Source organism: Streptomyces sp. NPDC097617, assembly GCF_044761485.1.
Taxonomy (GTDB): domain Bacteria; phylum Actinomycetota; class Actinomycetes; order Streptomycetales; family Streptomycetaceae; genus Streptomyces.
In genome coordinates this window covers 111763-209990 of sequence record NZ_JBIWCL010000014.1, presented here as the reverse complement: position 1 = coordinate 209990, position 98228 = coordinate 111763, and the positions used below count along the sequence as shown (strand labels likewise).

Annotated in this window: 106 protein-coding genes, 2 tRNA genes and 4 pseudogenes (1 of these 112 running past the window's edge); 58 read left to right on the top strand and 54 right to left on the bottom strand. The window is 68.3% G+C overall.

The window, feature by feature from the left end; genetic code table 11:
• Window positions 1–206: 206 nt before the first annotated feature.
• Window positions 207–1163, bottom strand: a complete 957-nt coding sequence (locus ACIQZO_RS23165; RefSeq protein WP_403629012.1) for an NAD-dependent epimerase/dehydratase family protein — start codon at window positions 1161–1163, stop codon at window positions 207–209.
• Window positions 1160–1837, bottom strand: coding sequence for a ScbR family autoregulator-binding transcription factor (locus ACIQZO_RS23160; protein WP_403629010.1), 678 nt, complete (start codon window positions 1835–1837; stop codon window positions 1160–1162). The genes ACIQZO_RS23165 and ACIQZO_RS23160 overlap by 4 nt, the downstream gene beginning before the upstream one ends.
• 101 nt (window positions 1838–1938) lie before the next feature.
• On the opposite strand from ACIQZO_RS23160, the gene ACIQZO_RS23155 reads away from it, so the two are divergent.
• A complete protein-coding gene (locus ACIQZO_RS23155; RefSeq protein ID WP_403629007.1) occupies window positions 1939–2910 on the top strand; it encodes a ScbA/BarX family gamma-butyrolactone biosynthesis protein in 972 nt (323 codons plus the stop codon).
• A gap of 148 nt (window positions 2911–3058) precedes the next feature.
• Here the strand turns inward: ACIQZO_RS23155 and ACIQZO_RS23150 are convergent, their stop codons facing one another.
• Window positions 3059–3424, bottom strand: a complete 366-nt coding sequence (locus ACIQZO_RS23150; protein WP_403629005.1) for a zinc ribbon domain-containing protein YjdM — start codon at window positions 3422–3424, stop codon at window positions 3059–3061.
• Entirely contained in the window at window positions 3417–4121 is a 705-nt protein-coding gene (locus ACIQZO_RS23145) for a TetR/AcrR family transcriptional regulator (protein WP_403629002.1), read from the bottom strand. Before ACIQZO_RS23145 ends, ACIQZO_RS23150 begins: the two co-directional genes overlap by 8 nt.
• A 64-nt stretch (window positions 4122–4185) precedes the next feature.
• Here ACIQZO_RS23145 and ACIQZO_RS23140 point away from each other — a divergent pair, with 64 nt between their 5' ends.
• On the top strand, window positions 4186–5766 hold the full coding sequence (locus tag ACIQZO_RS23140) for a monooxygenase (RefSeq protein ID WP_403629000.1): 1581 nt from the start codon (window positions 4186–4188) through the stop codon (window positions 5764–5766).
• Here the strand turns inward: ACIQZO_RS23140 and ACIQZO_RS23135 are convergent.
• Complete coding sequence (locus ACIQZO_RS23135) at window positions 5761–6573, bottom strand: helix-turn-helix transcriptional regulator (protein ID WP_403628998.1); 813 nt, start codon at window positions 6571–6573, stop codon at window positions 5761–5763. The genes ACIQZO_RS23140 and ACIQZO_RS23135 overlap by 6 nt on opposite strands.
• Window positions 6574–6775: 202 nt before the next feature.
• Here ACIQZO_RS23135 and ACIQZO_RS23130 point away from each other — a divergent pair, with 202 nt between their 5' ends.
• The 3 genes from ACIQZO_RS23130 (at window position 6776) to ACIQZO_RS23120 (ending at window position 11005) form a co-directional block, all read left to right on the top strand.
• Window positions 6776–7981 (top strand): serine hydrolase domain-containing protein, encoded by a 1206-nt coding sequence (locus tag ACIQZO_RS23130; RefSeq protein WP_403629041.1) that lies wholly within the window; start codon window positions 6776–6778, stop codon window positions 7979–7981.
• Window positions 7982–8188: 207 nt separating this feature from the next.
• The gene (locus ACIQZO_RS23125; RefSeq protein ID WP_403628996.1) at window positions 8189–10258 is read left to right on the top strand and encodes a discoidin domain-containing protein; all 2070 of its coding nucleotides are present in this window, start codon (window positions 8189–8191) and stop codon (window positions 10256–10258) included.
• 132 nt (window positions 10259–10390) lie between these two features.
• Window positions 10391–11005, top strand: a complete 615-nt coding sequence (locus ACIQZO_RS23120; RefSeq protein ID WP_403628994.1) for a TetR/AcrR family transcriptional regulator — start codon at window positions 10391–10393, stop codon at window positions 11003–11005.
• Window positions 11006–11073: 68 nt separating this feature from the next.
• Here the strand turns inward: ACIQZO_RS23120 and ACIQZO_RS23115 are convergent, their stop codons facing one another.
• Window positions 11074–12765 carry an FAD-dependent oxidoreductase gene (locus ACIQZO_RS23115; RefSeq protein WP_403628992.1) on the bottom strand — a complete coding sequence of 564 codons (1692 nt, stop codon included), beginning with the start codon at window positions 12763–12765 and terminating at the stop codon, window positions 11074–11076.
• A gap of 148 nt (window positions 12766–12913) precedes the next feature.
• Here ACIQZO_RS23115 and ACIQZO_RS23110 point away from each other — a divergent pair, with 148 nt between their 5' ends.
• Both ACIQZO_RS23110 and ACIQZO_RS23105 read left to right on the top strand, forming a co-directional pair.
• Window positions 12914–14089 carry a SchA/CurD-like domain-containing protein gene (locus ACIQZO_RS23110; RefSeq protein ID WP_403628990.1) on the top strand — a complete coding sequence of 392 codons (1176 nt, stop codon included), beginning with the start codon at window positions 12914–12916 and terminating at the stop codon, window positions 14087–14089.
• A gap of 14 nt (window positions 14090–14103) precedes the next feature.
• Entirely contained in the window at window positions 14104–14355 is a 252-nt protein-coding gene (locus ACIQZO_RS23105; RefSeq protein WP_030388264.1) for an acyl carrier protein, read from the top strand.
• A 126-nt stretch (window positions 14356–14481) separates the two neighbouring features.
• On the opposite strand, the gene ACIQZO_RS23100 is transcribed toward ACIQZO_RS23105, so the two are convergent.
• From ACIQZO_RS23100 to ACIQZO_RS23090, 3 genes are all read right to left on the bottom strand, one after another.
• Window positions 14482–15540: a methyltransferase gene (locus tag ACIQZO_RS23100; RefSeq protein ID WP_403628986.1), complete on the bottom strand. Its 1059-nt coding sequence runs from the start codon at window positions 15538–15540 to the stop codon at window positions 14482–14484.
• A gap of 35 nt (window positions 15541–15575) precedes the next feature.
• Window positions 15576–16754, bottom strand: coding sequence for a nitrous oxide reductase family maturation protein NosD (locus tag ACIQZO_RS23095; protein ID WP_403628984.1), 1179 nt, complete (start codon window positions 16752–16754; stop codon window positions 15576–15578).
• 196 nt (window positions 16755–16950) lie between these two features.
• A complete protein-coding gene (locus ACIQZO_RS23090; protein WP_403628982.1) occupies window positions 16951–17502 on the bottom strand; it encodes a DM13 domain-containing protein in 552 nt (183 codons plus the stop codon).
• Window positions 17503–17754: 252 nt separating this feature from the next.
• On the opposite strand from ACIQZO_RS23090, the gene ACIQZO_RS23085 reads away from it, so the two are divergent.
• A complete protein-coding gene (locus ACIQZO_RS23085; RefSeq protein ID WP_403628979.1) occupies window positions 17755–18117 on the top strand; it encodes a hypothetical protein in 363 nt (120 codons plus the stop codon).
• Between the two features lie 150 nt (window positions 18118–18267).
• The gene (locus tag ACIQZO_RS23080; protein ID WP_403628976.1) at window positions 18268–22158 is read left to right on the top strand and encodes a helix-turn-helix domain-containing protein; all 3891 of its coding nucleotides are present in this window, start codon (window positions 18268–18270) and stop codon (window positions 22156–22158) included.
• On the opposite strand, the gene ACIQZO_RS23075 is transcribed toward ACIQZO_RS23080, so the two are convergent.
• Window positions 22142–22711, bottom strand: coding sequence for a helix-turn-helix domain-containing protein (locus ACIQZO_RS23075; protein ID WP_403628972.1), 570 nt, complete (start codon window positions 22709–22711; stop codon window positions 22142–22144). The two genes, ACIQZO_RS23080 and ACIQZO_RS23075, sit on opposite strands and share 17 nt — an antisense overlap.
• Before the next feature lie 139 nt (window positions 22712–22850).
• Here ACIQZO_RS23075 and ACIQZO_RS23070 point away from each other — a divergent pair, with 139 nt between their 5' ends.
• The 8 genes and pseudogenes from ACIQZO_RS23070 (at window position 22851) to ACIQZO_RS23035 (ending at window position 30296) form a co-directional block, all read left to right on the top strand.
• Entirely contained in the window at window positions 22851–23630 is a 780-nt protein-coding gene (locus ACIQZO_RS23070; protein ID WP_403628969.1) for an ABC transporter permease, read from the top strand.
• Window positions 23627–23932: pseudogene (locus tag ACIQZO_RS23065) on the top strand (ATP-binding cassette domain-containing protein); the annotation flags it as partial. The gene ACIQZO_RS23070 and the pseudogene ACIQZO_RS23065, both read left to right, overlap by 4 nt.
• A 34-nt stretch (window positions 23933–23966) precedes the next feature.
• Window positions 23967–24563 (top strand): ABC transporter substrate-binding protein, encoded by a 597-nt coding sequence (locus tag ACIQZO_RS23060; protein WP_403629039.1) that lies wholly within the window; start codon window positions 23967–23969, stop codon window positions 24561–24563.
• Window positions 24564–24624: 61 nt separating this feature from the next.
• The gene (locus ACIQZO_RS23055; RefSeq protein WP_403628966.1) at window positions 24625–25734 is read left to right on the top strand and encodes an aryl-sulfate sulfotransferase; all 1110 of its coding nucleotides are present in this window, start codon (window positions 24625–24627) and stop codon (window positions 25732–25734) included.
• 155 nt (window positions 25735–25889) lie between these two features.
• The gene (locus tag ACIQZO_RS23050) at window positions 25890–27074 is read left to right on the top strand and encodes an LLM class flavin-dependent oxidoreductase (RefSeq protein WP_403628964.1); all 1185 of its coding nucleotides are present in this window, start codon (window positions 25890–25892) and stop codon (window positions 27072–27074) included.
• A 23-nt stretch (window positions 27075–27097) separates the two neighbouring features.
• Window positions 27098–28507, top strand: coding sequence for an NtaA/DmoA family FMN-dependent monooxygenase (locus ACIQZO_RS23045; protein WP_403628961.1), 1410 nt, complete (start codon window positions 27098–27100; stop codon window positions 28505–28507).
• A gap of 38 nt (window positions 28508–28545) precedes the next feature.
• The gene (locus ACIQZO_RS23040; protein WP_403628958.1) at window positions 28546–29682 is read left to right on the top strand and encodes an LLM class flavin-dependent oxidoreductase; all 1137 of its coding nucleotides are present in this window, start codon (window positions 28546–28548) and stop codon (window positions 29680–29682) included.
• 242 nt (window positions 29683–29924) lie between these two features.
• Entirely contained in the window at window positions 29925–30296 is a 372-nt protein-coding gene (locus ACIQZO_RS23035) for a peptidase inhibitor family I36 protein (protein ID WP_403628955.1), read from the top strand.
• 78 nt (window positions 30297–30374) lie between these two features.
• Here ACIQZO_RS23035 and ACIQZO_RS23030 read toward each other — a convergent pair.
• A pseudogene (locus ACIQZO_RS23030) lies at window positions 30375–30758 on the bottom strand (hypothetical protein); the annotation flags it as partial.
• A 125-nt stretch (window positions 30759–30883) separates the two neighbouring features.
• On the opposite strand from ACIQZO_RS23030, the gene ACIQZO_RS23025 reads away from it, so the two are divergent.
• Complete coding sequence (locus ACIQZO_RS23025) at window positions 30884–31879, top strand: tyrosine-type recombinase/integrase (RefSeq protein WP_403628953.1); 996 nt, start codon at window positions 30884–30886, stop codon at window positions 31877–31879.
• A complete protein-coding gene (locus ACIQZO_RS23020) occupies window positions 31872–32417 on the top strand; it encodes a hypothetical protein (RefSeq protein WP_403628950.1) in 546 nt (181 codons plus the stop codon). The genes ACIQZO_RS23025 and ACIQZO_RS23020 overlap by 8 nt, the downstream gene beginning before the upstream one ends.
• A gap of 71 nt (window positions 32418–32488) precedes the next feature.
• Here ACIQZO_RS23020 and ACIQZO_RS23015 read toward each other — a convergent pair whose 3' ends face one another.
• Genes ACIQZO_RS23015 through ACIQZO_RS23005 form a run of 3 tightly spaced genes read right to left on the bottom strand, consistent with a single transcriptional unit; the run spans window position 32489 to window position 33444 of the window.
• Window positions 32489–33103 carry a hypothetical protein gene (locus ACIQZO_RS23015; protein WP_403628947.1) on the bottom strand — a complete coding sequence of 205 codons (615 nt, stop codon included), beginning with the start codon at window positions 33101–33103 and terminating at the stop codon, window positions 32489–32491.
• Between the two features lie 42 nt (window positions 33104–33145).
• Window positions 33146–33280: a hypothetical protein gene (locus ACIQZO_RS23010; protein ID WP_403628945.1), complete on the bottom strand. Its 135-nt coding sequence runs from the start codon at window positions 33278–33280 to the stop codon at window positions 33146–33148.
• Window positions 33277–33444 (bottom strand): hypothetical protein, encoded by a 168-nt coding sequence (locus ACIQZO_RS23005; RefSeq protein ID WP_403628943.1) that lies wholly within the window; start codon window positions 33442–33444, stop codon window positions 33277–33279. The genes ACIQZO_RS23010 and ACIQZO_RS23005 overlap by 4 nt, the downstream gene beginning before the upstream one ends.
• A 484-nt stretch (window positions 33445–33928) precedes the next feature.
• Here ACIQZO_RS23005 and ACIQZO_RS23000 point away from each other — a divergent pair, with 484 nt between their 5' ends.
• The 24 genes from ACIQZO_RS23000 (at window position 33929) to ACIQZO_RS22885 (ending at window position 53539) form a co-directional block, all read left to right on the top strand.
• Complete coding sequence (locus ACIQZO_RS23000) at window positions 33929–34267, top strand: HNH endonuclease (RefSeq protein WP_403629036.1); 339 nt, start codon at window positions 33929–33931, stop codon at window positions 34265–34267.
• Window positions 34268–34579: 312 nt separating this feature from the next.
• Window positions 34580–35119, top strand: a complete 540-nt coding sequence (locus ACIQZO_RS22995) for a phage terminase small subunit P27 family (RefSeq protein ID WP_403628940.1) — start codon at window positions 34580–34582, stop codon at window positions 35117–35119.
• Window positions 35120–35255: 136 nt separating this feature from the next.
• A tRNA-Trp gene (locus tag ACIQZO_RS22990) sits at window positions 35256–35327 on the top strand.
• A 56-nt stretch (window positions 35328–35383) separates the two neighbouring features.
• A tRNA-Gly gene (locus tag ACIQZO_RS22985) sits at window positions 35384–35454 on the top strand.
• A 37-nt stretch (window positions 35455–35491) separates the two neighbouring features.
• Window positions 35492–35758, top strand: a complete 267-nt coding sequence (locus ACIQZO_RS22980) for a hypothetical protein (RefSeq protein WP_403628938.1) — start codon at window positions 35492–35494, stop codon at window positions 35756–35758.
• Window positions 35730–36104, top strand: coding sequence for an HNH endonuclease (locus ACIQZO_RS22975; protein ID WP_403628936.1), 375 nt, complete (start codon window positions 35730–35732; stop codon window positions 36102–36104). The genes ACIQZO_RS22980 and ACIQZO_RS22975 overlap by 29 nt, the downstream gene beginning before the upstream one ends.
• Window positions 36105–36165: 61 nt before the next feature.
• Entirely contained in the window at window positions 36166–37902 is a 1737-nt protein-coding gene (locus ACIQZO_RS22970) for a terminase large subunit (RefSeq protein WP_403628933.1), read from the top strand.
• 7 nt (window positions 37903–37909) lie between these two features.
• Window positions 37910–38101 carry a hypothetical protein gene (locus ACIQZO_RS22965; protein WP_403629046.1) on the top strand — a complete coding sequence of 64 codons (192 nt, stop codon included), beginning with the start codon at window positions 37910–37912 and terminating at the stop codon, window positions 38099–38101.
• Entirely contained in the window at window positions 38053–39426 is a 1374-nt protein-coding gene (locus tag ACIQZO_RS22960) for a phage portal protein (RefSeq protein WP_403628931.1), read from the top strand. The genes ACIQZO_RS22965 and ACIQZO_RS22960 overlap by 49 nt, the downstream gene beginning before the upstream one ends.
• Entirely contained in the window at window positions 39410–40111 is a 702-nt protein-coding gene (locus tag ACIQZO_RS22955; RefSeq protein WP_403628928.1) for an HK97 family phage prohead protease, read from the top strand. The genes ACIQZO_RS22960 and ACIQZO_RS22955 overlap by 17 nt, the downstream gene beginning before the upstream one ends.
• A gap of 17 nt (window positions 40112–40128) precedes the next feature.
• Window positions 40129–41313 carry a phage major capsid protein gene (locus ACIQZO_RS22950; protein WP_403628925.1) on the top strand — a complete coding sequence of 395 codons (1185 nt, stop codon included), beginning with the start codon at window positions 40129–40131 and terminating at the stop codon, window positions 41311–41313.
• 60 nt (window positions 41314–41373) lie between these two features.
• On the top strand, window positions 41374–41589 hold the full coding sequence (locus ACIQZO_RS22945) for a hypothetical protein (RefSeq protein ID WP_403628922.1): 216 nt from the start codon (window positions 41374–41376) through the stop codon (window positions 41587–41589).
• Window positions 41590–41598: 9 nt separating this feature from the next.
• Window positions 41599–42432, top strand: a complete 834-nt coding sequence (locus tag ACIQZO_RS22940) for a hypothetical protein (protein ID WP_403628919.1) — start codon at window positions 41599–41601, stop codon at window positions 42430–42432.
• Complete coding sequence (locus ACIQZO_RS22935) at window positions 42429–42851, top strand: hypothetical protein (protein ID WP_403628916.1); 423 nt, start codon at window positions 42429–42431, stop codon at window positions 42849–42851. Before ACIQZO_RS22940 ends, ACIQZO_RS22935 begins: the two co-directional genes overlap by 4 nt.
• On the top strand, window positions 42851–43015 hold the full coding sequence (locus ACIQZO_RS22930; protein WP_403628913.1) for a hypothetical protein: 165 nt from the start codon (window positions 42851–42853) through the stop codon (window positions 43013–43015). Before ACIQZO_RS22935 ends, ACIQZO_RS22930 begins: the two co-directional genes overlap by 1 nt.
• Window positions 43015–43980 (top strand): phage tail tube protein, encoded by a 966-nt coding sequence (locus ACIQZO_RS22925; RefSeq protein ID WP_403628910.1) that lies wholly within the window; start codon window positions 43015–43017, stop codon window positions 43978–43980. Before ACIQZO_RS22930 ends, ACIQZO_RS22925 begins: the two co-directional genes overlap by 1 nt.
• A 60-nt stretch (window positions 43981–44040) precedes the next feature.
• Complete coding sequence (locus ACIQZO_RS22920; protein WP_403628907.1) at window positions 44041–44505, top strand: hypothetical protein; 465 nt, start codon at window positions 44041–44043, stop codon at window positions 44503–44505.
• Window positions 44502–44843 carry a hypothetical protein gene (locus ACIQZO_RS22915; RefSeq protein WP_403628904.1) on the top strand — a complete coding sequence of 114 codons (342 nt, stop codon included), beginning with the start codon at window positions 44502–44504 and terminating at the stop codon, window positions 44841–44843. Before ACIQZO_RS22920 ends, ACIQZO_RS22915 begins: the two co-directional genes overlap by 4 nt.
• Before the next feature lie 130 nt (window positions 44844–44973).
• On the top strand, window positions 44974–48156 hold the full coding sequence (locus ACIQZO_RS22910; RefSeq protein WP_403628901.1) for a phage tail tape measure protein: 3183 nt from the start codon (window positions 44974–44976) through the stop codon (window positions 48154–48156).
• A gap of 2 nt (window positions 48157–48158) precedes the next feature.
• Entirely contained in the window at window positions 48159–51524 is a 3366-nt protein-coding gene (locus tag ACIQZO_RS22905) for a LamG-like jellyroll fold domain-containing protein (RefSeq protein ID WP_403628898.1), read from the top strand.
• A 61-nt stretch (window positions 51525–51585) separates the two neighbouring features.
• The gene (locus ACIQZO_RS22900) at window positions 51586–52134 is read left to right on the top strand and encodes a hypothetical protein (protein WP_403628896.1); all 549 of its coding nucleotides are present in this window, start codon (window positions 51586–51588) and stop codon (window positions 52132–52134) included.
• An 18-nt stretch (window positions 52135–52152) separates the two neighbouring features.
• Complete coding sequence (locus ACIQZO_RS22895; RefSeq protein ID WP_403628893.1) at window positions 52153–52482, top strand: hypothetical protein; 330 nt, start codon at window positions 52153–52155, stop codon at window positions 52480–52482.
• An 11-nt stretch (window positions 52483–52493) separates the two neighbouring features.
• Entirely contained in the window at window positions 52494–53303 is an 810-nt protein-coding gene (locus tag ACIQZO_RS22890; protein WP_403628890.1) for an N-acetylmuramoyl-L-alanine amidase, read from the top strand.
• An 8-nt stretch (window positions 53304–53311) separates the two neighbouring features.
• The gene (locus ACIQZO_RS22885; protein WP_403628888.1) at window positions 53312–53539 is read left to right on the top strand and encodes a hypothetical protein; all 228 of its coding nucleotides are present in this window, start codon (window positions 53312–53314) and stop codon (window positions 53537–53539) included.
• Window positions 53540–53641: 102 nt separating this feature from the next.
• Here ACIQZO_RS22885 and hemC read toward each other — a convergent pair whose 3' ends face one another.
• From hemC to ACIQZO_RS22845, 8 genes are all read right to left on the bottom strand, one after another.
• Window positions 53642–54610: a hydroxymethylbilane synthase gene (hemC, locus tag ACIQZO_RS22880; RefSeq protein WP_403628886.1), complete on the bottom strand. Its 969-nt coding sequence runs from the start codon at window positions 54608–54610 to the stop codon at window positions 53642–53644.
• Window positions 54607–55083 carry an NUDIX domain-containing protein gene (locus ACIQZO_RS22875; RefSeq protein WP_403628883.1) on the bottom strand — a complete coding sequence of 159 codons (477 nt, stop codon included), beginning with the start codon at window positions 55081–55083 and terminating at the stop codon, window positions 54607–54609. The genes hemC and ACIQZO_RS22875 overlap by 4 nt, the downstream gene beginning before the upstream one ends.
• Before the next feature lie 90 nt (window positions 55084–55173).
• A complete protein-coding gene (locus tag ACIQZO_RS22870) occupies window positions 55174–56235 on the bottom strand; it encodes a protein-L-isoaspartate(D-aspartate) O-methyltransferase (RefSeq protein WP_403628881.1) in 1062 nt (353 codons plus the stop codon).
• Window positions 56236–56359: 124 nt separating this feature from the next.
• The gene (locus ACIQZO_RS22865) at window positions 56360–56509 is read right to left on the bottom strand and encodes a hypothetical protein (protein WP_403628879.1); all 150 of its coding nucleotides are present in this window, start codon (window positions 56507–56509) and stop codon (window positions 56360–56362) included.
• A 366-nt stretch (window positions 56510–56875) separates the two neighbouring features.
• Window positions 56876–57082 (bottom strand): hypothetical protein, encoded by a 207-nt coding sequence (locus ACIQZO_RS22860; protein ID WP_403628877.1) that lies wholly within the window; start codon window positions 57080–57082, stop codon window positions 56876–56878.
• A 94-nt stretch (window positions 57083–57176) separates the two neighbouring features.
• Window positions 57177–58355 carry a helix-turn-helix domain-containing protein gene (locus ACIQZO_RS22855; RefSeq protein WP_403628875.1) on the bottom strand — a complete coding sequence of 393 codons (1179 nt, stop codon included), beginning with the start codon at window positions 58353–58355 and terminating at the stop codon, window positions 57177–57179.
• Between the two features lie 97 nt (window positions 58356–58452).
• The gene (locus ACIQZO_RS22850) at window positions 58453–58647 is read right to left on the bottom strand and encodes a hypothetical protein (protein WP_403628872.1); all 195 of its coding nucleotides are present in this window, start codon (window positions 58645–58647) and stop codon (window positions 58453–58455) included.
• A gap of 130 nt (window positions 58648–58777) precedes the next feature.
• A complete protein-coding gene (locus ACIQZO_RS22845; protein WP_403628870.1) occupies window positions 58778–59077 on the bottom strand; it encodes a hypothetical protein in 300 nt (99 codons plus the stop codon).
• Between the two features lie 1086 nt (window positions 59078–60163).
• Between ACIQZO_RS22845 and ACIQZO_RS22840 the strand changes: the two genes are divergently transcribed.
• Complete coding sequence (locus tag ACIQZO_RS22840) at window positions 60164–60496, top strand: hypothetical protein (RefSeq protein WP_403628868.1); 333 nt, start codon at window positions 60164–60166, stop codon at window positions 60494–60496.
• A 58-nt stretch (window positions 60497–60554) separates the two neighbouring features.
• On the opposite strand, the gene ACIQZO_RS22835 is transcribed toward ACIQZO_RS22840, so the two are convergent.
• The 5 genes from ACIQZO_RS22835 to ACIQZO_RS22815 form a co-directional block, all read right to left on the bottom strand.
• Window positions 60555–60887, bottom strand: coding sequence for an Lsr2 family protein (locus ACIQZO_RS22835; protein ID WP_403628865.1), 333 nt, complete (start codon window positions 60885–60887; stop codon window positions 60555–60557).
• Window positions 60888–61018: 131 nt separating this feature from the next.
• A complete protein-coding gene (locus ACIQZO_RS22830) occupies window positions 61019–61663 on the bottom strand; it encodes a histone-like nucleoid-structuring protein Lsr2 (protein WP_403628863.1) in 645 nt (214 codons plus the stop codon).
• 129 nt (window positions 61664–61792) lie between these two features.
• Window positions 61793–61984 carry a hypothetical protein gene (locus tag ACIQZO_RS22825; RefSeq protein WP_403628860.1) on the bottom strand — a complete coding sequence of 64 codons (192 nt, stop codon included), beginning with the start codon at window positions 61982–61984 and terminating at the stop codon, window positions 61793–61795.
• A 139-nt stretch (window positions 61985–62123) separates the two neighbouring features.
• Entirely contained in the window at window positions 62124–62408 is a 285-nt protein-coding gene (locus ACIQZO_RS22820; RefSeq protein WP_403628858.1) for a hypothetical protein, read from the bottom strand.
• A gap of 119 nt (window positions 62409–62527) precedes the next feature.
• Entirely contained in the window at window positions 62528–63382 is an 855-nt protein-coding gene (locus tag ACIQZO_RS22815; protein ID WP_403628855.1) for a hypothetical protein, read from the bottom strand.
• A gap of 348 nt (window positions 63383–63730) precedes the next feature.
• On the opposite strand from ACIQZO_RS22815, the gene ACIQZO_RS22810 reads away from it, so the two are divergent.
• A complete protein-coding gene (locus tag ACIQZO_RS22810; protein ID WP_403628853.1) occupies window positions 63731–63967 on the top strand; it encodes a hypothetical protein in 237 nt (78 codons plus the stop codon).
• 225 nt (window positions 63968–64192) lie between these two features.
• Here ACIQZO_RS22810 and ACIQZO_RS22805 read toward each other — a convergent pair whose 3' ends face one another.
• From ACIQZO_RS22805 to ACIQZO_RS22725, 17 genes and pseudogenes are all read right to left on the bottom strand, one after another.
• Complete coding sequence (locus ACIQZO_RS22805; protein WP_403628851.1) at window positions 64193–64363, bottom strand: hypothetical protein; 171 nt, start codon at window positions 64361–64363, stop codon at window positions 64193–64195.
• A complete protein-coding gene (locus tag ACIQZO_RS22800; RefSeq protein WP_403628849.1) occupies window positions 64360–64725 on the bottom strand; it encodes a DUF2493 domain-containing protein in 366 nt (121 codons plus the stop codon). Before ACIQZO_RS22800 ends, ACIQZO_RS22805 begins: the two co-directional genes overlap by 4 nt.
• 239 nt (window positions 64726–64964) lie before the next feature.
• Window positions 64965–65567, bottom strand: a complete 603-nt coding sequence (locus tag ACIQZO_RS22795; RefSeq protein WP_403628846.1) for a hypothetical protein — start codon at window positions 65565–65567, stop codon at window positions 64965–64967.
• A 10-nt stretch (window positions 65568–65577) separates the two neighbouring features.
• Window positions 65578–66345, bottom strand: a complete 768-nt coding sequence (locus tag ACIQZO_RS22790) for a hypothetical protein (RefSeq protein WP_403628844.1) — start codon at window positions 66343–66345, stop codon at window positions 65578–65580.
• Between the two features lie 10 nt (window positions 66346–66355).
• A complete protein-coding gene (locus tag ACIQZO_RS22785) occupies window positions 66356–66601 on the bottom strand; it encodes a hypothetical protein (protein WP_403628842.1) in 246 nt (81 codons plus the stop codon).
• Window positions 66598–67245 carry a toprim domain-containing protein gene (locus tag ACIQZO_RS22780; protein WP_403628840.1) on the bottom strand — a complete coding sequence of 216 codons (648 nt, stop codon included), beginning with the start codon at window positions 67243–67245 and terminating at the stop codon, window positions 66598–66600. Before ACIQZO_RS22780 ends, ACIQZO_RS22785 begins: the two co-directional genes overlap by 4 nt.
• Window positions 67246–67258: 13 nt before the next feature.
• Window positions 67259–67453 (bottom strand): annotated as a pseudogene (locus ACIQZO_RS22775) (CHC2 zinc finger domain-containing protein); the annotation flags it as partial.
• A 47-nt stretch (window positions 67454–67500) separates the two neighbouring features.
• Window positions 67501–67923 carry a RusA family crossover junction endodeoxyribonuclease gene (locus ACIQZO_RS22770; RefSeq protein WP_403628838.1) on the bottom strand — a complete coding sequence of 141 codons (423 nt, stop codon included), beginning with the start codon at window positions 67921–67923 and terminating at the stop codon, window positions 67501–67503.
• Window positions 67920–68714 carry a DnaB-like helicase C-terminal domain-containing protein gene (locus ACIQZO_RS22765; RefSeq protein ID WP_403628835.1) on the bottom strand — a complete coding sequence of 265 codons (795 nt, stop codon included), beginning with the start codon at window positions 68712–68714 and terminating at the stop codon, window positions 67920–67922. The genes ACIQZO_RS22770 and ACIQZO_RS22765 overlap by 4 nt, the downstream gene beginning before the upstream one ends.
• A 21-nt stretch (window positions 68715–68735) precedes the next feature.
• Window positions 68736–69035 (bottom strand): hypothetical protein, encoded by a 300-nt coding sequence (locus ACIQZO_RS22760; protein WP_403628833.1) that lies wholly within the window; start codon window positions 69033–69035, stop codon window positions 68736–68738.
• A gap of 88 nt (window positions 69036–69123) precedes the next feature.
• Entirely contained in the window at window positions 69124–69558 is a 435-nt protein-coding gene (locus ACIQZO_RS22755; RefSeq protein WP_403628830.1) for a hypothetical protein, read from the bottom strand.
• On the bottom strand, window positions 69551–70351 hold the full coding sequence (locus ACIQZO_RS22750) for a RecB family exonuclease (RefSeq protein ID WP_403628828.1): 801 nt from the start codon (window positions 70349–70351) through the stop codon (window positions 69551–69553). The genes ACIQZO_RS22755 and ACIQZO_RS22750 overlap by 8 nt, the downstream gene beginning before the upstream one ends.
• 596 nt (window positions 70352–70947) lie before the next feature.
• Window positions 70948–71283 carry a WhiB family transcriptional regulator gene (locus ACIQZO_RS22745; protein WP_403628825.1) on the bottom strand — a complete coding sequence of 112 codons (336 nt, stop codon included), beginning with the start codon at window positions 71281–71283 and terminating at the stop codon, window positions 70948–70950.
• Window positions 71284–71471: 188 nt separating this feature from the next.
• Window positions 71472–71975 carry a hypothetical protein gene (locus tag ACIQZO_RS22740; RefSeq protein WP_403628822.1) on the bottom strand — a complete coding sequence of 168 codons (504 nt, stop codon included), beginning with the start codon at window positions 71973–71975 and terminating at the stop codon, window positions 71472–71474.
• A 282-nt stretch (window positions 71976–72257) separates the two neighbouring features.
• Window positions 72258–73454: pseudogene (locus ACIQZO_RS22735) on the bottom strand (hypothetical protein); the annotation flags it as partial.
• Between the two features lie 130 nt (window positions 73455–73584).
• On the bottom strand, window positions 73585–73779 hold the full coding sequence (locus ACIQZO_RS22730) for a hypothetical protein (protein WP_403628819.1): 195 nt from the start codon (window positions 73777–73779) through the stop codon (window positions 73585–73587).
• A gap of 20 nt (window positions 73780–73799) precedes the next feature.
• On the bottom strand, window positions 73800–75521 hold the full coding sequence (locus tag ACIQZO_RS22725; protein WP_403628817.1) for a tetratricopeptide repeat protein: 1722 nt from the start codon (window positions 75519–75521) through the stop codon (window positions 73800–73802).
• Between the two features lie 374 nt (window positions 75522–75895).
• Between ACIQZO_RS22725 and ACIQZO_RS22720 the strand changes: the two genes are divergently transcribed.
• Complete coding sequence (locus ACIQZO_RS22720; RefSeq protein WP_403628814.1) at window positions 75896–76102, top strand: hypothetical protein; 207 nt, start codon at window positions 75896–75898, stop codon at window positions 76100–76102.
• Window positions 76103–76192: 90 nt separating this feature from the next.
• On the opposite strand, the gene ACIQZO_RS22715 is transcribed toward ACIQZO_RS22720, so the two are convergent.
• Entirely contained in the window at window positions 76193–76915 is a 723-nt protein-coding gene (locus tag ACIQZO_RS22715) for a response regulator (protein WP_403628811.1), read from the bottom strand.
• Window positions 76912–78171, bottom strand: a complete 1260-nt coding sequence (locus ACIQZO_RS22710) for a sensor histidine kinase (protein WP_403628808.1) — start codon at window positions 78169–78171, stop codon at window positions 76912–76914. Before ACIQZO_RS22710 ends, ACIQZO_RS22715 begins: the two co-directional genes overlap by 4 nt.
• Window positions 78172–78343: 172 nt before the next feature.
• On the opposite strand from ACIQZO_RS22710, the gene ACIQZO_RS22705 reads away from it, so the two are divergent.
• From ACIQZO_RS22705 to ACIQZO_RS22695, 3 genes are all read left to right on the top strand, one after another.
• Window positions 78344–79516, top strand: a complete 1173-nt coding sequence (locus ACIQZO_RS22705; RefSeq protein WP_403628805.1) for a serine hydrolase domain-containing protein — start codon at window positions 78344–78346, stop codon at window positions 79514–79516.
• A 345-nt stretch (window positions 79517–79861) separates the two neighbouring features.
• Window positions 79862–80818 carry a fibronectin type III domain-containing protein gene (locus tag ACIQZO_RS22700; protein ID WP_403628803.1) on the top strand — a complete coding sequence of 319 codons (957 nt, stop codon included), beginning with the start codon at window positions 79862–79864 and terminating at the stop codon, window positions 80816–80818.
• A gap of 62 nt (window positions 80819–80880) precedes the next feature.
• Window positions 80881–82980 carry an ATP-binding protein gene (locus ACIQZO_RS22695; RefSeq protein ID WP_403628800.1) on the top strand — a complete coding sequence of 700 codons (2100 nt, stop codon included), beginning with the start codon at window positions 80881–80883 and terminating at the stop codon, window positions 82978–82980.
• A gap of 155 nt (window positions 82981–83135) precedes the next feature.
• Here the strand turns inward: ACIQZO_RS22695 and ACIQZO_RS22690 are convergent, their stop codons facing one another.
• Window positions 83136–83321 carry a DUF5999 family protein gene (locus tag ACIQZO_RS22690; protein ID WP_403628797.1) on the bottom strand — a complete coding sequence of 62 codons (186 nt, stop codon included), beginning with the start codon at window positions 83319–83321 and terminating at the stop codon, window positions 83136–83138.
• Between the two features lie 152 nt (window positions 83322–83473).
• On the opposite strand from ACIQZO_RS22690, the gene ACIQZO_RS22685 reads away from it, so the two are divergent.
• The gene (locus ACIQZO_RS22685; protein WP_403628795.1) at window positions 83474–83911 is read left to right on the top strand and encodes an SRPBCC family protein; all 438 of its coding nucleotides are present in this window, start codon (window positions 83474–83476) and stop codon (window positions 83909–83911) included.
• A 63-nt stretch (window positions 83912–83974) separates the two neighbouring features.
• On the top strand, window positions 83975–84727 hold the full coding sequence (locus ACIQZO_RS22680; protein WP_403628792.1) for a hypothetical protein: 753 nt from the start codon (window positions 83975–83977) through the stop codon (window positions 84725–84727).
• A 49-nt stretch (window positions 84728–84776) separates the two neighbouring features.
• On the opposite strand, the gene ACIQZO_RS22675 is transcribed toward ACIQZO_RS22680, so the two are convergent.
• Entirely contained in the window at window positions 84777–86006 is a 1230-nt protein-coding gene (locus tag ACIQZO_RS22675; RefSeq protein ID WP_403628789.1) for an acyl-CoA dehydrogenase family protein, read from the bottom strand.
• A gap of 216 nt (window positions 86007–86222) precedes the next feature.
• Between ACIQZO_RS22675 and ACIQZO_RS22670 the strand changes: the two genes are divergently transcribed.
• Window positions 86223–86867, top strand: a complete 645-nt coding sequence (locus ACIQZO_RS22670; RefSeq protein ID WP_403628786.1) for a TetR family transcriptional regulator — start codon at window positions 86223–86225, stop codon at window positions 86865–86867.
• A 103-nt stretch (window positions 86868–86970) separates the two neighbouring features.
• Here ACIQZO_RS22670 and def read toward each other — a convergent pair whose 3' ends face one another.
• Entirely contained in the window at window positions 86971–87525 is a 555-nt protein-coding gene (def, locus tag ACIQZO_RS22665; protein WP_403628784.1) for a peptide deformylase, read from the bottom strand.
• A gap of 123 nt (window positions 87526–87648) precedes the next feature.
• On the opposite strand from def, the gene ACIQZO_RS22660 reads away from it, so the two are divergent.
• From ACIQZO_RS22660 to ACIQZO_RS22635, 6 genes are all read left to right on the top strand, one after another.
• A complete protein-coding gene (locus ACIQZO_RS22660; RefSeq protein ID WP_403628782.1) occupies window positions 87649–88887 on the top strand; it encodes a MurT ligase domain-containing protein in 1239 nt (412 codons plus the stop codon).
• Window positions 88888–88906: 19 nt separating this feature from the next.
• Entirely contained in the window at window positions 88907–89635 is a 729-nt protein-coding gene (locus ACIQZO_RS22655; RefSeq protein WP_351293874.1) for a glutamine amidotransferase, read from the top strand.
• 215 nt (window positions 89636–89850) lie between these two features.
• Window positions 89851–90876, top strand: a complete 1026-nt coding sequence (locus ACIQZO_RS22650; protein ID WP_403628778.1) for a 6-phosphofructokinase — start codon at window positions 89851–89853, stop codon at window positions 90874–90876.
• A gap of 90 nt (window positions 90877–90966) precedes the next feature.
• Window positions 90967–91923, top strand: coding sequence for a cytochrome c oxidase assembly protein (locus tag ACIQZO_RS22645; protein ID WP_403628776.1), 957 nt, complete (start codon window positions 90967–90969; stop codon window positions 91921–91923).
• 32 nt (window positions 91924–91955) lie between these two features.
• Window positions 91956–92114, top strand: a complete 159-nt coding sequence (locus ACIQZO_RS22640; RefSeq protein ID WP_403628774.1) for a hypothetical protein — start codon at window positions 91956–91958, stop codon at window positions 92112–92114.
• 84 nt (window positions 92115–92198) lie between these two features.
• Window positions 92199–92909, top strand: coding sequence for a lysophospholipid acyltransferase family protein (locus ACIQZO_RS22635; protein ID WP_403628772.1), 711 nt, complete (start codon window positions 92199–92201; stop codon window positions 92907–92909).
• A gap of 37 nt (window positions 92910–92946) precedes the next feature.
• Here ACIQZO_RS22635 and ACIQZO_RS22630 read toward each other — a convergent pair whose 3' ends face one another.
• The 5 genes from ACIQZO_RS22630 to ACIQZO_RS22610 form a co-directional block, all read right to left on the bottom strand.
• A complete protein-coding gene (locus ACIQZO_RS22630; RefSeq protein ID WP_403629033.1) occupies window positions 92947–94584 on the bottom strand; it encodes an alpha/beta hydrolase in 1638 nt (545 codons plus the stop codon).
• A gap of 218 nt (window positions 94585–94802) precedes the next feature.
• The gene (locus ACIQZO_RS22625; protein ID WP_403628769.1) at window positions 94803–95609 is read right to left on the bottom strand and encodes an urease accessory protein UreD; all 807 of its coding nucleotides are present in this window, start codon (window positions 95607–95609) and stop codon (window positions 94803–94805) included.
• Entirely contained in the window at window positions 95606–96301 is a 696-nt protein-coding gene (gene ureG, locus ACIQZO_RS22620) for an urease accessory protein UreG (RefSeq protein ID WP_403628767.1), read from the bottom strand. The genes ACIQZO_RS22625 and ureG overlap by 4 nt, the downstream gene beginning before the upstream one ends.
• Before the next feature lie 23 nt (window positions 96302–96324).
• Window positions 96325–96999 carry an urease accessory protein UreF gene (locus tag ACIQZO_RS22615; protein WP_403628765.1) on the bottom strand — a complete coding sequence of 225 codons (675 nt, stop codon included), beginning with the start codon at window positions 96997–96999 and terminating at the stop codon, window positions 96325–96327.
• 16 nt (window positions 97000–97015) lie between these two features.
• Window positions 97016–98228 carry the 3' portion of an urease subunit alpha gene (locus tag ACIQZO_RS22610; protein WP_403628763.1) on the bottom strand. It continues 509 nt past the right edge of the window, so only the last 1213 of its 1722 coding nucleotides appear in the window; the start codon falls outside the window, past its right edge; the stop codon is at window positions 97016–97018.

Sequence of the window (98228 nt, the reverse complement as noted above, 5' to 3'; positions counted from 1 at the left end):
ACGAACGCGCCACCGAACAACTCCGCCAAGGACTCGTCCCACTCATCCGGCACGACACCACGCACGTCATACGCCTTGACGATGTTCGAAAGATCGGGCATTTCCACTCCTTCAGGGGGTGACCGGCTGTGCTCCGGACGCTACCCGCCGCCCCGCCCGACACAGCCCGTCCACGCCCCATCCGCCGCGGCTTTGGCAGATCGCCGTCACCCCGGGGCGACCCCGCCCCGCTCCCGGTACCACCCCGCCGCCGCGCCGATTCGGCTCAGAGGGCCGGGCCCCGGCAGGATCCCGGCGCGCGCCCAGGCCGTGTCCGCGCGGTACCAGTGGTCCTGGGCCAGCAGCGTGAACTGACGTTCGCTCACCCAGCCCGGGGTCGCGGCCAGCGCGTCCAGGCATCTGCGCCACGGCCAGTCGGCGTCGGGCCTCGGCGGCAGCACCCGGTGCTCGGCGAGCGCGTCCATGAGGTCCCGGTTGCGCACCGGCTCCGGGTGGTGGGCGTGCAGCACACCTGTGGTGTCGGCCGCGGCGCCGTCGCCGAGGGCGAAGGCCACGATGAGCCGTGCCAGGTCGTCGACGTCGACGAAGGAGGCCAGCCCCTCCCCTCCGCCCCAGCCCGCCGGTACCCGCCGGTAGGCGTCGACGAGGGCCGGTACGGCCCAGCGGTCGCCCCTTCCGAGCACCAGCCCCGCGCGCAGCACCAGTCCCCCGGCGTCGAGCACCGACCCCTCGCCCGCCAGCCTGCCCGTGCTGGCCGGCGAAACCGGGGCGGGCGTCAGCTCACCGGCGTCCTGCCCCCGGTGCGGTCCCGGCCCGTAGACGGCGCAGGTCGACAGGTGGACGATCCGGCCCACTCCGGCCCGTCGCGCCTCGGCCACCAGGGCCGCGGTACCGGCAGAGTTGACCGCGGCGCACCGGTCGGCGTCCGGCCCGATGTAGGAGGCCAGTGACAGCAGGACGTCCGCGCCCTCGCACACCCCGCGCAGGGACCGTACGTCGGCCAGGTCCGCGTCCACCCAGCGCACCCCGTACGGGTCCTCGACGGGCGGCCTGCGCGATGTCGCGCGCACCACGGCCCGCCGGTCCTGCGCGGCCAGTCGGCGCAGTACCGCCGACCCCACGAAGCCGGTCGCTCCGGTGACCACGACCCGGCGGGTGCTCAAGCCCGCTTCCCCGACTCCGTCTTCGCTTCGTTCTTCGACATCTGCCCGCCGGACGGCAGCGACAGGCGCAGGCCGCCGCGGACGGCGTCGGCCGCCACGGCGGGCAGCAGGTAGCGCCACAGCGAGGCGATCCGCTGCGGCAGGTCCGCTCGCCCGGTGGACGCCTGGGAGAAGAGCTGCGCCCCGGTGAAGGAGCTGACCAGCACCCAGGCCAGTTCGTGGTCGTCGACGTCCGGCTGGAGTTCGCCCTTGGCCCGGGCGAAGCGCAGCTGCTGGCGGAACTCCAGGACCCACGCCTGGTAGGCGACGTCGTCGCGCAGGCCGAACTCGCCCTGCTCCACGGCCAGTCGTACGCCGGCGCGGAGCACCGGATTGTGCCGGAGCTGCTCGGCGAGGTAGAGCGTGATGTCCACCAGGTGCTGGAGGCCGTCCTCGCCGACGGGGAACTCCAGGCCTTCGCCCTGGCCGACCATGACGGCGTACGCGAGCTCCTCCTTCGAGCTGAAGTGGAAGTACATCCCACCCTGCGTGACGTCCGCGCGCTTCATGATCTTGCTGATGCTGGCGCCGCTGAAGCCGAACTCGTCGAAGACCTCGGCCGCGGCACGCAGGATGGCCGCTTTGGTCTGAACTGCCCTGAGTTGGGGCGCGCGTTGCTGCTTCCGTTCTGACATGAGCACCTAACTAGCCTCGACAAAAAAAACGAACATCCTTTATTTTAGGACCTGCGCCGAACAAGCACCAGCTCATGTCCGACGTCCAGGGGGGCTCAACCATGACTGTGTCAACCGAACACTCCGCCTCACCCATCGCCGCGCTCAGCAGCGCCTTACCGCGGGAGTACGTACACAAGAGCGCACACTCGGAAGTCCTGCTCACCGGGTGGCGCACCGCCGCGCCCGACGAGTACGTCGTCACCGCCCAATGGCCCCGCACCCACAGCTTCTACACGCCCGACGGCGGTCATCACGATCCCCTGCTCCTCGCCGAGTCGGTGCGCCAAGCCATCCCACTCCTGAGCCACGTCGCCTACGAAGTCCCCTTCGGCCACCGCCAGATCTGGGACACCTTCAGCTACTCGACCAACCCCGAGGCGCTCGACGTAGGTTCGACTCCGGCCGATATCGTCCTGCACATCCGCTGCTCCGCCATCTCGCGGCGCGGCCGAAGACTCGCAGGTCTCACCATGCACGTGACCGCGACGCGCGACGGACAGCTCCTGGGCACCGCCGAGGCCGGCTTCACCAACCAGCCGGAGGCCGTCTACCAGCGCCTGCGCGGCAGGAACGCCGACCTCACCGAGGTGGCCGCCCGCACCATCCCGCTCCCGCCCCCGCTGACACCCCGCCGCGTGGGCCGCGACCGCTTCCACGACGTGGTCCTCTCCCCCACCAGCTCCACGCGGCGCGCCCAGCTCCGGGCCGACGTCAACCACCCGATCCTCTTCGACCACCCCGTCGACCACGCCCCCGGCATGCTGCTCCTGGAAGCCGTGCGTCAGGCCGCGTACCGCTCCGCCTTCCCCCGACGGGGAGTCCTGACCGACATGGAGATCCGCTTCTTCCGCTACGCGGAGCTGACCTCGCCCTGCTGGATCGAGACGACCCCCTCCGCCGGCGAACCGACCACGCCGCACCGCCATCCCGTCCGTGTGGTCGCCAGCCAGAACGGCGAGGTCGTCTTCATCGCCACCGCGACGATCAACGCCACGGCGCCCGCGCACGTGCGCGTCCCCGTCGCACCCTGACCGTTCGGTGAGGCGCTCGGCTCATGAGCGCGCCGGCTCATGAGCCCCCCGCCGGATCGGCTCCACCCCTCCGGAAGAACGAACGAAGGCGCCCGATCGGGTCCGTACCCGACAGGCGCCTTCCTTCGTTCGCGGCCACCGCCGCCGGTCAGACCTTCCTGACCACGCTGGACTTCAGCTGCATGGCACCGAAGCCCTCGATCCTGCAGTCGATGTCATGGCCGTCGACACCCGCCACCAGGCGGATGTTGCGCACCTTGGTGCCCGCCTTGATCCCGCTCGGGCTGCCCTTGACCTTCAGGCCCTTGACCACCGTCACGGTGTCGCCGTCGGCCAGCACATTGCCCACCGAGTCCTTGATCACCCGCTCCTCGGCGGCGCCGGCGGACGCGCCGGCCCCGCCGGAGCCGTGCGGCCACTCGTGCCCGCACTCGGGGCAGACCAGGAGCGCTCCCATCTCGTAGGTGTACGCGCCCGCGCATTCGGGGCAGGGAGGCAAGGGGTTCTCAGTCACCCCGACAGTATATTTCAGGGCCATCGCCGCAGGTCGGCGCCCGATCCAGGGCCTTGAGCCCCTGTACGAGCAGGGACAGCCCGAACTCGAAGTGCGCCGCGAAGTCCTCGCTCGTGAGCGTGGGCAGCACGGCGGCGAGCTGTGGGTACCGCTCGGGATCGGCCGCGAGGCGCAGGCGCTCGGGATCCGCCGCCCCGTCGCCCTCGGACGACTGGAGCACGGCCTGCTCCTCCAGCGTGTGGCCGAGGGTCAGGTGGGCCAGCGCCATGAGCGTGCGCGCCGCGTCCTGCTCGCCGAAGCCCGCGGTACGCAGCACGCCGATGACCGCCTCGGCGAAGCCGAGGGTGTGGGGCCCGGTCGCATGGGTGCCGGCGTAGACCCGCGCGCCGTCCCGGCGGGCGAGCAGGGCCGTGCGCATGCCGCGGGCGAGCGAGGACAGCTGCTCGCTCCAGTCGCCGTCGGCCTTCGTCGCCGCGAGGTCGGCCAGCATGCATTCCGCCATCGCGGTCAGCAGGTCGCCCTTGGTCGCGAAGTACCGGTACAGCGCGCCCGCCTGGACGCCCATCGCGTCGGCGAGGCGACGCATGGTCAGCGCGTCGAGGCCGACCTCGTCGAGGAGCCGCAGGGCCGTGTCGACCGTCCGGGTGCGGTCGAGGCGGGCCGGGCGGCCCCGGGCGGGGGTTGACGGGGAGCTCATGGCCCTCACTATAGTGAACAGCGTTCACGTGAACGCTGTTCACTAATTGTGGGAGGCATCACCGATGGATACCGACGTGATCGTCGTGGGCGCGGGGCCGACCGGGCTGCTGCTCGCCTGCGAGCTGGCACTGGCCGGCGTACGGACCCTGGTCCTCGAGCGGCACACCGAGCCCCAGCAGGACTCCCGGGCGCTGACCCTGCATCCGCGCAGCCTGGAACTGATGGACCTGCGTGGCCTCTCCCCGCGCTTCCTCGGGCTCGGCCGGACCGTGCCCGGCTGGCACTTCGCCGCCCTCGACACCCCGCTGGACTTCTCCGCGCTGGACAGCCGTCAGGCTCACACCTTGTTCCTGGCCCAGGCGCGTACCGAGGCCCTGCTGGCGCAGCGCGCGCACGAGCTGGGCGTGGAGATACACCGCGGGCACACGCTCACCGGCCTGCGGCAGGGCGAGGACGGGGTCGAGGCGGAGGTGCTCGGGCCGCGGGACGGGCCGGGCGGGACTGCGCGCACCCGTCGCTGCGCGTACCTGGTGGGATGCGACGGCGGGCGCAGCGCCGTCCGGGAGGCGGCCCGAATCGACTTCCCGGGCACGGACGAGACCCTGACCGGGGTGCTCGGGGACTTCGCCACCGTCACCGCCGGCCCCGACGACCTGGCCGCCGCGCGCGAGGCGGGCATACTCGCCGTCCCCCTGGAGGGCGGGCTCACCCGCTTCGTGTACATCGACCCGGAGCGGATGCGGACGCCGGCGCGGGAGCCGGTGACCCTGGAGGAGTTCCGCGGGGCGCTGGCGCGCATCTGCGGCTCCGACTTCGGGGTCGACCGGCCGCGCTGGCTCTCGCGCTTCGGCAATGCCACCCGGCTGGCGGCGGCCTACCGCTCCGGCCGCGTCCTCCTGGCCGGCGACGCCGCTCACATCCACTTCCCGGCCGCGGGCCAGGGCCTCAACACCGGGCTCCAGGACGCCATGAATCTCGGCTGGAAACTCGCCGCGGAGGTGAACGGCTGGGCCCCGCCCGGCCTCCTCGACACCTATCACGCCGAGCGCCACCCCGTCGGCCGGGCCGTCACCGAGAACACCGAGGTGCAGACGCTGCTGGCGGAACTGCCGCTCGTGGACCGCTATCGCCGGCCGGCCGCCGCGCTGCGCGGGCTCTTCGAGGAACTGCTGAGGATCCCCGAGGTCAACCGCCGGCTCGCCGAGCAGGTCTCCGCACTCGGCACCGCCTACCCGGCCACCGCCCCCGGCGCCGACCCCCTGGTCGGCCGCAGGATGCCCGACATCGCGCTGAGCGCCACCGGCTCGGACGCGACCCGGGTCTACGAGCTCCTGCACCGGGGCGGCTTCCTCCTGCTCCGCCTCGCCGGTGCGCGGGACCCGTACCCGCAGCCGTACGAGGCCTGCGTCCGGCGCCCGCACCTCACCGCCGTCACGGCCCGCTCCCATGAGGAGCACCCGGAACTCGGCGGCGTGCGCGAGGTCCTGGTCCGCCCCGACGGGCACATCGCCTGGGCCACCCGGAGCGACGACGCCGGCCTGCGGCACGCCGGTCGCGACGCGGCCCTCGGCGCATGGGCGGCGCCGGCCGCAGCCCGAGCCGTACCCGGCGCCGTCGGCGGACCGGTCACCGGGGGTTCATGACCCGCCGCGGGAGAGAAGGGCGAGGGCGCGGGCGCTCGGGCTGCCCGGTTCGGCGTGGTAGACGACCAGCTGCTGGCCCGGCGCCCCGCGCACGTCGAAGGACTGGAAGGTGAGCGAGAGCGGGCCGACGCCGGGGTGGTCGAGCTCTTTGGCGGCGTAGGTCTTGCCCCGGACGGTGTGCGCGGACCACAGGGCAGTGAAGTCCGTGCTGGCCGCCGTGAGTTCACGTACCAGCTCGCGCAGGCGCGGGTAGTGCGGGTCGAGGCCGCTCGCGTGGCGCAGGCCGGCCACCACCGCCTCGGCCGCACGGTCGCGGTGTACGAAGAACCGCCCGGCCGCGGGGTCGAGGAAGGTCATCCGGGCGAGGTTGTCCCGCTGCGCGAAGGGGGAGAACAGGGCGTCGGCCGTCGCGTTGGCCGCCAGCAGGTCGGTGGCGGGGTTCAGGACGAAGGCCGGGGCCTCCGTGTACCCGTCCAGCAGGTGCCTCAGCCGGGCCCCGACCGCCTCCCGCGGCTGCGGCCGGTCACCCTCGGGCGCCGTACCCGCCAGCCTGAACAGGTGTTCCCGCGCGGCCTCGTCCATGCGCAGGGCGCCGCTGATCGCGTCGAGGACCTGCGGGGAGGGGCCGCGCTCGCGTCCCTGTTCCAGCCGGGCGTAGTAGTCGCTGTTCATTCCGGCCAGAACGGCGACCTCCTCGCGGCGCAGCCCCGCCACGCGGCGGCGCCCGTAGGAGACGAGTCCCACGTCGCCGGGCCGCAGGTGTGCGCGCCGGGCGCGCAGGAAGTCTCCGAGATCGGTGCTGGTCACACCTTCAGGTTAAAGGCGGCGCCCGGTGGCCGAACTGCCCTTCCCGATTGGCGCGTTCCCGATCCCCGCGTCACCCGTCCGGTCCGATGATCTTGCGTACGCTCGGGATCGACCGACCGAACGACCTGATCGACCCGATCGACCCGTTCGCAACCGAACGACCCGACCCCGCCCCCACCGGAGGAGCATCGTGCCCCAGCCCATGAACCGACGCCTGGCCCTCGGCGCAGCCCTGCTGGCGGTGATGGCCGCCGTGGCGCCGGCGACCACCGCCCAGGCCGCCCAGGCCGCCCCGACCACCCCGGACCTCGAAGCACTGTCCCAGGCGTTGCGCAACACGACCACGGCCGGAGCGCCGGGCGCCATGGCCCGTTTCAGCAGCCCCGGCGGGGTCAGCGTCCGTACGGTGGGCGTCCGCGACAAGGTCACGGGCTCGGCGATGGACGCGCAGGCCCGCTTCCGGATCGGGAGCGTCACCAAGACGTTCACCTCCGTCGTCCTGCTGCAGCTGGTGGACGAGGGCAAGATCGAACTGGACGCCTCCGTCAACCGGTACCTGCCCGGCCTGCTCCCCGACGACCGGATCACGGTGCGTCACCTGCTGAGCCACCGCAGTGGGCTGTCGGACTACACCAATGCCATGTTCGAGCACACCGTGCCGGGCTTCGAGTCCGTGCGCAACCGGGTGTTCAGCTACCAGGAGCTGGTGAACCTCTCGCTCGCCGAGCCGCGGACGAACCAGCCCGGCGCGGCGTACGCGTACTCGAACACCAACTTCGTCGTCCTCGGCATGCTCATCGAGAAGGCCACGGGCAGCACCGTGGCCAAGCAGTACGAGCGGCGCATCTTCAAGCCGCTGAAGCTGCGCAACACCTCCTACGTGCACCCCGCCACGCAGATCAGCGGGCTGCACGCGAACGGCTACCTCCACCCCGACGAGGAGGGTTCCCCGCTGGTCGACTCCACCGAGCAGACGGTGTCGTGGGCCCAGTCCGCGGGGGCGGTCATCTCCAACCCGGCCGACCTGAACACCTTCACGTCCGCGCTGCTCGGCGGCCGGCTGCTGCCCGCCGGCCTGCTGGACGCCATGCTCACCGTGACCCCCACCGACACCACGAACACCCGGTTCTACGGGCTCGGCCTGCGCCGCTACGACCTGTCGTGCGGCACCTCGGTCTACGGGCACACGGGCACCGTGCAGGGCTTCTACACCTACGCCTTCTCCACCCGCGACGGGCGCCGCAGCCTCGCCGCGATGGCGAACACCTCGAACCGGGGGCAGGCCAACACCGCCCTCGGCGGCACCCTGGAAGCCGCCTTCTGCGGGAAGCCGGCCCCGAAGGCCACGGCGCGCGGGTTCGGCATCGCCCCGGCCGAGATGGACCTGCCGGAACACAACTCCCGCTGACGTCACGGGGCGGGGGCCGAGAGAACCCCGTCTGACGAATCATCAGGTCATCTGTCCCGGACTATTGACTCCGTCGATGGCAGTCGCGATTCTCGTCCCACCGTTGCGAGGTCCATGACAAGCCACGCCTGTGGCCGTGGCTTGTCATGGACCCCCGACGGATCCGGCTCCTCGACCGCGCCATCCGGCTGACCTAAGACGTGAGTGATGACCATTTCTCGACACACGCACCACAGGCGTAGGCCTCCCCTGGCGGTCCTGTCATTGCTCCTCGCCGTGGTGGCCATGGTGCTCGGCCCCGTACCCGCTTCCGCCGCCGATCCCGGCTGGTGGAACCCGGTCGCGCGCCCCGCACCCGACTCCGACATCAACGTCACGGGCGAGCCCTTCAAGGGGACCGACTCCCAGGGACGGGTCCGGGGCTTCGTCGACGCGCACGACCACCTGATGTCCAACGAGGGCTTCGGCGGCCGCCTCATCTGCGGCAAGCCGTTCTCCGAGGCGGGGGTGGCCGACGCGCTCAAGGACTGCCCCGAGCACTACCCCGACGGCACGCTCGCCATCTTCGACTTCATCACCAAGGGCGGAGACGGCAAGCACGACCCCAACGGCTGGCCGACCTTCAAGGACTGGCCCGCCCACGACTCGCTGACCCACCAGCAGAACTACTACGCCTGGGTCGAGCGGGCCTGGCGCGGCGGCCAGCGGGTGCTCGTGAACGACCTCGTCACCAACGGGGTCATCTGCTCGGTCTACTTCTTCAAGGACCGCGGCTGCGACGAGATGACCGCCATCCGGCTCGAAGCCCAGAAGACGTACGACATGCAGGCCTACATCGACAAGATGTACGGCGGGCCGGGCAAGGGCTGGTTCCGGATCGTCACCGACTCCGCGCAGGCCCGCGACGTCGTCCAGCAGGGCAAGCTGGCCGTGGTCCTCGGGGTCGAGACCTCCGAGCCCTTCGGCTGCAAGCAGATCCTGGACATCTCCCAGTGCAGCAAGCAGGACATCGACCGCGGCCTGGACGAGCTGTACCGGCTCGGCGTGCGCAGCATGTTCCTGTGCCACAAGTTCGACAACGCCCTGTGCGGGGTGCGCTTCGACGAGGGCGCCCTCGGTACGGCCATCAATGTGGGCCAGTTCCTGTCGACCGGGACCTTCTGGAAGACGGAGAAGTGCACCGGCCCGCAGCACGACAACCCCATCGGGCTGGCGGCCGCGCCCTCGGCGCAGAGCAAACTCCCCGCGGGGGTGGCCCTGCCGTCCTACGCCGGCGACGCCCAGTGCAATACGCGCGGGCTCACGGAACTCGGTGAGTACGCGGTGCGCGGCATGATGAAACGCAAGATGATGCTCGAGGTCGACCACATGAGCGTGAAGGCCGCGGGCCGGGCCTTCGACATCCTGGAGTCCGAGTCGTACCCGGGTGTGATCTCCTCGCACAGCTGGATGGACATGGACTGGACCGAGCGGGTCTACAAGCTCGGCGGTTTCATCGCCTCGTACATGAGCGGCGCCGAGGGCTTCAGCGCCGAGGCGAAGCGGACGGACGCGCTGCGCGACAAGTACAACGTCGGCTACGGGTACGGCACCGACATGAACGGCGTCGGCGGCTGGCCCGGACCGCGCGGGGCCGACACCCCCAACCCGGTGCGCTACCCGTTCCGCAGCACCGACGGCGGCTCCGTCATCGACAAGCAGACCACCGGTTCGCGCACGTGGGACCTCAACACCGACGGCGCCGCGCACTACGGCCTGGTCCCCGACTGGATCGAGGACATCCGCCTCGTCGGCGGCCAGGGCGTGGTGGACGACCTCTTCAAGGGCGCCGAGTCCTACCTGACCACCTGGGGCAACTCCGAGAAGCACAAGTCCGGGGTGAACCTCGCCGCCGGCTCCTCGGCGTCGGCGTCGAGCGCGGAGTGGTGGAACCCCTTCGTGAACTTCTCCCCCGGCCGGGCCGTGGACGGGGACTCGGGCTCGCGCTGGGCGAGCGAGTGGAACGACAACCAGTGGCTGCGCATCGACCTCGGGTCCGCGAACCGGGTGGGGCGCATCACCCTCGACTGGGAGGCCGCGTACGGGAAGGCGTACCGCATCGAGGTCTCCACGGACGACACGAACTGGCAGACCGTCTGGTCCACGACGGCCAGTGACGGCGGACTGGACACGGCCCGCTTCTCCGGGGTGCCGGCGCGCTACGTCCGCGTCCAGGGGCTCCAGCGCGCCACCCAGTGGGGTTACTCGCTCCACGAGGTCGGTGTCTACAGCGGCTGACACCGCCGAGGGGAGCACACGGGCCGGGGCCGGCCGGATCTGCGGATCCGGCCGGCCCCGGCCGCCTTCCCCTGCCCCGCCCACGGATCCACGCACACCGCACACCGCACAGCACGACCGAAAGGAACGCCCATGGCACGGATGCCCTCGGCCGAGCGGCGCAGACAGCTGACCGAAGCCGCGATCCGCGCCATGACCCGCGACGGCGTCGCCGCGACGACGACCAGGTCGATCTCCGCCGAGGCGGGAGTGTCCCTGAGCGTCTTCCACTACTGCTTCGACTCCAAGCAGGCGCTGCTCGAATCCGTCATCGCGGCCATCACCGATCACAGCGTGACCCTGGTCAGGGAGGCGATCCAGCCGAAGGCCACCCTCCGGGAGACGATCCGGGCGGGCTTCCAGGCCTACTGGGACCACGTGTCCGCCCACCCCGGCGAGCACATGCTGACGTACGAACTCACCCAGTACGCCCTGCGCCGACCGGGCTTCGAGCACCTGGCGCGCCGCCAGTACGAGCGGTACTGCGACACCTACACCGAGCTGATCGAACAGCTCCGCCACCACATGGCCTTCGAACTCCGCGTCCCCGTGACCGCGCTGGCCCGCTATTTGGCCGCGATGACCGACGGGCTCACGCTGCACCACCTCGTCCTGGGCGACGACAGGATCGCGGCGGACATCCTCGACATGATCACCGACCACGTCACCGGCCTCGTCGACGAGGGATCAGATCCAGCCATAGCCTGATCCTGCCTCGAAGGCGAAGGGCGCCGCCGCGTGGAGCGATCCACGGGGCGGCGCCCTCCGGCGTGGTGTCAGGCGCGGTGCAACAGGGTGGTCAGGACCTCGTGGAGGACCGCCTCGGGGTCGGCCACGGCCTGCGGTGAGCGCCAGGCAACGAAGCCGTCCGGGCGGACGAGGACCGCGCCCTGCGGGGTCGTGCCGTGCACCTCGGTCCAGTCGCCGCCGTTCGCGGGGATCAGGTCGGCCTCCGGTCCGGCGCCGATCGCGTACGCGTCCAGCGGCAGGCCCAGTTGTTCCGCGACGGACCGGGCCGCGGCGCGCCACGGCGTGTCCTCGGAGCTGAGCAGGACGAAGGATTGCTCGTAGAGGTCCACCGTGGACTTCGGCTCCGGCTCCCCCGGCCCGCAGAGCCACATGTGCGGTGCGCGGCTGCCCGGCTCGCCGCCGAGCCGCATCCGCTCCGGCACCACGGGCTGGTCCGGGTCGGTTCCCAGGACCGCGCCCCGGTTGTAGCGGTAGCCCATGGCCACGGAGAGGACACCGCCCTGCCGGCCACCGCCACCGCCACCGCCACCGCGCGGCGCGGCCTCGGCCCCGGGGTCGCCCGCGGGAGGGATCTCGGGGTCGGGCTCGTACCCCGGGTGGCTGTGCTCCGCGGAGCGGGCCGAGGCCCGCTCGCTCGTCGCCCGGGCCACCGGCAGCCGCTCGGCCTCGTAGGTCTCCAGGAGCCCCGGCCCGGCCGAACCGCTGAGCACCGCGGCGAGCTTCCAGGCGAGGTTGTGGGCGTCCTGGATGCCGGTGTTGGAGCCGAAGGCCCCGGTGGGGGACATCTCGTGGGCGGCGTCGCCGGCCAGGAAGACCCGGCCGGCCCCGTACCGCTCGGCGACCCGCTCGGCCGCGTGCCACGGGGCCTTCCCGGTGATCTCGACGTCCAGGTCGGGTGCGCCGACGGCCCGGCGGATGTGCTCGGCGCAGCGCTCGTCGGTGAAGTCCTCCAGTGTCTCGCCCCGGTCCGGGTGCCAGGGCGCGTGGAAGACCCACCGCTCGTCGTTGTCGACCGGCAGCAGGGCCCCGTCGGCTTCGGGCTTGGTCAGGTAGCAAACGATGAAGCGCCGGTCACCGACCACGTGGGGGAGCATCCGGGACCGGAAGGTGATGCTCACGTTGTGGAACAGGTCACCGGAGCCGCTCTGGCCGATCCGGAGCTCCTCGCGGACCGGGCTGCGCGGCCCGTCGGCGGCGACGAGGTAGTCCGCGCGCACCGTGCTGTGCTCCCCGGTGTCCCGGTTCTTCACGATCGCGGTGACCCCGCCCGGGTCCTGGTCGAAGGAGAGGAGTTCGGTGGAGAACCGCAGGTCGGCCCCGAGCGAGGGGGTTACGGACATCAGGACCGGCTCGATGTCGTTCTGGCTGCACAGGCACCAGGACGACGGGCTGAAGCGCGCGAGCGCGCCGCCCGGGTCGATCTCCTCGAAGAGCCACTCCTGATCGTCTCCGGTCAGCGAGCCGCCCTGGAGGATGCCGTGGTTGTCCGCCAGGACCGAGGCGGCCTCCCGGATCCGGTCCTCGACGTCGGCGACCCGGAACAGCTCCATCGTCCGAACGTTGATACCGCGTCCGCGTGGGTGCATCGAGGTACCCGCGTGCTTCTCGACCAGCATGTGCTTGATGCCGTGCCGGCCGAGGAAGAGCGAGGTGCACAGACCCACCAGCGAGCCGCCCACGATGAGGACCGGGACGTGGTGGTCGACGTTTTCCTTCATGGCTCTTCCATGCCCTGTACGAGGCCGGTTCCCTCGCGCGTTCACCCGGTTGGTTCTCTCCTCTCGCGCCGCAGGGATTACGGGACAACGATCGGGTTCGGGTGGCGCCGCCCTGTGGCGACCGTGTGGTCTCGAAGGAGTGTGAACGATGACAACCTTGTCGGAACGGATATCCCAGTCCGCCTTCGACGGCTCGAGGCTTCGGGTCGTGCTGCTGCTGGATCTGTACGACGGTGCGCAGAACCAGTTTCTGGAGGTGTACGAGCATCTCCGCAAGCAGGTGTCCTCCGTCCCCGGACACATCAGCGACGAGTTGTGCCAGTCGATCGAGAATCCGTCGCAGTGGCTCATCACCAGTGAGTGGGAGAGCGCGCCGCGGTTCTTGGCCTGGGTCAACAGCGAGGAACACGTCGCGTCGGTGCAGCCGCTGCACGGCTGCGTACGGGACACCCGCTCGCTGCGCTTCAGTGTGCTGCGGGAGACCGGCAAGGGCCCGGGGTCCGAATCCCCCTCCGTCACCGTCCCGCTCTCGGCCTTCCCCTCCGCCTCCCCGGGCGTCGCCGGCCGGGCCCCAGGGCATCTCCAGGTGGCTCCGCGGCGCGGGGACGGCGTGGTCCGCCACGCGCTCACCTTCACCGTCAAGCCGGGCAGCGAGCCCGTGGTGGCGGAGCTGCTGGCCGGGTACACCTCCCCGCAGGCCCGGGTCGACGACACGACCCGGCTGCGCCGCACCTCGCTGTTCATGCACGGCAACCGGGTCGTGCGGGCGGTCGAGGTGGAGGGCGATCTCCTCGCGGCGCTGCGCCACGTGGCCCAGCAGCCCGAGGTGCAGGCGCTGGAGGAGGCCATCAACCCGTACCTGGAGCAGGACCGGGACCTCAGCGACCCCGGATCGGCCCGGATGTTCTTCACCCGGGCGGCGCTCCCGGCGGTGCACCATGTGGCGGCGGGTGGCCGCGCGAGCGCGGACGTCCGGCGGCACGCCCTCTTCTACCCCGCGAAGGACGGGTGCGGCATGGCGCTCGCCCGTCTGCTGGCCGGGCAGGACGAGGCGGCCGTGGACGACCCGACGAGCCCCATCGAGGGCAGCACCGTCTTCCAGCGCGACGACATCGTCGTGCGGCTCCTCGACCTGCGCGGCCCGCTCGACGCGCGCCCCGCTCTGGCCCTCGGCGTCGAGGGCGGCCACAAGGCGGCTGTGCTCGCCAGGCTGCTCGACAGCGCCAAGGACGGCGTCCCCACCACCGACCAGGAGATCTCACGCTTCCTCGCGCGCTCTGAAATGCGCCTGATCACCGACCGGCGCACGCCGGTCCAAGCCTGAGGAGTTGTCCCGTCATGACCGCTCGACTGACCATGGAAGAACTGGCCGCCCTGATGAAGAAGGGGGCCGGCGTGACCGTCGACCCCGCGGCGATGGCGAGCCGCCCCGACTCGGGCTTCGACGAGTGGGGGCTCGACTCCCTGGGACTCCTCGGCATCGTCGGTGAACTCGAGAACCGGCACAGCCGTCCACTGCCGGCCGACGCGGACCGGTGCAAGTCGCCGCGCGAGTTCCTCGACCTCGTCAACAACGCCCTGGCGGCCTGAGGCCGGCGCGCACCGGGCGCACCGGCCGTACCGGGCGCACCCGACACGTCCCCGAGACCGGCTCCGTGCCGGTCTCGAGGCGTGTGCGGGCCCACCGCCCTGCCGGCCGTCCTATGCCGGACGGCGTCACGCGGGCACGGTGCACTCGAACGCGTGCAGGTACGCGTTGACCGGCCGGATCTCGCCGATCACCAGCCCGGCGTCCTGCATACGGGCGCAGAGGCTGGCCTTGGTGTGCTTCGCGCCGCCGACGTTGAGCAGCAGCAGCAGGTCCATGGCCGTGGTGAACTTCATCGACGGGGTGTCGTCGACCAGGTTCTCGATGATGACGACCCTGGATCCGGGACGGGCCGCGTCGACGACGTTGCGCAGGGTCCGGCGGGTGCTCTCGTCGTCCCATTCCAGGATGTTCTTGATGATGTACATGTCGGCGTCGACCGGGATGGCCTCTCGGCAGTCCCCGGGAACGATGTCGGCCCGTGCGGCGAGCTGACCGCCCTCCCGCAGCCGGGGGTCCGCCTTGGCCGCCACGCCCGGCAGGTCGAGCAGGACGCCCCGTACCGTCGGGTGCTTCTCCAGCAGGCTCGCCAGGACGTGTCCCTGGCCGCCGCCGATGTCGGCGACGACCGAGATCCCGGTGAGGTCGAGGAGCTCCGCGACGTCCAGCGCCGACTGCATGCTGGAGGTGGTCATGGCCCGGTTGAACACGTGGGCCGACTCGTGCGCGTCCTGGTGCAGGTAGTCGAAGAACCCCTTGCCGTACAGCTCCTGGAAGACGCTGTCGCCGGACCGGACGGCGTCGTCGAGCCGCGGCCAGGCCTGCCAGGTCCAGGGCTCGGTGCACCACAGGGCGATGTAGCGCAGGCTGTGCGGGTCGTCCTCCCGCAGCAGGTGCGACATCTCGGTGTGGACGAACCGCCCGTCCTCCGTCTCCGCGAAGATCCCGTAGCAAGACAGGGCGCGGAGCAGGCGTTGCAGGGGCAGCTGTTCGGCGTTCACCGCGGTCGCGAGCTCGGCCGCGGTGGCGGGCGACTCCCCGAGGGCGTCGGCGACTCCCAGGCGGGCCGCCGCCCGTACGGCGGCCGCGCAGGCGGCGCCGAAGACGAGCTCGCGCATGCGCATGGCCGGCTGGGGGGTGTGCTGGGGGGCGGGGATGGGCGTGGAGGTGGGGCTTACCGTGGTCATGAGGCCTCGATTTCGCTGATCAGGGGGGTCACGCGTCAGCACATCCCGGCCGGTACGGAGGTTCCGCACCGGTTGTTGAGGAACCGGTTGCCCGTTCCGGTGCCCTGGTTGGCCAGGTCCGCCGGCTTGTTGTCCCTCACCACGTTGTCCTGGATGACGTTGTCGGTGTTCGTCGCGCCAACGAAGCTCTTGAACAGCAGGATTCCGCCCGACAGCGGCGACGCTCCGACGTTGCCGCGGATGGAGTTCGAACGCACGATCGTCTCCTCCGCCCCGGTGAGGACGATGCCGACGCCCTGGATGTCGGGGAGGCGGCTGTTGCCCTTGCAGAACTTGTTGTTCTCGTGGATCCGGTTGCCGCGGATGGTCAGGTCTCCGGCGCCGGGCTCACCCTCGTCGCCGACGACGAAGATGCCGCCGCAGTTGCCGGTGACGGTGTTGCCGTAGACCGACAGGTTGCGGACCCGCCTGACCGTGACGCCGATGCGGTTGCCGGTCAGCGTGTTCCTGCGGACCACGGCGCCCAGGGTGTCGGTGGCTCCGCCCTCGCGGTCGACGGTGTTGGCGATGAAGAGGCCCGACTCGGCGTTGTCCCGCGCGGTGTTGTCGCGGAAGAGCCCTCGGGTGGACCTCTCCTGGGCGATGCCCCAGGTGCCGTTCTTCTCGGCGATCACCCGCTGGACGCTCAGCCGGTCGGTGTAGGAGGCCCAGATGCCGTTGCGCTTGAACCCCGAGACCGTCAGCGACCGGATGTTCACGTCGACGACGGGCCGCTCGGCCGTTCCCATGACGCAGATACCGGTGTCGGCCTGCGAGCAGGTGAGCGCCCGTCCGGTCGCCGCCGCGGCCCCGGGGGCCACCGGCGCCCCCGACGCTCCGGGTGCCGACGGCGCCGCGGGCGTGGTGCCCGGGGCACCGGTGGCCCCGGGGGCGACGGGCGTGACCGGTGTGGTGGCTGCGACCGGCGGCTTGATCACCGTCCGGCTGCCGAAACCCCGCAGGGTCACGCTCTTGGTGATCAGCACGTTCTCGTAGTAGGTGCCGGGCATCACGGTGATGGTGTCGCCCGGTCTGGCGAAGTTCACCGCTTCCTGGATCGAGTCGCCCGGGAGCACGCGGCGGCCGGCGGCGGAGGCGGAGGGCGCGAGCACCCCGAGACCTGCTGCCATGACGACTGCGATGCACGTGAGGGACTTGATTTGTCGGTTCGTCACGATGCCGAAGTTATGGGCGATTACGACCTGTCGCCACACTGTATGAGCGGTTGGATACATCCTGTGGGCAAATGGCCGCATTTTGACGTCCGGAGGAGTGGATAGTCGTACTCCGGGCGACGGCCGAACGGGGTGACGCCCGATCAGCTCCGGCCCCACGGCGTGTCGCCCGGCCCGGACGGACCCCGCGGACCCGTCACACGCCGGCGAGGCTCGCCGCGCCGAAGGAGACGTCGAAGCGGTCGCACCAGATGGTGACGCTGCTGAAATCGGCCACCTTCACGTCGGCGGGAACCGGGTAGTTCTGGTCCCCCTTGTTGCCCTTGAGCTTGCCGAGGCTCGCGTACTTGCCGTCGTCGAAGACGCGCCAGCCCGCCACGCCCTCCTTCACCGGGGCATCGGTCAGCCACACCCGCAGATCAGGGCCGTTGCTGGTGTCGAGGTTCGTCAGGCGCAGCGTGTGGGACCCGTCGGGCAGCCGGATGAGCTCCACCTCGCCCGTGGTGCTGTGCTCGTGACTGATGAGCGTCCCGCGGGCGACCGTCACCGGGGCCGCCGGGGCGCCGCCCGGTACCGCCGAGGGCGCGCCGCTGCCCGACGGCGCGACGACGACCGGGAGGGCCTCGCGAACGGTCTCGTCCTGCCACAGCTTCCACGGCTGCAGCCAGTACAGCCCCGCCGCCAGCACCACCGCCGCCACGATCGCCGCTCCGGCCCACAGTCGTCCGCGTCGCCTTGTCCCTGTCACTGCCGATCCCTCTTCCCCACTCGTGGTGTCCTCGCCGATTCAACGCGGTCGCCCCGCCGTGCGCCATGCCCGCTCCGATGACGAAAGTCTTACGTCCGGACCGGGGCGTTGCCCACTGCTCGGCGTCCGCCCTGGTGGCGGGTGGTTTCCCGGGCGCGTACCGGCTGGGCAACGGGCAACCCGTCGACCCCCGTGCGAGGCCGGGGCAGGCTGATTCACGTCAGCACGAGGCAAGCACCTCAAGGGGAAATCATGCGCAAGATGTTCCGCGGCGCCGCCGCGCTCGCCACCGCCGTCGTCGCCGTGATCGCGCTCAGCGGCACGGTCGAGGCGAAGCCGGCCGACGCGTGGGCCGGATGCCCGGACGGGGCCGTCTGCATCTACCCTCAGAACCAGAACCCGGCCGTCAAGCCGACGCACGTCTTCTACTCCTACGGGGCACACAACCTGAGCAACCAGTACGGGAACCACTGGGTGCTCAACAACCAGTACGGCGGTGCGACCGCAAATCTGTGCACAGGCTCCGGAGGCTCGGGCTGCGGCAGCCCCATCGCCGCAAGTACCGGTGTGTACGCCAACCTCACGCCCGTCAACTCGGTCCGGCTCAACCCCTAGCGACACCCTTGTCACGGCAGCTCGTGGAGCCCCCGGAGGGGTGGCTCCACGAGCTCGTGTGCTGGTCATATCGGCCTGAATGCGCGGCCGTCCACCCCACCCCCGCTGTAGCCTGGACACTGCCGAACCGCAGCCTGGGCACGTATGGCCATGGGGGATGTCTTGGGGGATCCGGACCACCGGCGCAAGACCGGTCACCAGCACGAGTCCGACGACGCCGCGATGCCCTTTCCCGCTCAGCTGAGACGTCTGCGGGTGCAACGCGGCCTGTCCCTCGCGGACCTCGCACGGCAGACGCACTACAGCAAGGGCTACCTCAGCAAGATCGAGACCGGCTCGAAGCGCGTCACCGTCGACGTCGCGCGGCGCTGCGACGACGTACTGCGGGCGGGCGGTGAACTTCTGCGGATGGTCCGGGAAACGGGTCCGCGCGGCAACGACGGTGACGGGGGCCGACCGGGCGACGCCGGTGTGCGCACCGAGCAGCAGGCGGACGGCGAGTGCCCCTACCGCGGCCTGCCCGCCTTCACCGCGCGGGAGGCCAGGTGGTTCTTCGGGCGGGAGCGGGCGACGGCCGAGCTGACCGAACGGGTCTTCGAGCGGATCGGCAGCGGGCCGCTGATGCTCCTCGCCCCGTCGGGCGCGGGCAAGTCCTCCCTGCTGAACGCCGGTCTCGTACCGGCGCTGCGGCGCGGCGGCTTCCCGATGCCGGGCTCCGACACCTGGCCGGTACTGCGGTTCACGCCCACCGCGCATCCGCTGGAGGAGCTGCTGGACTGCGCCGCGAAGGTCCTCGGCGGCGATCCGGGGCTCACCGCGGACGAGCTGCGGGACCGGCCGGACGCGCTGCTCGAGGCCGTCCGGCGGCTCGCCGGCCGTCCCCCTGCGGACGGCCCGGACCGGACGCCCCCTCCCCCGCGTCCGGTGCTGCTCGTCGACCAGTTCGAGGAGCTGTTCACCCTCTGCTGCGACGAGGACGAGCGGCGCGCGTTCGTCCGGGTGCTCTGCGCGCTGGCGGCGGCGCGCCCCGAGCCGGACGGCCTCGAGCGGGGCGGTCCCGCACAGAACGGTCTCGACCCCGCCGTCGTGGTGCTCGGCGTACGGGCCGACTTCTCCGGCAACTGCCTGGACCTGCCGGAACTGGCCCCGGTCTTCACCGGAGGGCTGTTCGTCCTGCCCCCGATGTCCCTGGCGGAGCTGCGGGAATCGATCACCCGCCCGGCCGAACTCGCCGGCCTCACCCTCGAACCGGGCCTGTTCCCGCTGCTGCTGCGCGATGTCGGCCTGCGCGACGACCCGGGCGACCGGACCGCCTCCGGGGTGCTGCCGCTGGTCTCCCACGCTCTGCTGGCGACGTGGGGCCAGCGCGAGGGCGCGACCCTGACCGTCGCCGGGTACGAGCGGACCGGCGGCATCCAGGGGGCGATCGCCCGTACCGCCGAGGAGGTGTTCACCCGTCTGTACCCGGCCGAGCAGAACACGCTCCGGCGGGTCCTGGTGCGGCTGGTGCACGTCGCCGACGGTACGGGGGCCACCCGGCGCCGGATGAGCCGGACCGTTCTGATGGAGCAACTGGCCGACGCCGGGCCCGCCGCGGCCGCGCTCGACACCTTCGTCCGGGCCCGCCTGATCACCATGGACAGCGACAGCGTCGAGATCACCCACGAGGCCCTGCTGCACGCCTGGCCGCGGCTGCGCGGCTGGATCCGCGCGGACCGGGCCGGCCTCCTGATCCACCAGCAACTGGCCCACGCCGCCTCGGAATGGGAGCGCGAGGGCCGCGATCCGTCGGCACTGCACCGCGGGACCCGGCTGGACACCGCCCGGGCCTGGGCCGACGAGCACGACGGCCGGAGCCGGCTCGGCCCCCTGGAGGCCGCCTTCCTGCGGGCGAGCCAGGAGGCGCACGACAGCCGTGAGCGCCAGACCGGGCGCCAGGTGCGGCTGCGGCAGTGGATGCTGGCCACGCTCGTCGTCCTGCTGGTCCTCGCCGTGGCCGGCGGGGGCCTCGCCTACCAGCAGCGCGCGGGCGCCGTGGGCCAGGAGCGCGTCGCGCGGTCGCGGGCGCTCGCCCTGCAGTCCGCGGCGCTGGCCGCGGGCCAGCCCGAGGCCTCGATGCTGCTCGCCGGGCAGGCGTACCGGACCTCCGCGACGAGCGAGGCGCGCGGCGCCCTGCTGAGCACCCAGGCCCAGCCCTTCATCGCCCGCCTGGGCGGGCACGGCGGACCGGTCAACGCGGTGGCCTTCGCCCCGGGCAACGGCGTGCTGGCGACGGCCGGTTCCGACGGGACGGTGATCCTGCGGCGGGTGGCCGACCGCCGGACGATCGCGACCTTCACCCTGCCCGGCCGGGTGCGCGCGGTGGCCTTCAGCCCCGACGGCAAGTCGCTCGCGGCCACTTCGACGGACGGCCCGGCCCGGCTCTGGGACATTGCCGCCGGTGGCGGCGGGGCGTCCCTGCCCGCGAGTACGGCGGGCGCCCGGGCCGTGGCCTTCGCGCCCGACGGGCGGAGCCTGGCCGTCGCCGGCGCCGACGGGACGATCGGGTTGTGGGACACCGGCGGGGACCACAGGGCCCTCGGGTCACTCACCGGGCACACCGGGCGGGTCAACGCCCTGGCGTACGCCGCGGACGGCCGGACGCTGGTGTCGGCCGGCGCCGACCGGACCGTACGGCTGTGGGATCCGGTGGAGGCGAGTGCGCTGGCCGTCCTCACCGGCCACAGCGACGAGGTGCTGGGCGCCGCCTTCGCCCCGGACGGCCGTACGGTCGCCACCGGGGGCGTCGACCGCACCGTACGGCTGTGGGACGTGGCGGGCCGCCGGACGACGGCCACGCTGACCGGGCACAGCGACGACGTCAACGGTGTCGCCTACACGCCGGACGGGACGACGGTCGTCAGCGCGGGCGGCGACGGCACGACCCGGCTGTGGGACGTGGCCGGGGGCCGGGCGACGGCGACGCTCGCCGGGCACACCGACTACGTCCTCGGGGTGGCGGTGGACAGCGGTGGCTCGGTGCTGGCCACCGCCGGCTTCGACCAGTCGGTGGTGCTGTGGGACCTGCGGGGCGCGGCGCTGACCTCACGGCCGTTCACGGAGATCTGGCACGCCGCGTACAGCCCCGACGGGAAGTGGCTGGCGACCGCGGAGGCCGATCACGCGGTACGGCTGTGGGACGTCGCGGGGCGCCGGGTCGTGGCCACGTTCGAGGGGCACAGCGAGACGGTGTTCTCGGTGGCCTTCTCCCCCGACGGGCGGACCCTGGCCTCGGCCGGTTCGGACGGCACCATCCGGCTCTGGGACACCGCGGCCCGCGGCCGGTCCGCCGAACTCACCGGCCAGGGCGGCACCGTGTTCGCGGTGGCCTTCTCCCCGGACGGCCGGACGCTGGCCTCGGCCGGTTCGGACGGCGCCGTTCGGCTGTGGGACGTCGCGGGGCGCCGTCCGCTCGCCGTCCTCGCCGGGCATACGGACTTCGCCAACGACGTGGTGTTCAGCCCCGACGGGCGGACACTGGCGAGCGCCGGGGACGATCTGACGGTCCGGCTGTGGGACGTGGCGGAGCGCCGTCCGCTGACCGTCCTGACCGGCCACCGGGGTGCGGTGCGCGGTGTGGCCTTCAGCCCGGACGGGCGGGAGCTGGCGAGCAGCGGCAACGACGGGAATGTACGACTGTGGGACGCGCGGCGGCACCGCTTCGAGGCGGAGCTGGCCGGGCACACGGGCTCGGCGCGCGGGATCGCCTTCTCCCCCGACGGCCGGACGCTCGCCAGCAGCGGCAACGACCGCACGGTCCGGCTGTGGGACGTGGCCGGGCGCCGGACGGTGGCCGTGCTGTCGGGTCACGCGAATGCGGTGTGGGGAGTCGTGTTCGCCCCGGACGGGCGGACGGTGGCCAGCAGCAGTACGGACGGCACCGTGCGGCTGTGGGACCTGGATGTCGGGGCGCGGCTGGCGGCCATCGGCCGGCTGCGGGACGCCTCGGGCCCCGAGGGAGGGGACGGGGGTCCGTCCCTCGGGGTCAGGCGTTCGCGATGACGAGCAGGGTGCGGGCGGCGGCCGGGCCCGACAGGCGGCAGCGGTGCGGGAGTTCGCCGCGGTGGTGGGCGCTCTGGCCCGCGCGCAGGGTCAGTGGTTCCTCGCCCTCGACCTCCAGGACGATCTCGCCCTCCAGGACGTAGAGGAAGTCCTCGCCGGGGTGTTCGAACCAGCAGCGCTCGCCGCGGCCGGGCTCGAAGTGGTGCTCGTAGGCCTCCATCAGGGTGCTGCGCCCGCCGGGGATGAGCACGTGGGCGATCTGGCCCGCGGCCTCCTCGACCCGGATGACCTGGGGGTCGCTCTCGTGGCTGACGGCGCCGGGCCGGTCGGGCGGCCGCAGGAAGGTGCCCGGGGTGACGTCCAGGGCCTCGGCGATCCGGTAGATCGAGCTGAGGCTGGGCGTGGCGAGTCCGCGTTCCAGCTGGCTGAGGAAGGGCTGGGAGAGGCCCGATCGGGTGGCGAGTACGGCCATGGAGACGCCGCGCTGTTTGCGGCAGCCGCGGATCACCCGTCCGACCTCGATCGCTTCGGGCGTGGGTTCGGGGCGAGACACGCAGGTGAACGTACCTCATCGGGCATGTGGCACCGGGGGGCCGCGGCAGGTTTCGCACTGCCGCAACACTCCCGTCATAAGCGTGGTCAATTATTGACCTCACTTATCAACGCGTCCGGAATGAACGAGGAGCCGCCCCGTGCACGCCACCCCCTCACCCCCCGGCCGGGGCCTCGCCGGGCTCGGCCCGGCCCTGGGCGCGGCCGGCGTCGTCCTCGCGCTCTGGTACCTGCTCGCCCGCTCCGGCAGCGTGGCGCCGGGGCTGCTGCCCACGCCCGGCCAGACCGCGGCCGCCCTCGCGGACAGCGCCCGCAGCGGCACTCTGGCCGCCGACCTCGGCGCCAGCCTGGCCCGGGCCGGGCAGGGCTTCGCACTGGGCGCCGTCATCGGCAGCGCGCTCGGCTTCACCACCGGCTACCTGCCGGGGGTGTCCGCCGCCGTCACCCCGGTGGTCTCCTTCCTGCGGCCGATCCCGGCCATCGCGCTGGTACCCCTCGCGACCGCCTGGTTCGGCATCGGCGAGAGCGCCAAGCGCCTGCTCATCGCGTATGCCGTCCTGCTCGCCGTCTGGCTGTACGTCCACGACGGGGTGTCCCGGGTGCCGGTCTCGCATCTGCGGGCGGCCCGGTCGCTGGGGGCCCCGCTGCACCGGCGGTTCGCCGAGGTGCTGCTGCCCGCCGCCGCTCCCGCCCTGCTCGCGGCGCTGCGGTACGGGGCCTCGATGGCGCTGCTCGCACTGGTGGCGGCCGAACTGGGCGGCGCGGACAGCGGATTGGCGTACCGGCTCCAGGTGGACGGCCAGTTCCTGCGGGTGGAACAAATGTTCGCGGGGCTGCTCGTGCTCGGACTGCTCGGGGTGGCCGTCGACCTGGTACTCGCAGCTGTGGGCCGCCGGTTCGTGCACTGGAGCGCGTCATGAGCCTGGAGGTACGACTGGAGGGGCTGTCGGCGGGGTACGGGGCCGCGGCGCCCGTACTGGAGCGCACGGACCTGGAGTTCCCGGCGGGCTCCTTCACGGCGCTGCTGGGGCCCAGCGGCTGCGGCAAGTCCACGGTCCTCAACCTGGTGGCGGGCTTCGTACGGCCCACGGCGGGACGGGTGACGGCGGGGTCCGAGCCGGTGCGCGGGCCGGGCCCGGAGCGGGGCGTGGTCTTCCAGCACTACGCGCTGTTCCCGTGGCGCACGGCCCGCGGCAACGTCGAGTTCGCCCTCAAGCGCCTCGGCCTGCCGCGCGCCGAGCGCCGCCTTCGGCGCGCTGAAGGGCCGCAAGGTCGGAGTCCCGCAGGGCACGAACGTCGAGTACGCACTGTCGCGGATGCTCGCCTCGGCTCAGCTGAGCGCGGCGGACGTGACCGTGGTCAACCTAGCCCCGAACCAGGTCACTTCGGCACTGGCCCGCGGGGACATCGACGCCGGGGTCACCTTTCCCAGCTTCTACGACGCCGCGCGCACGGCCCTGGGCGGCTCCTATGCCGAGCTGCCCTTCACCGGGTACACGGCCAGGACCCTCCTCGTCGCCGGGCCCTCCGCGAACGAGGAGAGCACCACCGCTGTGCTGCGCACGCTGCTGCGCGCGCAGCGCGAGCTCGTCGCCGACCCGGCGGGCGCGCGCAAGGCCGTGCTCACCCAGTCCAAGGGCGCCCTCCAGACGGGCTACGTCGACACCTACCAGCCGCGCTACACCTACGGCGCCGCCCTCTCCCCCGAGCTGCTGGCCCAGTTGGAGGACGAGGCGGCCTGGGCCAAGGCCGCCCAGAACCTGCCGGGCGCCGCCGATCGCGCCGCACTGCTGCGGTACCTGGACCCCGGCCCCCTGACGGCCGTCGACCCGGCCGCCGTCACCGTGCGCTGAGCCACGCCGCCCCGCCCCGTCCTTCCCGCCCCTCCCGCCCCGCCACTCCCAGGAGAACCCCATGACCGTCGACCAGAACACCCTGCGCCGCCGCGGCGTCGGCCTGATCGCCCACGATCGCGAGCGCAGCTACGGCGGCCTCACCCTCTACACGCCGATCACCAGCGCCGGTGAGATCCACCTCGTCGACATCGAGGGCCGCCCGGTGCACACCTGGGACTCCCCGCACCCGCCGGGCCGTCAGGCGCAGCTCTTGCCGGGCGGGAACCTCTTCTACGCGGCCAAGGACACCACCGGTCCGACCCTCTTCCCCATCTGGGACGTCTACCACGGCGGCATCTTCCAGGAGCTGGCCCCCGACTCCACGGTGCTCCGCGAGGTGCGGCACCCCTTCCACCACCACGACGCCTCGGTTCTGCGCAACGGCAACCTGCTCATCGGGGCGGTCGAGCCTCTGGACCCGGCCGACGCGGCCCGGATCCGGGGCGGCATCCCGGGTTCCGAGGCGCCCGGCGGGGTGATCTTCGGGGACGTGGTGTACGAACTGACCTGGGACGGGGAGATCGTGTGGCGCTGGGCCGCCATCGAGCACCTGGACCCGCGGCAGGTGCCGCTGAACCGGCACTTCGCCCGCAACCACTGGCCGATGGCCAACACCGTCAACGAGAGCGCCGACGGCTCGATCGTGGTGGGCTTCCGCAGCGCGTCCACCACCGTGTCGGTCGACCGCGCCGACGGATCGGTGCAGTGGCGCATCGGCCCGGACGTGCTGGCCCAGCAGCACCATCCGCACGAACTGCCCGGCGGCACCGTGCTGGTCTTCGACAACGGCACCTACCGCGACACCACCTCGGTGCCGTACTCGCGGGTGCTGGAGCTCGACCCGCGCACCGGCAAGGAGGTGTGGTCCTACGAGGACAACCCGCCGCAGAACTTCTTCAGCCCGTACATGTCCAGCGCACAGCGCCTGCCCAATGGGAACACCTTCGTGGCGGAGGGCTCCTTCGGGCGGCTCTTCGAGGTGACTCCCGGCGGGGACGTCGTCTGGGAATTCGTGGTCCCGCAGTTCCGGTCCTTCGGCGAGGGCGTGGGCCTGGAGTCCTCGGCCGGCGCCCAGAACTCGGTCTTCCGCGCCTACCGGTACGCCTCCGAGCAGTTCCCCTGGCTCTGAGGCGGCGCAACACCACTGCCAAGTTCTCTTAATATTCCGGTCATTGTATGGCACAGGTGCCGGGCGCAGCGTTTTCGGTAGAAATCGATGGCGGTCTGTTCGTGGCCCCGCATCGGCTTCCTTCCCGAACGCCGAGCAGGAAGGCGCTATTCCACGTGTCCGATTCCTCATCGCCCCCGGCACTCCTGCACCTCGCCGTCGCTCTCGACGGGGCCGGCCGGCACCCGGCCGCCTGGCGCGAGCCGGGTGCCCGGGCCGCCGAGCTCCTCACCGCCCGCTACTGGGCCGGCCTCGCCGCCGAGGCCGAGGCGGGGCTGCTCGACTTCGTCTCCTTCGAGGATGGGCTCACCCTCCAGTGCGCCTCCCCCACCGGATCCGACGAACGCACCGACCGGGTCCGGGGGCGGCTTGACGCGGTGCTCACCGCCGCCCGTGTCGCACCCCTGACCCGGCACATCGGACTGGTTCCGGCCGTGACGGCCACCCACACCGAGCCCTTCCACACCTCCAAGGCGATCGCCACCCTCGACCATGTGAGCCGCGGCCGCGCCGGTCTGTGGATCCAGGTCTCCGGACTCCCCCACGAGGCACGGCACTTCGGACGGCGCACCGGTCCCCTTGATGACGCCGAGCTGCATGCCGAGGCCGCCGACCACGTCGAGGTGATCCGGCGGCTGTGGGACAGCTGGGAGGACGACGCGGCGATCCGGGACGTGGCCACCGGCCGGTTCGTCGACCGCGACAAGCTGCACCCCATCGACTTCCAGGGCCGTCACTTCAGCGTCCGGGGGCCGTCCATCACCCCGCGCCCGCCGCAGGGGCAGCCCGTGGTCGGCGCCTGCGGCGACGGCGAGACCTCGTACGCGCTCATCGCCCGCTCCACCGACGTCGGCCACGTGCCCGCGCACGACGGAGCCGGTACGCGCGCCGCCGTCGCGGCGATCCGGCGGGCCCGGGAGGCGACCGCGCTCGCGGCGGATCCGCTGCACCTCTTCGGGGACCTCACGGTGTACCTGGACGAGGACGCCCCTGCCGCCGTCGCACGCCTGGAGCGCCTCGACGCGCTCGCGGGCCTCCCGTACGACGGCAACCGCGCCGCCTTCACCGGCAGCGCCGGACAGCTGGCGGACCTGCTCCTGGAGCGGCGGGCGGCGGGCCTGTCGGGCTTCCTGCTGCGGCCGGGCGTGATCGCCCACGACCTGCCCGCGATCACCCGGCGGCTGGTGCCGGAACTCCAGCGGCGCGGGGCCTTCCGCCGGGCGTACGAGGCGGACACCCTGCGCGGCCTGCTCGGGCTGGACCGCCCGGCCAACCGCTACGCCGCCCGCGCCGCCGCCTGATCCCGGACCCGTAAGGAACCGCCATGACGAGCAAGCCGCTCAAGCAGATCCATCTCGCGGCCCACTTCCCGGGCGTCAACAACACCACTGTGTGGAGCGACCCGGCAGCAGGCAGCCATATCGACTTCGACTCGTTCATCCACTTCGCGCGGACCGCGGAGCGCGCCCGGTTCGACTTCCTCTTCCTCGCGGAGGGACTGCGGCTGCGCGAACAGGGCGGGCGCATATACGACCTGGACGTGGTCGGCCGTCCGGACACCTTCACGGTGCTCGCCGCGCTGGCCGCCGTGACCGAGCGCCTCGGTCTGACCGGCACCATCAACTCCACCTTCAACGAGCCCTACGAGGTGGCCCGCCAGTTCGCCACGCTCGACCACCTCTCGCAGGGCCGGGCCGCCTGGAACGTGGTCACCTCCTGGGACGCCTTCACCGGCGAGAACTTCCGGCGCGGCGGATTCCTGCCACGCGAGGAGCGGTACTCCCGCGCCGAGGAGTTCCTGGCCACCGCGACCGAGCTGTTCGACTCCTGGGACGGATCCGAGATCGCCGCCGAGGCCGATTCGGGCGTCTTCCTGCGGAATCCGCGGGCCGGGGCCTTCGCCCACCACGGGCGGCATTTCGACATCGAGGGCCGCTTCAACGTGCCGCGCAGCCCGCAGGGCCGGCCGGTGATCTTCCAAGCGGGCGACTCCGAGGAGGGCCGGGAGTTCGCCGCCGCGCGCGCCGACGCGATCTTCGGACGGGACGGGACCCTCGACGCGGGGCGGGCGTTCTACGCGGACGTCAAGGGCCGGCTCGCCAAGTACGGCCGGTCGCAGAGCGAGTTGTTGATCCTGCCGGCGGCCACCTTCGTCCTCGGGGACACCGACGCCGAGGCGCACGAGATCGCCCACGAAGTACGCCGCCTCCAGGTCAGCGGGCAGACCGCGATCACGTTCCTGGAGCACGTCTGGAACCGCGATCTGTCCGCCTACGACCCGGACGGTCCGCTGCCCGAGATCGACCCCGAGGTCGGGGAGAACACCATCGCCCTCGGGCGGGCGAGCGTCCGGCAGTTCCGGGACCCGCTCGCCACCGCCCGGCAGTGGCGCGAGCTGGCCCGGGCCAGGAACCTCTCGATCCGCGAGCTCGTCATCGCGACCACCGCCGACCAGACCTTCGTCGGCTCGGCCGCCACGGTCGCCGGGTCGATCAACGAACTGGTGCAGGCGGACGCGGCCGACGGTTTCATCCTGGTCCCGCACATCACCCCGGGCGGCCTGGACGGCTTCGCCGACTCCGTCGTGCCACTGCTCCAGGAGCGGGGGGTCTTCCGCTCCGCGTACGAGGGCACCACCCTGCGCGACCACCTCGGTCTCGCGGTGCCCGGCGCGGAACCTGCCCGGCGGCCCTCGGCCGCATCCGCGGCCGCGACTGCCGTTCCGGCCCCGTGACCTCCTCCGCTCCCCCACGACCTGCAAGGAGTCCGGCCGTGCCCGGCATCCCCCTCGGGGTCCTCGACCTCGTTCCCGTGTCCTGCGGCTCCACCCCCGCCGAGGCCCTGCGTCACAGCATCGACCTCGCCCGGCGGACCGAGGAGTTCGGCTACGCCCGCTACTGGTTCGCCGAGCACCACCTGAACCCCGGGGTCGCCGGGACCTCCCCGGCGGTCGTGCTCGCCCTGACCGCCTCCGCGACCTCGACGATCCGGCTCGGCTCCGGCGCCGTCCAGCTCGGGCACCGCACCGCATTGTCGACGGTCGAGGAGTTCGGCCTGATCGACGCGCTGCATCCCGGGCGCCTGGACCTGGGGCTGGGCCGTTCGGCGGGGCGTCCGCAGCCGTCGGACGGTCCGGCCGCGCCGCCCGTCACCCCGGTGGTGGACGGCCACGCCCCGAACGGGTTGCTGATCCCGCAGCCCTTCTCCTTCGCCCACCTGGAGGGTCACCCGCGGGTGGCCCTCCAGCAGAAGCTGCTGAACCTGCCGGGAGCCCGGCCGCAGGACTACGCCGAGCAGGTCGACGACGTACTCGCGCTGCTCCGGGGCGAGTACCGCTCACCGGAGGGGGTGGAGGCGCACGCCGTCCCCGGCGAGGGGGCCGACGTACAGGTGTGGATCCTGGGCAGCAGCGGCGGGGTGAGCGCGCAGACCGCGGGACGCAACGGGCTGCGGTTCGCGGCCAACTACCACGTCAGTCCCGCTTCGGTGCTGGAGGCGGCCGAGGGGTACCGGGCCGCCTTCAAGCCGTCGGACGAACTGGAGCGGCCGTATCTGACGGTGTCCGCCGACGTGGTGGTGGCCGAGGACGAGGCGACGGCGCGCGAGCTGGCCACGGGGTACGGGCCCTGGGTGCGCAGCATTCGGACGGCCGAGGGGGCCGTCGCCTGTCCCACCCCGGCCCAGGCGCGGGCCCTGCCGTGGACCGACGCGGACCGGCAGCTGGTGGCCGACCGGGTGGAGACCCGGTTCGTCGGCTCGGCGCGGACCGTCGCCGACCGGCTGGAGCGGCTCCAGGAGGCGACGGGCGCGGACGAGCTGCTGATCACCACGATCACGCACGGCCACGAGGAGCGGGTGCGGTCCTACCGTCTGCTCGCCGAGGAGTGGCGCCGTCGCGGCGCGAGTTGACGAAGTCGCGGACAGATTCCGGAGCGGACGCACCCGCGCCGGCCCTCCCCCAGCCCGATGGCGAGTATCCGTGGCCCGCTGACGAAAAATCCTCTCACGCGGAGACAGTTTCACCCCACATCCTTATTGGGTCGGGGTGGACGACGGCTCGTGTTTCGCGCGCCCCGGCGACACCATTGTTCGTCCCCATCTCCTTCGGGGCCCTGCCCCGTCGCATGATTTCGAAAGGGGCTTACTCTGCCATGCGCCGCATGAAATCACTGACTGCTGCCGGATTCTCTCTCGCCATCGTTCTGGGCTCCTCCTCCCTTGCCGAAGCAGATGAGAGCCGGGCTGCCGCTTACACGTGCAATTCCGGAAACTTCTGTATCTACAGCGACTGGAACGGTGGCGGAGAACGCTGCGAGTTCCCGGACGCCCAGCGGGCGAACACCGCCGACAACTGCGGTTTCATTCAGCGCCAGATAAACGTCCGCTCCGTGTGGAACGGAAAGAACAACCGCGTCCAGTACTACACGCAGACCAATTACAATTCCCGTGTCGGATCGACCCCCGGCGGTCAGGGCGGCAACCTGATGGGCAACTACCAGATCCGGTCCTTCAAGAAGCAGTAGGGACCTCGTGCACGTCGCCTCCTCCGCCCGGGTCACGGCCCGGCGGAGGAGGACACGTTCTTCGGGGCGGCCGGTCCGTCAGCTGTCGCGCACCGCGACGATGCCGTTGAACACGCCGACGTAGGCGGTGCCGTCGGGGCCGAGGGTGATCGGGGCCCAGTTGTTGTCGTAGAGCGGACCGGTTCCGGTCAGCTGCCGCCAGCGGCGTTCGCCCGTACGGAAGTCCACCGCCGTGAGGTACCAGGCGTCGATGCCCCAGACGTTGGGCTCCTTCTCGTAGAAGTAGAGCAGCCCGTTCGCGGTGGAGAGCTTCGGGACCACGGAGGGAGCGCGGATCGCGCTCTCCCAGACCGTGTCGCAGCCGCTGCCGTCGGAGCGGACGTCGATGCGGGCCACGCCGCCCACGACGGACTTGCCCAGCAGCAGGGTGGTGGGGTTCTCGTAGCCGTAGTTGTTCTCAATCATAGTTTCAATGCTAGTATCCTCTCGCTGGCCTGCGGAGATGTTCCATGCAGCGTCTTCCAAATGAGAGGTTCCAAATGCCCCGACAGAGCACGCCACGCGTAAGCGAAGCGGCAGAGCACTTCATGGCGCAGCGATCCCGGCAGACCCAATCCGACGCCGTTCTTCGGGGCTACCGCAGCATCCTTCGACGCTTCTGCGTCGCAGTGCGAGACAGACACATCGGGTCCCTGCGGCCCCTGGATGTCGAAGACTTCTTCTATACCCCGGGCGGGCTGTCCGACTCCTGCGCCCGGGTCACCCTCGGCAAGTACAGGAACGACCTAAAGCAGTTCCTCGGCTTCTGCCATCGTCGCGGCTGGTGCTCCATGAGCGCGGAGCAGCTAGTAGAGGGCATTCGAGACAAGAGCACACATACCAATCGCAACCGCTACCGCATGACTCGCGCCGAGATGCTTCGTTTGATCGCCTGCGCGGATGACCCAAGAGACCAGGCACTCATCACCTTCGCGGCCTGTACGGGAGTGCGCATCAGCGAGGCACTGGGAATGCAGATTGGCGACGTGTCGTTCCAGAAGGCGGAGCTGTACGTCACGATTCCCAAAACGCATCAGGAGGTCACCTATCCCCTGTCAAGCGATCTGGAGATAGCCCTTCGCGCGTGGCTGACGTCGTACGCCGGACAGATTGGGGAGCTGAAGCGCTCTTACCGGCTCTTCCCGACGTACTTCCGCCGGGAGTTCGTATCGAAGGGGATTCAAGCTCCGGCCGGACAGTACAACCCCGTTGGCGTCCTAGTGAGCCCCAACCAGGTGTTGCGCCCGATAGCCGTACGGGCCGGTATCGAGCTGGAGCCCGGCGACGGGTGGCACACCATCCGGCGCAGCTTCGCGCGACTCCTGTATGACGACGCCGTGCACCAGGGCCACGACGCTGCCTTGCGTATCGTCCAGGCAGCCCTAGGGCACAAGTCGGTCAACACAACCGAGTTGTATCTAGGCCTGACCTCTGAACACAAGCAGTTCCGGCAGATGCTGAAGGGTCGACCGTTCCTGACCGCCGATCTCGACCCCGGTAAGGTGGTTGATCTGAGCGAGAGAAGGGCGGCGGGCCGTGGCTAAGGAAGTTATCTCCCGGTGTGACGAGTGCGGCACGTCGGAAGGTGTCGAGGAAATCACGATCACCTACAGGGGCAGGACGCGGGAAGTTGACGCGTGCCCCGAGCATGGCGGGCCGGCCATCGCGCTCTTCGAGCTTGGAACGGACAAGCCGTCCACGCCTCCGGCCCGTACGAGCGGAGGCCGGTCGGCTCACGCGGTTGTCCCTATTGAGGACTGGAATCCCGCGCTTCTCAAAACCTCTGCGGAACCGACCAAGGCCCCCGAGAATGTCGAGGTTCCCGAGGGCCGCCCGGACGCCGAAGCCGCGCTGATCGAGGCTGCCCGGCCGCTGATCGGCACAACGGAGCTGTCGGCGAAGGTGGTCGTGGCCCTGGCCGATCTCATCCGTGCGGTTGAAGCGGGCAAGGGTGAGGAGCAGGCCCGAGCGGCCGTTCTGGCCCTGAATCCGCAGCGCATCAAGGTCCCGAACGACGCGGAAGGCCAGAGGTTCCGCGAAGCCCTGGCCGCCTACGTGGCGCACCACCAGGGCGACGAGTAACCCACGGCCACGCGACAGAAGAACCCCCCGCCCAAAAGGGTGGGGGGTTCTTGCGTGCCGCTCGGGGAGCCTCACCAAAGGCCGTCCGGGCCGACGTTCTCGGTATGCACGTCCCGGTCTATCGGCATGATCACGCCACGGAAGGTAGGGCCGATCCGACAGAGAATCGGTTCCTTCGAGTCGAAGATCAGTACGTCTAGTGCGCGTCCCAGGCCGCCCTTCCCCTTCGGTGCCTTCACCTTCGAGAAGCGGGCCAGTAGGGCCGGATCGAAAGCGACCAGTTCAGGCACGGCCAAGGGCCGCCCTTCGAGGCGTGTAAACAGGCTGTCGAGCATCTCCCAAACTCGTTCGTCGGCCTGGGCCGAAGCGTCCTGGGCGGCCGTCGGGATGTCGTTGTTGCCGGGGCGGAAGATCAGACCGTCACCGGTGGTCAACTCGAAGCGCCCGTACCCCTTCTTGTCCTTCCTGCCTGCGGTGTCGAGATCCGCCAGAGCCTCACGTCCGACATGAAGCGTGACACCTTCAGGGGGCCCGTCGTAGTCCTCCAGAGGGGCCGTGTCCTGGCCTATGGCGTACCCGTCCGTTCCGGTGGCCCGTAGGCCGGCAGGGGACAGCTCAAGCCGCGCGGTATGCACCATGGACCGGGCAGGCAGGAACGCATGGGCGTTGTAGACGGCCCTAGCCATCTCCTCGCTAGGCAGCGTCGCCGAGGCCCTCAAGGCTTCGGATCAGAGTTCGCCACCGAATCGCCCCTTCTCCTTCCGGTCATACGCCGAACTCATGAGGATTCGAGTCAGGCAGTAGACGAAGGCGAAGAGCCCCATGTAGTAGAACGTGTAGAAGAGCAGCGCTAGGAAATTCATGCGGCTTCAGTCTTTCCGTAGTCGATGGCGTACTGATAGGCGGAGAACGCATTGCGGATGCGGTAGGCGGCCCCGTGAAGCTCCCGCTTCCCCTTGCAGCCCGCTACGTGCAGTTGCGCCACCGCAGTTTCGTAGTAGGGCATCCCCTCGAACGGGGAAATCATCTGAAGGGCCCTAAGCAGAGTCACAGCGGCACCTTTCCCAGGCATTCCGAATGCTAGATTCCAGCCTAAGAAAAGGCGCCCCTTGGCGCCGTCCTGCTGGTGCTCCAAAACCTAGCTTCGCTGCCCTGGCGGGTTCAAGTTCTCGCAGGTCGAGGGCCGTCCCGTGAGGGATCGGCCAGGGCAACAGGTCTATCCATCGCACTGAAGGGGGTAAGGGGGTCGGCTTGAGGGAGCGGAGCGAGCGAGAGCCGGGGGGATCGGGGGATCACAGCAGCGGCCAAGGCCGCTGTAGAGCTGTGAGCGATAAGAGCGAACAGCAGAAGGGCGCCCCTCTCAGGGCGCCCCTATATAGAGGTACTACTTCACTGCCATGGCTTACGGGCCATGGCTTCTAACAGGTCTATCTCTACTGAGAAGGGCGCCCACCGGCGCCCATCTACTAGAGGGTGCCCCCCTCTGAAAGGGGGTACCCGTGCCCTACAGCATGTGCCCCCGTCACAAGAGACTGCACCCCCTCGGGGTGCCCTGCACTCTATGTGCCAGCACTGCCAATAACGCAGGCAGTAGCAGGGGTAAGCGTAAATACCCGAGCAAGAACACACGCACACCCGGACGCTATGACTACCGGTGGCAGAAGGTAAGGGCAGAAGCAATAAGACTTCAGCCCTACTGTTCTTTCTGCGGTACAACCAATGACCTTACCGGAGACCACATCCTTCCATTGAAGGAAGGTGGATTGAACGTAATCGATAACGTTCGCGTTCTCTGTCGTCAATGCAATACACGCAGAGAGAACGATTACCGGCAGGGTAAGCGGTACTAATCGCTTCCCATTCCTAAAGGGTGCACCCCCTCTCCAGCCCCCCGCGCTTCACGGGATCCCTGTACGGCCCCCACGGGCCGCGATCACCATTCCGTGAACGGCGAAGCCCAGAGCACACCAGACGAACCGCTGTGAAGCCCGCTGGATCAGCTCTCACCGCTCGCCGACAGGGGGAAGGGGGGATCCGAAAGGATCCGGGCGCCTTCCCCGCACCCGCCGCCTTCCCTCTCTGTGAGCGCGCGGGGGTTCGCCCGGGTTGGTGGGAATGCGGGTCACCCCGGATAGCGGAGCGTGCAACCGCCAGGGGTCCGCATGCGCGCGGATTACTCCGCGCGCAGAAGAGCTTGTTTCCCAGAAAGGGGAATCCCGAACCGAAAGAGGGTTGCCGTAGTGCCTGGTCCTCCGCCTACTCCGTCGAGGCTGGTCGAGCTGAAGGGGAATCCTTCGAAGAAGAAGCTCACCGGCATGGAACCGACGCCCAGCAGGGGCGCCCCTCGGCCGCCCGCAGACCTGAGGGGCGAGGCTCTGGCCGAGTGGGGCCGTATCGTGCCCGAGCTGGACCGCCTCGGCCTTCTGACGAAGGTCGACAGGGCCTATCTCGTCGCCTACTGCGAGTCGTGGGCAACCTTCGACCAGGCTCGGGCCGCAATGGCCGAGTACGGCGCTCTGGTGGCAGGCAGAGATGGCGGGTTGGTCAAAAACCCGGCGGCCCAGGTCATGCGGGATGCGGCAGACATGATGATCAAGTTCGGTTCTCGATTCGGTCTGTCTCCCTCGGACCGTACGCGCCTATCTGTGGCGCCGGAATCCGAAGACGGCCCCGATACCCAGGTTCTGTCTCTCCTCAGCTAGGCGGGGCAACCACGCGGCCTCTCGCCCGCGTTGGGGTTGAGCCTTCGCGTAGATCGGCGCAGGGCGGTCGCGATCCGCGGTGGCTCCCCCGAACGTCTTGCGCCAGTCAGCCTCTCCCTGACGCGCTGGTGCCCGGTGGTGTGTAGCTCAATGGCAGAGCAGCGGCTTCCAAGCCCGCGCGCCGAAGGTTCGATTCCTTCCACACCAGCGAAGGGGTAGCTCCCCTGTCTCCGAATCTCCCCCTGATCAGGGGACGGAGGAGACGCGCGCTTAGTTCAGCGGCCTAGAACTCCTCCTGCCCGGAGGCAACGCGGGTTCGAATCCCGTAGCGCGCCCAATACGTTTACACGTCTTCTTCGAATGGGGTTCGTCTTGACTCAGGTAACAGCCGCTTCCCGGTCTTACACGTTCACCTTCGCCGAGGACATCCAGAGCGAGAATTTCGTGTTCTCCGAAGACGTTGAACGCACGTCACACGTTGACGACGTGGCCCGCGCGTACATGAACGCCAAGGTGGCCCTTTATGCCGCTCTCAACCCGGGGCGAATTCTGAACTCGCGGACTCTCGACTATGCGGGATCTGTCGTGGTGAGCCAGACCACTGCCGAGAATGCCCGGCTCTACCCAACCGAGATTTAGCAGGAGTGCCCCGATGGGAAACGCGCCTTCTGGCATCAAGAAGCGCCGCCGACGGCGGCCGGCAGGGTGGCTTTCCCGTCGCGAGTATGCGGTAAAGCGTCGCTGCGATGAATGGGGCGTCCCGTACGAGACGGTGAGTCGAGCGAAGGTCTTCAATCGCGATGGTTGGGTGTGCCAGCTCTGCAACCAGCCCATTGATCGAATGATTCGGTTTCCGAAGCCACTCAGTAGGTCGCTCGACCACATCGTTCCGCTGTCGCACGGCCCCGGCACGCCGGGGCACGTCCTCAGCAACTGCCAGGCCGCACACCTCGGATGCAATTCTTCGAAGGGCAATCGCGTGTGAGTTTCCGCCTCAGGTAACCGGTCTTTCTCTCTTGTAAAGACCGGTAACGAGGGGGGCAAGCGTGAGCGAGATTATCCGCTCCCCCTTCGGGCCGATCGATCCGCGTGAAGGCTTCTTCTCCTACGACGAGGAGCGCGCGACTCACGCGATCAACTTCATTGAAAAGCTGATCGTGCACACAAAGGGCCGCCACGCAGGCGCCCCTTTCATTCTCGATGAGTGGCAGAAGAACGAGATCGTTCGCCCGCTCTTCGGCACGATGATGTTTGACGACCAGTACGAAGAGTACGTTCGTCAGTACCGGATTGCGTGGCTGGAGATGGCGCGCAAGAACGGTAAGAGTGAGCTTCTTTCTGCGTTCGCGCTTCTCGGCCTGGTGGGTGACTTCGAAGAGTCTGCCGAGGTCTATTCCGTCGCAGTTGACCGCGATCAGGCTGGCCTGGTTTACAACACGGCGAAGCGCATGGTCGAGCTGAACCCGATCCTGAACAAGCGGCTCGAAATCATCGACTCGAAGAAGCGGATTATCGACCGCAAGACGAACAGCTTCTATCAGGTTCTTCCTGGTGATGCTGCGGGCGCCCTCGGTACCAACCCGTCGATGGTTCTGTTCGATGAGGTCCTGACGCAGAAGGACCGGCATCTTTGGGACTCGATGCGTCAGGGGTTCGGTACCCGTCGACAGCCCGTCATGATTGCGGCGACAACGGCCGCATATCGCACCGCGGCCTTCGCTCTCGAAGAGCATGAGCACTCTCTTCGTGTTCGCGAGGATCAGAACCTTGATCCCGCCCGTTTCGTGTTCGCGCGGAACGTTCCGGATGACTGGGACTGGAAGAACGAAGGCCGCCCGCCCTCGAAGGACAACCCGAAGGGTACGGGCTGGTACCTGGCGAATCCCGCCCTCGGTTCGTTCCTGAACATCAACAATCTTCGGGCCGAAGCCATGGAGGCGGCGGAGAAGCCGACGGCTCAGAACAGCTTCCGCGTGTTCCGCCTGAATCAGTGGGTGTCGCAGGCCAATCGCTGGTTGGACATGCACCTTTGGGACGAGAACGGTTCGTTGAAGGTGACCCGCGAAGCACTTCGAGAACGCCCCTGTTACGCCGGTATCGACCTGGCGGCGACGGGCGACTTCAACGCATGGGTGCTTCTGTTCCCCGGCAGTCCTACGGACCCGGATGCCGAGGGCTGGACGGTGCTTCCGCACTTCTGGGTGCCTCGGCCGGCTGTCGAGAAGCGGTCGAACATGAAGAGTCACTTCGAGGTGTGGGAGCGCGAAGGCTTCCTTTCGGTGACCGAGGGTCCGACGACCGATTTCAAAGCCATCTTCCGGCATATCGCGAAGGATGCCGAAGAGTTCCGTATTCGGTTCATGGGCTATGACCCGTGGAACGCCACGCAGCTTGTGAACGAGCTTGAGGAGCACGGCCTTTCGGCCGTGAAGGTTCCCCAGTCTGCTGCCCGACTGAACGATCCCTCGAAGGCCATCGAGTCGGCTCTAGCAGGCCGGGAGCTGCACCACGGCGGGCATCCGGTGCTTCGCTGGATGGCGGACAACGTCGAACTAGACGTTACTGGCGATGGCCTGGTGAAGCCCTCTAAGGCGAAGTCTGGCGAAAAGATCGACGGTATCGCGGCTTTGGCCAACGCCTTCTTCCTCACGGCCCTACCGGCCGATGAAGTGGTTCATGTGACCTTCGTGAACTTCAACGAAGAGTACTCGGATTCCGACTTGGAATCGCTTCTTACCCCTGCCAATCGGCAGAGGGACTTCTTCCTAGAGGACGACGATTAGGAGATTCATGGATCGGCCCAACCTGGGCCGCTCCCTCCGGTCGGTCGCTAACTCGCTTGTCCCGAACGTCTTCCAGGTGGGCAGTCTCGGCTTCGTTGCCGTGGCTGCCTACGACGTTGCGCGCCCTCTCGGGCATTTCGCGGTGGCCCTGTGCCTCGGGCTGATCGGTTACGCGGCGGACGGGGGCAAGCGGCTGTGACCCTGTTTACACGCATCGGTGAGATTCGGGCTGCTGTTTCCGGCCTTGCGGCCAGTTGGGAACGCGATGTCGAGGTCTCTAGCGTCCGGACCGCTTCGGGCCGGAAGGTATCTCGCCGGAGCAGCCTTCAAATGGTTGCCGTTTACGCCTGTCAGTCGCTGATCGGCGATGCGGTCGCATCCCTCCCCCTGGATCACTACACGAAGATCGGCGGCCGAAAGGAATCCTTCGACCCGATCCGGTCCCCGCGCTGGATTCGCCAGCCGAACCCGTTCCAGACTTCCTATGACTTCTGGCATCGGGTGATCATCAGCCTTCTGACAGACGGCAATGCCTTCATAGCCACGCTGCGGAATGAGCGGGGCGAAGTGGCGGCCCTGTACTGCGTTCATCCGCAGTACGTGACCATTCTCGACGGCCCCCTTGGGGACAACCGCTATGAGGTGTCGGACGGCCAAGGCGCTATTCAGGGCGTCTTTGACCGGACCGAGATCCTGCACATTCCCGCCTTCACCCTGCCGGGGTCGAGCCGTGGACTGTCGCCTGTCGACATGGCCCGAGAGGCCATCGGCCTCGGGCTGACAGCAGAGGAATTCGGATCCCGCTTCTTCGAGCAGGGCACGACGATGGCCGGCGTCATCGAGCACCCCGGGACACCCCGGCCGGACGAGGCCAGGCTTTTGCGCGACATGTTCCGGAAGACGCACGCTGGAGTGAAGAACTCTCACTCGGTCGGCGTGCTTACCGGCGGAGCCCAGTTCAAGCCGATCACGCTATCTCCGGAACAAGCCCAATTCCTGGAAACCCGTCGGTTCCAGAAGGCGGAGATTGCCCTTCTGTATCGCGTACCGGCGTACCTGGTCGACAGCTCGGTTAGCTCGACCTGGGGAACCGGCATTGAAGAACAGAACAAGTTCTTCGTAGACCAGACGCTCATGCCCTGGATCGTGCGGATCGAGCAGGCCGTTTCAACGTTCCTCCTGCCTGGCCTTCAGTACATCCGCTTCAACGTGGATGCCCGACTTAGAGCCAAGACGAAGGACCGGTACGAGTCGTATCAGACGGCGCTGAACAACGGCTTCTTGAACGCGGATGAGATCCGCGCAATGGAAGATCTTGCGCCGCTCCCGAAGAAACTCGGCCAGCGCTACTACCGGCCTTTGAACTTGGGCGTCGTCGGTGACGACGAGAAGGAAGCCAAGCAGGCCGAGCCTCCGGCCATGCCGACTCTGCCGGCTGCCCCTGATCCGAGCACGGACCCGAACGCACAAGAGGCCCCGAACGCTACGGATCAGAAGGACCCACAGAATGCAGATGGAACGTAGGTCGGTACCTACCGAATTCGAAGTTCGCTCCGAGGGAAGCACGTTCGGCTTCTATGGCTACGCGCTGAAGTGGGGCGCGCGGTCTCAAAACCTCGGCGGCTTCCGTGAACGAGTCGCCCAGGGCGCCACCTCGGACAGCATCGGCCGGGACGACATTCGCGCACTTTTCAATCATGACCCGAATCTGATCCTCGGCCGGAATCGCAGCGGCACGATGCGGCTTTCCGAGGATTCAGACGGCCTTCACTACGAAGTCGACATGCCCGACACGTCTTACGCCCGGGACCTGGCCACGGCCATGGAACGCGGGGACGTAAGCCAGTCGAGCTTCGGCTTCAAGACCGCCGGGCCCGAGGGCGATTCGTGGGCCGAGGATGACGACGGGTTCCCGCTCCGCACCCTTCAGAAGGTCGCTCTCTTCGACGTCTCGCCGGTGACCTACCCGGCTTACGCCGACTCCACTTCGGGGGTCGGCGCCCGTGCTCTTGAGTTGCTGGCCGAGCGGCGCGGGCTTTCCGTAGCGCGGCTGGATTCGCCGGATGCGATCCGGGCCGCCATTCGGGGCGAGATCGAGATTCCGGCGCTCAGCAGTGAAGCGCGGACTCCTTCCCCCAGGTACGGCCTCCCGACCGATCCGGTCGCGGCCTTGGCGGCCCTGTCGCCTCTTTTTTTGCCTCGATACTAGTATTTGGAGTTCCCAATATGGATTTCGCCATTGCGGCGAAGGCCGCGCTGGAGAAGCGTGCAGGCCTGATCAATGAGCTTCGCTCTGTCGAGGCTGACACGTCTCTTTCCGAGGCCGAGAAGCGGACCCGCGTTGAGCGGATCGACGTGGATGTTCGCGGCCTGGAGGCCGAGGCCCGAGAGGCTGTCGAGCGGGGTGAGCGTGAGGCGGAGGCTCGTTCCCTGGCCGCGCGTGCGGGCGGCCTGGTGGTGCCCGGTACTCCGGAAGCCCGCCAAGGCGAGCGCGACGAGGCGGCGGAGCTGCGCGCGGTCGCGCGTGGCGACATGCCGGGCGTCGACTTCGACATTCGTACCGCGACCAGCGGCACCGCCGCCAACGCGGGCAACACGTTCGCGACGTCGTTTGTCGCCCAGGTCATCGAGGCGATGCGCGTACGAAGCGACTTCTTCTCGAAGGCGCGGACCCTCACCACGGGGTCCGGCGAGACGATCGAGTACCCGGTGAAGAACGGCCGGCCGACCGCCGCCCAGGTCGCGGAGAACGCGGCCTACGGCAAGAGCGACGGCTCCTGGACCAAGACGAACATCGGCGCCTACAAGTACGGCGTGATCGTCGAGGCCACTCAGGAGATTGTCGATGATTCGCAGCTCGACATTCTCGGCATTCTCGCCGAGGACGCGGGCGAGGCGGTCGCCGACAAGGTCATGGCTGACCTTCTGGTGGGCACCGGCGCCGGTAAGCCGTGGGGCTGGATCACCCGCGCTACCGGTGGTGTGAACGCCGCCAACCTGGCGGGCGTCACGACCGACAACCTGATTGACCTTCAGCACTCGATCCTGAGGCCGTACCGCCGGAACGCGGTCTTCATGACCTCGGACCAGGCCGTTCAGGGCCTTCGCAAGCTGAAGGACACCACCGGCAACTACATCTGGCAGCCGGCCCTCACTGCGGGCGCCCCGGACACCATTCTCGGCACTCCGATCATGACCGATCCGAACGTGGTCACGGCGGGCGCGGGCGCGAAGGTCCTGGTCTATGGCGACCCGTCGAAGTACCTGATCCGACAGGCGAAGTCCCTCCGTGTCGTCCGCTCGGACGAGTACGGCTATGACCGTGACGTGGTCGCGTTCAAGGTGACCTGGCGCGGTTCCGGCGACCTCTTCGACCTGGCTTCCGTCAAGGCTCTGACCGTCACCGCGTAAGCGCCATAAGGGGCCGCCCTGCGGGGCGGCCCCTTAGTTATTCCCCACTCCGGAGAGGTCATGAGGGTTCGCATTACCGAGGCTGGTTCGGGACTTCTCGACAACCGGCCCTTTCCCATCATCGGCGAAGAGGTCGAGCTTCCTGCGGGACTCGCTATCTCGCTGATCAATGACAAGCGCGCGGAAGCCGTGGCCGAGCAGGCCACAGAGACGCGCGAGACGGCCGCCGTTGCGGCCCCCGAGAAGCGCGGCCCCGGTAGGCCGCGGAAGACGTAAGGCGGCATCGTGCGGTTTCTGACTGGCAGGGCCGTCACTCTGCGGCACACCTTCCTGGACGACGAGTCCGTGATGGTTGTCCCTGCTGTGTCGGTGACCGTGCGGGACGCCACGGGCGCGACCGTTTACACGGGCGACGCGACCAGCTCGGGGAGCGAGTGGACGGCCAGCCTTCCGGCCTTGCCCGAGGGCGTTTACACGGTGGCATGGGTGGCTGGCGCCACGGCCACGGACCGAACCAGTTTCGAGGTGGTTGGCGGCTTCCTGTTCACCCTTCCCGAAGCCCGCGGATCCGACATGGACCTAGCCGACCCGGCGCGCTTCCCCACAGCTGAACTACGGCACTACCGGGAGGTAGTTGAAGACGAGTTCGAGCGGATCACCGGCCGGAGTTTCGTGCCGCGTACAGCACGCGTCGAGGTCGAGGCGGACGACACCCCGACTCTCTTCCTGGGGCACTTCGACGTGATCGCACTGAAGGCCGTCGACGGCCCCTCGGGGCCCGTGGACGTGACCGGTTGGACCGTGGACCCGTCGGGGTCCCTGCGGGCCCCGTACGAGCTGGCAGACCGGGACCGGTACAAGGTGACCTTCACCTACGGCTTCGCCCAGGCCCCCGAGGACGCCAAGCGTGCGGGTCTGCTGCGGCTTCGCTCGGTCCTGACGGCCGAGCGGTCCGGCATTCCGGACCGGGCCACGGCCTTCGTCGCGGCCGAGGGCGGAAATTTTACGTTGGCGACCCCGGGCAGGAATGGCTACGAGACGGGAATCCCCGAAGTCGACGCGACCCTCAGCCGCTACAAGTACCGCATCTTCTATGACGTGTTGGGGGCTTCGAGGTGAGCACTCAAGCCTTCGCGGTGAAGGCTGCATTGCGGGACATGATCAAGGCACTTCCCGCCCTGGCCGGCTACCAGGTCACCTGGGGCTACCCGATGCGGAACCCCGAACGTCGGTGGGTCTTCGTGGGCGAGGTTCAGTGGCCCGATTCCCAGTGGGTGACCACCCGAAGCCGGGATGAGGTCTTCGAGGTCAGCGTGATTGTGAACTGCCAACTCTCGGCCGGGACGGCCGAGGAGGTCGAGTCAGAGCTTCAGCGCATGGCCGCCGGGATCGAGGACGGCATGAAGGCTGCGCCGACTCTCGGCATTCAGTCCGTCGTCACGTCGGACTTCATCCCTAAGAAGCTCTCTAGCTTCCCGTCGGATCAGGTCTATGAAGGCCAGTTCGAGGCGGTTGTTCGCGTGAAGGCGAGGCTCTAGTGAAGACCGTTGCATATAACGGCCCGTATTCGGCGGTTGATGTTCCCTCGCTGGGAGTTACCGCCGAGAAGGGCGACCCGATCGAGGTTGCCGAGGATGTAGCCCAGGCGCTTCTTCGCCAGGGGTGGCAGGAAGTCAAGGCGAAGAAGGAGACAGCTAAGTAATGCCCACCATTCATGATTCCTACTTCGGTGTTGCGGACGAGAGCACTTACGGTACGGCCGTAGCTCCCGCGAAGTTCTTCGAGTTCACCGACGAAGGCATTGAAGGCAAGTACGAGAGGATCGATTCCGAAGCGATCCGCGCCGGTACCCGCGTCCTTCGCAGCGACCGCTTCGCACCCAATGCGAAGGGAGCCGAAGGTGACGTGAAGCTGGAAGTCCTCTCGGGCGGCTTCGACTTCTGGCTTAAGCACGCGATGGGCGGCCTTGTGTCGGGCGCCCCTGCGGGCGGTTTCATCACGCACACCGCGACCGTGGGCGACCTGAACGGTAAGAGCTTCACGGCTCAGGTTGGCCGCGTCGACAACACCGGCACGAAGGTCCCCTTCACGTACGAAGGTGGAAAGGTCAAGGAATGGGAGCTCTCGAACGCGGTTGACGAGCTTCTGAAGCTCTCTGTCGGCCTGGACTTCGCGAAGGAGACGATCGGGGCAGGCAGCGGCGCGTACGCCCTGGCAACGCCTACCTACGTCGCCAATACGAAGCTCTTCAGCTTCGGCGGTGGCACCGTCACCGTTGGCGGGTCTGCCTTCGAGATCTCCGACTTCTCCCTGAAGGCCACTAACGGCCTGAAGGATGACCGGTACTTCATTCGCGGCGGCAAGAAGAGCGAGCCGCTGGAGTCCGATCTTCGCAAGTACGAATGGAGCCTGAAGGGAGAATTCAGCGGAACCACTCAGATCAACCGTGTCGCGTCGGCCATCGCGAGTGGGGCGGTTGCTGACATCACGGTTCTTTGGGATGGGCCGGACGGTTCTCAGTTCAAGGTGCAGATGCCTCTTTCCCGCTTCGATGAGGGTCCGGTCAATGTCGGCGGCCTCGAAGTGGTGGAACACGACCTGTCCGGTCTCGCCTTGACCGATGGGGTGGCTTCCGCAGTGACCATTACTTACAAGGCCCTTCAGTAAGGGCCCCTTTTTTTGCCCTGAACCTAGTATTTGGAATCTGTTATTTGGGATGGCTGGGCTGTGCCCACTGAAGGCATTTACGGGAATGTCGAGGGCCTGGCCCAGTTCACCCGCGCTCTCGCGCGTGCTGGTGAGTCCGGCGTTCGCGAGGAAGTTAAGCAGGCGAACTTTGATGTCGCCGACAAGCTGATGCGTGCGGCCAAATCGAAGGCCGCCGGGCTTACCCGCCAACAGCGATCCGCAGCCGAATCCCTTCGAGCTACGAAGACGCAAAACTATTCGGCTGTCCGAATGGGAAGCGCGCGCAAGCCGTATGCCCTCGGCGCCGAGTTCGGCGCAAAGAGGCTCACCCGGAAGGGCAATGTCGCCCGAGGTTTCCGCCCATGGCGAGGAAACGCATTCGATGGCTGGGACGGCGGCCCCGGGTATTTCCTTCACCCCTCCATTCGGGAGAAGGGCCCCCAGCTCATCCAAGAGTACATGGACAAAATCGACCGCCTAATGTCGGAGGCATTTCCCGAATGAGCAACTCTACCGAAACCATTTCCCTTCGCGTTGATCCCGACGTTCTGACGATCGGTGATCTCGAAGACTTCGAAGAGGTCGTGGGTGCCGCGATCTATGACGTTCTTTCCCCTCGACCGGTGATCGGGCCGGACGGAAAGAAGGTTCTGGACGAGAAGGGCCGGCCCGAACTCGAAACCAAGATACCCACGAAGGCCCTGAAGGCTCTCATCTGGATCACTCAGCGATCCGAAAAGCCTGGCTTCTCCCTGGAAGACGCGCGCAACGTGCGCGTATCCGCCCTCGAACTGGTCGGTTCCCAGGATGGCCCGGGAAACGACGAAAAGCAGAACGCCTAAGGGATCGAGCCGCGTTCTGTCGTTTTTATCGAATGACTCCCCGCGAAGTCCGAAGCATGACGGCGGCCGAGTACCGCGCCTTCTGCGACTACATGAACGAATTCAATACTGCTAGCCGGGAGTCTTACTGATGGGCGATTCGAGAACGCTCCGCGTCGTCATCACAGGTAACGCGTCCTCGGCGGAACAGGCAATTGACGGACTCGCCGACGCTTCCCAGGATGCGGGCGGCCAGCTCGACGCCATGGGCGGAAAGATGGGGCGCTTTAAGGGCGCCATGGCCGGTATGGGGGCGGCCGTCCTGGCCGCCCTTCCCCTGGCCGGTCTTCTGGCATTCTCCAAGGGCCTGGACGAGATCCACAACCGATCCAAGCTGGCCGCTTCCATGGGCCTGACTGGCAAGGATGCGGCCCAGGCCGGAAAGCTGGCAGGTGACCTTTACGTAGGTGGCTTCGGCGAGTCGACAGCCGAAACCGGCGAGATTGTTCGTCGCGTCTCGCAAGACCTGAACATGGGCGTCAATTCCGTTGACTTCAAGCCTATTGCGGCCAAGGTCGCGACTATCTCTGAGGTGATGGATCAGGAGATAGGCGGTACGACTAAGGCCGTCTCGAACCTGATGCGTAACGGCCTCGCTAAGAGTGCTGATGAAGCGCTCGATGTGGTCGCCGCGGGTTTCACAGCCGGTGTCGACAAGGGCGAAGACTTCCTTGACACCCTGAACGAGTATGGCGCCCCCCTGCATCGCCTCGGTCTCGACGGACCGAAGGCCGTAGGTCTTCTTTCCCAGGGCCTGAGGGCCGGCGCGAGAGATGCGGATTTCGTCGCCGATGCGTTGAAGGAATTCAGCATCCGCGCTATTGACGGCTCGACTGTTGCAGCGGCGGGCTACAAGGAACTCGGCCTTAACGCCGAGGAGATGACCGCGAAGATTGCCAAGGGTGGCACCGACGCGGAACAGGGTCTCGGGCTTGTGCTTGAGAAACTGCGGAACGTCGAGGATCCGGTAAAGCGCAATGCTGCTGCTGTCGCGCTATTCGGAACGAAGGCCGAGGATCTCGGAGATTCGCTCTTCGCCCTGAATACGACCACGGCCGTGCAGTCCCTCGGCAACGTCAAGGGCGCGGCCCAGCAGATGGCCGACACCATGCACAATAATGCGGCGGCGAAAGTCGACGGGTTTAAACGGAAGCTCGAAATGGGCTTCACGAAAGCTGCCGCTTCTGCGATTACCTCGTTCGAGGGCCTCGGCCAGAGGCTCGCCTCAGCCTTTCAGGCGGTCGGAACCGCGATCAGCCCGTTCGTGCAGGGCCTGCAAATTGTCGGCCAGAAAATCCGGACGAGCTTCGAAACCGGGGCGGTGCGGGCGGCACTCGACCAGCTCACCGCGAAGCTCGCGGGGATTTGGGCGATCGTCGGGCCTTCCCTTCAGCAGTTCGTCTTGTTCTTCCGGACGAATCTGATGCCGGTCTTCCAAGAACTGTGGCTGAAAGCGCAGCCCGTTCTGGTTCAGCTCTGGCAGACCTTTATGACGTATCTCGACTTTATCAAGGTCGCGATCCAGGGCTTTGTCGTCGTGGTGCAATTCCTTTGGCAGACTTTCGGCGCCACAATCCTCCAATATGTTCGGGGTGCCTGGTCCGCCATTTGGCAGGTCATTTCTGGCGTCCTGTCTGTCATCCAGGGTCTTTACAACGTCTTCATCGGCATTTTCACCGGAAATTGGTCGAGAGCCTGGACCGGCGTGAAGCAGATCTTTTCCGGTGTTTGGAATGTGATTTCCGGACTTTTCAGCGCCGTCATGAATACGCTGAAGGTCGTCCTGAAGCTGGCCCTCGACGCCCTCACGGGACTTTGGCGTTTCCAGTGGAATTTGATCAAATCCGTTTTCAGCTCCATCGTGAGTGGAATCGTCGGATTCTTCTCCGGAGCCATGGGAAATCTTCGCTCCGCAGCTTCATCTGCGGTGAATTCGGTGAAGACTTTTTTCGTCTCCGGCTTTCAGGCCCTGGCCTCTGCCGTCAGTAGCAGAATCGTTTCTGTCGTAAGCGCGGTCCGCGAGATCCCGGGAAAGGTCTCGGGCGCCCTGTCGGGCCTGGCCGGCACTCTCACGGGCATTGGTCGGAACATCATCCAGGGTCTCGTCAATGGCATCCGTGGAAGCCTCGGCGCGGTCATGAGTGCGGCACGCGCCATCGTGGATCAGATTCCCGGGCCGATTAAGAAGGCCCTGGGAATTCACTCGCCCTCCCGCGTCATGGCGGAGATCGGTAAATGGATTACCGAGGGTCTCATCAAGGGCATGACCAGCGGCTCGAAGAGTGTCGAGGAGACGGCGAAGAAGCTGCATCAGCTCGTCACGAAGGCTTTCAATGCCAAGGAGATGACCAAGGGCGCATCGGACGTTCTGCATGACTACATCTCGCGGCAGAACAAGAGCCTCTTGTTCCTCGCGAAGGCGCGGGAGGATATCCAGGAGCGCATCACCGCGGCTAACGAGAAGCTGGCAAACCTGAAGAAGGCGAAGGCCGACATGGCCTCGTCCGTCGCCGACAAGGCGAGCGGCTTCGGCGCCTTCATGGGTGTTCTCGATGGCGGGCAGTACGGGGACAACTCGGCGAATGCCGTTATCGCCCGGCTGAAGGGCAAACTGAAGGCGATCACCGGCTTCCGGAAGAACCTTCAGACCCTCGCAAAGCGTGGCCTCGGGCCAGGCATCATCAGCGAGATTGCCCAGGCCGGCCCTGAAGAGGGCGGCCACATGGCACAGGCCCTCCTCAATGCGGGCGCGGGTCAGATTACGGAGCTGAACTCGACCTACTCGGCGATAGGCAATCAGTCGAAGAGCCTGGGCAAGATGGTTTCCGGAAACTACTTCGACGCCGGAATCGAAGTGGCTTCGAGCGTGGTCGCGGGCTTGAAGGCCCAGAACAGTCGCCTGGCTGGTGCGATTCAGTCCATGGCGAAGACCATGAAGGACGAACTCGACAAGGCGATGAAGATTATCGGCTCGGGCAAGTACGTCACTTTCATGGGCCGAATCATCGGGGTCGGGGCCGTAAAGGGCGCCTGGGGTCCGGGCCCTGGCTTCAACTGGCCCCGGGATTACTTCGGCGTGGGCCGCCCCACCCCCACGGGGAGCCTCGCTAACAGGTCTATATCCAATGCAAGGCCGCAGGGCGCCCCAACCGTCCATGTGACGGTTCAGGGCAACGTGACAGCCGAGAAGGCTCTAGCCCGGTCCATTGCCACCACCATTCGAGACGAAATCGTTCGCAGCGGAAAGCGCAACGGGGGAAGGACGGGTTTCTAAGCGTGGCGACGATTCCCAGGGTCACCGTCGAGGTGGCCTTTGATGGTGGCCCCTTCTCTTCGTCCTATTCGTGGACGGACATCAGCGAATACGTGAAGGGGCTCCAGGTCAAACGCGGGCGCAACACTGAACTCGACCGCATCGAGGCTGGAACCCTTTCGCTGTTGCTCGACAACTCGGACGGGCGTTTCACGCCCGGCAAGCAGAAGGCGGGAAGGAACCTCCTTACCGTTTTCTCCGGCCTTTACACGTTCGATCTGACGGGCCGAAACAACAACACAGTCATGTCTCAAATCGGCCTCGGCGCGGTTGACGACGATGGACAGCGAAGGGTCATGTCCCGGACCGTTTACACGAACGGTAGGCCCGTGTCCTGCTATTTCGCGGTCAAGTGGTTGGACGCGGGCGGGGTGACGCTTCGGTTCCTCGCCGGTACGCGCTTCGTCGCTGACGCCTCTCCGGCCGTTTACACGCACGAAGAGACGCCTCCGGCCGGCACGGCTACGGCCGTGCTCTACATCTACGCGGACACCTACCCCGAGGGGCAGGGAGCCGGGCCGCTCATCGCGTCGGCGGAGAAGGCGGAGTGGTACAAGGCACAGCCGTACTACCCGAACGTTGTTCCCCGTCGCCGGGTGCGCGTGCGTACCTCGAACTTGTCGCCGAAGGACATCAGCACGGGCGGCGACATCAGCCGTACGTCGGCCTTCTTCTCGACCTCGCACAGCCCCGGCACCTCCAACGCGTGGGTACCGGTGGCGAAGAGCGGTGCCGGTGCCGTCTGTGTCACGACAGGCACCAATGGGACGGCGGACTACGCCAGTGGCGTTCGCTGCGGCTACGTCTCCGGCGGGTCGTCCGTCGGCCTGGCCCGCGTGAACGCGGGCAGCACCTACACGGCGTCAGGGTCCGTCCGCCTGGCAGGCACCTCCCGAGACGTGAATCTGATCAGTACCTTCCGCTGGTACGACGCCGACGGCGGGTTCATCCAGCAGAGCGGCAACAGTGCGCCCCTGGCCCTGATGGGGGCCAGGGGGAACCTGACTCTCAACCCCGGGTTGGAGGCCGGCCTAGGTGACACGCAGCTCTACGGCTCAGCATCCAACCTGGCCCGCTTGCGGGTCACTTCGGACTTCTTCGCGGGTGGGGCGTGCGTCGAGCACACGCACATCACCGACGGCGGGTCGGCCGGCACGACTTGGAGCATCGAGCCTGCCGCGCCGGGACAGACGGTGTCGTTCGGCGTGTGGGTGAAGATTCCCGCTTCGGGAATCACCGGGGGTCAGATCGCTTGGCGAAGTGGCACCACAACGCTGAAGGTCAACCCCATCAGCGCGCTCCCCGCGCCGAATACCTGGGTTCGTCTTACTGGTTCCTACACCGCCGCCGCCGGCCAGGCCATCGACCGGGTTGGTGTGTCCTTCGTCGGGGCCAACGGAACGAAGTGGTACGCGGACGCCTGTCACGCGGTCATCGGCGATGTGGTGCCCGACTACAGGGATGGCTCTTCGAGCGGGTGGCGCTGGACTGGCGCAACGAGCGCGTCGGCTTCGGGCCCTGCGGTGGACGACAGTCTTGCGGGCGCCTGGGAAGCCCTCCCGCCCCTTACGGCTGTAGCACCCGCTACAGCCGTGTGGGCTGGCCTCTCGGTGGGGTCGCAGGGCGGCGACTCCGGTGCCGCGTTCTATCTCGATGAGATTCAGATCGAAGCGGGCAACACTCTGGCGGAGTGGAACCCCGGAGGCTCGATCTTCCACGGGTACATAGAGAAATGGCCGGTTATCTCCGAGGGTCTTACCGCCTCTGTGGAAGTTTCGGCCGTTGACGGATTCTCCGTGTTGTCGAATACCGATATCCGGGCCGCGATGCAGTCTCAGATTCTCACCACGAACCCTCTCGGGTATTGGACCCTGGGCGATCCCGTTGGTTCGACCAGGCTGGAGAATCTGGCCAATGACCTCCAACCTGCGAAGCTGGTTGCGTCGAAGTATGGCGCGGGCACTCCGCTGCTTGGCGCTGATTCCCTGGTTCGGAGGGATTCAACGACGTGCTACAGCCTGGCGAACGTGGCCAGCGATCAGGGCACGGTCGTTGATATCTGCGACAGCGGGTCGAGGATCTATCCTCTCGGCGACGAACTGTCGGTCGCCTTCTGGTGCCATCCGGTCTACCCGTCGTCAGGACTCATGACGACGATGTTTCGGTCATGGGCGGATAACAGTTCTGACGGGTTGAAGGTCCAACTGAATTCGTCCGGCAAGGTCGTTGCGAGCATGCGCTTCGCGGAAGGCGTCTCCTCTGCCACGTCGAACGCCTCTGTGTCGTCCTCGGGCCCGACGTTCGTCGTCGTCACCGTGAAGGACGGCTATACGTCGATCTGGCTTAACGGTGCGCTCGATATAAAGAGCACTCTCGGATCAGTCATGGATGCCGGTGTGCGCGACATGCGTTGGGCGTCCCTCGCGGGCGCCCAGTCCGGCAGCATCTATGCGGAGTATGCGAACGGCCGTTACGGGCATCTGGCGCTGTGGAACAGGCAGTTGTCGACAAGTGAGGTTTCCGCGTTCTGGAAGATCGGCGACTATAACGGTGCCGTCTTCGTCGAGGACGAGAAGGCCCGCATCGATCGAATCGCCACCATGGCGAACTATCAGGGCGACACGTCCTATGACGCGGCCAAGAGTTCTCTTCAGGGGCCCGACTGGTCTACGGGCGCAAGCGCGCTCGAAGAGCTTCAGAGAGCCGCGGAGGACGCTTCTGGGTACATCTTCATGGATGGTGATGGTCGGCTCACCTACCACAGCCGCGATAGGCGCCAAGGTGCCGTTGTGCGGTACGTGTTGAGTGACAGCCTCGGACTCCCGTATGAGCCTGGCTTGCAGTTCGAGATGGACGAAGACCGCATCATTAATGAGGTCACGTACAAGCGGACCAACGGCATCGAAGGTGTCCTGAAGGATCAGGCCTCGATCGACGCGTACGGGCGCAAGTCCAAGAGTATCGAGCTGCGGGTGACGAAGGACAGCGCTGTCCAGGACGCGGCTTACACCCTCTTGGGCCACTACTCGGCGCCCGTGGTGCGGTGCGACTCGGTGACGCTTAAGGCGACGGCCGCGCCGGGCCTGTTCCTTCCGGTCCTGGGTGTCGAGATCGGCGATCGGATCACGCTGTCTGATCTGCCTTCGCAGGCCCCGGATTCCAGTCTCGACTACTACGTCGAGGCTGTGGCAACCGATGTTTCCGTGGACGGCGGAACGCTGGATTGGGTCACGACGCTTTCCCTATCTCCGGCCGAGAACTCGGATGTCTGGGTTCTCGAAGACGCCACGCTGGGCCGACTCGACCGAACCTCGGTACTGGCCTACTAACGACGACACCTGAGGGCGCCCCAGCGGGGCGCCCTTTTGGTGTGCCTACCCCTTTGGAGAGATGGCCGGTATGGGTGCGGTTCCCGCTACTCAAAGCTTTCTTGCGGGCGAGAAGGTCACGGCGTCAAAGCTGACGGCCGCGACGAAGACCCCGCTCGACTTCCTCATGAACCCCCCGCGATGCGGTGTCTTTGCCGCAACCGGTATCCCTTGCGCAAACGGCACTTCGACACTGATCACTTTCGATTCCGAAAGCTGGGATACCGATGCGATGCACTCGACCGCCACGGACACCAGCCGAATCACTATCAACACGTCGGGCCAGTACCTCGTAACTTTCTATGGGCGGTTCCCCTCGAACGCCACTGGCTATCGACAGCTGAACTTTCGGAAAAACTCGAACGGGAATCCGTCCGGAGGTAGCACCATGAGCACAATTGCTCTTGCTGCCGTGAACGGCTCCCAGACATTCGTCACTCGTACCTTCGAACTCAATTGCATGTCAGGCGAGTATTTCGAGCTATTCGCCACCCAGAACAGTGGAGTGTCATTGACGCTCGACCCTGGCCAGCGCGTTACGGGGATGGAATTCCGCTGGCTTGGCAACTGATCACGTAAGGAAACATCCGTGGACCTCGTCGGCATTGCCGGATGGGTCTTCGGCGCTCTTGCAGCAGTCGGCGCCCTCGGCGCCGCATACGTGCGAGTCCGCTCCTCGGTCGACAACGCAACGGCCGAGATTTGGAAGGGCGAAGCCGAAGCCCAGAAGGCCCGAGCCGATCGGCTCGAAGCGCAACTCGAAGAACTTAGCGGCCGTGTCGCGCGTCTGGAAGCCGAGAACCGGCACCTTTCCGAGCTTGTCACTGGACAGGCCGCTATCGCAGACCTGAAGGCCATCGTCACGGCCCAGCATCAGGAACTTGTTTCTCTCATTCGAACCGCCCCGGTGGCGGAGTAAGGACACCCGCAATGGAATTCGTTCAGGCAAAGTGGTTCGGCCCCGGCCGTACCGTCCCCATCCGTGTGGTCGTCATTCACGACATGGAGGCCCCCGAGGGCCCGAACACCGCCGAGAACGTCGCTCACTGGTTCTCGACCATGGACGCGTCGAGTAAGGCGAGCGCACACGTTTGCGTGGACAACAACAGTGCAGTGCGATGCGTCGCCGACGGCGACCGCGCATGGCACGCGCCCGGCGCCAATAGCGACGGCCTCGGCATCGAGCTGGCCGGGTACGCGCGGCAGACCCGCGCCGAGTGGCTCGACCAGTACTCGAAGGGCGTCCTCGAACAGGCCGCTCAGGTCGTGGCCGGCTGGTGCCAGAAGCACGGCATTCCGGCGGTCAAGCTCACCACGGATGAGCTGAAGGCGGGTAAGAAGGGCATCGTCGGTCACCGCGACGTGTCCGCCGCGTACGGCCAGACCGACCACTCCGACCCTGGCCCGAACTTCCCGTGGGACTACTTCCTGTCGCGTGTAAACGCGCTCATGGGCAAGGCCCCGGACCCGGTGCAGCCGAACCCCCGTCCGGCCTTCCCGCAGGGCCTGAAGCCGAACAGCTCGACTCCCTCGGCGAAGCCGCTTCAGCGCGCCCTGAAGGCGGCCGGGTTCATGAACAAGAGCGTCGCCGAGTCCGACAACTACGGCCCGAAGACTCAGGAGAGCGTCGGCCTGTTTCACCGGAAGTTTCCGCGATTCGGCGCCCAGGGCTCGACCTGGGATGTGGCGATCGGCCCGAAGGGCTACGCCTACCTGCTCACCCTCGCCTACGGCAAGTAAGGATCACCATGAAGTCCCTCAAGTCTCAGCCGGCCCGCGTCTACGCCCTGGCCGTCGCCGTCCTCGGCCTGGTCGCCGCGTACGGCATCGAGGTACCGCAACCTCAGCTCCTGGCCGTGGTGGCGGCCGTCCTCGGCCTGGTTGGCGGTGAGGTCGTTCAGCGCGTCGAGGACGCGAAGACCCGTGACGCACTCCTGACCCCGTCGCCGCTTCACCGCAACCTCGCTGACCAGTAGCACCACACAACGAACCCCCGCGCCCTCTGGGCGCGGGGGGCTTTCGTCGTTCAGCGGCGCGTTTACACGCCACCGCGGGTTGCCCCAGGGAATCGCGGCGCGCTAGTGGGGGATGCCCTCAATGATGTCGCGGGCGCCCTGGCGCAGCAGCTCGGCGCAGACACGGCTACCCAACACGGCGGGGTCGTTCCTGCTCTCACCCCAGTCGTGGGCGTTGACGAACTTGGAGCCGTCCCGAGAGAACACCATTCCCCTGAGGCTGAGTTGTCCGTCGGGTTCGGTGACGCAGTATCCGGCGATCGGACTGTTGCAGTGGCCCCGCAGGCCATGCAGCATCACGCGCTCAGCCGTGATCTCAGTCATCGTCTTTTCGTGGTTGAGCTGCTGGAGCAGGTAGGCAACGGCGTCGTCATCCTTGCGGCATTCGAGGCCGAGGGCGCCCGCGCCGACAGCGGGAAGCATCTCGTCCACCGTGAAGACCTGGCGCGCGCGGTCCACGATGCCGAGTCGTTCGAGTCCGGACATGGCGAGAATCATCGCGTCAAGCTTGTGGTCCATCGGCTTCTTACCGTCGAGCTTGTCGACGCGGGTACCGACCAGGCCGCGAACCCGCACGACATTGAGGTCCGGGCGAACGCGGCCGATCTGCGCCTTGCGGCGCACGGCCGAGGTGGCGACAGACGCGCCTGCGGGTAGATCGTCAAGGGTCTGCATGTCGGAACCCTCGGGGAACAGTAGGACGTCGCGGACGTCGTCACGGGGAAGGTACGCGGCGAAGATCAGGCCCCTGGGCATGGGTACGTCGCCGGGCACGTCCTTGATGCAGTGAACGGCCATGTCGACCTGTCCGCGCTGCAACATGGTGTCGATCTCGCGGACGAACAGGCCCTTCCCGCCGAGTTGGGCCAAGTCACCTTGCCAAAGGTCGGCCTCGGTCGTGACGGGCACGACTTCGATGTTCAGCTCCGGCTCGATCTTGCGGAGCAGGTCGGAGACAAAATCCACTTGCGCAAGGGCCATCGGGGAGCTGCGCGTCCCGATGCTCAGGGTCCGGGCGGGGAAGTCAGTCATAGCGTCCTCTGCGTTCTGGTTTCGAGGTATGTCGCGGCACCGGGGGTTTGGAGCGGCCCTACGATGCGCCGTGCGACTGTTGGATGTAAGAGGCCGTCGAGTTCGCCGCGTGCAGCCCAACGCCACATGTCCAGTTCGTCAGGCTGCAACGAAAAGGGGCTGTCGGCGTCGAGGACTGGGCCGGCGAACAGGAAGACGACACGGTCGCGGCGGCCTGGACGGGTGGCCTGTAGCCACTCAACGGCGAACAGATCGTATTCGCGGATGTCTATGGCGATGCCGAGTTCTTCGCGGGCCTCCCTGCGGGCGGCGTCGAGGGGGGATTCGCCCTGTTCAACGATCCCGCCGGGGAGATGCCACGGCCCGCCACTTGCGGAGTGGACGATCAGAAGGCGGTCGGTGGGATCGGTGATCAGTACGCCAGCCGTCATTGGGTGCCCGGGTGCGAGGCTGGGAACCGCAGCGATGGGCATTGGTTGACTCCTTGCAGCTCGGATGGGGCCCGCCCTGGGGGCACTCGGCCAAGAGATTTCCCAGGGCGGGGGTTGCTGGGCACGCTCGCGCTACGCCGGGTGGTAGATCGGCACGGGGTTGTTCGGTGAGTCGAGCCAGGCCCTTGCGCCGCTGCTGTCTGCGGTGAGGCCGAAGCGATCGAATCCAGGGCGCCCCTGCTGTTCCCACCACCGGTAGGCGGCTTCAGTCTCGTCCCACAACTGTCGGGGGCCTGACTGGACCACCGCGTATTCGTGCCGATCGGGTTCGTAGTCGGCCGATGCCCACGACTGCGTGTCGGTGCTGTAAGTCCACAGCGTGTATGAGCCGTTGTCGTACCGCTCGGCACGCCAGAATGCCCCTGGTACGTGCAGGCCGATCACGAACTGTTCGAGCCACCCGCCGATCTGGCGCGGTGAGAGTGTGGTCGTGCTCTCGATTCCGTCGGCCGGCCAGGCCCGGCCCTTCATGTACGCATCGAACGGGGGCCGTTCCGTCCTCTGCTGTCGCAGACGCATGAAGGCGCTGGAGCGGGTGAAGTGACCGCTGGCCGTGCCATCACCGTTCACGATCAGCCGGGCAATGGCTTCGCCCCCGTACCCCGTTCCCCAGGGGGCAACGATGACCCCGCCCGCAACGGTCTGCTCGATCCACGCGGGGGGAACCTCCCCGATTGAGCACGTCGCGATGACACGGTCATAGGACGCCCCACCCACGTAGCCCAGCCGGCCGTCTCCCGCGATCACCAGGGGAGACAGGCCCGCGCCCCGCAGGTTCTCGGCCGCACCATGTGCCACGTCGGGGTCGTATTCGATGGTGGCAACGTTTCCGGACCCGAGCCGATGTGAGAGGAGACCCGCGTTCCACCCTGTACCCGTACCGATCTCAAGAACCCGATGGCCGTCCCTCACGTCGAGATCGGCCAACATCGAGAACACCATGCGGGGTTGGGAACTGGAGCTACTCGGGGTCGCGCCGAGGCCGTCATCGAAGTGGTCGCCGTCGTCCCACTGTGTCGTCAGGGGGATGTCGGAGAACACCGCTCGGAACCACGCTTCAGGATCCGCGGTGCGGTCCACCAAAGGGTTCTGCCGGGTGCCGTCCGCGATGCCGGGCCAAATGCGATCGGGCACGAACAGGTCCCTGGGGACTGCCCTGTACGTCGGCAGCCAATCAGAGTGCAGAGCGCCCGCAGTAACGAGCGCGGAGGCGAGCCCCTGGGGGCCCGCCTCTTCTGTGCGTTCGGTCACCTGGCGCCTACTCGCCCGTCGCGGGGCCGGAGCCGTCCGAGGTGTTGCCGCCCTCGTCGGAGCCGCCGCCGCCGTGCCCGGCGCCGCTGCTGCTGTCGTCCTGCTGGCTCCCGCCCTGGCCCGAGCCGGTGCCTCCGCCGTGCTGTCCGCCGCTCATGGCTGTTCTCCTTCGCTAGATGGGTGTGGGGGTGTTTGCTTGCCCGCCCTGGCGGGGGCGGGAGTCTGTTAGGCCGCCCTGACCTTGGCGACGATGGCGGCGACGGCAGCAACCCACGCGAGGAGCGCGAACCACCCGGATAAGCCCATCGGCTCACGATTCCAGTTGCTCACGCTCGACTCACCTTGTCGGGGTCGGCGTGCCACTCACGCCCGCCACGCTCGGGCGACAGGAAAGCCGTGGGAACTCTCCGGCGATGATTCGGGGGGTCGGAGGGGTTTTCCCAGGCGGGATCCAAGTCCCTGAGGATGCCGACGCGTCCGAACTCGTCTTCGACCCGACGGCCGATGTCCTCGGAGGTGACCATTACGGCCGCTCCGGCCGCTTGCATCGGGTGTGCCAGTACCCGACCGTCGGCGGGCCCTCCTTCGGCGCGATCATCCCGCGAAGGGCCAGCTCGTTGTTCGGGAGTGAGCCGCCGCAGGAGGCGCACTCGGGACGGTCCCCGGTGTACGTCACGTAGTCGTACGTGTCGTCAAGCGCAATGCCCTGTTGAGCCTCTCGCGGGGCCATCGGTCACCGTCCCTCGTCGCGTCGTCCTGGTGACGACCTTGGGACGTGAACAGCCCCCAAACAATTGGGTGTTTGGGGGCTGCCTGATGCCAAGTCACATATCTGCTGGTAGATGCACCGCATCGGCGAGAGCGCGGATCTCCGGTGTAAGCCGTCTGCGTCGACGGACCACGGTGCCCATGATGTCGCGGGCGAACCTCTGGTTGGGCAGCCATTCCGGGCTGTTCTGGCGAATCTCAGTCAGCTTCTCGACAGCGCCGGAGAGGTTCCGTAGCTCAACGTGAGCGTGCGCTACGTCCAGCAGGTGACGGTTCCAGTTGTTCGACGTGGGGCGGATGCCCCCGCCCGGTACATCGCGGGCGAGTTCCAACACCTTGTCTGGCTTGGCCTGTACTGATGCGTTCTCGGCCCGCTTTATGGCCACCGTGGTAGGTCCGAAGGTCCTCAGGAAGTCCCCTCCGGGCGCATGCTCCCTGCCGAGTGCAACGGCCGCCGCATGAGCCATCCGAAGGGCGTCCTCGGCGTCGCCGGGCCGCTCATCCCGGACGCTAGCGGCGGACACCCGCAGCAGGGCCCAGCCCCAGGCCGACAGCTCATCGGGGGTCGCCCGAGACAGGCGGGGTTCCAGTGCATCCGACCACTTCACGGCAAGGTCACGGGCGGCGGACAAGCGTCCCTGCCGCAGCAGGAGCCAGCATTGTGTATTGACCGTGGCCGCGCCTTCCAGCTTGTCGGCCGAGTCGTCCAGTGCCCGCGCCAGGGCCACTTCAGCGGCCTCGAATTGCCGTGTCTGGACCATGAGCCACCCGGACAGCTGCAAGAGCCGCACGCGCACCCTCCGGCCCTCTGTGCCCAGCAGCTCGGCTTCACGGAGGAGCGGAGGGAGCATCACGGCCAGGTCCGCGAACTTGTCCCCGGAGAAGAGAGGTTCCGTGTCCCTGATAAGGGCCTTGACGCCCCCCAGGGTTGGCGGCGATTCCTCGGCGCCTAGGGCGGGCGGCGGGCCGAGGATGGCCCCGCGTACGCCCTTCCAGCGGTCCACGGTTCCGCGGTCTGGGTTGCCGGCCTCGGAGTGGTCGCCCTGTAGCTCACTGGTAGTTGACCGCAGGGGGGCCGCCAGTTTGCGCAGCGTCTCAAGGCGGGGCGTGCCGCCCCTCTCCTGCTCTAGGTTCTCGATGGTCCGGAACGACACTCCGGATGCCTTAGCTAGCTCACGTTGCGTGAGGTCGGCCCGTTTCCGGAGTTCCCTCACCCGATCCCCGACAGTGCTCATGTTCGCAGGGTACGCCCGGACGTAAGGCGCGTGGTACGGCCTGAGACGGAGAAGGGGCGCCCCGTGGGGCGCCCCTTTGGCGTGTCCGGCCGAGCGGCTAGGCGGCGAGCTTCGCGCTTACCAATTCCACCAGTTCGTGACGCCCTCGGCGCGAGTAGGCGCCGGGGGCCTGCTCGGCCCATTCGCGAGCTTGCGATTCGCCGCCTTCGAGCATTAGGCGGGCTACGTAAGCGGCGGTGCTCCCGTGGGTGTAGCCGATTTCGCGGGCGGCCGTGTAGTCGATGCCGTTCATCTCTCCCCCTTCACCCGGCCCCGAAGTCGGGACCGTTTCTCGCTGACAAGGAAGACAGTAGCAGCGTTTAAACGAGATTCCAAATACTAGGTTCCGGGAAAGCGAAAGGGCCGGTCTCCCGGCCCCTGCCCTACTCGCTCAGCCCCTTGGCTTGCTCCCATTCGCTCACGTTCCACGCGTCCACTCGCACGACTTGAACCCCGTGACCGGCCTCGAAGTAGGCAGTCCGGACGGCTCGGCCGGCATGGGCCGCCACGTCCCACAGGGTCGGCACTCGAACGGTCATGGTCCACTCACTCACGCCGGGCCAGAGTTGGGCCGTGGCGCCATAGCCGACCAGCGCGCCGGTGACCGTGTCGAGCGCTTCATCCGTCACGGCCAGGTCGAGGCCTTCATGGCGCACGCGGACGATGGCCTGGTATTCCTGCATGGTTTAAACCTTCTCTCTCGCTGACACGGTGAAGGGGGCCGGTCTCCCGGCCCCCCGTCGAGGCTACAGAGCCCCGAACCTCTTTGCTACGGCTTCATTGTTGCGCTGCTTTTTGCTCCCGGTGTTGCGGCTAATCCATTCGGCGGGCTTCAGTGGGTCGGTCGGCCAGCAGAGCCAGCCGTGCTTCCGGCGCTCGATCCTGAAGCCCTGGGCTGCGATTGCCTGCGCCAAGCCTTCTGGAGTCCGCTTTACCTTTGCCATCATGTCGCCCTTTCGCTGTTCTCTCGCTGACAAGGGAGACGTTACTAGTATTTGGAATCCCTGTCTAACCGCTCCTGCGCCCGGTTGTTGCTGTTGTCTTTCGCCTTTGCCTTACCTCATGCCTCGGGTGCCCTGAGCGGGTGGGAGGGTTGGACCCCCCCCTTGAAGTAAGCAATAGGCCCCCCATTGCTGGAGGTTGCTCACTTCAAGAGGGGACCTAGGAGATGACTTGCGTACTCGGTACGCCCGTCGGGGCTCTCGCTTCAGGACCGGCATTGCGGGAATTAGCCGCGCCGTGGGACCGGGATGCGTAGAAGGTCAGAGCGTCGCTTACTCGCCCCCTCTGCGGGGGCGCCGGTCCGGGTCCACCTTCACCCGACATGCCTGTCTACTCGGTATGCCGTTCCCTCTCGGGTTTCTCTACCTTCCGGGGGCTGAATCCGGAGTCGGCTTTTGGTGAGGGAGAGCCGTTCTCTTACTCCCAACTGGTCTGGACTCCCCAGGGCGTCAACCTGGGGCCGCAGGAGCGCTTTCCGGGGGCGCTCTCCCTTGGCATGTCGTCTCCCCCCGGTGCCACCCGCGAGGCCGTCTAGCTGCGACTCCCGGCCGAAGCCGAGGGACGCGACGTTACTAGTATTGAAACTAGATGCGCAACCTAGACTTGGAGTGATCAAGGCCACCCGTTTACACAGCTTCCCAATGTCAGGTTCGGGGCGCGCGGGTTGGCGCCTTCGAGGCGGCTCGGCGGGGCGGTACGAGCCCCGTCCGTGGCGTGTTCTCGCGAGTGCCACCATGCGGCCGGCAGAGCGGCCCTAGCCTGTCGGCATGGACCGCGATTACAAGATTCGAGACACCCCGTTCACGCATTGGCTGTTAGGGCAGGCGCGCACGGCGGGTTGGGATGTGGACGGCGACGAGGAGGCCCGGAGCACGCTCCGGCTCACCGCAGCGCTGATCCGTACAAGCGGCGTCGGCGTAGTCGACACACGCAAGCTGGCGGTCGCCCTCGGCGTGTCCGTCGAGGACATCCAGGAGGCCGTACGCGACGAATTGACGGAGAACGAGAAGGCGGCCCGGTTGCTCGACCGAGACGACGTGGCGGAGCTGGACGCGGAGCTTGACGGCATTGCCTGGCCGGACGGCCGACAGAACGGCTGACGGGGAAACACGAAGGCCCCCGCCGAAGCGGGGGCCTGGGGTCTGACTGGGGGTCTGGCTAGGCGGCGTGAGCGTCCGTGTACGCGGCCTTGATGTTCGCGGGGACACGGCCACGGTCGTTCACGTCGTAGCCCCTCTCCTTCGCCCACGCCCGGATAGCGGCCGTGTCGTCGGCAGGCTTGCCCAACCCCATGCGGCGCGCCGTAGTGCGGCCCCCAGACATCTTGCGGGCCGCCCCGAGGTACGGGGCCAGGCCTCCACGCAGCTTCTCGGCGTTCGGATCGCTCAGGTCGATCTCGTACGTCTTTCCGTCGAGGGCGAACAGGACGGTCTGAGTGGCCTCGGAACCGTCCAGGTCATCAATGAGCGTTACTTCGACCTTCTGGGCCATGGTGTTTTCCTTCGAGTCAAGTTCGATTACTTCAGACTTCTTACCAGCGTGGCAGCGGCAGTCACAAGCGATTCTGTTCGGGGTGAGGGCGGGGCAACTGTCATGGTGACCCGTCATGCACCAACCGAGCTTCACGGGGTGACCAGCTTCCCGCCGTGCGCCTTCGCGTACGCCTTCAGGACGGCGTCCGGGATACGCCCCGTGTCTTTCACCGCGTGGCCGTTCTGTCGCGCCCAGGAACGTACGAGTGAGCTGGAGTCCGTGGCCGCCGTGATGGACCGGGCTTTCGCCCCCTGGGCGGCGTAGGTCGGAGACTGGACGGGCGGGAGTTCCCAGAACGCCCAGGGCTCATCAGACAGCGTCTCTTCGTCGTCTTCGGCGACCAGCTCGACCACCTCGGCCGGCACGCGCTCGCGCTTCTTCAAAAGGTGCGTGAACAGGTGGACCGCCAACGGGACGGCGAGGGAGGGCACACCGCGGATTACGGGGCCCGGGACCGTGTCCGGCAAAGAGTTGGACCAAAGGCTGTAGGCGAAGAACACTCCGGCCAGGGTCCACGGGTAGGCCGTGGCCTTCCACCCGAAGTCCCGAAGTCGGTAGGCGACCCACACGGCCACCGTGACGAAACCCTCCACGATGAGCGGGTATATGGGGCTCAGGCTGCGGGCTCCATCGCTGCCCAGGTAAACGCCCCTGAGGGCCTCATAGGAGAGCGTGAAGGCGCCCGCCGCGATTCCGGCGACTACGGCGGCAGCGGCCCTATCAGTTCTGTGCATGGTTCCCCTTCCGGCCCGAAGGCCGTTTCTCGCTGACATTGGGAACCTAGCACTGGGAGCGGATCGCTTTCAAGTTATAGCTTGAGATTGGGTACAAAAAGAGGCGCCCCATCCGGGGCGCCCTTCCCGCTACCTCGCGACCTGCACCCACTTGAAGCGGTGCGTCTCCTTCGGGTCCTGGTTGCAAGCCGCATGCCACGCGCACACAAGCCGCGCCGGGCATTCTTCGATCAGCTCGAAAGGCCCCCGATCGGCGGCCTTTCCGCACTTCTGGCACTCGATATCGGCGCCACCGTCGAGGATGATGAACTTGTGAAGCATGGCTTCCCCTTTCGCCGGACCGGAGTTTCCAGCCCGTCTCGCTGACAAGGGGAACGTTACTAGCATTTGGAGTGCGATGCAACGTGTAAACGCACTGGAAAAAAGAACGGCCCCCGAGGGGGCCGCCCTGCTCGCCGATTCAGCACTTCGGCATGAAGAACCCGAGGTCGCGCGGGTCGGGGTAGTACGCCTTCATTGCATCAACCGCAAACAAGAGGGCGCCGAAACGGCGAGCCCCGTCCGTCTCATACTCTCCAACTTCGCCCAGCTCGGCGGAAAGATCATCCATCACGCGGTGAGCAAAGGGGTAATTGCCGTAGACCAGGCCGGCAGGGGCGCCGACCGCAAAGAAGTGGTCGATGATGATCCGGCACATGCGATAGGTACGGAAAGTGAGGGGGAAGTGGCGAAGGTCGGTGTTCACTGTTGCTCCCTGGCGGGTTTCTCTCGCTGATAAGGGAAACCTAGCACGTTTAAACAGCGATTCCAAATACTAGCTTCGGGGAACGAAAAGCGGCCCCGAAGGGGCCGCTTTCCCTGCTATCAGGCAATCGCCATGACCGTTCCGGCGGGGCAGATCGGCAATCCAACCTCAATCCACTTCGCCGTGGTGCGGACCACATATCCGCCACACTTGCACTCGGCAGAGCACTGGACCTTGATCATGCGGGTTCCCTGCTTCTTCGGACCGGAAGGCGCGGCGGGCTCTTCGGGCTCCTCGGGGGCCTCGGGCTGCTTCGGCTCCTCCGGCTTCACCGGGCGGCCACGGGTGTAGAGCTTCGCGTGAGAGTAGGGCCCGATGGTGTTCGCCAACTCTTTCAGCGTCTCGGCGAGTTCCGGAGTGGCCACGGTCGCGGTCATCTTGCCGGTGAGGCCGAGCAGCTTCGCATACTTCGCGAAGTCGCCCTTGTGGCCGCTCTTGCAGTTGTCCGCCGCGTGCACCAGCTCATGAATCAGGACGTCGAGGACGCGGGCCGAGTCGTCCATCTCGGGGGACAGGAAGATATGGTTCACGCCGTCCTCGGAAAGCGGGGTCGGCCAGCACTGGCCGAGGATGACAGAGCTTTCGCGCTTCGCGCCGTAGCCGAATCCGACGGAGATGTGGATCTTCTCCGGCAGCGGGAAGCCGATCTCTTCGAACTTCGGGCGAAGGGCGTCGATCGCCTGGTGAAGCCACTCTTCGCGGGTGATGACGCGCTTCGGCTCTTCCTTCCCCTCGGGCTCAGGGGCGTCATAGGAGAGGCAGACCGAACAGGTGACCTCGGCGGCCGTCCCCTTGTACTTCGTGCCCTGGCTGGTCATACCGCCCGTGCGGCAGAGCGGAAAGAAGGAGCCTTCGGAGCCCTCGAACTCCTGACGCTTGTGAACCTTGCCGCCCATGACCGAGATGACGTTCATCTGTTTCTCTTCCCCTCGCTTCGGCGGCCGGCTGATCCGGCCCCCGTCTCGCTGACAAGGAAGACGTTACTAGTATTTGGAACGAGGCGCAACGTTTAAACGCTGCGTGTTCAATGCGAGTATCAGGGCATACGAAAACGGCCCCCGCCGAAGCGGGGGCCGTCTGTTCCATCCTTCACCGTGTCAGCGAGAGAAGGGGAAGGAACGCGTTCGAGACTACCAGGGCTGGCCCGGCGGGCCCCCTTCGGGCGGTACGGCTCGAAGGGCCCACATACGGGTGCACTTGCCGATCGGGGGAAGCCCTCTGTCGCTACGATGCCACTCGCCGCAACCAGAGGAGAGTCACGCATGCCCGACCCCTTCGCCCACAGTTGGAAGTTCGCCGACCCTACAACTGCCGAATGCGGCGCGAGCCGCCCGGCGGACACCGCGCCTAAAACCTGGTCGCAGCAAAAGCAGGAACTCCGGGACGTTCCTGTGACCTGCCCGGACTGCATCGCCACCAAGGGACTCGCCGCCCACTTCTACAAGCAGAATCATCAAGACTGGCTAGACGAGATGGGCGGCGGTCAGTGGCTGAGGTAGCCAGACGCCGCTAGCAATGCTCGCCCAGGACGTAGGCGGCGGTCTCGTCTCGCGTCCCAACGACGCGGACGACCGTGGTCTTCGCGTACTTCTCTGCGGCGTACCAGGCTCTCATGCCCCTAAGGCAGCGGGTGATCTGCCCATCGAGGCTCTCTTCGGTCTCGGCCTCGATCACGCGGGGGAACTTCGGCCAACAGGCGTACGGGTTGTCAACGATCGCTCTGATCACCGGCTCTCCCCGGCCCCGAGCGCGTGGGCCTGGGCGTCGCGTACGAGGGTGAGGGCCTGGGCGTCGGTGAACCCTGCGACCGTCAGGGCCGAAAAGTAGGTGTGCAGCAGTTCGGCGGCGGTGATCAGGTTTGCCGTCTGGGCGGCGGCCTTGCGGTACGGGCTCATGCGAGGATCCTCCGGGTCTCGATACTCGCCCTCTCGGCGAGATCGGCGGTCATGGATGCACCGCGGCTTTTGCTGCGGATGAAGGCAAGGCATACGTCGGGGTCGAGGTCGACCATTTCGGTGTTGCGGATGAATCCCGCGCTCTTCCCCCACCGGTCCCACTGTGCAGGGAACGCAAGTACGTGCATGCCCATGGTCGTTGCGTATCGGGCGGCCATGGCATCGGCCCCGGTTGGACATGCCCCGTGGATCAGGACGGCTTCGCCGTACACGGTCTTGGTCTCGTACAGGACTCGGAAGATCTCACGCTCGATCGCTTCGACGTCGACCCAATCACGGGACCCGGTGACGAGGATTTTCAAGACTGGGGCGCGTCCGGCTTCGCCAGGGCGGGCCGGCCGGAGGGGACCGCGCAAGCCGCATTCGGGGCGCCCGCAACCAGAACGATGGACAGAAGGGCAGTGAGTAGAAGTACCGAAACGGTGTGCTTCAAAAGTGGCTCCTCGGGACGTGGACGGCGGGGGCCGGGCCAATTCACCGACCCCCGCCCGCTTTCGTTCGTAGTATCTGGCGCCCGGGGTGGCGGGATCAAATACTAGCTTCAGGCCGGCGCGAAGTCGGCGTTCATCGTCTGGCCCCGGTTGTTGGAGCCGTGCGCCTTCGCTTCGTTCTGGCGCTTCACCACGCCGTTGTTCAGGCTTCGGGCGATCTTGTCGATAGCGCGGGAAAGCCGCATCGTCTCGGCAGGGGAAAGGGCATGCCCAAGCTCGTACCGCTTCGCGATCACGGCAGCATCGAGAGGAGCGAGAGCGCTGTAAGCGCGGTCGAGGTCCCACAGGGCTACGACGATTCCCCCCGCCGCGATGGAAACCCCGTCATCCCGCGTAGGGGCCTTCTCCCACAACTCGGGCTGAAAGAAAGCCCTGTCGAAGAGCTGTCGAATCTCCGAGGACGTGTAAACGTACTCTGCCGAGTGGTAGATATATGCGTAGCGCTCACGACCGGAATAACTCACGCCGATCTTCCGGAAGTTGTTCCGAAGCTGACCATCCGGATAGCCGGCGGCCTCGTACGTACTGCGCTTCTCCCAGACGTGAAGAAGAATCTGCTGCCGGATGTCCTCGGCATCGATTCCCGGGTACTCGTCTGCGAGCTTACGGGCCACGGCCTCGGCGATCTTCGTGTACTTCGTCCAGTCAATCACTGCGAGTCTCCTAGGCAGTCTTGGCGCCGTACGTTCGGCCTTCGACCACGAAGGAGCCGTTCGGCTTGATGAAGATGGGGGCCGGGGTCACGCGGCCCTTGTCGACGTAGAGGATTCCGAAGCCCTGATTCCAGTTGCCAGACCCCGCCTTCAGGTATCCGGCGGACTTGAAATCCATGAGATTTCCGACTTCAAAGCCCCAACGCTCCTTAGTAATCCGGCCGTTCACGCTCATGTGTTCGTGCTGGATTCCGAGCTTGTGCGTGTGGCCGCACACGACCGAGTAACCCCACTTGCGGGCCAGGGCTAGGGCGGTGCCGCCGGGAAGCCGGGAGCTTGCACCTTCGTCACCGTGGGCGAGAAGCCAACCGGGGGCAATCTCGTACGGCTCTTCGTGGTAGGTGACGCCGTACTTCTCGAAGTCGAGGAGAGCGGGAACTTCGAGGGCCTTCAGGCCCATAAGGCCGGGCGCGCGTGTTCGGACGTAGGTAAGTGGCCTATCCATGTGATTGGAGCGGCTTACGTGAATCGGTCCGTCGTGTACGGCCCGGAGGCCGGCCAAGACGCGCTTGCCCGCATCGCAGTGCGCCTGAAGATCACCCTTGTACTCACCAGCCATTCCGCGCGTCCATCGGCTGATCTGCGGGAAGTCCACTTCATCGCCCACGCTCGCTATCTCGTCCGGCTTGTACTCGGCCAGAAAGCCGAGGACGTTCCGTACGGCCCGCTTGTCGTGGTAGGGAATCTGCATGTCCGAGAGGACGACAATGCGCTTCAACTGGCGCCTTTCAGGCGGTAGACGGGTGGGCTCGAAGTGCGGCTTCGAGGCGAGACAGGCGAATATCGACCATGGCCGCGTATACGGCCAGGTCTTGCGCCTCTTCCCGGGCGTATCGGATCAGGTCGACCAGCGGGAGAAGTTCGAACTTCTGCATTTCTCCGCATGAGTACTGCTCAGCCCCGACCCCGAGGATTCGCGAACGGCACTCGCCGATGAAGTCGGTTACGTAGTCAGCCAGTTCTTCCGAAGTCATCGCTTGATCTCCAGTCGGTTTAGAAGCGCGTCGGCGCCGTTTTCGAGGACGTACGAGTTCACGTCATGGCCCGAAGGCATCGGAGATATTCGGGCGTTCTTGATCTGCTCGGCGACCTTCTCGGCGAACTCCAACCCCTGGCCCTTGTCGTCCTGGTCGGCGAGGATGTAGACGGCCCGATACCCCTTGAAGCACCGCGCGAAGTAGCCCTTCCATGCGCTCACCCCGGCAATGCCCACAGCCGGTATGCCTGCCTCGTTGGCGGCCAACGCGTCGAACTCGCCTTCACAGATGGCGATATGGTCCGATGGCACCAGGAGGGCGTTCGCGTTGAAGATTCGAGGTGGGTCACCGGGGACGCTGCGGTACTTCGGGCCGTCCCCGTCGCCCAAGCGCCGGAAGCGCACGGAGACGACTCCGGCGCGGGTGAGATACGGAACCGCGAGCATTCCGCGGGCTACCTCATGCCCCGGCAAGGGGCTTTCGACGTATCCCAGCCTGAAGGATGCTGCGCTGTCCTCGGACAGGCCGCGCTTCTTCAAATACGCCACGGCGGCGGTACTGCTCTTTAGCGCCACCTGATACCGCGCCGTAGCTTCCTCCAAGAAGCTTTTCAGTGCAGGCTCGGGTACAAGAGAAGTCACGGCATCCTTCCTGGTCTGCGATCACGTCGAAGCTGTCGCCCGAGATATCGCAAGCGAAGCACCGGAATCGGTTCTCTTCGGTGCATACGGAAGCCGAGGCATTTCGGTCTTCATGGAACGGGCACTTCATCTTTCGGAAGCGGCTACCTTCCGGAACGTCAGCCGCTCCGTAGTGCTCCAGAACTTCCGCGATTGGGGGCTTTTCCATCCGCCCTCCCTTACGCTACAAATACTAGGTTCGCGCGGGTGGCGGAATCAAAGGACGGGATAGATCCGAATCAGTGCGCCGGGCTCTTCATCGCGCGAGGCGTAGACCTTGTGCGCGTAGAGCCTCACCACCTGGGCGTCATCCGCGAAGGCCTGGCCGGCCTTCAGGCCGTCGAGGGTCGAGCGACAGAGCTTGTCAACGTCGGGATACTTCGCCGGGTACGTGGGAGAGTCAGGCCGGAGCCGATCGGCGAACCGGCCGGCGCGGTAATGGCTCTTGGGTCTCTTCAGGCGGAACCACACGGACACGCCGACGAACGGCCACGGGTCGAAGGTACGGTTCAGGGCTTCGGTCGATACCGCGATACGCCACGGCTTGACCTTCTTCGAGGACTCCACCATCCGGCCCCCGCCAACATGCCTTTTACTCCCCTGCGGGGCAGGGGTGCCGATCACGTCTATCTCGATCATCCGGTGATCCGCATTCGTTCCATGTCCGCATCGAGATAGAGGATCATCGCGCCCGACGCGTCGGCCTTACCGGTTCGGTTCTTCACCACGGAGACGCCCATCTGCCGAGAGGAGTCGTCGCCGATCCGGTGAAGGGTGAGGATCATTTCCGGTACGCGGCCGATCTGCCCTTTGATCTGAGACAGGGGCACAAGGACATTGCCGTCGTTGCTGTCGCCCTTGACGTGGTGCAGGGCGACGACGCACGCGCCCGTTGTCCGGGCGAGTTCATGCAGGTATTCGCAGACCTTTTCAAGGGCTACGTACGAGCTGCTGTCGCTCTCGGCATCGGGAACGACGTTCGAGATGTTGTCCACGATGATGAGTTCGGGCCAGGCCCCATATGTGGCCGCAAAGGCCTTCAGCTCGCCTTCGAGGTCGTCGATCGTGAGCGATGCGGTGAAGTCCCACCGCAGGTGATCGAGGCCGTCTAGCTGGGCCTCAACGGCGTTTGTCCTGCCGTGTTCCATGGCGTTCTCGATGTCCCTGGTCGACCATCCTGAGACGTTCGCAGCGCAGCGAACGAACATCGTTTGAGGGTCCGTATCGGCCGAGAAGTAGAAGGCCGGCACGCGTGCATGCAGGGCAAGCGCCATACTCAGGGCCGACTTACCGACTCCGGGGGCCGCAGAGATGATGGTGAACTGCCCTCGGCGGAAGTGAACTGTGCTCGCTGCAAAGGTCTTGAAGACAGTGGGAAGGGGCTCGCCGGTCTGCCCGGCGTCGCCTTTAGCTCGAACGATCGTGTACAAGGGTGCTCCCTCGAAGGGCTGTTAAGCGGTAGACCAGACGGGGAGGGGTGCACAGTTGCGGTACCGGCTGGCCCGGAACTCGCCCGTGGTTGCGATGAGTCCACGCTTCGCGGCTCGGCGCATCACCGGCCCGAGGGCCCGAGGTTCGCGAGGCTTGATGAGTCCGGCGTCCCAAAGGTCGTCGGTCGTGAACTGGGCCATTCGGCCCGAGAGTTCGGCGATGAAGCCGAGGGCGTAGGCCTTCCATTCGCCGTCCGCGTTCGCGTCAACCTGGGCAACGGCGTTGTTTCGCTTGGCGGTTGCTGCGGTGAGAGTGGGCATGACTGTGTCTCCCTCGGCGGGTTTAAACGGGTGGGGTGCGCGTTGGTTGGCAGTCGCGCCCCTGCCGCTCCAAATACTAGTTTCGGAGCTAACGAATGAATTCGAGGCTGCACGCGTCCGGGGTGCCCTGCGGGGCGGGGCATGCCCACGCCTTCCAGGTGCCCGGCTTGTTCTTGTAGGGCTTCTCCAGGAAGCGCTTCGTGCCATGCGGGCACGTCGGGGCGTTGCCGTAGGGGGTCTGTTCGGCGGGCGGGCCGGAAGGCGCCTGAGGGGCGCTCTGCGCGCCGTTCTGCGGGGCGTTGTCGTACTGGCCGGGGTGAGTCACCGGCCGGGCCCCGAGCTGGGCGCCAAGGATCTCTTCCGCCCGCAGAGCGGTCACGGCCTCGCCGATCAGGGCGGACACCCCGGACCGTCCGTAACCGTCGAGCACGTCGACCAGTTCGGTAAGGCTCCCCGCCTTCACAACGACCCAGGACGCGTCATGACCTGCGTGGGCCTTCATGGTCACGCTGATTTCAGGCATTCACACTCTCCTCATAGGGGTATTCACGGGCGTCAACTCCGTTGAAGTCGCACCACCGCCGGACCGTGCAGGTTCGGCAAGCGTCGCCAGGGCTAGGGAGGAACAGGCCGAGACGGACGGCCTTATCCATGTTGCGGAACCACCGCGTGACCTTCTCTCGCGAGTAGTCTTGAAGGTTCTTCGGCTCGGTGGGGGCGTTGTTCTTCGCCATGAAGTAATCCCCGAAGCCGGGCTTCACGCCGAAGAGATCGTCTAGGGCGTGATCGTAGATCGCTAGCTGAAAGGCCGTATCAGGGAGGCGCGTTCCGGTCTTCAGGTCCCGCACCCGAAGGTGCCCATCGGGATACTCGACTACCTGATCAATGAACCCGCGGACCTCGATTCCGCCGAGGTTGAGCGTAAATCCAAGCTCGACAGCCGGCATACCGTCGACTGGTTCCCAGATCCGCTCTGGAGCCTCCATGGCGTAATCGAAGTACGCCTCCACCTGATCGCGACCCCGCTTGCGACGGTTCTTGATGTCCGTCTCAGGTTTCGTCGTCCCTCCGGTGAGCCATCGGGAGATGTCGGGCTCGACTGTCAGGGCGGCGGCCATGTCGCGTTCCCAGGCCTCTTCGAACCACTCGGCGAGTTTGTCGGGCCCGTGGCGCCGGTTTGACCTCTCCCACTTCTCAACGGCTTCGTGGTAGGCCGTCCCCTGAATGAACCAAGCCGCCTGATTTTGAGGGGCTTTGGCGACCTTCTCCAGCCGGTACGCCTCACCGCACCGCACGAAGCTGCTGTACTGCGACACGGACCGATGGGTGACGGGTCCACTCAATCGAGTCTCCAAATGCTAGCTTCAGGGCAAAGCGAAGGGGCGGCCGGTGAGCCGCCCCTTCGCTAGGTATGTGGTTGTTGTGACTATCTGCTGTAGGCCCAAGCGGCCGAGGTGATCTCGTCCTTGTGGCCGCATCCAAGGGTGCGGCTCGGCCACCCCCGGAGGGGCACCGCATCATGCGGAACCATTTCTCGCGCCACTTCGAAATCCCACTCTTCCGCATTGTTGCGACAGTAAGAGAACTCATACCGGGTCCCGTTGGCGTACCTGACTCTCGCTAGAGTCAGCACCTGCGGGATGTCCCAAAGAAGATCAATTTCCTGAAGGTCCACCCCAGCATCATTGAGGTCGATCTCAGCGGAGCTATCCGTCAGCGGCATGGACCATTTCACTTTCGCATGAATCCGGCCTGGGCCCGAGCTGGCTGTTAGGTCGGCATAAGTAACTGTAACCGGAACGGATAGTCCCGCTTGGCAAATGGTTGAAGACTGCCCGACCTGTTACGGCTTTGTGATGATCCTCAGTGACTCGTCAGTAACTACAAGTGGCCTAGTCCACTGACCGATGGGCTACGCGGCGAGGCGCGCAAGCCGACGAAGTCGGTCGGCCAAAGTCTTGCGGGGCATGCCGAGTTCACGCGCCATGGCGGAGATGGATTCCCCCTCCGCCTGCATGATCCTTATGCGAGAATTGATCGTCTCTTCGAGGATGATCAACCGGAGTCGCTTGGTAGCAATGCGATCTTCGGGGGTTTGTCCACCCCAAATGCCGAACTCTTCGTTCTCCCCCAACTCGGCACACTCGGCGCGAACCGGGCAGAAGCCGCAGGCTCCCTTGGCCTGATCGACGTCGGCAGTACTTTCGGAGAACCAGACTTCGGGATTCGCCTCGCAAGGAATTCTCAAGATTCCGCCTCAATTTGCCGGGGTGTTCTGGCCGCTCGGTGCGGTCACGCCCCGACAAATTGCCGGTCGCTCTGTGGCCCCCTCGCTGACAGGTCCATAGTCCCTCTGAGCCCCTGGCGGTGTCAAATACTAGTTTCAGGGAAACGGAAAGGCCGCCCATGTTGATTGTTAGGGCGGCCTTTGTCAGGTCAACTACTGCTAGTACCGGGGAAGTCGAAGACCTTAGGTGCGTCCCCCGCCGACTCCTGCTCACCCTCAGGTTCGAAGCGAATGACGTTGTCGCCATCCTCGGGGCGACGCTTCGAGTAGTAGAAGCCGCCCGTGCTCGGCGAAGCCGGGTTCGGGGGCATGTTCCGGTCGTAGCAGACGACCACGTCGGCTTCCCGGACCTCACCCAACCACTTCGTGAGCATCCGGGACTTCACGTCCGGGATGGTCTCGTCTCCGCTTTCCCGGCGGCTCAGAAGGCGAAGCATCATCACCGGGCGCGCGTGAGCGTGCTCAGCCTTGACCGTCCACGGGATGTATCGCTTGTGGTTCGGGCGCGTCTTCGTCTGCCCCGACGCCTGGAGCTGCCAGTAGACCGCGCCTTTGGTGACGCCGTACATGGCCGCGATCTCCTCGTAGGACATCGCGGCGTTGCGGTGCGCCCGAAGGACGTCGCTACTGGGGAGCTGGCGGGGGGCCGGCATGGGTACTGCCTCTCAGACGGGGGACACGACGCGAGCCGCAGGCCTGGAAGCTGTCAATGAAGCTGGCCCAGGTGCCATCGCGTCTATGTTCAATCCGAGTATACGCACGTAGAGGGGAAGGATTCCAAGTCGCTTACAACCTTTCCACATTCCGGATCATCGGGCTCCGGTTAATTCGGAACTGTGTTCGAATCTGGTGTTCGAGTGTGCCTTGACGCATCTTTCCGGGGTCGTTAACTTTGGCTCTTAGGAACTGCATTTCCGCAGGTCAGAGGCTAGATTGTAGTTGTTCTCGACGACGATGCTGTTGCCCCAGGTGATCAGGGAGTTGTCGGTGGTCGAGGCACCCGAGCCGAACACCGGCACCTTGCAGACCAGCCGCCGGTCGGCCGGCACGTCCACACCCCGCTTGTAGACCAGGACGTTCATCCGGTCGTCGGCGTTGTCGGTGATGGCGACGTACCCCTGGCCGAAGAGGTCCGGGGTGGTGCCCGAACCCTGGTTGACGGAGCCGGGCTTGGACGCCGTGCCCCGGTCGTACGTCTGGCGCCACTGCACCTCGGGGGTGCCGTCGGCGCCGGCCCGGAAGCTGTAGAGCGCATGGTCGGAGACGATGGAGACGCCGTCCTCGGCGATGGAGAAGGAGTTCTGGATCTCCTCGCCGCGCAGCTGGATCGAGCGGATCCGCGAGGTCGCCGGATCCACCGTGCCCACCCGGCCCTGGCGGGTGACCCACCAGATCCGGCCGTCCCAGTCGGGCATCACGGAGGTCACGGGGTCACAGGTGCCGCTGGGCCGCAGGTTGGTCCAGGTCACGCAGTCGTGCGGGACCTGCCCGGTGAGGTCCCAGTCGTTGTCGGCCGTGAACTTCCAGCTGCCGTCCGGGTTCTGCGTGTGGGCGAGGCGCAGGATGTGCTGGCGGGAGTCGGCCAGGACGGCACGGTCCTGGTTGTCCAGGTAGAAGTAGGCGCCGCCCGAGGTGTCCTTGAAGATCTTCGCGAAGTCGAGCGAGGTGATCGCCTCGACCGTCGAAGAGCGCTGCGGGAGTTGGTACTCCGCGAGCGTGGCGAGCGTACGGGGCTCCAGGAGCTTGACCTTGAAGCCGGAGAAGGTGCCGCACACGGTGACGAGCCGGCCGCCCGAGTCGAAGGTGGCGGTCGCGCACTCGCCGCCGAGGGCCGCGATCTTCTCGCTGGTCACCTTCGGGTTCCTGCCGAGCGGCCCGGACCAGGGGGAGGTGGCGCTGCCCGCCGCGTCGGAGTGCATGCCGCTGCGGCCGTTGGGCGCGAGGAAGGGATGCTGCGGCGGCGCCTCGCCGGGCAGCGGGGCGGCGGCCGCGGGGCTGCCGTCGTAGTGGGTGACGAGGCGGTGGCCGGGGGCCTTGGGTATCTCCTCGGCCTGGGCCGGCGAGCCGCCGTACATCACCGTGAACGCGGCGACGACGGGCAGCACGGCGCAGTTCAGTGATCTTCGGAACATCCGGGCTTCCTCCATGTCTCTCGAGCCTTGTTGACATTGCGTCTGATGTCGCGCCGCCGCCAGACGCTAGATCGCTCTGCCCGAGGAGTCCATGGATGGTCCGGATGATTCACGAAGGCGCAACAGTCGATCAAGGATTGAGACTGGACACCACGTTCGCGGTGGCCGTGAGGCCGTCGTGGATGGTCGCGGCCATACTGCTGCTCGCGAGGTAGAAGCCGAGCAGCGCGCAGACGAGCGCGTGCGAGAACTTGAGCCCGCCGCTGCGCAGGAAGATCCACGCCAGGATCAGGAGCAGGACGACCACCGAGAGGGAAATCACCATAGAAACCTCCTTGCTCGCCGTCATGGTGGCGCAGGAGGGGGTGCCTTCGGGCGAAAGACGTGTCCGCCGTACGGGTGTTGACCGTCCGTGACGAGCGGTCGGTCCTTGACGGCCCCGTCCCAGTGGGTCACCGGGCTCATTGGACAGAACCTGTGGTCAGTCACGCCTCCTGCGCCTGCCCGGGCCGCCAGAAGGTGGAGCCGCTCGGCGCCCTCCAGGTCACCGGCCCTCTCGCGCGCTACGGCCAGCCGGTAGAGGGGGAAGTGGTCTCCTGCGCGGGCGGCGAAGCGGGCCAGGCGCTCCGCACCGTGCAGATTCCCGGCTCGTGCCTGGGACTCCGCCAGCTCTCGCAGTGTGTGCGGATATCCGGCGGCGGCCGCGAGCCGGGCCAAACGCACGGCGTTCTCCTGGTTTCCGGCGCGCTCCCGCGTCCACGCCAGCATGGCGTAGGCCGAGGGGTCCTCGGCCTCGGCGGCGAGCCGGGCCATCTGCTCAGCGCCTCGGTGGTCACCGGCTCGTTCCCGTGTCTCGGCCAGAACGGCGTACACGCCCGGCAGAGCACCCATTCCGTGCGGCCGGGGCAGCGGTTCGAGGGCCGCGGCGACGTGCTGCACCCGGGTACGGGCGGCGGCAAGGGCTGTTTCGAACCAGTCCGGTCCGGCAGCGGTGCGCTGGTCGTCCGACAGGTAGCCGGGGGCGGCGTCGCGCAGGAAGCCGTCCGGCAGCGGGGCGTTCCAGCCCAGGCGGCAGGCGTCCATGGCTGCGGTGACCAGGGCACGCGTGTAGCAGGCGGGTGGTTCGTGTGCGGCGGCGTAGCGGTCGGCCAGTTGCAGTCCGGCTGCGAGGGTCTGGGTGATCTTCCCGTCGCGGGAGGACTGTCTGGCCACAGCAAGCGCCGGGTCGTTGCCCAGCGCATCCAGGCGACGCAGGTCGTCCGGTTCGAACCGGGGCGGGATGCGTACGGTGACAGTGGCGTGGCCCAGCAGGGCCCGGACGTGCCGGCGCAGGTCCGCGCCCCCGAGTGCGGCGTCGTCCGAGTCCCTGGTGAGCTCGGCGAACCAGGTGTCCCACATGGTGGCGATGACCAGGGCGGGACCGGGGCGCGACAGACGCGAGTACAGGAGTGCAGCCAGTTCCTCGCCTTGGTGCCCGGAGAGGAAGTGATGGGCGTCGTCGAGCCACAGAATGGTGCGCGGAGCGGAACGGGTGTCGGCCAGTGTTTCCAGGGCGCCGCCCTGGGTGTGGGGGCGGACCAGATCCCAGTCCGCCAGGCCACCGACGGCGTTGAGCGCTTCGTAGGCGGATCGGGTCTTGCCGGTGCAGGAGCCCCCGCGCACTACGACCAGCACCGATTCTCCACCCGTGAGGGCGCGGTGCAGGGTCTGCCGCACGTCCTGGTCGTGTGGTCGCTCGACGTAGTGCGGGACCGTGAAGCCCTGTGTGTGCTCGCCGGTGCCAGAGATCGAGGGGTGCACGCCCAACTGTGCTGCCGTCCAGAGCCTGACCGGTCGGGGCGGCTCGGCGAGCGGAGCGCGAGGTGCGCGGGTATCGACGCCGCCGAGGTCAGCCATTGCCTTGCGTGCCCGCCGTTCACGTTCGGCATCCCGTACCCGGGCCCGATTGACATCGGCGTGCCACTCGCGCCATCGATGGCCGTCCAGCAGCGCGGCGTCCTGGTCGGTGACCGCAGCACGTACGGCGGCCTGCCGGATACCGCCGATGACCCTGACCAGGATCTCCACATCCCCTGGAAGGGTCCTTCCGCGGAGCCAGTTGTCAATGGTGTTGTGGGAACACCCGGCGCCTCGGGCCAGATCCCTCAGTGAGGGTCGCACCGCTGCCGGTCATCGCTGACGGAGCCGCTCCGCGCGAAGGAGGTTGTCGAACAGCCTCTTCTCCAGCGCGGTGGTGGTCTCGTCGTCCGTCATATCGCATCGCTCCCTCCCCTTCCCGCTGTGCAACGAGTTGACAGGTGCACCACCGGCGCGCTGTCAGTGCGTGCCCGCGACCAGCCGTGTCGGGCACCGCTCGTCCATTCCGCGGTGTGGGGGGCGTTGGACAGCACCTGGGACAGCTGCACTGGGGTCAACTTAGCGGCTCCACACGTTCGGAGAAGATGATGACCGACTCGCACCTGCTGCTCGACCTGTTCATTCTGTGCATCGTTCAGGCGGCGGGCACGTTCCTGGCCGCGGGGGTCCGTGCGGTCGCCATGCTCTTGACGGTACGCCGAGCACTGCGTGGAGCCCGGCCCGGCGACCGCGCGGAAATCCTCCGCTCCGTCGCCCGGGTCACGCTGGCTCTCCGCGGCCGACACGAGTGAGCCCTTGCGCCGCCGATCTCGCCGGTTCTCCCGTGCACGACGATCGCGGAACAGGCGCTCAGGGAGGGGGCCCGTCCGTCGCGGGTCGCGTCAGTCGGTGAACCTCGGGACCACCAGGCCCGACTCATAGGCGATGACCACGGCGTGGGTCCGGTTCTGTGCGCCGAGCTTGGTGAGCACGTTGCCGACATGCGTCTTCACCGTCTCCAGGGACACCGTGAGCGATCGCGCGATTTCGGGGTTGGACAGGCCGGTGGCCATCAGCCGCAGGACCAGTTCCTCCCGCCCGGTCAGCGCGGCTCTCGGTAGCGCCACGGTCGGGCTCAGGGGCCGGGCGGTGACCATCCGGCGCAATGTGGCGGGGAAGAGGATCGCCTCCCCCGCCGCCGCCACGCGCACCGCCTCAGCGATCTGCCGGACCGGTAGGCGTTTCAGTACGAAACCGCTGGCGCCCGCGCTGAGCGCGGCGGTGACGTAGTCGTCGTTCTCGAAGGTGGTGATGACCACGACCCTCGGCGGATCGGGCGACTCGGCCAGCAGCAGCCGGGTGGCCTCGATGCCGTTGCGGCGTGGCATCCGCACGTCCATCAGGACCACGTCCGGCCGCAGCCGCAGCGCCTGCTCGACCGCCTCGACGCCGTCGGCGGCCTCTCCGGCCACCGTGATCCCCGGCTGGGACGCGAGCAGCGTGCGCAGGCCGCTGCGGGTCACCTCGTCGTCGTCCGCGATCAGGAGGGTGACAGGAGGACCGACGGGGCCGGCGCCTGTGGCGGCGCCGGTGGCCACGGCTTCGCCCGTGTCGGAGCTGGTCATGGCGACAACCGTACGGGCAACCGGACCGCCAGCCGCCAGTGCTTCGGCCCGTCCGGGCCGGCGTGGATCTCCCCGTGCAGCAGCCGTACGCGCTCGGCCAGGCCGGGCAGGCCGTGCCCGGACGTCGGGAAGGCAGCCGTACTTCTGGCGGCGTCGGGTCCCGTCCGGTTGACGACGCTGAGTTCGAGTCCGCGCGCTGCGGCCGCCACCCGGACCTCTATGGGGCCGCCCGCCCCGTGCCGCAATGCGTTCGTCAGCCCCTCCTGGAGTATGCGGTAGGCCGCCCGCGAGCGTGTCCCCTGTACCTGCGTCCAGTCGCCCGACAGCTCCGGCTCCACCGTCGCTCCGGCGTGCCGCAACCGGTCGAGCAGCTCGGGCAGGTCGGACAGGCTGCGGGTGGGCGCCGCCTCGGCCTTCTCCTCGCGGAGCACGCCCAGTACGTAGTCCAGGTCTTCCAGCGCGGCCCGGGCCGACTCCTCGATGCTGCGCATGGCGGCCCGCGCCGCTCCCGGGTCGGCGTCGAGCACCTCACCCGCCACCGCGGCCTGGATCGTGGTCGCCGTCAGCGTGTGTCCAATGGAGTCGTGCAACTCGTGTGCCAGCCGGTTGCGTTCAGCCAGTCGCCGGTCGCGCTCGGCCGCCAGAGCGACCCGCTCGGCCGAGGACGGTCCCAGGAGCCCGGGAGCCAGCCGTCGCAGGGCGGTCGTCACCACCGCACAGGTGGCGGCCGCGAGCAGCAGGCATCCGAGGGCGACCGTCCAGCTCTGCCAGCCGCCCGTCACCCGCAACGACCGGCCGAACATGCTCAGTTCGGCCTCGGCGCCGAGCCAGCCCCCTGGGAGCGTCAGGCCCACGAGGAGGAGGACACCGCTGACCAGCGCACCGGCCCACCCCAGCGCGACATGCAGCAGCAGCCAGAGCGGAGTCCGCCAGCGATCGGCGCCTGACGGGACGGTAGGAGCCTGCCCGGTCGTCGCCCCTCCGGTGACGGGCGGGCTCAACGGCACCTTCAGCATGCGACGGGCGGACGCGATCAGTACCCGGCGCGTGATGCGGGCCAGCCCGAGCACGCCGGTCAGCGCCGTCCAGACCAGCACGACCAGGATGATCTGCACGTTCTCGGGTGCCGATCGCCACGCCAGCAACGGCAGCAGCGCGAAGGGAAGCAGGGGGAGGCTCGCCAGCGCTCCGCAATAGGCGAACAGCGCACCCGAATACGTGGAGCCGCGCAGCAGCGGCCGGAATTTCTTGATCATAAGCGGCCAGTATGGCCGGGCACCCCGGCGCCGGCCTCCCCCGATCGAGGGAGGTACTTCTCCCGCTTTCCCGCGATGTGCGGCCGGGTCCTCCGAGCCCATGATCGTGTCAACCGGTCGCCGACAGGAACCGCGGCCGGCTCATTCCCCACCTCTCCTCAGGAGTTGCATCATGCGTGAGCAGGCATCGCAGAACTCTCTCCCGGACCGGCGGCAGCGCGGCGGCCGCTGCGTGGCCGTGTCGGCAGCGGCCGCTCTGGCCGTCGCCGTGATCACGACGGGCACCCTGGCCCCGCCCGCGGCGTATGCCGCTGCCGCCGGGCGGGACACCGTCCAGCAGGGCCTGGACGCCATGGTGCGCGCCGACGGCCAGCCCGCCGCCCTGGGGAGCGTCAAGGACCGTGCGGGCCGTACCCGCACCTATACGGCGGGGGTGGCCGACCTTGCCACTGGAGCGAAGGTGCCCGCCAACGGTCAGGTGCGGGCCGGCAGCAACACCAAGACGTTCACGGCGGTGGTCGTGCTGCAGCTGGTCGCCGAAGGAAAGATAGGCCTCGACACGATGGTCGACACCTACCTGCCCGGTCTCGTACGCGGGGAGGAGATCGACGGTAATCGGATCACCGTCCGCCAGCTGCTCCAGCACACCAGCGGGCTTCCCGACTACGGGCTGCACATCGACGACAACGTCCTTCCGGACCGGTATTTCGAACCCCGCGATCTCCTCGACATCGCCCTGCAGCACAAGGCCGACTTCGCCCCGGGCAAGAAATGGGCCTACAGCAACACCAACTACGTGGTGGCCGGCCTGATCGTCCAGAAGGTCACCGGCCGGCCCCTCGCCGAACAGATTGACCAGCGCGTCATCCAGCGCATCGGGCTGCGTCACACATACTTCCCCGCACCCGGGGACAAGACGATCCGGGAGCCCCACCCCAAGGGCTACCACCGGAAGACGGCGGACGAGCCGCTGCGCGACTTCACGGAGATCGACCCCTCCGCGGGCTGGGCGGCGGGCCAGATGATATCCACCAACTCCGACCTCAACCGGTTCTTCGGCGCCCTCCTGGGCGGCCGCCTCCTCCCGGAGGCCCAGCTCGCCCAAATGCGCACCACCGTCCCCGTCGGGGACACCGGCGCGGGGTACGGCCTGGGGTTGATGAGCCGTCCGCTCTCGTGCGGCGGCGTCTACTGGGGCCACGGCGGCGACATCGCCGGTTACGAGACCCGGGGCGGTGTCACCGATGACGGCCGTGCCGCCAGCCTCGCGGTGACCAGCATTCCGGTCACCGCCGAGCCCATCAGGCATCTGGAGAAGGTCGTGGACACAGCCCTGTGCCGCTGAACCGGTGCGGGTCGTCGGCGAGGCGGAACGGGGTGCTGTCCGGTGGCGATCGCGGCGAGTGCGGCCACCGGCCAAGAGAGTTGGACCGGGCCGATCACCTGGCGGAGCACGGCGGCACCGTGGCCACCTCGGGCCAAGTGCCCGGCGACCTGCCGGGACTCGTCCGGGGCATCGGTAGCGTACGGCCGACCGCACAGAGGCGGCCCTGCGGTCCCCTCCCCCGGCGTCAAGGACAAGGGCACGACCCGGGTACAACGCGGGCCATCGGCCGCAAGGGTCTTGCCGGGCTCCCGCCCGCCGTGCCATATATGTCTAGACCTTTAAGGAAGCCGAGGAAGGCACCCCGTGCGACGCAGCGCCCCCACGCTCGCCCTCTGCCTGGCCGCCCTGAGCCTCACCGCCCTCACGGCCTGCACCGCGCCCGACACCGAGCCCCCGCCCGCCCCCGGCGGACTGACCGCCCAGGCCGGCAGCGCCACCAGCGTGCACGTCATGTGGGACGCGGCGGCCGGCCGGGACGGGGTGATCGGCTACCAGGTCTTCGAGGCCGACCGCCTGGTCCGCGAACTCCCGGCCGAGAAGACGATGGTGGACGTCACCGGCCTGGCCCCGCAGACCGGTTACGCCTTCACGGTCCGGGCCAAGGACGCCGCCGGGAACCTCTCCGAATCCGGCCAGGCCGTCCGGGTGACCACCCCGGCGGCCAAGGCCGAGGACCGCACGGCCCCCAGCACCCCGGCCGCCACCACCGCCCGCGCGAGCGGCCCGCGGTCCGCCCAGGTTTCCTGGACGGCGGCCACCGACGACACCGGCGTGACGGCCTACGACGTCTACCAGGGCGGTGTTCGCATCCACACCGCCGGCCCCGGCGAGAGCGGCACCGCACTGACCGGGCTCCAGCCGGACACGGTCTACACCTTCACCGTCCGGGCGCGCGACGGGGCCGACAACTCCTCCCCCGACGGCCCGGCCGTGGACGTGACGACCCCGCCCGCCTCCGGCGACGGCCCGGGCACCGCCCCCGCCGAATTCGCCGCCACCGCCTCCCCGGGCGCGGTCACGCTGACCTGGAACGCCCCGGCCACCGGACGCGAGACCACCGAGTACGAGCTGTACGTCAACGGACTGCCCACGACTGTCATCCAGTTCGGAGCGGGCGCGGTGCCCAGCGGCCGGGCGGAGCACCGGGTCACGGTGACCGAGCCGGCCGGCACCATATGGACCGTGAAACTGCGGGCCAGACTCCCCGACGGCAACTGGGGATCCTTCTCCGCGGAGCGGCGGATCACCCTCGTCGTGTGAAAGAAGGTACCGATCCGGCCTGAACGGCATTGCCGCACAGGAAGATCGCGCACAATACATCCGTGTTCGGTGAGTACTCGTTCAATGACAATCAGGCAGACTCCGCGGACGGCGACCCCGGGCCGGGCTCCCGCCCGGTCCCGGGCAACCTGCCTCCGGAACCAGCGAGCTTCATCGGCCGGGAGCGTGAACTCCAACTGCTCGAGGTCCTGTTGCGCGATCGAAGACTGATCACACTCACGGGGGTGGGCGGCGTCGGCAAGTCGCGGCTCGCCCTGCGGGCCGTCGCCGCCGCCCGCCCGGCGCGGCCCGACGGGGTCTGGTGGACGGAGCTGTCGCCGCTGCGCGATCCGAGCCTCCTCACCGCCACCGTCGCCCACACGGTCGGTCTCACCGAGCACTCCCCGCGCCCGCCCGACGAGGAGTTGTGCGCGTGGATGGCGGACAAGGAGCTCCTCCTGGTACTGGACACCTGCGAGCACCTGGTGGCCGACTGCCGCCACCTCGTCGGTGAACTCCTCCAGTCCGCACCGGGACTGACGATCCTGGTCACCTCCCGCGAGCCGCTCGGCATGCCGACCGAGGAGGTCGTCGAGGTCCGGCCGCTTCCCTGCGAGGGCCCCGACAGCGACGCCCTCGCCCTGTTCCGGGCCCGGGCCCTGGCCGCCGCCCCGCAGGCCGCGGCCGTCTTCACCGACCCCGTACGGACCGCGGTGGCCGCCGAGGTGTGCCGGCGCCTGGACGGCATCCCGCTCGCCCTCGAACTCGCGGGCGCCCGAGTGCGGTTGTGGACGCTGGAGCACATCGCCGAGCGGATCGGCGAACGCCTCGAGGTCCTGTCGGACACCCGGGCCGCCCTGCCGCTCCGGCACCGGACGATGCGCACCACCATCGGCTGGAGCCACGAACTGTGCGAGCCGCTGGAGCGCCTGCTGTGGGCCCGGCTCTCGGTCTTCACCGGCGACTTCGACATCGCGGCGGCCCGCGCCGTCTGTTCGGGCGGCCCGCTGCCCGCCGCCCACGTGGAGCGGGTACTCGCGGGCCTGGCCGCCAAGTCCGTGGTCCTGCGCACCGAGGAACGCGGCGCCGGGGCCCGCTACCGGATGCTGGACACGATCCGCGAGTACGGGCAGGACTGGCTGACCGAGCTCGGCGAGCGGGGAATCGTCACCGACCGGCACGCCCACTGGTACGCGGCCCTCTCCCAGGCCGCCGACCCGGGCTGGATGGGCCCGGGGCAGGTGGACTGGTACCGCAGGATCACCGCCGAGCACGCGCAGCTGCGTACCGCCCTGGAGCACCTGCTCACCGCGGACCCGACAGCGGCGCTGGAGATGGCCGGGGCGCTGTGGTTCTACTGGTTCGCGTGCGGGCACGTGCACGAGGGCCGCGGCTTCCTGGAACGGGCCCTGCGGGCCGCTCCGCGTACGGGCAGCGCGCACAACCAGGCCCTCTGGGCTCTCGGGCTCACCGCGCTGCTCCAGGGCGACATGGAGGCGGCCCAGCGGCTCGGGGACGCGTGCTCGCGGGACGCCGCCCGGCTCGCGGACCCCGAGCGGGAGCAGCGCGCGGGCTATCTGCACGCGGTCTCACTGATGATGCCCGGCGACCCCGTACGGGCTCTGCAGCTCGCCGGTCCACGGGCCCGGGCCGGCCGCGGCGGGCGGACCAGCGGGGTCGGTTGGCTCCTGTGCAAGCTGGCCACCGGCTACGCCCTGTGCGACCTGCGGCGTTTCGAGGAGGCGACCGAGGAGGCGCGGTCACTGCGGGAGGCGTGCGTGGAGCTCGGCGAGCGCTGGCTGCGGGCGTACGCGGACTACGTCCTGGCGGTGGCCGCGCTGGGCCTGGGGGACCACGGGGAGGCCGCCCGGCATGTTCGGGCCATGCTCTCCGGGAAACGGCTGTTCGGCGACCGCCTCGGCATCGCGCTGGGCCTGGACCTGCTGGCCGCGGCGGTGGCCGGGATGGGCGACGGGGAGCTGGCGGCACGGCTGCTGGGCACCGGGCACGCCTGGTGGCGCACGGTGGGCCGGCCGCAGATGGGCGGCTCGCCCTCGCTGACGGCCCTGCGGGACCAGGGCGAACAGCAGGCCCGCGCGGCGATCGGTGACACCGCGTACGAGACGGCGTTCATGGGCGGCGCGGCTGCGCCCACCGGCTGACTGGTGGCGGCGGCCGGTGGGCCTGGAATGCCTGGATCCTGGGCTCCCGTCAGTACGGGAGGGTTCTGCCCGACGGTGTGCGCAGGTCCAGGTCTCGGGGGGCGGGCTTGGGGACGGGCTTACGGATCAGCTGCTGGCGCATGCTGCCTCCTCGCTCAGACCAGGGCCGGGCGGCGGGGTTCCACCGTGCGGCTGTCGGGGAGCAGTTCACCGGTGTCGTCGAACACCACGACTCCGTTGCACAGCAGGCTCCAGCCCTGTTCCGGGTGAGAGGCCACAATGCGGGCGGCGTCGTAATCGGCGCTGTCGGCGGTAGGGCAGGGTGGCTGGTGGGAGCACATGGCGCACCTCCTCGCGAAGTGGGGCGGGAGCGCCGGTCACCCGGTCGAATCCGCGATCCACGGTGGCGGTGAGTATTACTGATCGCCGCCCCCGGACGGAACCCATATTCGCCGTCCAGTTCAGGGTGTGTATGCCCGATTACCATGCGCTCATGCCCGCTATCCGGATCATTCACCGCACGTCTTTCCCGCCGGTCGAGGCGTGGCCGATGCTCACGGACTGGGAGCGCCACGGCGCGCAGGTCCCGCTCACCCGGACGATCATCGAGACGGATCCGCCGACGCACGTCGGAACGATCTTCACGGCCCGCACGGGCGTGAGCAGGATCACGTTCGACGACCGCATGGAGGTCGTCGTCTGGCGACCCCCCGCGGAGGGTTTGTCAGGATTGGTCCGGCTCGAGAAGCGCGGCCGGGCGGTGACGGGCTGGGCAGAGATCGAGATCGACGCCCTCGCCACGGGCGGCTCGGAGATCCACTGGCGCGAGGACCTGCGGCTGCGCGGCCTCCCCCGCGCCCTGGACCCGGTGGTCGCGGCGGCGGGCCGGCTGCTCTTCGGCCGGGCTCTCGCCCGGCTGCTGCGGCCCTGAGGACGCGGGCTAGGGTGCCGTGATCACCGCGCCGGTGATCACTGCCCGATCGAGGAGATCCCCGTGGCCACTCCGCCACAGCCCCAGCCCCAGCACGGCGGCCCGTACGACCCCTACACCGCGCCCGTCCCGCCCCGGAGCGGCCCGTCCGGCCCCGGATACGCCGGACCGCAGCCGTACGGCGCGTACGGCGCCCACCCGGAGCCGGGCCGGTACGGCTGCCGGCTGTGCGGGGCCTGGCCGGCCGCACACGCGACCGTACGCGGCCACCAGGGCATGATCGTGCTGATGCGGTTCCTGAGCCTGCGCGGCCCCTTCTGCCGCGACTGCGGGCTCGCGACCTACCGCCGGATGTCGTCGGACACCCTGTGGCAGGGCTGGTGGGGGCCGCTGTCCCTGTTCATCACGCCCGTGACCCTGCTGATGAACCTGGGCCCGCGCGCGGCCTTCCGTAAACTCGCACCCCCGGCCGGCGGCCACCGGCCCGCGCTGGACCCCGGCAGGCCCCTGTGGCGCCGGCCCCCGGTCCTGCTCCTCCTCGTTCCCCTGCTGCTGCTCGTCCTCGCGATCCCGGTCCTGATCCTGATCGGCGCGGTGGTCGGGGACGACGCCCCTCGGCCGCTGACCTCCGGGCAGTGCGTGCGCAACACGGGCGACTGGCAGCTCGTCGTCGCGGACTGCGGCTCAGCGTCCGCCGAGTACAGGGTGCGCCGGCCGTCGCCCGCCACGGGCGGCCCGTGCGGTCCCGGCGACTTCCTGGCCCACCCCGAGTACAGCGCCGACGGCACCCTCAACTGCCTGACGCCCCTGCGCTGAGCGAAGGGGCCCGAACCCCGCACGGGTCCGGGCCCCTTCGGCAGGGCTGCTAGCGAATCGGCATACCGGAGATCGTGCGGGCGATCACCAGGCGCTGGATCTCGCTGGTGCCCTCGAAGATCGTGTAGATGGCACTGTCCCGGTGCATCCGCTCCACCGGGTACTCGCGGGTGAAGCCGTTGCCGCCGAGGATCTGGACCGCCTGCGCGGTGACCTTCTTGGCGACCTCGCTGGCGAAGAGCTTCGACATTGAGCCCTCCGCCGACTCGAACGGCCGGCCCGCGACGGCCATCCACGATGCCCGCCACACCAGCAGCCGGGCCGCGTCGATCTGGGTGCGCATATCGGCGAGCTGGAAGGCCACGCCCTGGTTGTCGATGATCGGGCGGCCGAACTGGGTGCGGGTCTTCGCGTAGTCGAGGGCGACCTCGTACGCCGCGCGCGCCGTGCCGACGGCCATCGCGCCGACCGCGGGCCGCGAGGCCTCGAAGGTGGCCATGGCCGCGTTCTTCACCCGCTCGCCGCCACCGCTGCGCGCCCGCTCGTGGGCCCGCGCGAGGCGCTCGTCCAGCTTCTCCTTGCCACCGAGCAGGCAGGAGCCGGGGATCCGTGCGTCCTCCAGCACCACCTCGGCGGTGTGCGAGGCACGGATGCCGTGCTTCTTGAACTTCTGACCCTGGGACAGGCCGGGGGTGTTCGGCGGGACGATGAAGGAGGCGTGCCCCTTGGTGCCCAGCTCGGGATCGACGACCGCGACGACGATGTGGACGTTGGCGATGCCGCCGTTGGTGGCCCAGGTCTTGGTGCCGTTGAGCACCCACTCGTCCTTGGCCTGGTCGTAGACCGCGCGGGTGCGCATCGAGCCGACGTCGGAGCCCGCGTCCGGCTCGGAGGAGCAGAAGGCGGCGACCTTCACGTCGTTCTGGTCCCCGTACATCTGCGGGATCCAGGTGCCGATCTGCTCCTCGGTGCCGTTGGCGACGACGCCGATGGCCGCGAGTCCGGTGCCGACGATGGACAGCGCGATACCCGCGTCGCCCCAGAAGAGCTCCTCCATCGCCATCGGGATGCCGAGGCCCGTCGGGTCGAAGAACTGCTGGGCGTAGAAGTCCAGCGAGTAGATGCCGACCTTGGCGGCCTCCTGGATGACGGGCCAGGGAGTCTCTTCGCGCTCGTCCCATTCCGCGGCGGCGGGTCGCATCACATCGGCGGCGAAGCCGTGGATCCAGTCCCGTACCTGCTTCTGGTCGTCGTTCAGCTCCATGGTGAACTCCGCCATGTCCCCTCCACCTGTCTGTACTCGTCCCTGCGCCGGTTACTAGCGGTAACCTATGCGAAGACCACAGTATGTTACTGACGAGTAAGCACTGTCAAGCACCGTCGGCACCGGCCACGACGCCGGACGGGACCACCGCCGATTCGATCGACCAGGTGCGCCGGGTGTTACGTTGCGTGGGCGTCACGCACATCGCAAGGGCGGGGAGAGAAACACGTCATGGAGACCACTCAGCGGGCAGGCGAGCCAGGAGCGGCCGAACGCCGCCGGCGGGAACTGCTCGAAGCCGCCGACCGAGTCGTGCTCAGGGACGGCCCCAAGGCCTCCATGAACGCGATCGCGGCGGAGGCCGGCATCACCAAGCCCATCCTCTACCGGCACTTCGGGGACAAGGCGGGCCTCTACCAGGCCCTGGCCGTCCGGCACACCGACGCCCTGCTCGACTCGCTGCGCGCCGCGCTCGACGCCCCCGCCGAGCGGCGCCGCCGGGTGGAGGCGACCCTCGACACCTACCTCGCCGCGATCGAGGCCCGCCCGCAGGTCTACCGCTTCCTCATGCACCCGGCCGAGGACTCCCACACCGCCGAGCACGGCTTCGACGTCGGACAGCACTCGGCGCCACTGCTGCGCAGGCTCGGCGAGGAGCTGGCCGAGGTGATCGCCGAGCGGGTGGACCTCGGCCCGGACGGCGAGCGGCTCGCGCGGATCTGGGGCCACGGCATCGTCGGCATGATGCACGCGGCCGGCGACTGGTGGCTCGGCGAACGCCCCTGCGGCCGCGCGGAGTTGGTGGCCGGCCTCACCGACCTCCTCTGGGGCCGCCTGGCCACGGCCGGCAACCGCAAAGACGGCCCAGGCTTCTAGCCCACACCCGCCCCCGGCCCATTGCAGCCCCGCGGGGGCCCACTCCAGCCTGGGGCCGGCCCCCTCCCAGCCGAAGCCGGACTTGCCGCCGGGGCGGGACCGGTTAGTCGCGGAGCGCCTTCGCGCCCCACGGGGTCTTGCGGATGGCCCGCCGCAGGCGACGGGCCCGCAGGCCGCTCACGCGCTCCGCGTACACGGTGCCGCCCAAGTGATCGCACTCGTGCTGCAGGCACCGCGCGAAGAACCCGGTACCGGCGATCCGCACGGCCGCCCCGTCCGACGTGACGCCCTCCACCACCGCCTGGTCGAAGCGGACCGTCCCCGCCTCCAGCCCCGGCAGGGACAGGCACCCCTCCGGCCCGAGGAACTCGTCCCCGTCGGCGCTCACCAGCCGCGGGTTGACGATGTGCCCGACGTGGCGGACGTCCTCGTCGTCGGGGCAGTCGTAGACGAAGACCCGCAGTCCGACGCCGATCTGGTTCGCGGCGAGCCCGACGCCCTCGGCGGCGTACATCGTCGCGAACATGTCCTCGATGAGCCGGTCGAGATCCGGGCCGAATTCGGTGACTTCCGCGCACGCGGAGTGGAGCACCGGATCACCCAGCAGGCTCATGGTGCGGACGAGGCCGGTGGTACCGGGGAGGGGGCGCTGTCGCATGGCCGTAAGCCTACGACGGGCGACTATATGAGGAGATCCGAGGCGGGGCGGGGGCGCCGCGGTCAAGGCCCGGGCCGGTACTGGATAGGCTGGGGCCGACCGACGCAAGGAGGACAAGGGACGATGGCAGGCAACACGGAGCCGCTTTCGCCGCGGGCCAAGCTGGCCGTGACGGCGGGCAAGGCCGCAGCGGCGGTGTCGCGGGCCGCGGGACGCGGAAGCGGATCGGTGATCGGTGGCAAGGTCGCACTCAGACTCGACCCCGATCTCCTCGCCGCGCTGGCGCAACATCTCGATGTCGTCCTCGTCTCCGCGACGAACGGCAAGACCACGACGACCCGACTGATCGCGGAGGCCCTGCGGGCCAGCGGTCCGGTCGTCTCCAACGCCCTCGGCGCCAACATGCCCGCCGGCATCACCTCGGCGCTGGCCGGCGGCTCCGACGCCAAGTACGGCGTCATCGAGGTCGACGAGAAGTACCTGGCCGGGGTGGCCCGGGACGTCACCCCCAAGGTGATCGCCCTGCTCAACCTCTCCCGCGACCAGCTGGACCGCGCCGCCGAGACCCGCATGCTCGCGGAGAAGTGGCGCGAGGGGCTCCAGGGCTCCAAGGCGGTCATCGTCGCCAACTGCGACGACCCGCTGATCGTGTGGTCCGCCTCCTCCTCCCAGAACGTGGTGTGGGTCGCGGCCGGTCAGGAGTGGAAGGACGACGCCTGGTCGTGCCCCTCCTGCGGCGGCGTCATGCAGCGTCCGGGCGACGACTGGTTCTGCGGCGAGTGCGGCTTCCGCCGCCCGACCCCGACCTGGGTGCTCTCCGGCGACCACGTCCTGGACCCGCACGGCAGCGCCTGGCCGATCCACCTCCAGCTGCCGGGCCGCGCCAACAAGGCCAATGCCGCCACCTCCGCCGCCGTGGCCGCCGTCTTCGGCGTCCCGCCGCAGGTCGCGCTGGAGCGGATGTACCAGGTGCAGGCCGTCGCCGGCCGCTACGACGTGGTGAACTTCCAGGGCCGTGAGCTGCGGCTGCTGCTCGCGAAGAACCCGGCGGGCTGGCTCGAAACGTTTTCGCTGATCGATCCCCCGCCGACCCCGGTGATCCTCTCGGTGAACGCGCGCGGCGCCGACGGCACCGACACCTCCTGGCTGTGGGACGTGGACTACCCGCGGCTGCTCGGTCACCCGATCTTCGTCATCGGTGACCGCAAGCTGGACCTCGCGGTCCGCCTCGAGGTCGCGGGCCTGGACTTCCGGGTGTGCGAGACCCTCGACGAGGCCGTGCAGCTCGCGCCGCCCGGACAGATCGAGCTGATCGCGAACTACACCGCCTTCCAGGACGTGCGCCGCCGCGTCGGCAACTAGTACCCATAAGGACAAGAGCATGAGCGACAACAGCCTGCGTCTGGTGTGGGTCTACCCCGACCTGCTGAGCACGTACGGAGACCAGGGCAACGCCCTCGTGGTGGAGCGCCGGGCGCGCCAGCGCGGCCTGGACGTGCAGCGCGTGGACGTGCGCAGCGACCAGCCCATCCCCACCTCGGGCGACATCTACCTGATCGGCGGCGGCGAGGACCGGCCGCAGCGCCTGGCCGCGGAGCGCCTGCTGCGCGACGGCGGTCTGGAGCGCGCCGTCTCCAACGGGGCGATCGTCTTCTCCGTCTGCGCCGGGTACCAGATCCTCGGCCAGGAGTTCGTCAACGACCAGGGCCAGCGCCAGGAGGGCCTCGGCCTGCTGGACGTCGTCACCGTGCGCGGTGAGGGCGAGCGCTGCGTCGGCGACGTCCTCGCGGACATCGACCCCCGGCTGAACCTGCCGCAGCTGACGGGCTTCGAGAACCACCAGGGCGTGACCCACCTCGGGCCGACGGCCAGGCCGTTCGCCCGGGTGTCCATGGGCCGCGGCAACGGCACCGGCGACGGTACCGAAGGCGCGTACAACGACACGGTGTTCGGCACGTACATGCACGGCCCCGTGATGGCCCGCAACCCGCAGATCGCGGACCTGCTGCTGAAGCTGGCCCTCGATGTGAACGCCCTGCCGGCCATAGACGACCGGTGGTACGAGGCGCTGCGCGCGGAGCGCATCGCCGCCGCGACACAGCCCGCGTAGCGCCCTTCGGACCGCTCATCGGGGCGGCCCCCTCATCATGTGTTCGGCCCGGTTTTCCCTAGGGGGAACCGGGCCGACGTGGTTTCGCACGACGAGTGCGACCAGCATGTGGAGGATGGTTCAGCCCACCGCTCCACCGCTTGTAGGGTGGCCGTAGTTCCAACCGGACGACGTGGTCCGGTCGCCGGCCCACGTTGCAAAGGTCCGTTCCTGCCATGCGCATAGGTGTGCTCACTTCCGGTGGCGACTGCCCCGGTCTCAACGCCGTCATCCGCTCCGTCGTACACCGCGCCGTCGTCGACCACGGCGACGAGGTGATCGGCTTCCACGACGGCTGGAAGGGCCTTCTGGAGGCGGACTACCGCAAGCTCGACCTCGACGACGTCGGTGGCATCCTCGCCCGCGGTGGCACCATCCTCGGCTCCTCCCGGGTCCAGCCCGCGCACCTGCGCGACGGTGTGGAGCGCGCCCGCGGCCACGTCGCGGACCTCGGCCTCGACGCGATCATCCCGATCGGCGGCGAGGGCACGCTGAAGGCGGCGAACCTGCTCTCCGAGGCCGGTCTGCCCATCGTCGGCGTCCCGAAGACCATCGACAACGACATCGCGTCCACCGATGTCACCTTCGGCTTCGACACCGCCGTCGGGGTGGCCACCGAGGCGCTGGACCGGCTGAAGACCACCGCCGAGTCCCACCAGCGCGTCATGGTCGTGGAGGTCATGGGCCGCCACACCGGCTGGATCGCCCTGCACTCGGGCATGGCCGCCGGCGCGCACGCGATCGTCGTGCCGGAGCGCCCCTTCGACATCGATCAGCTGACGGAGATCGTCGGCGAGCGCTTCTCCGCGGGCAAGCGGTTCGCGATCGTCGTGGTCGCCGAGGGCGCCAAGCCGCGGCCCGGCTCGATGGACTTCGAGGAGGGCGGCACCGACATGTACGGGCACGAGCGGTTCGCCGGCATCGGCAACCGGCTCGCCGTGGAGCTGGAGCACCGCCTGGGCAAGGAGGCCCGGCCGGTGATCCTGGGCCACGTCCAGCGCGGCGGCACACCCACCGCGTACGACCGGGTCCTCGCCACCCGCTTCGGCTGGCACGCCGTGGAGGCCGCCCACCGCGGCGAGTTCGGCATGCTGACCGCGCTGCGCGGGACGGACATCGTGATGGTGCCGCTCTCCGAGGCGACCTCGACCCTCAAGACGGTCCCGGCCGAGCGGTACGACGAGGCGCAGACGGTTCTGTGACGCCCCTTTTGTGACAGGCCGCCCCCGCGCGCACGCGCGTCCGGGGGCGGCACTACTGTGGTGGGGCGCCACAGTCAAGGGAGTGAACGGATGGACCACAGCGGGCACGGCATGGACATGAACATGGACCTGCCGCCGTTCACTCTCGGGCGTGGACTGGAGTTCTCCTTCGACGCTTTCTTCCTGATCGGCTCGCTGGTCGGGCTCGCCCTGTACGGGTGGGGCGTGCTGCGGCTGCGTCGGCGCGGGGACTCCTGGCCGCTGGGCCGGACGATCGCCTTCACCGCGGGCGTGCTGACCGTGCTCCTCGTGATGTGCACCAAGCTGAACGACTACGGCATGGTCATGTTCAGCGTGCACATGGTCCAGCACATGGTGATCAGCATGGTCACCCCGATCCTCGTCCTGCTGGGCGCTCCGGTGACGCTGGCGCTGCGCGCGCTTCCGCCCGCCGCCCGCGGTCACAAGGGTCCGCGCGAGGTCCTGCTGATGCTGCTGCACAGCCGGTACATGAAGGTGATCACCCACCCGGCCTTCACGATCCCGATGTTCATCGCGAGCCTCTACGCCCTGTACTTCACCCCGCTCTTCGACTTCCTGATGGAGAGCAGCACCGGGCACATCGCGATGATGGTCCACTTCTTCGCCGTCGGCCTGATCTTCTTCTGGCCGATCATGGGCATCGACCCGGGTCCGCACCGTCCGGGCTACGTCATGCGGATGCTGGAGCTGTTCGCGGGCATGCCCTTCCACGCCTTCTTCGGCATCGCCCTGATGATGGCGAGCCAGCCGATGATCAAGACGTACGCGAACCCGCCGGCGTCCCTCGGCATCGACCCGCTGCTCGACCAGCAGTGGGGCGGCGGCATCGCCTGGGCCTTCAGTGAGATCCCCTCGGTGCTGGTCCTGATCGCCCTCGTCTACCAGTGGTACCACTCGGAGCAGCGGGCCGCACGGCGGTCCGACCGGGCCGAGGACCGCAACGGCGACAAGGAGCTGGAGGCGTACAACTCGTATCTCGCCTCGCTCCAAGCGCGTGGCCGGTAGCGCGATCCCGCCTTCGCGCGCCACCATGGGGCATGACCGGATCCGTTAAGGCGATGGCAGTCATGACCTTCGCCGCACTGGTGGCCGTAGCCGCGTATTCCGTGGCCCTCGGCAGCAACGGCTGGCTGTGGTTCGGCTGGGTGGTGCTGGGGTTGCTGACCGTCGGGATGGCCGCCTCACGCAATGTCTGAGTAAGGTCCCTCCCGCCCCCTGCATCCCGCGACTCACCGTCCGTAAACTGGCGGTGACAACGGGATATCGACAGGAGCGGCCTGGTGTTCTACCACTTGCTCAAGCACGTGTTACTCGGTCCCCTGCTGCGGCTGCTGTTCAGACCTCGGATCGAGGGCCTGGAGAACATCCCGGCCGAGGGTGCCGCGATCGTCGCGGGCAATCACCTGTCGTTCTCCGACCACTTCCTGATGCCCGCGATCCTCAAGCGGCGGATCACTTTCCTCGCGAAGGCCGAGTACTTCACCGGCCCCGGGGTCAAGGGCCGGCTCACCGCCGCCTTCTTCCGCAGCGCCGGGCAGATCCCCGTGGACCGCTCGGGCAAGAACGCCGGACAGGCGGCCCTGCGCGAGGGGCTGTCCGTGCTGGCCAAGGACGAGCTGCTCGGCATCTACCCGGAGGGGACGCGCTCGCACGACGGCCGGCTCTACAAGGGCAAGGTGGGGGTGGCCGCGATGGCTCTGGGCGCCGGGGTACCCGTGATCCCCTGCGCCATGGTCGGCACCTTCGAGATCCAGCCGCCCGGGAAGAGGATCCCCAAGATCCGGCGGGTGACGATCCGGTTCGGCGAGCCGCTGGAGTTCTCCCGGTACGCCGGGATGGAGGGCGAGCGCGCCGTCCTGCGGGCGGTCACCGACGAGATCATGTACGCGATCCTCGGGCTGTCCGGCCAGGAGTACGTCGACCGGTACGCGGCCGAGGTCAAGGCCGAGGAGGAGGAACAGCGGAAGAAGGCCCGGCGCACCGCGCGCTGAGCCTTCTCCCACCGGTCCTCGCACGTCCCGCCCGTCCTTAACGGACGGCGGGGAGCTCCTCCTGCGCCGGGAAGACCGAGATCTCGGCCGGGGCGTCGGAGGACAGGGACTTCGCCGCGGCCGGGGCCGGTGCCACGGGGGTGGCGTGCGAGGCGCACGTCACGTCCTTGGCGTCGACCTTGCCGGTGAGCAGGTAGCTGTCCACCCGGGTGTTGATGCACGGGTTCAGCAGGCTGGTGACGCCGTGCGAACCGGCGCTCTTCTCGGTGATCAGACGCGAACCGGCGAGACGGCGGTGCAGCTCGACCGCGCCCTTGTACGGCGTGGCCGCGTCCCGCTCGGACTGGACGATCAGCACCGGGGGCAGCCCGTGCTTGGCGCCGACGGCGATCGGGGTGCTCTGCTTGGCCTTCCAGGTCGCGCAGGGCAGGTTCATCCACGCGTTGGACCAGGTCAGGAACGGGTACTTCTGGTGCAGCTTGGTGTTGTCCCGGTCCCACTTGGACCAGCTGGTGGGCCACTTGGCGTCGGCGCACTCGACCGCGGTGTACACGGCGTTGCCGTTCTCGGAGGCCGCGTTGCCCGCGGTGTCCGACATGTCCGGGGCGATGGCGTCGATGAGCGCCTGCTCGTCACCGGCTGCCCAGGCCGCGAAGGTCTGGGCGACGGGCACCCAGGAGGAGTCGTAGTACGGGGCGCCCTGGAAGAAGCCGATGAGCTCGGCCGGGCCGACGATCCCGCCGAGCGGCTTGGCCTTGGCCTTGCCGCGCAGCTCCTGCCACTTGGCCTCGACCTTGGCACGGGTGTCGCCGAGGTGGAAGACCGCGTCGTTCTTGGCGACCCAGTCCTGCCAGTCGTTCCAGCGCATCTGGAAGGCCACGTCCTGGCCGAGGTTGGCCTCGTACCAGATGTTGTCCTGCGACGGGTCCACCACGCTGTCGACGATCATGCGACGCACGTGGGTCGGGAAGAGGGTGGCGTAGACCCCGCCCAGGTAGGTGCCGTAGGAGACGCCGAGGTAGTTCAGCTTCTTCTCGCCGAGGCCGGCCCGGACCACGTCGAGGTCGCGCGCGGTGTTCGGCGTGGTCATGTGCGGCAGCATCTCGCCGCTGCGCTCCTTGCAGCCGTCCGCGTACTCGGCGGCGAGCTTGCGCTGGGCGCGCTTGTCGGCCTCGGAGTCCGGAACCGGGTCGGCCTTGGGGGCCTTCACGAACTCCTGCGGGTCGATGCAGGAGATGGGCGCGGAGTGGCCGACGCCGCGCGGGTCGAAGCCCACGAAGTCGTAGGCCTTGGAGGTGTTGACCCACAGCGGGCTCTTGGTGGTGACGCGGCGCGGGAAGCGCATGCCGGAACCGCCGGGGCCGCCCGGGTTGTAGACGAGCGCGCCCTGGCGCTCCTCCTTGGTCCCGGTGCTGCCGATCCGGTCGACGGCGATGTCGATGGTCTTGCCGTACGGCTTCGCGTAGTCGAGCGGGACCTTCACCCAGCCGCACTGGATGGGCTTCTCGAAACCCCAGTCCGCCGGGCAGTCCTTCCAGTCGATCCCTGCGCGGGCGGCGCGGGCGGCGGCGATCTGCACGCCCAGCGCCTCGGGCAGCCTGCCGTCGCTGCCGGCGGAGGCCGCCGCGGCCGGCGGGGCCAGCAGCAGGCTCGCCGCAAGTGTGCCGGTGATCATTGTGGCGGCGCTCGCCAGCGCCGCGTTGCGTATCACGTGGTTGTTCCCCCTGCGTCAGATGCCGCCGTGGGCGGCCTGGTTGGTCGGGTTCGGTCGTCGGCGTGCAGGGGGATCCTGTCCTCTGACCCGGACCCGGCGACAGGGCCGGATCGACTTCTTTGCCAACCCGATAACCGGAAAGGCGTGTACCGCTGAGCGGTGCCTGATGCGTCCCGCTTTCACCGGCCGTAGGTGCGGCAGGCCGCGTCGAGCAGCTCGCGCACCCGCAGGGCGTCCGGGGCGAGGACCGTCACCAGAAGGGCCGGACCTGCCAGCGGCGTCACCGCCGCGAACTCCCCCAGGACCGCCGCCGCAGGTGGGTCCGCGATGAAGGCGGGGTTCACGACGAGGAGTTGGCCGAGCGCCCGGCGCCCGGCCAGGCCGGCCGGGCCGTCCCAGCCGCCGGGCGCCCCGGGTCCGCAGGCGAGTTCCTGGTCCAGCAGCGGGGGCCCCCCGCGGTCGACGGTGAGGCGGCTGCGCAGCAGGCCCGGAGCCTCTCCGGTCCGGCCCAGCACTTGCTCCTCGCGCAGCACCAGGCGTGCGGTGGGAGCCAGCCGGACGCGGGTGCGCACCCTCAGGTCGCTGCCGCGCACCGAGACCAGCGGCTCGGGCAGCCACCGCAGCGACGCCCCGTCCTCCACGGTGAGGTGTACGTCGTACCGCGCGGGCGCGCCGGTCCGGCCGGGCAGGGCCAGGGTGGCCGCCGCCGAGGCGAGGACGAGGTGCGCCCCGGGGCCGACGGCGGCCTCGACGGTGAGGTGGTCCCCGCCGAGCGGCGCGCTCATCGCGCCGACCAGCATGACCCCGGCCTCGGCCTCCGACGGGGAGCGGGTGCGGCGCAGCGCGAGCGGTCCCTCCCCGGCCAGCAGCGGCAGGGCGGTGCCGCCCCGCCCGTCGGCCTCGGCGCGGATGCGGGCGGTGGCCCGCAGCCCGGCCGGGGGCACCGGGGGTGCCTGCTCGGTGTCCTCGGTGGTCGCGCCGCTCACCGCGGGGACCAGGCGGCGATCCGCTCGCGCACCCAGGCGGCGACCGGGCCGACCCCTTCGGGGCCGCGCAGCGACTGGAAGGCGACGGGGAGTTCGCCGCGTTGCGCGGCGGCGTCGCGGGCCATCCGCTCGAGGTCGGAGCCGACGTGGGGGGCGAGGTCGGTCTTGTTGACGACGAGGAGGTCGGCGGTGGTGACGCCGGGGCCGCCCTTGCGGGGGATGTCGTCCCCGCCGGCCACGTCGATGACGAAGATCTGGGCGTCGACGAGTCCGCGGGAGAAGGTGGCGGTGAGGTTGTCCCCGCCGGACTCGATGAGGATCAGGTCCAGTCGGCCGTACTCCCGGAAGGCGTCCTCCAGTTCCTCCACGGCCTCCAGGTTGGCGGAGATGTCGTCGCGGATGGCGGTGTGCGGGCAGGCCCCGGTCTCGACGGCGGTGATCCGTTCGGGCGGCAGGACCGCCTCGCGGAGCAGGAACTCGGCGTCCTCGCGGGTGTAGATGTCGTTGGTGACGACGGCCATGGACAGCTCGGAACGCAGCGCGCGGCACAGGGCGGCGACGGTGGCGGTCTTGCCGGAGCCGACGGGTCCGCCGAGTCCGATGCGCAGGGCCCGCCGGGTGCCGTCGGGCCGCCGGGGATCGGCGCTGTGGGTGTGCCGGTGCGGGTAGGTGACCGCGTGGTCGAGGTGCATGGGGGGTGTCTCCTTCGGGGGGGTCAGGAAGCGAAGAGTCGTACCGGCCAGTCGGCATGGACCTCCGCCGAGATGTCCAGCAGCGGCGAGGACGCGGCGGGCAGGGCGCCCGTGCCCTGCGAGCGGGCCCGCAGTGCGGCCCGCTCCGCCCGGGCCGCGACGGCGTCGAGCTCGGGGGCGAGCCGGGCCAGGACCCCGCTCGCCTCGAAGGGGTCCAGGCCCAGCAGCCGCACCGTCGCGGTGGCGGGCCCGCCGACGCTCTCGTACGCCGCCACGTGCGCGGCGTCCAGCGGCCCGAGCCCGGCCGCCCGGGCGGTGACGCCGAGCACCACGGGCTGGTGGGCCCCGCGCGGGAACGCCGCGGCCAGGGACTCCAGTTCGGCCGCCGGCCAGGTGGCCCGGGCGGCGCGCAGCAGCTGCCGGCCCAGCCGCCGGGCCGCGGTGCGCAGCGTCGGCGAGGGGGTACGGGCATCGGCGGCGGCGTCGAGTGCGGCCGGGTCGAGCCCGAGCGCGGCGGCCGCGGCGAGCGCGGCGGCGGTGAGGCCGGCGGTGTGCAGCCGTCCCCGGCAGAAGTCCTCCAGGGTGGCGGCGTCGTGGATCCGGCCCGCCTTGCAGGCGGCCTCGGCCCCGCCGGAGTGGGCGTGGCCCCCGGCGGGGAACCGGCCGTCGGCGAGGACGAGCAGCGCGGCGCGGCTCATCGTCAGGGACCTCTTCTCAGAACAGGAAGTAGCGCTGGGCCATGGGCAATTCCGCCGCGGGCGCCGGTTCCACGGCCTCCCCGTCGATGGTGACCGTGAACGTGTCGGCGTCGACCTCGACCCTCGGCATGGCGTCGTTGCCCCGCATGTCGGCCTTGCTCAGCTTGCGGGTGCTCTCGATGGCCGCGAACTGCTTTCCCAGTGCGAGCCGTTCGGGCAGCCCGTCGTCGAGCGCGGCCTGCGCGGTGAAGTTCAATGAGTTGAGGGTTGGCGCGCGGCCGTGGCTGCCGAACATCGGCCGGGGCAGGACGGGCTGCGGGGTGGGGATGGAGGCGTTGGCGTCGCCCATCTGCGCGTAGGCGATCTGGCCGCCCTTGATGATGAGTTCGGGCTTGACCCCGAAGAAGGCGGGGTTCCACAGCACCAGGTCGGCGAGTTTGCCGGTCTCGACCGAGCCGATCTCGCGGGCGAGCCCCTGGGCCACGGCGGGGTTGATCGTGTACTTGGCGACGTAGCGGCGGGCCCGGTGGTTGTCGGCGGGTCCGTCGCCGGGGAGGAACCCGCGGCGCTTCTTCATCACGTGGGCGGTCTGCCAGGTGCGCAGCACGACCTCGCCGACCCGGCCCATGGCCTGGGAGTCGGAGGAGATGATGGAGATGGCCCCGAGGTCGTGGAGGACGTCCTCGGCGGCGATGGTCGAGGGCCGGATCCGCGATTCGGCGAAGGCGAGGTCCTCGGGGACGGCCGGGTTGAGGTGGTGGCAGACCATCAGCATGTCGAGGTGCTCCTCGACGGTGTTGACGGTGTGCGGCCGGGTGGGGTTCGTGGAGCTGGGCAGTACGTTCGGCTCGGAGACCACGGTGATGATGTCGGGTGCGTGCCCGCCGCCCGCGCCCTCGGTGTGGTAGGAGTGGATGGTCCGCCCTGCGATGGCCGCGAGGGTGTCGGCGACGAAGCCGGCCTCGTTGAGGGTGTCGGTGTGGATGGCGACCTGGGCGCCGGTCTCCTCGCACACCCCGAGGCAGGCGTCGATGACGGCGGGGGTGGCCCCCCAGTCCTCGTGGATCTTGAATCCGAGTGCCCCGCCCCGCAGTTGGGAGTGCATCCCCTCGCGCGACATGGTGTTGCCCTTGCCGAGCAGGCCGATGTTGACCGGGTACGCCTCCAGGGCCGCGAACATCCTGGCCAGGTGCCAGGGTCCTGGCGTGACGGTGGTGGCCTTGGTCCCC

Excerpts from the sequence above, each read along its gene's own strand:
- ACIQZO_RS23055 (WP_403628966.1), top strand. The coding sequence starts at position 24,625 with ATGACCGTCGACCAGAACACCCTGCGCCGCCGCGGCGTCGGCCTGATC.
- ACIQZO_RS22995 (WP_403628940.1), top strand. The coding sequence starts at position 34,580 with ATGCGCGCGGATTACTCCGCGCGCAGAAGAGCTTGTTTCCCAGAAAGG.
- ACIQZO_RS22855 (WP_403628875.1), bottom strand. The coding sequence starts at position 58,355 with ATGAGCACTGTCGGGGATCGGGTGAGGGAACTCCGGAAACGGGCCGAC.
- ACIQZO_RS22770 (WP_403628838.1), bottom strand. The coding sequence starts at position 67,923 with ATGATCGAGATAGACGTGATCGGCACCCCTGCCCCGCAGGGGAGTAAA.
- ACIQZO_RS23155 (WP_403629007.1), top strand. The coding sequence starts at position 1,939 with ATGACTGTGTCAACCGAACACTCCGCCTCACCCATCGCCGCGCTCAGC.
- hemC (WP_403628886.1), bottom strand. The coding sequence starts at position 54,610 with ATGACTGACTTCCCCGCCCGGACCCTGAGCATCGGGACGCGCAGCTCC.
- ACIQZO_RS23005 (WP_403628943.1), bottom strand. The coding sequence starts at position 33,444 with ATGATTTCCCCGTTCGAGGGGATGCCCTACTACGAAACTGCGGTGGCG.
- ACIQZO_RS22965 (WP_403629046.1), top strand. The coding sequence starts at position 37,910 with ATGGATCGGCCCAACCTGGGCCGCTCCCTCCGGTCGGTCGCTAACTCG.
- ACIQZO_RS23140 (WP_403629000.1), top strand. The coding sequence starts at position 4,186 with ATGGATACCGACGTGATCGTCGTGGGCGCGGGGCCGACCGGGCTGCTG.
- ACIQZO_RS22815 (WP_403628855.1), bottom strand. The coding sequence starts at position 63,382 with ATGAACGTCATCTCGGTCATGGGCGGCAAGGTTCACAAGCGTCAGGAG.
- ACIQZO_RS22850 (WP_403628872.1), bottom strand. The coding sequence starts at position 58,647 with ATGAACGGCATCGACTACACGGCCGCCCGCGAAATCGGCTACACCCAC.
- ACIQZO_RS23100 (WP_403628986.1), bottom strand. The coding sequence starts at position 15,540 with ATGACCACGGTAAGCCCCACCTCCACGCCCATCCCCGCCCCCCAGCAC.
- ACIQZO_RS22925 (WP_403628910.1), top strand. The coding sequence starts at position 43,015 with ATGCCCACCATTCATGATTCCTACTTCGGTGTTGCGGACGAGAGCACT.
- def (WP_403628784.1), bottom strand. The coding sequence starts at position 87,525 with ATGCGACAGCGCCCCCTCCCCGGTACCACCGGCCTCGTCCGCACCATG.
- ACIQZO_RS23115 (WP_403628992.1), bottom strand. The coding sequence starts at position 12,765 with ATGAAGGAAAACGTCGACCACCACGTCCCGGTCCTCATCGTGGGCGGC.
- ACIQZO_RS22950 (WP_403628925.1), top strand. The coding sequence starts at position 40,129 with ATGGATTTCGCCATTGCGGCGAAGGCCGCGCTGGAGAAGCGTGCAGGC.
- ACIQZO_RS22825 (WP_403628860.1), bottom strand. The coding sequence starts at position 61,984 with ATGCTTCACAAGTTCATCATCCTCGACGGTGGCGCCGATATCGAGTGC.
- ACIQZO_RS23080 (WP_403628976.1), top strand. The coding sequence starts at position 18,268 with ATGGGGGATGTCTTGGGGGATCCGGACCACCGGCGCAAGACCGGTCAC.
- ACIQZO_RS22875 (WP_403628883.1), bottom strand. The coding sequence starts at position 55,083 with ATGCCCATCGCTGCGGTTCCCAGCCTCGCACCCGGGCACCCAATGACG.
- ACIQZO_RS23085 (WP_403628979.1), top strand. The coding sequence starts at position 17,755 with ATGCGCAAGATGTTCCGCGGCGCCGCCGCGCTCGCCACCGCCGTCGTC.
- ACIQZO_RS22670 (WP_403628786.1), top strand. The coding sequence starts at position 86,223 with ATGGAGACCACTCAGCGGGCAGGCGAGCCAGGAGCGGCCGAACGCCGC.
- ACIQZO_RS22805 (WP_403628851.1), bottom strand. The coding sequence starts at position 64,363 with ATGAGCCCGTACCGCAAGGCCGCCGCCCAGACGGCAAACCTGATCACC.
- ACIQZO_RS22835 (WP_403628865.1), bottom strand. The coding sequence starts at position 60,887 with ATGGCCCAGAAGGTCGAAGTAACGCTCATTGATGACCTGGACGGTTCC.
- ACIQZO_RS23110 (WP_403628990.1), top strand. The coding sequence starts at position 12,914 with ATGACAACCTTGTCGGAACGGATATCCCAGTCCGCCTTCGACGGCTCG.
- ACIQZO_RS22945 (WP_403628922.1), top strand. The coding sequence starts at position 41,374 with ATGAGGGTTCGCATTACCGAGGCTGGTTCGGGACTTCTCGACAACCGG.
- ACIQZO_RS22840 (WP_403628868.1), top strand. The coding sequence starts at position 60,164 with ATGGACCGCGATTACAAGATTCGAGACACCCCGTTCACGCATTGGCTG.
- ACIQZO_RS22955 (WP_403628928.1), top strand. The coding sequence starts at position 39,410 with ATGCAGATGGAACGTAGGTCGGTACCTACCGAATTCGAAGTTCGCTCC.
- ACIQZO_RS22890 (WP_403628890.1), top strand. The coding sequence starts at position 52,494 with ATGGAATTCGTTCAGGCAAAGTGGTTCGGCCCCGGCCGTACCGTCCCC.
- ACIQZO_RS22720 (WP_403628814.1), top strand. The coding sequence starts at position 75,896 with ATGATGACCGACTCGCACCTGCTGCTCGACCTGTTCATTCTGTGCATC.
- ACIQZO_RS22710 (WP_403628808.1), bottom strand. The coding sequence starts at position 78,171 with ATGATCAAGAAATTCCGGCCGCTGCTGCGCGGCTCCACGTATTCGGGT.
- ACIQZO_RS22860 (WP_403628877.1), bottom strand. The coding sequence starts at position 57,082 with ATGGCCCCGCGAGAGGCTCAACAGGGCATTGCGCTTGACGACACGTAC.
- ACIQZO_RS22615 (WP_403628765.1), bottom strand. The coding sequence starts at position 96,999 with ATGAGCCGCGCCGCGCTGCTCGTCCTCGCCGACGGCCGGTTCCCCGCC.
- ACIQZO_RS22830 (WP_403628863.1), bottom strand. The coding sequence starts at position 61,663 with ATGCACAGAACTGATAGGGCCGCTGCCGCCGTAGTCGCCGGAATCGCG.
- ACIQZO_RS22645 (WP_403628776.1), top strand. The coding sequence starts at position 90,967 with ATGGACCACAGCGGGCACGGCATGGACATGAACATGGACCTGCCGCCG.
- ACIQZO_RS22740 (WP_403628822.1), bottom strand. The coding sequence starts at position 71,975 with ATGCCGGCCCCCCGCCAGCTCCCCAGTAGCGACGTCCTTCGGGCGCAC.
- ACIQZO_RS23035 (WP_403628955.1), top strand. The coding sequence starts at position 29,925 with ATGCGCCGCATGAAATCACTGACTGCTGCCGGATTCTCTCTCGCCATC.
- ACIQZO_RS23045 (WP_403628961.1), top strand. The coding sequence starts at position 27,098 with ATGACGAGCAAGCCGCTCAAGCAGATCCATCTCGCGGCCCACTTCCCG.
- ACIQZO_RS22650 (WP_403628778.1), top strand. The coding sequence starts at position 89,851 with ATGCGCATAGGTGTGCTCACTTCCGGTGGCGACTGCCCCGGTCTCAAC.
- ACIQZO_RS22630 (WP_403629033.1), bottom strand. The coding sequence starts at position 94,584 with ATGATCACCGGCACACTTGCGGCGAGCCTGCTGCTGGCCCCGCCGGCC.
- ACIQZO_RS23000 (WP_403629036.1), top strand. The coding sequence starts at position 33,929 with ATGTGCCCCCGTCACAAGAGACTGCACCCCCTCGGGGTGCCCTGCACT.
- ACIQZO_RS22910 (WP_403628901.1), top strand. The coding sequence starts at position 44,974 with ATGGGCGATTCGAGAACGCTCCGCGTCGTCATCACAGGTAACGCGTCC.
- ACIQZO_RS23010 (WP_403628945.1), bottom strand. The coding sequence starts at position 33,280 with ATGAATTTCCTAGCGCTGCTCTTCTACACGTTCTACTACATGGGGCTC.
- ACIQZO_RS23130 (WP_403629041.1), top strand. The coding sequence starts at position 6,776 with ATGAACCGACGCCTGGCCCTCGGCGCAGCCCTGCTGGCGGTGATGGCC.
- ACIQZO_RS22655 (WP_351293874.1), top strand. The coding sequence starts at position 88,907 with ATGAGCGACAACAGCCTGCGTCTGGTGTGGGTCTACCCCGACCTGCTG.
- ACIQZO_RS23145 (WP_403629002.1), bottom strand. The coding sequence starts at position 4,121 with ATGAGCTCCCCGTCAACCCCCGCCCGGGGCCGCCCGGCCCGCCTCGAC.
- ACIQZO_RS22730 (WP_403628819.1), bottom strand. The coding sequence starts at position 73,779 with ATGGTGATTTCCCTCTCGGTGGTCGTCCTGCTCCTGATCCTGGCGTGG.
- ACIQZO_RS22885 (WP_403628888.1), top strand. The coding sequence starts at position 53,312 with ATGAAGTCCCTCAAGTCTCAGCCGGCCCGCGTCTACGCCCTGGCCGTC.
- ACIQZO_RS22865 (WP_403628879.1), bottom strand. The coding sequence starts at position 56,509 with ATGAGCGGCGGACAGCACGGCGGAGGCACCGGCTCGGGCCAGGGCGGG.
- ACIQZO_RS22690 (WP_403628797.1), bottom strand. The coding sequence starts at position 83,321 with ATGTGCTCCCACCAGCCACCCTGCCCTACCGCCGACAGCGCCGATTAC.
- ACIQZO_RS23160 (WP_403629010.1), bottom strand. The coding sequence starts at position 1,837 with ATGTCAGAACGGAAGCAGCAACGCGCGCCCCAACTCAGGGCAGTTCAG.
- ACIQZO_RS22675 (WP_403628789.1), bottom strand. The coding sequence starts at position 86,006 with ATGGCGGAGTTCACCATGGAGCTGAACGACGACCAGAAGCAGGTACGG.
- ACIQZO_RS23125 (WP_403628996.1), top strand. The coding sequence starts at position 8,189 with ATGACCATTTCTCGACACACGCACCACAGGCGTAGGCCTCCCCTGGCG.
- ACIQZO_RS22755 (WP_403628830.1), bottom strand. The coding sequence starts at position 69,558 with ATGCCTGAAATCAGCGTGACCATGAAGGCCCACGCAGGTCATGACGCG.
- ACIQZO_RS22975 (WP_403628936.1), top strand. The coding sequence starts at position 35,730 with ATGCCCGGCTCTACCCAACCGAGATTTAGCAGGAGTGCCCCGATGGGA.
- ACIQZO_RS23105 (WP_030388264.1), top strand. The coding sequence starts at position 14,104 with ATGACCGCTCGACTGACCATGGAAGAACTGGCCGCCCTGATGAAGAAG.
- ACIQZO_RS22810 (WP_403628853.1), top strand. The coding sequence starts at position 63,731 with ATGCCCGACCCCTTCGCCCACAGTTGGAAGTTCGCCGACCCTACAACT.
- ACIQZO_RS22760 (WP_403628833.1), bottom strand. The coding sequence starts at position 69,035 with ATGCCCACTCTCACCGCAGCAACCGCCAAGCGAAACAACGCCGTTGCC.
- ureG (WP_403628767.1), bottom strand. The coding sequence starts at position 96,301 with ATGCACCTCGACCACGCGGTCACCTACCCGCACCGGCACACCCACAGC.
- ACIQZO_RS22715 (WP_403628811.1), bottom strand. The coding sequence starts at position 76,915 with ATGACCAGCTCCGACACGGGCGAAGCCGTGGCCACCGGCGCCGCCACA.
- ACIQZO_RS23015 (WP_403628947.1), bottom strand. The coding sequence starts at position 33,103 with ATGGCTAGGGCCGTCTACAACGCCCATGCGTTCCTGCCTGCCCGGTCC.
- ACIQZO_RS22705 (WP_403628805.1), top strand. The coding sequence starts at position 78,344 with ATGCGTGAGCAGGCATCGCAGAACTCTCTCCCGGACCGGCGGCAGCGC.
- ACIQZO_RS22685 (WP_403628795.1), top strand. The coding sequence starts at position 83,474 with ATGCCCGCTATCCGGATCATTCACCGCACGTCTTTCCCGCCGGTCGAG.
- ACIQZO_RS22785 (WP_403628842.1), bottom strand. The coding sequence starts at position 66,601 with ATGACTTCGGAAGAACTGGCTGACTACGTAACCGACTTCATCGGCGAG.
- ACIQZO_RS22900 (WP_403628896.1), top strand. The coding sequence starts at position 51,586 with ATGGCCGGTATGGGTGCGGTTCCCGCTACTCAAAGCTTTCTTGCGGGC.
- ACIQZO_RS22660 (WP_403628782.1), top strand. The coding sequence starts at position 87,649 with ATGGCAGGCAACACGGAGCCGCTTTCGCCGCGGGCCAAGCTGGCCGTG.
- ACIQZO_RS22640 (WP_403628774.1), top strand. The coding sequence starts at position 91,956 with ATGACCGGATCCGTTAAGGCGATGGCAGTCATGACCTTCGCCGCACTG.
- ACIQZO_RS22915 (WP_403628904.1), top strand. The coding sequence starts at position 44,502 with ATGAGCAACTCTACCGAAACCATTTCCCTTCGCGTTGATCCCGACGTT.
- ACIQZO_RS23025 (WP_403628953.1), top strand. The coding sequence starts at position 30,884 with ATGGCGCAGCGATCCCGGCAGACCCAATCCGACGCCGTTCTTCGGGGC.
- ACIQZO_RS23120 (WP_403628994.1), top strand. The coding sequence starts at position 10,391 with ATGGCACGGATGCCCTCGGCCGAGCGGCGCAGACAGCTGACCGAAGCC.
- ACIQZO_RS22845 (WP_403628870.1), bottom strand. The coding sequence starts at position 59,077 with ATGCAGGAATACCAGGCCATCGTCCGCGTGCGCCATGAAGGCCTCGAC.